118 protein-coding genes, 2 tRNA genes and 1 pseudogene (2 of these 121 running past the window's edge) are annotated in these 115,343 nt (G+C 33.5%); 78 read left to right on the top strand and 43 right to left on the bottom strand.

The window, feature by feature from the left end:
- Both polA and CAV_RS04925 read right to left on the bottom strand, forming a co-directional pair.
- Positions 1-1,492: the 5' portion of a DNA polymerase I gene (gene polA / locus CAV_RS04930; RefSeq protein WP_094325388.1), read on the bottom strand. 1,142 nt of this gene lie to the left of the window's left edge; the window shows 1,492 of its 2,634 coding nt (coding positions 1-1,492); it begins with the start codon at positions 1,490-1,492; the stop codon falls past the left edge of the window.
- A gap of 45 nt (positions 1,493-1,537) precedes the next feature.
- Positions 1,538-1,960 (bottom strand): YqaA family protein, encoded by a 423-nt coding sequence (locus CAV_RS04925; RefSeq protein ID WP_094325387.1) that lies wholly within the window; start codon positions 1,958-1,960, stop codon positions 1,538-1,540.
- A gap of 109 nt (positions 1,961-2,069) precedes the next feature.
- Between CAV_RS04925 and CAV_RS04920 the strand changes: the two genes are divergently transcribed.
- Complete coding sequence (locus CAV_RS04920) at positions 2,070-3,551, top strand: ankyrin repeat domain-containing protein (protein ID WP_094325386.1); 1,482 nt, start codon at positions 2,070-2,072, stop codon at positions 3,549-3,551.
- Here CAV_RS04920 and uvrA read toward each other — a convergent pair.
- The 4 genes from uvrA to rpsO all read right to left on the bottom strand — a co-directional run bounded on the left by uvrA (position 3,531) and on the right by rpsO (position 11,027).
- A complete protein-coding gene (uvrA, locus tag CAV_RS04915) occupies positions 3,531-6,344 on the bottom strand; it encodes an excinuclease ABC subunit UvrA (protein ID WP_094325385.1) in 2,814 nt (937 codons plus the stop codon). The two genes, CAV_RS04920 and uvrA, sit on opposite strands and share 21 nt — an antisense overlap.
- An 8-nt stretch (positions 6,345-6,352) precedes the next feature.
- Positions 6,353-7,138, bottom strand: coding sequence for a sulfite exporter TauE/SafE family protein (locus CAV_RS04910; protein WP_261786986.1), 786 nt, complete (start codon positions 7,136-7,138; stop codon positions 6,353-6,355).
- A gap of 140 nt (positions 7,139-7,278) precedes the next feature.
- Entirely contained in the window at positions 7,279-10,590 is a 3,312-nt protein-coding gene (locus CAV_RS04905) for an autotransporter outer membrane beta-barrel domain-containing protein (RefSeq protein WP_094325384.1), read from the bottom strand.
- Positions 10,591-10,754: 164 nt separating this feature from the next.
- The gene (gene rpsO / locus CAV_RS04900; protein ID WP_094325383.1) at positions 10,755-11,027 is read right to left on the bottom strand and encodes a 30S ribosomal protein S15; all 273 of its coding nucleotides are present in this window, start codon (positions 11,025-11,027) and stop codon (positions 10,755-10,757) included.
- Between the two features lie 162 nt (positions 11,028-11,189).
- On the opposite strand from rpsO, the gene CAV_RS04895 reads away from it, so the two are divergent.
- From CAV_RS04895 to CAV_RS04880, 4 genes are read left to right on the top strand one after another with little or no spacing between them, the layout of a single operon-like run.
- Positions 11,190-11,591 carry an Rrf2 family transcriptional regulator gene (locus CAV_RS04895; RefSeq protein ID WP_094325382.1) on the top strand — a complete coding sequence of 134 codons (402 nt, stop codon included), beginning with the start codon at positions 11,190-11,192 and terminating at the stop codon, positions 11,589-11,591.
- On the top strand, positions 11,592-13,757 hold the full coding sequence (gene flhA / locus CAV_RS04890; RefSeq protein WP_094325381.1) for a flagellar biosynthesis protein FlhA: 2,166 nt from the start codon (positions 11,592-11,594) through the stop codon (positions 13,755-13,757).
- Position 13,758: 1 nt separating this feature from the next.
- Positions 13,759-14,802, top strand: coding sequence for a DHH family phosphoesterase (locus CAV_RS04885; protein WP_094325550.1), 1,044 nt, complete (start codon positions 13,759-13,761; stop codon positions 14,800-14,802).
- The gene (locus CAV_RS04880; protein ID WP_245807382.1) at positions 14,795-15,016 is read left to right on the top strand and encodes a hypothetical protein; all 222 of its coding nucleotides are present in this window, start codon (positions 14,795-14,797) and stop codon (positions 15,014-15,016) included. Before CAV_RS04885 ends, CAV_RS04880 begins: the two co-directional genes overlap by 8 nt.
- Here CAV_RS04880 and CAV_RS08875 read toward each other — a convergent pair.
- A complete protein-coding gene (locus CAV_RS08875; RefSeq protein WP_157676324.1) occupies positions 15,005-15,145 on the bottom strand; it encodes a hypothetical protein in 141 nt (46 codons plus the stop codon). The genes CAV_RS04880 and CAV_RS08875 overlap by 12 nt on opposite strands.
- Positions 15,146-15,397: 252 nt before the next feature.
- Here CAV_RS08875 and grpE point away from each other — a divergent pair, with 252 nt between their 5' ends.
- Positions 15,398-15,925, top strand: coding sequence for a nucleotide exchange factor GrpE (gene grpE, locus CAV_RS04875; protein ID WP_094325380.1), 528 nt, complete (start codon positions 15,398-15,400; stop codon positions 15,923-15,925).
- A gap of 17 nt (positions 15,926-15,942) precedes the next feature.
- On the top strand, positions 15,943-17,808 hold the full coding sequence (dnaK, locus tag CAV_RS04870) for a molecular chaperone DnaK (RefSeq protein ID WP_094325379.1): 1,866 nt from the start codon (positions 15,943-15,945) through the stop codon (positions 17,806-17,808).
- A 22-nt stretch (positions 17,809-17,830) separates the two neighbouring features.
- Here the strand turns inward: dnaK and CAV_RS04865 are convergent, their stop codons facing one another.
- A complete protein-coding gene (locus CAV_RS04865; RefSeq protein WP_094325378.1) occupies positions 17,831-18,847 on the bottom strand; it encodes a bifunctional 3,4-dihydroxy-2-butanone 4-phosphate synthase/GTP cyclohydrolase II in 1,017 nt (338 codons plus the stop codon).
- Positions 18,848-18,940: 93 nt separating this feature from the next.
- Here CAV_RS04865 and CAV_RS04860 point away from each other — a divergent pair.
- Together CAV_RS04860 and CAV_RS04855 are read left to right on the top strand one after the other, a co-directional pair.
- Positions 18,941-19,015: transfer RNA gene (locus CAV_RS04860), tRNA-Gln, on the top strand.
- 7 nt (positions 19,016-19,022) lie between these two features.
- Positions 19,023-19,098, top strand: a tRNA-Met gene (locus CAV_RS04855).
- Here CAV_RS04855 and pgp3 read toward each other — a convergent pair.
- The 6 genes from pgp3 to CAV_RS04825 are packed head-to-tail and all read right to left on the bottom strand — an operon-like array spanning position 19,099 to position 24,193.
- Complete coding sequence (gene pgp3, locus CAV_RS04850) at positions 19,099-19,953, bottom strand: peptidoglycan metallopeptidase Pgp3 (RefSeq protein WP_094325377.1); 855 nt, start codon at positions 19,951-19,953, stop codon at positions 19,099-19,101.
- Positions 19,950-21,953, bottom strand: coding sequence for a glycine--tRNA ligase subunit beta (glyS, locus tag CAV_RS04845; RefSeq protein WP_094325376.1), 2,004 nt, complete (start codon positions 21,951-21,953; stop codon positions 19,950-19,952). The genes pgp3 and glyS overlap by 4 nt, the downstream gene beginning before the upstream one ends.
- 35 nt (positions 21,954-21,988) lie before the next feature.
- Entirely contained in the window at positions 21,989-22,624 is a 636-nt protein-coding gene (locus CAV_RS04840; RefSeq protein WP_094325375.1) for an HAD family hydrolase, read from the bottom strand.
- Positions 22,624-22,953 (bottom strand): hypothetical protein, encoded by a 330-nt coding sequence (locus tag CAV_RS04835; protein WP_094325374.1) that lies wholly within the window; start codon positions 22,951-22,953, stop codon positions 22,624-22,626. The genes CAV_RS04840 and CAV_RS04835 overlap by 1 nt, the downstream gene beginning before the upstream one ends.
- Entirely contained in the window at positions 22,937-23,311 is a 375-nt protein-coding gene (locus CAV_RS04830; RefSeq protein WP_094325373.1) for a heat shock protein transcriptional repressor HspR, read from the bottom strand. The genes CAV_RS04835 and CAV_RS04830 overlap by 17 nt, the downstream gene beginning before the upstream one ends.
- A 9-nt stretch (positions 23,312-23,320) precedes the next feature.
- Complete coding sequence (locus CAV_RS04825) at positions 23,321-24,193, bottom strand: DnaJ C-terminal domain-containing protein (protein WP_094325372.1); 873 nt, start codon at positions 24,191-24,193, stop codon at positions 23,321-23,323.
- Between the two features lie 170 nt (positions 24,194-24,363).
- On the opposite strand from CAV_RS04825, the gene CAV_RS04820 reads away from it, so the two are divergent.
- The 12 genes from CAV_RS04820 to pstB all read left to right on the top strand — a co-directional run bounded on the left by CAV_RS04820 (position 24,364) and on the right by pstB (position 38,050).
- Entirely contained in the window at positions 24,364-25,764 is a 1,401-nt protein-coding gene (locus tag CAV_RS04820; protein ID WP_094325371.1) for a Do family serine endopeptidase, read from the top strand.
- A gap of 60 nt (positions 25,765-25,824) precedes the next feature.
- Complete coding sequence (locus CAV_RS04815; RefSeq protein WP_094325370.1) at positions 25,825-26,499, top strand: response regulator transcription factor; 675 nt, start codon at positions 25,825-25,827, stop codon at positions 26,497-26,499.
- Complete coding sequence (locus tag CAV_RS04810; RefSeq protein WP_094325369.1) at positions 26,496-27,740, top strand: ArsS family sensor histidine kinase; 1,245 nt, start codon at positions 26,496-26,498, stop codon at positions 27,738-27,740. Before CAV_RS04815 ends, CAV_RS04810 begins: the two co-directional genes overlap by 4 nt.
- Before the next feature lie 9 nt (positions 27,741-27,749).
- The gene (locus CAV_RS04805; RefSeq protein WP_094325368.1) at positions 27,750-28,799 is read left to right on the top strand and encodes a dehypoxanthine futalosine cyclase; all 1,050 of its coding nucleotides are present in this window, start codon (positions 27,750-27,752) and stop codon (positions 28,797-28,799) included.
- 203 nt (positions 28,800-29,002) lie between these two features.
- Positions 29,003-29,650, top strand: coding sequence for an outer membrane beta-barrel protein (locus CAV_RS04800; protein WP_094752825.1), 648 nt, complete (start codon positions 29,003-29,005; stop codon positions 29,648-29,650).
- 4 nt (positions 29,651-29,654) lie between these two features.
- Complete coding sequence (locus CAV_RS04795) at positions 29,655-30,239, top strand: outer membrane beta-barrel protein (protein WP_094325366.1); 585 nt, start codon at positions 29,655-29,657, stop codon at positions 30,237-30,239.
- A 194-nt stretch (positions 30,240-30,433) separates the two neighbouring features.
- Positions 30,434-33,817, top strand: a complete 3,384-nt coding sequence (locus CAV_RS04790) for a type ISP restriction/modification enzyme (protein WP_094325365.1) — start codon at positions 30,434-30,436, stop codon at positions 33,815-33,817.
- Complete coding sequence (locus tag CAV_RS04785) at positions 33,814-34,119, top strand: type ISP restriction/modification enzyme (RefSeq protein WP_094325364.1); 306 nt, start codon at positions 33,814-33,816, stop codon at positions 34,117-34,119. Before CAV_RS04790 ends, CAV_RS04785 begins: the two co-directional genes overlap by 4 nt.
- 202 nt (positions 34,120-34,321) lie before the next feature.
- Complete coding sequence (locus CAV_RS04780; RefSeq protein ID WP_094325363.1) at positions 34,322-35,311, top strand: substrate-binding domain-containing protein; 990 nt, start codon at positions 34,322-34,324, stop codon at positions 35,309-35,311.
- Positions 35,308-36,222, top strand: a complete 915-nt coding sequence (pstC, locus tag CAV_RS04775; RefSeq protein ID WP_094325362.1) for a phosphate ABC transporter permease subunit PstC — start codon at positions 35,308-35,310, stop codon at positions 36,220-36,222. Before CAV_RS04780 ends, pstC begins: the two co-directional genes overlap by 4 nt.
- Positions 36,219-37,316 (top strand): phosphate ABC transporter permease PstA, encoded by a 1,098-nt coding sequence (gene pstA / locus CAV_RS04770; RefSeq protein ID WP_094325361.1) that lies wholly within the window; start codon positions 36,219-36,221, stop codon positions 37,314-37,316. Before pstC ends, pstA begins: the two co-directional genes overlap by 4 nt.
- Positions 37,310-38,050, top strand: coding sequence for a phosphate ABC transporter ATP-binding protein PstB (gene pstB / locus CAV_RS04765; protein WP_094325360.1), 741 nt, complete (start codon positions 37,310-37,312; stop codon positions 38,048-38,050). Before pstA ends, pstB begins: the two co-directional genes overlap by 7 nt.
- Before the next feature lies 1 nt (position 38,051).
- Here pstB and CAV_RS04760 read toward each other — a convergent pair whose 3' ends face one another.
- From CAV_RS04760 to CAV_RS04750, 3 genes are read right to left on the bottom strand one after another with little or no spacing between them, the layout of a single operon-like run.
- On the bottom strand, positions 38,052-39,479 hold the full coding sequence (locus tag CAV_RS04760) for a Mur ligase family protein (protein WP_094325359.1): 1,428 nt from the start codon (positions 39,477-39,479) through the stop codon (positions 38,052-38,054).
- On the bottom strand, positions 39,476-40,207 hold the full coding sequence (locus CAV_RS04755) for an alpha/beta fold hydrolase (RefSeq protein ID WP_094325358.1): 732 nt from the start codon (positions 40,205-40,207) through the stop codon (positions 39,476-39,478). The genes CAV_RS04760 and CAV_RS04755 overlap by 4 nt, the downstream gene beginning before the upstream one ends.
- Before the next feature lies 1 nt (position 40,208).
- Positions 40,209-40,415, bottom strand: coding sequence for a type II toxin-antitoxin system Phd/YefM family antitoxin (locus tag CAV_RS04750; RefSeq protein WP_094325357.1), 207 nt, complete (start codon positions 40,413-40,415; stop codon positions 40,209-40,211).
- 105 nt (positions 40,416-40,520) lie between these two features.
- Here CAV_RS04750 and ispG point away from each other — a divergent pair, with 105 nt between their 5' ends.
- The 12 genes from ispG (at position 40,521) to CAV_RS04690 (ending at position 52,453) form a co-directional block, all read left to right on the top strand.
- Entirely contained in the window at positions 40,521-41,585 is a 1,065-nt protein-coding gene (gene ispG, locus CAV_RS04745; RefSeq protein ID WP_094325356.1) for a flavodoxin-dependent (E)-4-hydroxy-3-methylbut-2-enyl-diphosphate synthase, read from the top strand.
- 41 nt (positions 41,586-41,626) lie between these two features.
- Positions 41,627-43,027, top strand: a complete 1,401-nt coding sequence (locus CAV_RS04740) for a replicative DNA helicase (protein ID WP_094325355.1) — start codon at positions 41,627-41,629, stop codon at positions 43,025-43,027.
- A 9-nt stretch (positions 43,028-43,036) separates the two neighbouring features.
- Complete coding sequence (lpxD, locus tag CAV_RS04735; RefSeq protein WP_094325354.1) at positions 43,037-43,996, top strand: UDP-3-O-(3-hydroxymyristoyl)glucosamine N-acyltransferase; 960 nt, start codon at positions 43,037-43,039, stop codon at positions 43,994-43,996.
- A 2-nt stretch (positions 43,997-43,998) separates the two neighbouring features.
- Positions 43,999-45,288, top strand: coding sequence for a bifunctional UDP-N-acetylglucosamine diphosphorylase/glucosamine-1-phosphate N-acetyltransferase GlmU (glmU, locus tag CAV_RS04730; protein ID WP_094325353.1), 1,290 nt, complete (start codon positions 43,999-44,001; stop codon positions 45,286-45,288).
- On the top strand, positions 45,285-46,442 hold the full coding sequence (coaBC, locus tag CAV_RS04725; protein ID WP_094325352.1) for a bifunctional phosphopantothenoylcysteine decarboxylase/phosphopantothenate--cysteine ligase CoaBC: 1,158 nt from the start codon (positions 45,285-45,287) through the stop codon (positions 46,440-46,442). The genes glmU and coaBC overlap by 4 nt, the downstream gene beginning before the upstream one ends.
- On the top strand, positions 46,427-47,050 hold the full coding sequence (locus tag CAV_RS04720) for a hypothetical protein (protein ID WP_245807381.1): 624 nt from the start codon (positions 46,427-46,429) through the stop codon (positions 47,048-47,050). Before coaBC ends, CAV_RS04720 begins: the two co-directional genes overlap by 16 nt.
- Positions 47,051-47,053: 3 nt before the next feature.
- A complete protein-coding gene (gene uppS / locus CAV_RS04715) occupies positions 47,054-47,722 on the top strand; it encodes a polyprenyl diphosphate synthase (RefSeq protein WP_094325351.1) in 669 nt (222 codons plus the stop codon).
- Positions 47,719-48,486: a prepilin peptidase gene (locus tag CAV_RS04710; RefSeq protein WP_094325350.1), complete on the top strand. Its 768-nt coding sequence runs from the start codon at positions 47,719-47,721 to the stop codon at positions 48,484-48,486. Before uppS ends, CAV_RS04710 begins: the two co-directional genes overlap by 4 nt.
- Entirely contained in the window at positions 48,470-49,483 is a 1,014-nt protein-coding gene (locus CAV_RS04705) for an LptF/LptG family permease (protein ID WP_094325349.1), read from the top strand. The genes CAV_RS04710 and CAV_RS04705 overlap by 17 nt, the downstream gene beginning before the upstream one ends.
- A 1-nt stretch (position 49,484) precedes the next feature.
- Positions 49,485-50,201: a tRNA pseudouridine(38-40) synthase TruA gene (truA, locus tag CAV_RS04700; RefSeq protein ID WP_094325348.1), complete on the top strand. Its 717-nt coding sequence runs from the start codon at positions 49,485-49,487 to the stop codon at positions 50,199-50,201.
- A 121-nt stretch (positions 50,202-50,322) separates the two neighbouring features.
- Positions 50,323-51,207: a cysteine ABC transporter substrate-binding protein gene (locus tag CAV_RS04695; protein WP_342744130.1), complete on the top strand. Its 885-nt coding sequence runs from the start codon at positions 50,323-50,325 to the stop codon at positions 51,205-51,207.
- 22 nt (positions 51,208-51,229) lie between these two features.
- A complete protein-coding gene (locus CAV_RS04690) occupies positions 51,230-52,453 on the top strand; it encodes an MFS transporter (protein ID WP_094325347.1) in 1,224 nt (407 codons plus the stop codon).
- Here CAV_RS04690 and CAV_RS04685 read toward each other — a convergent pair whose 3' ends face one another.
- Positions 52,454-53,722, bottom strand: coding sequence for a M20/M25/M40 family metallo-hydrolase (locus CAV_RS04685; RefSeq protein ID WP_094325346.1), 1,269 nt, complete (start codon positions 53,720-53,722; stop codon positions 52,454-52,456).
- Positions 53,723-53,823: 101 nt separating this feature from the next.
- On the opposite strand from CAV_RS04685, the gene CAV_RS04680 reads away from it, so the two are divergent.
- Genes CAV_RS04680 through CAV_RS04660 form a run of 5 tightly spaced genes read left to right on the top strand, consistent with a single transcriptional unit; the run spans position 53,824 to position 56,739 of the window.
- The gene (locus CAV_RS04680; RefSeq protein ID WP_094325345.1) at positions 53,824-54,069 is read left to right on the top strand and encodes a hypothetical protein; all 246 of its coding nucleotides are present in this window, start codon (positions 53,824-53,826) and stop codon (positions 54,067-54,069) included.
- Complete coding sequence (gene ciaD, locus CAV_RS04675) at positions 54,066-54,494, top strand: effector protein CiaD (protein ID WP_094325344.1); 429 nt, start codon at positions 54,066-54,068, stop codon at positions 54,492-54,494. The genes CAV_RS04680 and ciaD overlap by 4 nt, the downstream gene beginning before the upstream one ends.
- A complete protein-coding gene (locus CAV_RS04670; RefSeq protein ID WP_094325343.1) occupies positions 54,463-55,578 on the top strand; it encodes a tRNA nucleotidyltransferase/poly(A) polymerase family protein in 1,116 nt (371 codons plus the stop codon). The genes ciaD and CAV_RS04670 overlap by 32 nt, the downstream gene beginning before the upstream one ends.
- Positions 55,571-56,398: a formyltetrahydrofolate deformylase gene (gene purU / locus CAV_RS04665; RefSeq protein ID WP_094325342.1), complete on the top strand. Its 828-nt coding sequence runs from the start codon at positions 55,571-55,573 to the stop codon at positions 56,396-56,398. Before CAV_RS04670 ends, purU begins: the two co-directional genes overlap by 8 nt.
- A gap of 50 nt (positions 56,399-56,448) precedes the next feature.
- Complete coding sequence (locus CAV_RS04660; protein ID WP_094325341.1) at positions 56,449-56,739, top strand: hypothetical protein; 291 nt, start codon at positions 56,449-56,451, stop codon at positions 56,737-56,739.
- Between the two features lie 41 nt (positions 56,740-56,780).
- On the opposite strand, the gene CAV_RS04655 is transcribed toward CAV_RS04660, so the two are convergent.
- Genes CAV_RS04655 through nusA form a run of 3 tightly spaced genes read right to left on the bottom strand, consistent with a single transcriptional unit; the run spans position 56,781 to position 58,864 of the window.
- Positions 56,781-57,098 (bottom strand): AzlD domain-containing protein, encoded by a 318-nt coding sequence (locus CAV_RS04655; protein ID WP_094325340.1) that lies wholly within the window; start codon positions 57,096-57,098, stop codon positions 56,781-56,783.
- Positions 57,088-57,771 (bottom strand): AzlC family ABC transporter permease, encoded by a 684-nt coding sequence (locus tag CAV_RS04650; protein ID WP_094325339.1) that lies wholly within the window; start codon positions 57,769-57,771, stop codon positions 57,088-57,090. The genes CAV_RS04655 and CAV_RS04650 overlap by 11 nt, the downstream gene beginning before the upstream one ends.
- A 7-nt stretch (positions 57,772-57,778) precedes the next feature.
- On the bottom strand, positions 57,779-58,864 hold the full coding sequence (gene nusA / locus CAV_RS04645; RefSeq protein WP_094325338.1) for a transcription termination factor NusA: 1,086 nt from the start codon (positions 58,862-58,864) through the stop codon (positions 57,779-57,781).
- A gap of 128 nt (positions 58,865-58,992) precedes the next feature.
- On the opposite strand from nusA, the gene CAV_RS04640 reads away from it, so the two are divergent.
- The 6 genes from CAV_RS04640 to CAV_RS04615 are packed head-to-tail and all read left to right on the top strand — an operon-like array spanning position 58,993 to position 63,145.
- Entirely contained in the window at positions 58,993-59,235 is a 243-nt protein-coding gene (locus CAV_RS04640) for an HP0268 family nuclease (protein WP_094325337.1), read from the top strand.
- Positions 59,229-60,530: a tRNA (N6-isopentenyl adenosine(37)-C2)-methylthiotransferase MiaB gene (miaB, locus tag CAV_RS04635; RefSeq protein ID WP_094325336.1), complete on the top strand. Its 1,302-nt coding sequence runs from the start codon at positions 59,229-59,231 to the stop codon at positions 60,528-60,530. The genes CAV_RS04640 and miaB overlap by 7 nt, the downstream gene beginning before the upstream one ends.
- The gene (locus CAV_RS04630; protein WP_245807380.1) at positions 60,517-61,164 is read left to right on the top strand and encodes a lysophospholipid acyltransferase family protein; all 648 of its coding nucleotides are present in this window, start codon (positions 60,517-60,519) and stop codon (positions 61,162-61,164) included. Before miaB ends, CAV_RS04630 begins: the two co-directional genes overlap by 14 nt.
- Positions 61,148-62,095 (top strand): hypothetical protein, encoded by a 948-nt coding sequence (locus CAV_RS04625; RefSeq protein ID WP_094325335.1) that lies wholly within the window; start codon positions 61,148-61,150, stop codon positions 62,093-62,095. The genes CAV_RS04630 and CAV_RS04625 overlap by 17 nt, the downstream gene beginning before the upstream one ends.
- Positions 62,092-62,625 carry a hypothetical protein gene (locus CAV_RS04620; RefSeq protein ID WP_094325334.1) on the top strand — a complete coding sequence of 178 codons (534 nt, stop codon included), beginning with the start codon at positions 62,092-62,094 and terminating at the stop codon, positions 62,623-62,625. Before CAV_RS04625 ends, CAV_RS04620 begins: the two co-directional genes overlap by 4 nt.
- Entirely contained in the window at positions 62,615-63,145 is a 531-nt protein-coding gene (locus CAV_RS04615) for a BAR domain-containing protein (protein ID WP_094325333.1), read from the top strand. The genes CAV_RS04620 and CAV_RS04615 overlap by 11 nt, the downstream gene beginning before the upstream one ends.
- Positions 63,146-63,238: 93 nt before the next feature.
- Here CAV_RS04615 and CAV_RS04610 read toward each other — a convergent pair whose 3' ends face one another.
- On the bottom strand, positions 63,239-64,159 hold the full coding sequence (locus CAV_RS04610; protein WP_094752824.1) for an autotransporter outer membrane beta-barrel domain-containing protein: 921 nt from the start codon (positions 64,157-64,159) through the stop codon (positions 63,239-63,241).
- Positions 64,160-64,649: 490 nt separating this feature from the next.
- On the opposite strand from CAV_RS04610, the gene lgt reads away from it, so the two are divergent.
- The 8 genes from lgt to CAV_RS04570 all read left to right on the top strand — a co-directional run bounded on the left by lgt (position 64,650) and on the right by CAV_RS04570 (position 74,314).
- Complete coding sequence (gene lgt / locus CAV_RS04605; protein ID WP_094325331.1) at positions 64,650-65,465, top strand: prolipoprotein diacylglyceryl transferase; 816 nt, start codon at positions 64,650-64,652, stop codon at positions 65,463-65,465.
- 287 nt (positions 65,466-65,752) lie between these two features.
- Positions 65,753-66,496: a fumarate reductase cytochrome b subunit gene (locus CAV_RS04600; RefSeq protein WP_094325330.1), complete on the top strand. Its 744-nt coding sequence runs from the start codon at positions 65,753-65,755 to the stop codon at positions 66,494-66,496.
- A 12-nt stretch (positions 66,497-66,508) separates the two neighbouring features.
- Complete coding sequence (locus CAV_RS04595; RefSeq protein ID WP_094325329.1) at positions 66,509-68,500, top strand: fumarate reductase flavoprotein subunit; 1,992 nt, start codon at positions 66,509-66,511, stop codon at positions 68,498-68,500.
- Positions 68,493-69,218, top strand: coding sequence for a fumarate reductase iron-sulfur subunit (locus CAV_RS04590; RefSeq protein ID WP_094325328.1), 726 nt, complete (start codon positions 68,493-68,495; stop codon positions 69,216-69,218). Before CAV_RS04595 ends, CAV_RS04590 begins: the two co-directional genes overlap by 8 nt.
- A gap of 26 nt (positions 69,219-69,244) precedes the next feature.
- The gene (locus CAV_RS04585; protein ID WP_094325327.1) at positions 69,245-71,380 is read left to right on the top strand and encodes a dynamin family protein; all 2,136 of its coding nucleotides are present in this window, start codon (positions 69,245-69,247) and stop codon (positions 71,378-71,380) included.
- A complete protein-coding gene (locus CAV_RS04580) occupies positions 71,377-73,212 on the top strand; it encodes a dynamin family protein (RefSeq protein WP_094325326.1) in 1,836 nt (611 codons plus the stop codon). The genes CAV_RS04585 and CAV_RS04580 overlap by 4 nt, the downstream gene beginning before the upstream one ends.
- Entirely contained in the window at positions 73,209-73,916 is a 708-nt protein-coding gene (locus tag CAV_RS04575; protein WP_094325325.1) for a tetratricopeptide repeat protein, read from the top strand. Before CAV_RS04580 ends, CAV_RS04575 begins: the two co-directional genes overlap by 4 nt.
- Before the next feature lie 14 nt (positions 73,917-73,930).
- Positions 73,931-74,314: a YbgC/FadM family acyl-CoA thioesterase gene (locus tag CAV_RS04570; protein ID WP_094325324.1), complete on the top strand. Its 384-nt coding sequence runs from the start codon at positions 73,931-73,933 to the stop codon at positions 74,312-74,314.
- On the opposite strand, the gene CAV_RS04565 is transcribed toward CAV_RS04570, so the two are convergent.
- The 3 genes from CAV_RS04565 to CAV_RS04555 are packed head-to-tail and all read right to left on the bottom strand — an operon-like array spanning position 74,294 to position 76,432.
- The gene (locus CAV_RS04565) at positions 74,294-75,328 is read right to left on the bottom strand and encodes a hypothetical protein (protein ID WP_094325323.1); all 1,035 of its coding nucleotides are present in this window, start codon (positions 75,326-75,328) and stop codon (positions 74,294-74,296) included. The genes CAV_RS04570 and CAV_RS04565 overlap by 21 nt on opposite strands.
- A gap of 28 nt (positions 75,329-75,356) precedes the next feature.
- The gene (locus CAV_RS04560; protein ID WP_157676322.1) at positions 75,357-75,962 is read right to left on the bottom strand and encodes a uracil-DNA glycosylase family protein; all 606 of its coding nucleotides are present in this window, start codon (positions 75,960-75,962) and stop codon (positions 75,357-75,359) included.
- Positions 75,962-76,432 (bottom strand): GNAT family N-acetyltransferase, encoded by a 471-nt coding sequence (locus CAV_RS04555; protein ID WP_245807379.1) that lies wholly within the window; start codon positions 76,430-76,432, stop codon positions 75,962-75,964. Before CAV_RS04555 ends, CAV_RS04560 begins: the two co-directional genes overlap by 1 nt.
- 118 nt (positions 76,433-76,550) lie before the next feature.
- On the opposite strand from CAV_RS04555, the gene rpmH reads away from it, so the two are divergent.
- Genes rpmH through purH form a run of 10 tightly spaced genes read left to right on the top strand, consistent with a single transcriptional unit; the run spans position 76,551 to position 86,531 of the window.
- On the top strand, positions 76,551-76,685 hold the full coding sequence (gene rpmH, locus CAV_RS04550) for a 50S ribosomal protein L34 (protein WP_094325320.1): 135 nt from the start codon (positions 76,551-76,553) through the stop codon (positions 76,683-76,685).
- Positions 76,686-76,711: 26 nt separating this feature from the next.
- A complete protein-coding gene (gene rnpA / locus CAV_RS04545; protein ID WP_094325319.1) occupies positions 76,712-77,008 on the top strand; it encodes a ribonuclease P protein component in 297 nt (98 codons plus the stop codon).
- Positions 76,996-77,328 (top strand): membrane protein insertion efficiency factor YidD, encoded by a 333-nt coding sequence (gene yidD / locus CAV_RS04540; RefSeq protein WP_094325318.1) that lies wholly within the window; start codon positions 76,996-76,998, stop codon positions 77,326-77,328. The genes rnpA and yidD overlap by 13 nt, the downstream gene beginning before the upstream one ends.
- The gene (yidC, locus tag CAV_RS04535; RefSeq protein WP_094325317.1) at positions 77,325-78,947 is read left to right on the top strand and encodes a membrane protein insertase YidC; all 1,623 of its coding nucleotides are present in this window, start codon (positions 77,325-77,327) and stop codon (positions 78,945-78,947) included. Before yidD ends, yidC begins: the two co-directional genes overlap by 4 nt.
- Complete coding sequence (locus CAV_RS04530) at positions 78,944-79,759, top strand: Jag N-terminal domain-containing protein (protein WP_094325316.1); 816 nt, start codon at positions 78,944-78,946, stop codon at positions 79,757-79,759. The genes yidC and CAV_RS04530 overlap by 4 nt, the downstream gene beginning before the upstream one ends.
- Positions 79,752-81,080 carry a tRNA uridine-5-carboxymethylaminomethyl(34) synthesis GTPase MnmE gene (gene mnmE, locus CAV_RS04525; protein ID WP_094325315.1) on the top strand — a complete coding sequence of 443 codons (1,329 nt, stop codon included), beginning with the start codon at positions 79,752-79,754 and terminating at the stop codon, positions 81,078-81,080. The genes CAV_RS04530 and mnmE overlap by 8 nt, the downstream gene beginning before the upstream one ends.
- An 11-nt stretch (positions 81,081-81,091) precedes the next feature.
- Positions 81,092-83,269, top strand: coding sequence for a phosphoribosylformylglycinamidine synthase subunit PurL (gene purL, locus CAV_RS04520; RefSeq protein ID WP_094325314.1), 2,178 nt, complete (start codon positions 81,092-81,094; stop codon positions 83,267-83,269).
- Complete coding sequence (locus tag CAV_RS04515; protein ID WP_094325313.1) at positions 83,266-84,024, top strand: tellurite resistance TerB family protein; 759 nt, start codon at positions 83,266-83,268, stop codon at positions 84,022-84,024. Before purL ends, CAV_RS04515 begins: the two co-directional genes overlap by 4 nt.
- Positions 84,025-84,027: 3 nt before the next feature.
- Positions 84,028-84,993, top strand: coding sequence for a tetratricopeptide repeat protein (locus CAV_RS04510; RefSeq protein WP_094325312.1), 966 nt, complete (start codon positions 84,028-84,030; stop codon positions 84,991-84,993).
- A complete protein-coding gene (gene purH, locus CAV_RS04505; RefSeq protein WP_094325311.1) occupies positions 84,990-86,531 on the top strand; it encodes a bifunctional phosphoribosylaminoimidazolecarboxamide formyltransferase/IMP cyclohydrolase in 1,542 nt (513 codons plus the stop codon). The genes CAV_RS04510 and purH overlap by 4 nt, the downstream gene beginning before the upstream one ends.
- Here purH and CAV_RS04500 read toward each other — a convergent pair.
- The 7 genes from CAV_RS04500 to CAV_RS04470 all read right to left on the bottom strand — a co-directional run bounded on the left by CAV_RS04500 (position 86,528) and on the right by CAV_RS04470 (position 92,409).
- The gene (locus tag CAV_RS04500; RefSeq protein WP_094325310.1) at positions 86,528-87,022 is read right to left on the bottom strand and encodes a hypothetical protein; all 495 of its coding nucleotides are present in this window, start codon (positions 87,020-87,022) and stop codon (positions 86,528-86,530) included. The two genes, purH and CAV_RS04500, sit on opposite strands and share 4 nt — an antisense overlap.
- The gene (locus tag CAV_RS04495; RefSeq protein WP_094325309.1) at positions 87,015-87,908 is read right to left on the bottom strand and encodes a hypothetical protein; all 894 of its coding nucleotides are present in this window, start codon (positions 87,906-87,908) and stop codon (positions 87,015-87,017) included. The genes CAV_RS04500 and CAV_RS04495 overlap by 8 nt, the downstream gene beginning before the upstream one ends.
- 113 nt (positions 87,909-88,021) lie before the next feature.
- Positions 88,022-88,888 carry a GTPase Era gene (gene era, locus CAV_RS04490; protein ID WP_094325308.1) on the bottom strand — a complete coding sequence of 289 codons (867 nt, stop codon included), beginning with the start codon at positions 88,886-88,888 and terminating at the stop codon, positions 88,022-88,024.
- Positions 88,885-90,204: an ATP-dependent protease ATPase subunit HslU gene (gene hslU / locus CAV_RS04485; protein WP_094325307.1), complete on the bottom strand. Its 1,320-nt coding sequence runs from the start codon at positions 90,202-90,204 to the stop codon at positions 88,885-88,887. Before hslU ends, era begins: the two co-directional genes overlap by 4 nt.
- Positions 90,201-90,746: an ATP-dependent protease subunit HslV gene (hslV, locus tag CAV_RS04480; protein WP_094325306.1), complete on the bottom strand. Its 546-nt coding sequence runs from the start codon at positions 90,744-90,746 to the stop codon at positions 90,201-90,203. Before hslV ends, hslU begins: the two co-directional genes overlap by 4 nt.
- Positions 90,746-91,189 carry a 50S ribosomal protein L9 gene (gene rplI, locus CAV_RS04475; RefSeq protein WP_094325305.1) on the bottom strand — a complete coding sequence of 148 codons (444 nt, stop codon included), beginning with the start codon at positions 91,187-91,189 and terminating at the stop codon, positions 90,746-90,748. The genes hslV and rplI overlap by 1 nt, the downstream gene beginning before the upstream one ends.
- A complete protein-coding gene (locus CAV_RS04470; protein WP_094325304.1) occupies positions 91,189-92,409 on the bottom strand; it encodes an argininosuccinate synthase in 1,221 nt (406 codons plus the stop codon). The genes rplI and CAV_RS04470 overlap by 1 nt, the downstream gene beginning before the upstream one ends.
- 116 nt (positions 92,410-92,525) lie before the next feature.
- Between CAV_RS04470 and CAV_RS04465 the strand changes: the two genes are divergently transcribed.
- From CAV_RS04465 to CAV_RS04440, 6 genes and pseudogenes are all read left to right on the top strand, one after another.
- Positions 92,526-92,771, top strand: coding sequence for an RNA-binding S4 domain-containing protein (locus tag CAV_RS04465; protein WP_094325303.1), 246 nt, complete (start codon positions 92,526-92,528; stop codon positions 92,769-92,771).
- On the top strand, positions 92,768-93,193 hold the full coding sequence (gene tsaE, locus CAV_RS04460) for a tRNA (adenosine(37)-N6)-threonylcarbamoyltransferase complex ATPase subunit type 1 TsaE (RefSeq protein WP_094325302.1): 426 nt from the start codon (positions 92,768-92,770) through the stop codon (positions 93,191-93,193). Before CAV_RS04465 ends, tsaE begins: the two co-directional genes overlap by 4 nt.
- Positions 93,174-93,902, top strand: coding sequence for an LPS export ABC transporter ATP-binding protein (gene lptB, locus CAV_RS04455; RefSeq protein ID WP_094325301.1), 729 nt, complete (start codon positions 93,174-93,176; stop codon positions 93,900-93,902). The genes tsaE and lptB overlap by 20 nt, the downstream gene beginning before the upstream one ends.
- Positions 93,902-95,152, top strand: coding sequence for an RNA polymerase factor sigma-54 (locus CAV_RS04450; protein ID WP_094325300.1), 1,251 nt, complete (start codon positions 93,902-93,904; stop codon positions 95,150-95,152). The genes lptB and CAV_RS04450 overlap by 1 nt, the downstream gene beginning before the upstream one ends.
- Positions 95,139-95,794: pseudogene (locus CAV_RS04445) on the top strand (DNA-methyltransferase). Before CAV_RS04450 ends, CAV_RS04445 begins: the two are co-directional and overlap by 14 nt.
- Before the next feature lie 8 nt (positions 95,795-95,802).
- The gene (locus tag CAV_RS04440) at positions 95,803-95,964 is read left to right on the top strand and encodes a hypothetical protein (RefSeq protein ID WP_157676319.1); all 162 of its coding nucleotides are present in this window, start codon (positions 95,803-95,805) and stop codon (positions 95,962-95,964) included.
- Positions 95,965-95,990: 26 nt separating this feature from the next.
- On the opposite strand, the gene CAV_RS04435 is transcribed toward CAV_RS04440, so the two are convergent.
- Positions 95,991-97,058, bottom strand: coding sequence for a tyrosine-type recombinase/integrase (locus CAV_RS04435; protein ID WP_094325545.1), 1,068 nt, complete (start codon positions 97,056-97,058; stop codon positions 95,991-95,993).
- 669 nt (positions 97,059-97,727) lie between these two features.
- Between CAV_RS04435 and CAV_RS04430 the strand changes: the two genes are divergently transcribed.
- The gene (locus CAV_RS04430; RefSeq protein WP_094325298.1) at positions 97,728-98,702 is read left to right on the top strand and encodes a YeiH family protein; all 975 of its coding nucleotides are present in this window, start codon (positions 97,728-97,730) and stop codon (positions 98,700-98,702) included.
- A gap of 78 nt (positions 98,703-98,780) precedes the next feature.
- On the opposite strand, the gene CAV_RS04425 is transcribed toward CAV_RS04430, so the two are convergent.
- From CAV_RS04425 to CAV_RS04400, 6 genes are all read right to left on the bottom strand, one after another.
- Positions 98,781-98,996: a hypothetical protein gene (locus tag CAV_RS04425; protein WP_094325297.1), complete on the bottom strand. Its 216-nt coding sequence runs from the start codon at positions 98,994-98,996 to the stop codon at positions 98,781-98,783.
- 138 nt (positions 98,997-99,134) lie between these two features.
- The gene (locus CAV_RS04420; protein ID WP_094325296.1) at positions 99,135-99,740 is read right to left on the bottom strand and encodes an outer membrane beta-barrel protein; all 606 of its coding nucleotides are present in this window, start codon (positions 99,738-99,740) and stop codon (positions 99,135-99,137) included.
- Positions 99,741-99,952: 212 nt separating this feature from the next.
- Positions 99,953-100,531 (bottom strand): hypothetical protein, encoded by a 579-nt coding sequence (locus tag CAV_RS04415; RefSeq protein ID WP_094325295.1) that lies wholly within the window; start codon positions 100,529-100,531, stop codon positions 99,953-99,955.
- A gap of 497 nt (positions 100,532-101,028) precedes the next feature.
- On the bottom strand, positions 101,029-101,322 hold the full coding sequence (locus CAV_RS04410) for a hypothetical protein (RefSeq protein WP_094325294.1): 294 nt from the start codon (positions 101,320-101,322) through the stop codon (positions 101,029-101,031).
- A gap of 33 nt (positions 101,323-101,355) precedes the next feature.
- Positions 101,356-102,186, bottom strand: coding sequence for a signal peptidase I (gene lepB / locus CAV_RS04405; protein WP_094325293.1), 831 nt, complete (start codon positions 102,184-102,186; stop codon positions 101,356-101,358).
- Positions 102,183-103,037, bottom strand: coding sequence for a bifunctional 5,10-methylenetetrahydrofolate dehydrogenase/5,10-methenyltetrahydrofolate cyclohydrolase (locus tag CAV_RS04400; protein WP_094325292.1), 855 nt, complete (start codon positions 103,035-103,037; stop codon positions 102,183-102,185). The genes lepB and CAV_RS04400 overlap by 4 nt, the downstream gene beginning before the upstream one ends.
- 63 nt (positions 103,038-103,100) lie before the next feature.
- Between CAV_RS04400 and CAV_RS04395 the strand changes: the two genes are divergently transcribed.
- From CAV_RS04395 to CAV_RS04385, 3 genes are read left to right on the top strand one after another with little or no spacing between them, the layout of a single operon-like run.
- Positions 103,101-103,460 (top strand): c-type cytochrome, encoded by a 360-nt coding sequence (locus CAV_RS04395; RefSeq protein ID WP_094325291.1) that lies wholly within the window; start codon positions 103,101-103,103, stop codon positions 103,458-103,460.
- Entirely contained in the window at positions 103,447-104,724 is a 1,278-nt protein-coding gene (hemL, locus tag CAV_RS04390) for a glutamate-1-semialdehyde 2,1-aminomutase (RefSeq protein ID WP_094325290.1), read from the top strand. Before CAV_RS04395 ends, hemL begins: the two co-directional genes overlap by 14 nt.
- On the top strand, positions 104,721-104,972 hold the full coding sequence (locus tag CAV_RS04385) for an AtpZ/AtpI family protein (protein WP_094325289.1): 252 nt from the start codon (positions 104,721-104,723) through the stop codon (positions 104,970-104,972). Before hemL ends, CAV_RS04385 begins: the two co-directional genes overlap by 4 nt.
- A gap of 28 nt (positions 104,973-105,000) precedes the next feature.
- Here CAV_RS04385 and thiC read toward each other — a convergent pair whose 3' ends face one another.
- Positions 105,001-106,296, bottom strand: a complete 1,296-nt coding sequence (thiC, locus tag CAV_RS04380) for a phosphomethylpyrimidine synthase ThiC (protein ID WP_094325288.1) — start codon at positions 106,294-106,296, stop codon at positions 105,001-105,003.
- 242 nt (positions 106,297-106,538) lie between these two features.
- Here thiC and CAV_RS04375 point away from each other — a divergent pair, with 242 nt between their 5' ends.
- Genes CAV_RS04375 through CAV_RS09035 form a run of 4 tightly spaced genes read left to right on the top strand, consistent with a single transcriptional unit; the run spans position 106,539 to position 110,704 of the window.
- Positions 106,539-106,829 (top strand): hypothetical protein, encoded by a 291-nt coding sequence (locus CAV_RS04375; RefSeq protein WP_094325287.1) that lies wholly within the window; start codon positions 106,539-106,541, stop codon positions 106,827-106,829.
- On the top strand, positions 106,829-107,551 hold the full coding sequence (locus CAV_RS04370; protein WP_094325286.1) for an SDR family NAD(P)-dependent oxidoreductase: 723 nt from the start codon (positions 106,829-106,831) through the stop codon (positions 107,549-107,551). Before CAV_RS04375 ends, CAV_RS04370 begins: the two co-directional genes overlap by 1 nt.
- Entirely contained in the window at positions 107,544-108,884 is a 1,341-nt protein-coding gene (locus CAV_RS04365) for an ANL family adenylate-forming protein (protein ID WP_094325285.1), read from the top strand. Before CAV_RS04370 ends, CAV_RS04365 begins: the two co-directional genes overlap by 8 nt.
- Positions 108,881-110,704: a hypothetical protein gene (locus tag CAV_RS09035; RefSeq protein WP_094325284.1), complete on the top strand. Its 1,824-nt coding sequence runs from the start codon at positions 108,881-108,883 to the stop codon at positions 110,702-110,704. Before CAV_RS04365 ends, CAV_RS09035 begins: the two co-directional genes overlap by 4 nt.
- A 36-nt stretch (positions 110,705-110,740) precedes the next feature.
- Here the strand turns inward: CAV_RS09035 and CAV_RS04355 are convergent, their stop codons facing one another.
- From CAV_RS04355 to CAV_RS04345, 3 genes are all read right to left on the bottom strand, one after another.
- Positions 110,741-112,384, bottom strand: a complete 1,644-nt coding sequence (locus CAV_RS04355) for a cation acetate symporter (protein WP_094325283.1) — start codon at positions 112,382-112,384, stop codon at positions 110,741-110,743.
- Positions 112,385-112,386: 2 nt separating this feature from the next.
- Complete coding sequence (locus CAV_RS04350) at positions 112,387-112,728, bottom strand: DUF485 domain-containing protein (protein WP_094325282.1); 342 nt, start codon at positions 112,726-112,728, stop codon at positions 112,387-112,389.
- Positions 112,729-113,071: 343 nt separating this feature from the next.
- Positions 113,072-113,944 carry a DMT family transporter gene (locus CAV_RS04345; RefSeq protein WP_261786969.1) on the bottom strand — a complete coding sequence of 291 codons (873 nt, stop codon included), beginning with the start codon at positions 113,942-113,944 and terminating at the stop codon, positions 113,072-113,074.
- 64 nt (positions 113,945-114,008) lie between these two features.
- On the opposite strand from CAV_RS04345, the gene murA reads away from it, so the two are divergent.
- Positions 114,009-115,265: a UDP-N-acetylglucosamine 1-carboxyvinyltransferase gene (murA, locus tag CAV_RS04340; protein ID WP_094325281.1), complete on the top strand. Its 1,257-nt coding sequence runs from the start codon at positions 114,009-114,011 to the stop codon at positions 115,263-115,265.
- On the top strand, positions 115,262-115,343 hold the beginning of the coding sequence (locus tag CAV_RS04335; RefSeq protein WP_094325280.1) for a molybdopterin molybdotransferase MoeA. The gene runs 1,094 nt beyond the window's last position; only the first 82 of its 1,176 coding nucleotides appear in the window; the start codon lies at positions 115,262-115,264; its stop codon lies beyond the right edge, outside the window. The genes murA and CAV_RS04335 overlap by 4 nt, the downstream gene beginning before the upstream one ends.

The following is a 115,343-nucleotide window of genomic DNA, read 5'->3' as shown; positions in this document are numbered from 1 at the left end:
CTTCCATATTTAGCAAGACTTTGATAAAAGGAAATTCAAGCTTAAGGGCTATGTCAAAGAGTTCTTTTTCTAAATTTTGTAAGAAATAAAAATACAACTTAAGGCTTATGTAAGCGTCCTCTGCCGCGTATTTGCAAGCTGTGTTGATATCCACATCGCAAAAGCTTTCGCCTTTTTTTACTATATCTTCAAAATGTATGGTTTCGTAAGAAAAAAATTTTTTTGCCAAGATGTCTAAGCTTATCCTTGAGCCGGGTTCTTTAAGCCAAGCAAGTATCATGGTGTCGGCGTATTTTTGCGCTAAGTTGATATTAAAATTTTGCTTTATTATCGCAAAATCGTATTTTAAATTATGTCCCACCACGAAATTTTCAAATATTATGGATATAGCCTTTTTAGCGTCCTCAAGGCTAATTTGCTTAGAAAGATTTTTGTGAGCTATTGGCACATAAAAGGCCTCATCCTCATTTATGGCAAAAGAAAAGCCAACTATCTTAGCATTTTTTGTGTCAAGCCCGGTTGTTTCAGTATCAAAGGCGACCACGGTTTCTTTATCAAGCTTGTTTAACATTTCAAATAATTTTTGGCTATCATCAAGCACGGTGCTTTTAAATGTGCTAATTTGGGTATTTTTTATATCTTTTACTGCTATTTTTTTAAGCAAGGCATTTAGTTCGTATTCTTGCAGGGTATTTACTACATTTAGCAAGGCTTTTGTGGGCATTTTGCATTCTTCTAAATTCAAATTTAAATCCAAATCATCGTATAATTTTGCTAGTTTTTTAGACACAAAGGCGTCTTCTTTGCCTTCAAGCAGTAATTTTTTGGTTCTTTCGTTTTTTACCAAGGTTAAATTTTCATAAATATTTTCTATGTTTTCAAAATCATCCAAAAGCTTTTTTGCACCCTTTTCGCCTATGCCTTTAACGCCTTTGATGTTATCGGCGCTATCTCCGCACAGAGCTAAAAAATCTTTGATTTGTTTTGGTTTTACTCCGTATTTTTCAAAACAAGCTGCCTCGTCGTATTCCCTTTTAGAAATAGGACTGTAAATGCTTACCTTATCATCTTTTATGAGTTGGTAAAGGTCCTTATCTTGAGTAATAATTCTTATAAAAACATCCTCATCTTTTAAAAGATTAACGACAGTTGCTATTATGTCATCAGCTTCATAGCCTTGCTTTTGAAAATGTGCAAATTTCATATCCTTTATCATTTGTATGCAAACGGGAAGTTGGCTTAAAAGCTCGGCAGGTGGTTCGTTTCTGTTGCTTTTATAAGATGGGTCTATGCTATTTCTTATGTTTTCTCCCTTGCTATCTAGAGCAAAGATTACATAATCACTTTTTAATTCACTTTCTAAATTATAAATAAAATCAGCAAAGCCCTTTATCATGCCGCTATCTTTACCACTTGAATTTTTTAAGGCCTTAAGGGCGTAAAATAGTCTAAAAAATAAGCCAAAACTGTCTATTATCGTTAATATTTTCATGTAAAATCCTTATAAATTTAAGTCCAAAGCTTAGCACATCAAAGCTTAAAGCAAAGAAAGTAGTATAAAATACCTAAAAGCCTTGCCTAGAAATATAAAAATACTAGCTTTTAACACAGGGTATTTATTTATGGCAAGTGCTAGCACAAAAATATCTCCAACTATAGGCAAAAAGGCGAAAAATGCGAGCAAAAATCCGTATTTATCGCAGTATTTTTTGTATTTTTGGGCCTTTTGAATGCTCTTTTTTAGATATTTTTCTAAGAAAAATTTAGAGGCAAAAAAGCCTAGTAAATATGTACTTAAGGAACCAAGGGTATTTGATAAGCTAGCCACTATAAAAACTGTTATTTTATCAAAGCCTGCTAGCACAAAGCTTACGACAAAGGCTTCTGAAGCTAGCGGATAAATACTAGCTGAGATAAAGCAAACAAGGGCTAAAAATGGGTACGATAAAGTTTCTAACATTTTTGTATTATAGCCTTTTTATGCTTTGAAAATTTTGTATTTAAATTTAAAGCAAAATTTAGAATTTTTGTACTATAAATATCTGTAGTATAGTGTTTAGGATGTCTTTATGATGAGTGATACAGCTTATGCTTTTTATTATTTTGTGGTGTTTTTTCTAGCTTTTTTATATGCTTTCTTTTATATTATACTATCTGCGGTATTTATATATGAGTATTTTTTAGCGCCGTTTAGAAAGGTAAAAACTTATAGGCGGGTTCTTGTTGCTTGTATCGTTGTGTTAAGTCTTAAACTTATCTTATCTTTAAGTATGTATTCTTTTGTGGCAGTCTTTTTTGATGTATTATGTTTATTGCTTTTATTTTATTTGCTTAGGGTGTTTTACTCGCCTTTTTATAAGGCTTTGCACTGTATGCAAGCTAAGGATTATGTAGGATTTTTTAAGAATTTGCAAAATGCTAATAAATGGTGGAAAATTCGCACATTTAAGGGCTTATCTTTATTTCATTATGCTGTGTTTTTAAATGACTTAAATTTTATAAATATCATGCTTTCTAAACATATAAAAGTAAGTTTTAAAGAAGATGAAAACGAAATAAAGCTTATAAAATACATCAAAGAAATTCAGTCAAAAAATTTGTTTTTGAATTTAAGCGATAGTGAAAAAAAGGAGCTTTTGTTTTTAAGACTTGGCAAAAATGCTAGTTTTGTGGCAAATAGCGGTGTGAAAAAAATGCGTATAAAATTTAAGCAAGTAAATAGCCTTTGTTTTGCTGCATTTTGTTCAAACCACGAGGCGGTGCGTTTGCTGCTTGAAAACAATGCTAATGTCGATGATTACGCTTTGTTTAAGGGTATGAAATTTTACCCTGAAAGCTTTGCTTTGATAAATTTTAATTTCATCATGAGTGATTTTTTCTTAAAAAGATTTAAGCAAGTAAGCAAGAGATTAAAAAGTTTTTATGACTATGAATTTATAGATAAGGCTTGTTTGTACGTGCTTTATGATGATTTAAATTCTTTGAAAAATGCAAAATTTAGCGATTTATACACTTTGTTTTACTTAGCCATAGCACTTTGCAAAATTCAAGTTTTGAGATTTTTACTAGATGAAAAATTACAACATTTAAGTTCTAAGCAAAGGGCTTCCCTGCTTGAAATTTCGCTTAAATTTGACGCTTTGCAAAGCTTTGCTGTTTTAAGCAAAGAATATCATTTTGACACAAGTCTTGCTTTTTTTAATGCTGTGTGTTTTGGCTCTAAAAAGATTGTGAAATATATGCTTGACAATGCTTATAAGCCAAATGACCAAGAAATGATTTATCTTTATTATCTGTATTTTGATAGTAAAAGTGAGGAGCTTTTTGAAATTCTTAAAAGTATAGGCTTAGAATTTAGGGATAAGCAAGGAGAAACCCCGCTTTTATCCGCTGTTAAATACAATCTAAGCGAACAAGCCTTTGCGTTGATTGAGGCAGGGGCGGATACTACTGTTAAAGATAATGAGGGGAGGGATTTGTTATTTTACGCGAAGCAAAATAACAATCAAGAGCTAATTAAGATGTTAAGCTTAGATCTTTTCCAAGCTTAAATAATACCCCGTATAAGAGCCGCTTTTTTTATGCTCCTTTGCTAGTTTTGACACAGAGCCTGTAGCTATAACCTTGCCTCCTTTTACTCCTCCTTCAGGTCCCATATCTATGATATAATCAGCATTTTTTATAACATCTAAGTTATGCTCTATCACAAAGATTGAATTTCCAAGATCTACTAAGTGCTGTAAAACAGATACGAGTTTATTCACATCTTCAAAATGCAGTCCTGTGGTTGGCTCATCAAGTATATAAAGGGTTTTTCCTGTATCGCTTCTGCTTAATTCTTTAGCTAGTTTTATCCTTTGAGCCTCCCCGCCGCTTAGTGTGGTTGCATTTTGTCCAAGGCTTAGATACTCAAGTCCAACCTTTATCAAGGTATCTAGCTTTTGCCTTATCTTTGGCACAGAGCTAAAAAAGTCATAAGCCTCAGCTATGCTCATAGCAAGCACATCAGCTATATTTTTGCCCTTATATCTTATCTCAAGCGTAGCTTCGTTGTATCTTTTGCCTCCACAAGCATCGCAAAGCACCATTATATCGGGTAAGAAGTGCATTTCTATCTTTATCTCTCCATCTCCAGCACATTTTTCACATCTTCCACCCTTTACATTAAAAGAAAAGCGTCCGCTTTTGTATCCTCTCATCTTTGCTTCCTTTGTAAGAGCAAAGAGATTTCTTATCTCGTCCATTGTTCCTGTGTAGGTTGCAGGGTTTGAGCGAGGAGTTCTTCCTATAGGGCTTTGGTCTAGGTAGATTACCTTATCTAGTTTTTCAAGCCCTTCTATCTCCACAGAGCCGATTTTTTTAATCTTTTTTGCGTGATTTAACGCTTCTTTTGCGAAAGGTAGCAGGGTTTGAAGTATGAGTGAGCTTTTTCCAGAGCCTGAAACTCCTGTTATGGCTACTAAATTTGAAAGGGGGAATTTCACATTTAAATTTTTTATATTATTTATACTTACATTTTTAAGCTCTAGCCACTCTTTTTGCTTTCTATTTTTAAGCTGATTAACATCTTTTTTAGCACTCATATATAAAGCCGTTTCGCTTTTAGCCTTTAAAAGCTCTTTAAAAGTGCCAGCAAAAACCACCTCTCCTCCAAATTTACCAGCCTTAGGACCTATATCTACTATATAATCAGCATTTTCTATGGTTTTTTTATCGTGTTCTACTACTATTAAGGTATTTCCCTTTTCTTGCAAGGTTCTAAGCGTTTTTATGAGCTTTTGAGTGTCTCTTTCGTGTAGTCCTATGCTAGGCTCATCCAGCACATACATAACACCGCTAAGTCCTGAGCCTATTTGAGAGGCTATACGTATCCTTTGTGCTTCACCCCCGCTAATAGTCCTTGCATCGCGTCCTAAGCTTAAGTATCCAAGCCCCACATCATATAAAAAGAATAATCTCTCATTTATCTCTTTTAGTATGGGCTTTGCTATAAAGGCATTTTGTTTGCTTAGATAGGAGAAATTTTTTTCCGCATTAAAGAAATTTACACAGTCTTCTATACTCATATCTAAAATTTCGCCTAAATTTTTATCAGCCACCTTAACAGCTAGGCTTTGAGGTCTTAGTCTATGTCCTTTGCAATCCTTGCAAGTTTTTTCACTCATATAATCGCCAAGATCCTTTTCATCCTTTAAGATGTCATAAGCTATCTTTACAACGCCTTCAAATTTTCTTTTAAGCCTGTGTCTTTTCCATAAAAACTCAACTTCCTTAGCACTGCCATACAAGATAAGTTTTTTTTCATCTTCTTTTAGTTCAGAAAATGGGATTTTAAGATTTATTTCATTTTGCTCACAAAAAGCTAGTAAGAATTTATAATAATATGCCCTGTGAAAGCCACTCATTATCTTAATAGCACCTTGTTCTAGGCTTAAGCACTCATTTATGATTTTTTTAAGATCTATGCTGTAGCGAATTCCAAGCCCATCACAGCTCTCGCAAGCTCCTTTGTGTGAATTAAAAGAAAAGCTAAGCGGTTCTATGGGCACGAAGGACAATTTACAAGCAAAACAAGCATTGTGCTCGCTATAGTGAAAATGCTTTGCAATGCCTAGCTCTTCAGCGTTTAAAACCTCTAGTTCAAGTTCGCCAAAACTTTCCTCCAAGCCTTTTTCTACATCACTTGCAAGTCTTGCTAAAAGATCTTCTTTTATTTCTAGTCTATCTATGATGAGTTTTATGCTATGTTTTTTGGTTTTTGCTAATTCTATATCCTCATCAAGCCTAACGGTAACTCCGTCTATTTGCGCTCTTACATAGCCTTTGTTTCTAAGATTTTCCAGTAAGTCTACATAACTTCCTTTTTTTTCTCTTACAAGCGGGGCGTAGATGATGATTTTTGCACCCTTTGGCAGCTTTAGAATTTCATTTACTATATCACTTGCACCCATAGATGAAATTTCTTTGCCGCAGTTGTGGCAGTGTTGTTTGCCAATTCTTGCGTATAAAAGTCTTAAATAATCATAAATTTCAGTGATGGTTCCAACCGTTGAGCGAGGGTTTTTAGAGGTGGTTTTTTGATCTATGGCTATGGCAGGAGTTAGGCCTTCTATCTTGTCAATGTCTGGCTTTGCAACTCTATCTAAAAACTGCCTAGCATAAGAGCTTAAACTCTCAATATATCTTCTTTGCCCCTCTGCATAAAGTGTATCAAAGGCTAGGGTGGATTTACCAGAGCCTGAAAGTCCGGTAAAGACTATGAGTTTGTTTTTAGGAAGCTCTAGGCTTATGTTTTTTAGGTTATTTTCTCTTGCGCCTATTATTTTTATTATCTCATTTTTCATTTTTAGCCTTAGTAAAGCTCAAGTTTTTTTAAAAGTGCATTTGCCGTCATACAAATACTTGCTATATAAACAAGGGCTAGGGCGTTTCTATGGGATTTTAACTGCATTTTTTCCATTAATTTTATGCCTAAAAAAACTCCTAGCATAGATGAAAGTCCTATTAAAATTCCACCTATTAAAACCTCCTCACTTATATAACCTTGTCTAAAGAAAGAAAAACTTCCAGCCAAGGAAGCAAAGATTATGAAAAATAAAGATATACACACCGTTTTTTTTGTATCATAGCCAAGAAAATACGCAAGTATAGGAGTTATCAAAAGTCCTCCTCCTATGCCAAGAGAGATGGCAAAAAGACCCGTTATAGCCCCAGCACAAAATAAGATAAATTTTTTAAAATTCTCACTTCTTTGACTCTTTCTAGCCTCTGTTTTAAAGCTAAAGATAAATTTTACAAAAAAGATGATATTTACGCATAAAAACAAGGCGTTTAAGCTAGTATCTGAAAGCAGTTTTATAAGCTCTCCACTAAAACTTGCTCCAAAAAGTCCTCCAAGCCCTACAAAAATCCCATCTTTTAGATCTAAATTCTTTTTTTTATAGTTTAAATAAGAGCCAAAAGACGAGGCAAAGATCATTTGCAAGGCTGACATAGCAACGGCAACATGAGAGCTTAGACCAAAACTTAGCAGGGCTGGCACTATGATTATACCCCCTCCAAGCCCAAAGATACCAGAAGCCATACCAGAAAGTATGCCTATAAAGATACAAAGTATATATAAAATTTCAAAATCCAAAATAAGTCCTTAAATTAAAGCCTTAAATTCTAACATATTTTTAAAATAAAATGAGTAAAAAGGAGATAAATATTTTGCTCGTAAGTGTGTTTTATTGTGATTATTAAGCATGAAAGAATCTTTCATGCTTGAGTTTAAGATTAAAATCTAATTCCATATTCTAATCTTGTGCTAAAGTCTATATTTCTTTTTATATCACTTTGAAATAATACCCTTGAATAAAAATTATCATGAGTAAAATCAATAGCACTTTGCACTCTAAGAGAGTCTTTATCTTTTACATAGTTTTTAGAAGAAAATTTAACATTTGAAGTATCGTTTATATAAGAAGCTTCGTTGTCAAGATTATCTAAGAAAAAGTGATTATACCCACCAAGTAAAGATAAGCCTAAACCATATCCATTAGTAAAGTCTTTATCATAGCTTAGTTTTAAACCAAGAAAAGAGGATAAACTGTGATAAGTATTTTTATCTATATTTAAAGAAGATGCCCCACCTTGTTCTTTTATACTAGGAGTGCTTAAGCTATTATGCTCTATATAAGCTAAAGGAGCTAAGGTAAAAGTTTCACTTAGATTAAAATTAGTTCCTAAACCTAAAAGCTCACTTGTAGTAAAAGCATTATAGCTTGATTTAAAAGTATCAGAAAATGTATTTATGTTTAATACTCTATTCATACTATCATTTTGCATACCAGCTCTTAAAGAGGCAAAGATAAATAAGTTATTTAAATCTACATTAGCAAAAGCACCAAGATAAGCTCCTCTACTTTTCAAAGTAGCAGTATTTCTTTTAAAATCATAATTACTAGCATTTAAGATCAAGTTAAATCCTAGATCTAAAGTATCATTAAATGACTTTGTTACTTTTGCATTTACTCCTCCACCATAAGATTTATAAGATGAAAAGTCTTTATCCTCTCTGACAGAATTATAAGTTCCAAAAGTATATATAGTGCTTATCCACTCATCGTCTTTAAATACATCCTTAGAGTATAAATCAAATACTAATTTATCATTTATATCCTTTTGAAAGTCTAAACTAGCCTTAGCTGCATCTAAATAAACTTTTGAGCTAAGTTCATCTAAAGCTTGTGTAGCTCTAGCTTCATCTGTTAAGAAATCAAGCTCTGTAAATAAAGATGATACATCAGCATTAGGACTTGAATTTAAAGCTAATGAAACAAGTGAATTTGAGATAGAAGTATTTTTAGCTAGACTTGAATAATCCCTATTTATATTAATAGTGCTACTTGCCTCATCATAGCTTATGTTTAAAAACTTAGAAAAATCAGCATCATTAGCAAAGCTTACATTAGCAAAGCTTGTAGTTTTTCCATCTATTAACTCAGCTTTATTAAGAGCTATACTAGAAGTATTATAAAAGTCTTTTCCTAAAAAGAATTCTAAATTACCAGAAAGATTTGCATTTCCACCTACAAAGATATTTAATTTACCCTCACTATTTATAGGAGCTTGTAAGGTTGAAGAACTTGTTTGAGTAAAATTATTCTTTACTTCTACTATAGAATCTACTCCTAAACTTGCAGAGCTATTAAGAGAAAGATCATACACTTCTATAGACTTTTCTGTATTAAAATCTGTATTTATATTTAGTTTCAAGCTATCATAGCCTAAGATATTTCCATCAAAGACTACTTTATTAGGATCAAAATTTAAAGATGTAGAGGCTAGTAAATTTGAAGCTCTTGCACTAGGAGTGCTTGTAGGAGTTGTGCCGAAATTTACTTCTGTAAAATATTTATTCATATCATCTGCTTTTAATCTTTCATTATTAGGATCCCAAAGTGAGATAATATCTCCTTTTATAGTGGCTCCATTTTCTATATTTATGTTTTCAACAAAGGCATTGTTAGCTATGTAAATGGCTGCTTCACTTCCTTCTATGTAAGAGCCTTGTTTTACGTTTAGATTTGATACTAAGGCACCATTTAGATTAAATATTTGCATTAAGTTATCTTTTACAGTAGAAGTGATAGAAGCCCCACTTAGCATATAAGAGCCTCTATACTCTGTGTTGTTTCCAAGAGCATTATCTCCAAAATTTATATGCACTCCTATACCATTAGCTATCAATTCAGAGCCTGAGTTTAAATTTATATTATGCTCTTTTCCATAAGCTACTAATAAAGCATTTGAAAAAGCTCCTATGGTATGAATTTTAGAATTTACATTTAAGGTATTATTAGAACCATCTACTCTTATACCAGAGGCTGCAATTCCTTGAGATAAGATATCGTGATTTTGCGTAGCTGTATTAAACCTACCATAGATATGTAAGCCCACACCATAATCACTTTTATTATAAGTATTTGCTATGTATGCAGTGCCTTCCTCATTTCTATCATTAAAGCCTTGCGTGCTTTGCCAGTCTAAAAGATTACTTTCATATATAGAATCCCCATAGTATTGCTTTCTATCAAAATCATAGCCTATATCTTGAAGTATGGCTAGTTCAGCTTCCATATAAAAATTATAATTTCTCCATTGTTGATGAGACATAAGTGAATTATCTAGTTCTATGTGAGAAATATCTGCTCCATCACCTTCCCAGCCATTTATAGGCACTGCATTTACACCATCAAAGCCAAGCCTTGCATTCTTTATAACCTCTAAAACATTATCTCCTACAAAATAAGCATGTCCTTGTGAAGTGCTTAAGCTTTTTATAGTGTTGCTTTGAGTAGCAAGATTAGTATTTCTATCTACTACAAAATAATTATTTGCATCAGCTTGGCTTTTACTGTCAATTATTGCTATATCCTTACTTGCCATTACTCCTTTATAATCTTGCAGATGTCTTGTAAATGCGTTTGAAGTTTCAAACATAAAATTACCATTAACTTGCTTTGCTGAAGCACCTACTCCAAGAGCATGCATTATTTCATGAGTAAAGGTTCCAAAGATACTAAACTGATTTCCATTCGTAGGTAAGGTGCTAGGATTAGGTGCTATATACCAATCTGATATACCCATTCCTATGATACCTGTATATTTAACATCATCGTAGCTAAGACCAGTTGCTTCAACTAATCCTTGATCAAATTCCTCTTTACTAAGATTATTGTAAAGCATATCAGCAAATAAGGCATTATTTCCTTCCCAAAACATATCATAAGAAGCAGCAAATGCATTGTTTTTCATAGGCGAAGTATGCACTACAAATTTCAAAGGCTCTAAATTTGTAGCCCTATCTCCAAGTATATTAGCCCAAAACTGAGTAGCTCTTAAGATTTCTTTTCTTTGAGCTTGATTTAGGGTGTAAGGAGATGTAGATATTTCTCCAGCAAAACTAGAGCTTTCTCCCTGATTATAAAAATTTAACTCAAATATAGGACGACCATTTTTACTATAAACTATCTCAGTATCTACAGCTAAAGCCATACAGGCACTTAAACTTAAAAGTAGGGCAGTTTTTTTAAGACTAAGCATAATTTTCCTTTGTAAAAAGATAATGAAAATGTGATTATACAAAATAAAAATTTGTTTTTTTTTTTTTTTGAAATTTTTTAGTGAATTTTGGAATTTTATATCTTGCTATGTGTAGAATCTACTCAATATTTAATTTTTTGCATCCTTAAAAAAGGATACAAGTTTTATTTATCTCTTAAGTTTAAATCACTTATAAGCTTAGAGTATTTTGCATAGTCTTTTTTCTTTAGGTAGTTTAGCAATCTTTTTCTCTTACCTACCATTTTTAAAAGACCCAAACGAGATGAAAAGTCCTTTTTAAAAACCTTTAAATGCTCTGTTAGCTCAGAAATCCTAGCACTAAGCAAGGCTACTTGAACCTCAGTAGAACCTGTGTCCTTTTCTTTTCTAGCAAATTTAGAGATAATTTGCGACTTTTTAGCCGAATCCAAAGCCATGTTGACCTCCTGATTGGTATATTTTAAAAGCCACAATTCTATCAAAACAAACAAAAACTAAGCTTAAATTTTATTTTTTAAACAAAATTTCGCCACGTAAAAGCTTTAATTAAATAAATCTTGCTACAATGCTTCTCAATATTGATTAGAAAAAGGACAGTTATGCTTTTTACTAAAGCTAGTGAATACGCACTACTTGCTTTGATTTATATAGCAGATAAAAAAGAACCGCAAGATGTTGAAACTATGGCCGAAAAGCTTGATATATCAAGGTCTTTTCTCGCTAAAATTTTGCAAGTTTTGGCAAGAGATGGTTTATTAATATCTTACAAGGGGGCAAAAGGCGGCTTCTTGCTCAGCAAAGACGCTAAGGAATACACCTTAGAAGAGATTGTAAACAGTGCTGAAAGAAAGCAGGTGAGTGTATTTGAATGCTCTAGAGGGGTTTGTCCTAGTAATAATGTTAAGTGTCTTATGTTGCCTGTCTTGGTTGATTTGCAAAATAAGATGAACGAATACCTATCAAATATCACACTTTTTGATGTAATTAATAAAAAAAGCTAAATGGCAAGACGAAAAATATTTGATCTTGTAGCACCATATCTAGGTCCTTTAATAGCACCTGTTATAAAGGCCAAGTCTTTAACTATAGTTGGCTTTATAGCTTGTATCTTAGCTGTTATTATAGTGCCTTTGCCGGCTGCTATACTAGACTTTTTCTTGGCTTTAAGCATAGCCATTGCAGTTTTGATTATATTAATTTCTATTTACATACCAAAGCCAACAGATTTGACAACCTTTCCTACTTTAATCCTCATAATTACGCTTTTTAGACTAGCGCTAAATATAGCCACTACGCGTATGATTTTAAGTGAGGGGCAAAATGGGCCTGCTGCTGTGAGCGAAATCATAGCTTCTTTTGGAGAATTCGTAGTTGGCGGTAATTATGTCATTGGTGTCATAGTTTTTTCCATACTTGTTTTGATAAATTTCATGGTTGTTACAAAGGGAAGTACCAGGGTTTCTGAAGTGCAAGCAAGATTTACCCTTGATGCAATGCCTGGTAAGCAAATGGCGATAGACGCGGACTTAAACGCTGGTTTGATAGATGAAAACACGGCAAGAACAAGAAGACAAGAAATCATTGCTGAGGCAAATTTCTACGGAGCCATGGACGGTTCATCTAAATTCATAAAAGGCGACGCAGTAGCCGGTATCATCATCACTATTATAAATATAATAGGCGGTTTTTCCATAGGATATTTTCAGCACGATATGCCTTTGGCCGACTGTGCTGCTACTTACACTATACTAACCATAGGGGATGGGCTTGTATCGCAAATTCCAGGTCTTATCGTAGCCACAGCAACAGCTATCATCATAACAAGGGCTAGTAAAGATGAGGATAACTTCGCAGAAGGTACACTAAATCAACTTTTAAGCGAGTATAGAACTCTTTTAATAGTTGGTTTTATACTTTTTATCTTTGCTTTGGTGCCAGGGCTTCCAACACTTTCGCTAGGCTTTATGGCTCTTGTGTTTTTAGGGCTTGGCTATCTTACAAAGCAAGTAAGAGAGGGTAAGATAGATTTAACCCAGCCTCTTAGAAAAAAAGATATCGCCGCCTCACAACAAGCAGCTGCTGCTAAAGCACCTCCTAAAAAGAAAAGCGAAGAGGAGATTATAAGAGAGGAAGAGGGCAGGATAAATGATATATTAAAACTTGAGGTTTTAGAGCTTGAGCTTGGATATGGTCTTATAAGACTTGCAGAAAGTGAGCTAACCGAAAGAATTCGCTCTATGAGACGAAGCATAGCTCAAAGCCTTGGCTTTTTAATGCCTAAGATTAGGATAAGAGATAATTTGCAGCTTAAGCCAAATGAGTATAATTTCAAGCTAAAAGGCGTGGTTATAGGTAGTAGCGAGGTGTATCCTGATAAATATTTGGCTATGGATAGCGGTTTTATAACCGAAGAGGTGGAAGGAATTGCTACAAAAGAGCCAGCTTTTAACTCAGATGCCTTGTGGATAGATGCAAATTTAAAAGATGAGGCTACTATAAATGGTTATATAGTTATCGACCCTGCTAGCGTCATATCAACTCACATGAGCGAGCTTATAAAGGCTAATGCAGCCGAGCTTCTAACAAGGCAAGAGGTTCAAAACATGCTAGATAAGCTTCAGAAAGACTATCCAGCGGTGATTGAGGATTTACTAAAAATAACCACTGTTGGCGTTATACAAAGGGTGCTTAGAAATTTACTTAAAAACTCAATTCCTATTAAAGATATGATAAGCATACTTGAAGCACTTATGGACATATCAGAGGTTACTAAGAATTTTGATATGATTATAGAGCACGTAAGGGCGTCGCTTGCTAGGGTTATTACGAATTTATATATAGATGAAAAGGGAATTTTAAGCATATATATACTTGATTCAGCGGCTTCGGCAAAGCTTATGGATAGCTTGCAGCTTAGGGATGGAAATTATCATTTAATGATAAATGTAGCTCAAACAGGAGCCATAGTAGAAGCTCTTAGAAGCGAAGTGGCGGCGGTTTCAAGCACCAGAATAAAGCCTTTCGTGCTTTGTGTTGAGCCTCAGCTTAGAAAATTCATAGCTGATATTTGTTCAAATTTCAACCTAAAAATAGTAGTTTTAAGCTTTGCAGAGATAGCAGAGCACACAAATTTCGAAACAGAAGGGGTAATAAAAATTGAATTATAATGTGAATTTATATCATCTTTCTCATACTGATTTAGACGGCTATGCTTGCCAATTTGTGAGTAATTTTTATTTTAAGAACTGTTATTTTTACAACTCAAATTACGGTAAAGAAATAAATGATAATTTTTCTATGATTTTAGATAGGATAGATGAGTCTTTAAAGCTTGATAGCGAGGTTTGCTCTATAGTTTTGATAAGCGATTTAAATTTAAGCTTAAGTCAGTGCGAGTCTTTTGAGGAAGCTCTTTCAAAAAGAAGCAATGCTAAGATTTTCTTGCTAGACCATCATCAAAGCGGACAGGCTTGTGCTGAAAAATATGCTTGGTATTTTTTAGATAGCTCAAGGTGTGCTACTAAGATAGTGTATGATTTTTTTTCAAAGATGTTTTTTCAAAATGAGAATTTGGCTAAATTTGTTGATGTCGTAAATGCCATTGATATTTGGCTAAAAGATGACACAAATTTCGAGCTTGGCAAAGTTTTACTATCTATGGTTTCAAATGCTAAGGAGCTAAATAGGGTTTTATTTCCTCAAAAAAACACAGAATACATGTTTTTTTTGCTAAGCAAGGCGCAAACCTTTGTTGGCAAGGATAAGGCTCATATATTGTTTGAGGATTCTTTGCATTTTTTGAAAAAAGAATTTTTTAAAGATGAGGAAAATAACACTCTTGGGAATTTGTTATCAATATATGTGGTGAAAATTTTAAATGAAAATAAAGAATATTTCACTCTAAAATATAAAGAATACAAATTTTTACTTACATATAATATAGGCAATGTCTCTGTTATAGGAAATGATTTTTTGACCTTAAACAAGGATTATGATTTTTTTCTTGATGTAAATTCTAAAAAAACCCTAAGTTTTAGGTCAAATAACAAGGTGGATGTAAGTTTAATCGCGCAGACTTTGGTTGGCGGAGGAGGGCACAAAAATGCTAGTGGAGGCTTTTTCGCAGCTTTTAAGGATAGTAGCGATTATAGCTTTATAAAAAATCAAATTCTAGATTTAATTAAGAGTAAAGAGGAAAAAAGCGGTGAATAAAGATGAAATGATAGAAAATTTACAGTACGAATTAAACATCACCCTAGAGGCTGCTTTGCTTTTAGCCGGCGTGAAAAAAGACAGGCTAGAAGATGCCGTGCAAAGATACATAGAGTGCGTAGATGATGTTTTAGACGGGTATGAAGGCGATGAAAATGAAGTATTAGTGCTTATATCGCACTTGAAAAATACAGATAAGGATTTATTTTCTTAATATCTTTGCTATAAGAATTCTTAGTATTTCATTTATCTTTCTTAATATGTAGTTTGTTTTGTTTTCATATAAAGAATCAAACACTTTGGAGCTTAATTCGCTTTTTTCTCTTACACTTAAATTTCTCATATAAATCCTTTCAAAATGTTGTATTTTAGCATAAGTTTTTAGAAAAATCATATTATTTTACATATTTTTTTACAAATTATTTTCAAAAGGACTTGGCAAATTTATGTGCGAAAAGCCTGTGTTCTCTAAATTCTTGCTATATTTAGTCTAATAGACTAAAGTTTTTTTAATAAATTTATTTAATTTTACTTGACATTATTAGACTAAAGTTGTATAATTCTCATCAAAATTAAATATTACTAAGGAGGATTTGTGGATAAAGATGAAAATTTAGAACAAGAAAAGAAAGAAGAGCAAAGCGAACTCAGCGAGGAAAAAGAAGAAAGCCTAGGTGAGCTAGAGCTTTTAAGGGCTGAAAATGCTGACTTAAAGGACAGATACGCTAGGGCAAATGCTGACTTTGAAAATATTAAAAAAAGAATGCAAAGGGAAAAAGAACAGATGATAGCCTTTGCAAACGAAGGGTTTGCTAGGGATTTGCTAGATGTTGTAGATACTCTAGAAGCAGCCCTTAATGTAGAAGCAAGTGATGAGTTAAGCACTAAGATAAAAGAAGGTGTTAAAAACACTCTTGATTTACTTCTTAAAAAGCTTAAAAATCACGGTGTCGAGCTTATAGAGGCAAAGGAAGGAGATGAGTTTAATCCAGAGCTTCACGAAGCTATGTTTTACGCAGAAAATGAAAATTTTAAGGCAAATGAGCTAACTCAAATTCTACAAAAAGGCTATAAGCTAAGAGATAGAATTTTAAGACACACAAAAGTAAGTGTGGCAAAATAAAATTAAAAGGATAAAAAATGGCAAAAGTTATAGGAATAGACTTAGGAACAACAAATTCTTGTGTGAGCGTTTATGAACGCGGAGAAAGCAAGGTTATACCAAACAAGGAGGGCAAAAACACAACCCCTTCTATAGTTGCCTTTACCGATAAGGGCGAGGTTTTAGTTGGAGATAGCGCTAAAAGACAAGCGGTAACTAATCCTGAAAAAACCATTTATTCTATAAAAAGGATAATGGGACTTATGATAAATGAGGAAGCGGCAAAAGAAGCTAGAAATAGACTTCCTTATCATATAGTAGATAGAAACGGAGCTTGTGCTGTTGAAATAGCTGATAAGCTTTACACTCCTCAAGAAATTTCAGCCAAGGTTTTGATGAAGCTAAAAGAGGACGCTGAAGCCTTTTTAGGAGATAAGGTTGTAGATGCTGTTATAACAGTGCCTGCGTATTTTAATGACGCACAAAGAAAGGCTACTAAAGAAGCAGGAACTATAGCTGGACTTAATGTTTTAAGAATTATTAATGAACCTACCTCTGCAGCCCTTGCTTACGGACTTGATAAAAAAGAATCTGAAAAGATAGTGGTGTATGATTTAGGTGGTGGAACCTTTGATGTAACCGTGCTTGAAACGGGAGATAATGTAGTAGAGGTCTTAGCAACAGGTGGAAATGCCTTTTTGGGCGGAGATGACTTTGATAATAAGCTTATAGACTTTTTAGCAAGCGAATTTCAAAGCGAAAATGGAATAGATCTTAAAAAAGATGTTATGGCTTTGCAAAGATTAAAAGAAGCGGCTGAAAATGCCAAAAAAGAGCTAAGCTCAGCAACTGAAACAGAGGTAAATTTACCTTTCATAACAGCTGATGCAAGTGGTCCTAAACACCTTGTAAAAAAGATAACAAGAGCCAAATTTGAAAGTATGATAGAGGGCTTAGTAAGTGAGACTATAGCTAAGATAAATGAGGTTGTAAAAGAGGCTGGACTTAGCAAGGATGAAATAAAAGAAATCGTTATGGTTGGAGGCTCAACCCGAGTGCCTTTGGTGCAAGAAGAAGTGAAAAAAGCCTTTAACAAAGACTTAAACAAATCAGTTAATCCAGACGAAGTCGTAGCCATAGGTGCTGCCATACAAGGAGCGGTTATAAAAGGTGATGTAAAAGATGTGCTTTTGCTTGATGTTACTCCTCTTTCTTTGGGTATAGAAACCTTAGGTGGAGTGATGACAAAGATTATAGAAAAAGGCACAACCATACCTACCAAAAAAGAGCAAGTTTTCTCAACTGCTGAGGATAATCAAAATGCAGTTACCATAAATGTTTTACAAGGCGAGAGAGAATTTAGTAGAGATAATAAATCCTTAGGAAATTTCAACCTAGAAGGAATTCCACCAGCTCCAAGAGGAGTGCCTCAGATTGAAGTAAGCTTTGATATAGACGCAAATGGAATTTTAACCGTTTCAGCTAAAGATAAGGCCACAGGCAAGGCTCAAGAAATCAAAATAACAGGCTCTAGCGGACTTAGCGAAGAAGAGATAAATAATATGGTAAAAGATGCCGAGCTTCACAAGGAAGAGGATAAAAAAAGAAAAGAGGTTGTAGAAGCTAGAAATTCAGCAGAAACCCTAGTGCATCAGGTTGAAAAATCCTTAAGTGAGCTTGGAGATAAGATAGCTGATGAGGACAAGGCAAACATACAAAAAGCACTTGATGAGCTAAAAGAAACGCTTAAAAATGAAAATGCCACTAAAGAAGAGATAGATAGTAAAATGAAAGCCTTAAGCGCTGCTTCGCATAAATTAGCTGAAAGTATGTATAAAAAAGAGGATGATAAAAAGGATGACAAGAAAAAAGATGACGATGTAATAGATGCTGAAGTAGAATAAAGCCTAAGTTTTACTTAGGCTTTTATAAAGAACAAAGCTCTAAATTTAAGCCAAAACCTTTCAAAGCTACAAAGTCTTTATCACAATTTGAACTTAGTAATTTTATATTTTCCACGCCAAAATATCTTAAAATTTGTGCTCCTATGCCGTAGTTTTTAAAATTTGTTTCTGTTGATTTGCTGCTTTGCATAAAAATTAAAATTCCGCCATTAGTACTTAGAAATTCTAACTGTTTTAAAAAATTATTAAATTTATCAGATGTAAGAAAATCAAAATCCTTGGAGCTTATGTGAAATTTCACATTTGCACTTTTTGAAACCTTGCCAAAACAAAATGCTATATGTTCTTGTTCGTTGTGGTCCTTAAAGATAAATTTTTTGGCCTTAAAATTTGCTATATTGCTATCTTCTTCTTTTGTGCAAGTTATTAAGCTTTCGTTTTTTAGTCTGTATTCTATCAAATCAGAAAGTGCTATCATATTTATGTCAAATTTTTTACAAAAAAGCTCTAAGTCCTTTCGTCTAGCCATTTCCCCGTCATCTTTTACTATCTCACATATCACGCAAGCTTCCTTAAGAGAGGCCAAGCGACACAAATCAACAGTGCCTTCAGTATGTCCTGTTCTTTCCAAAACACCGCCTTTTTTTGCAATTAAAGGATTTATATGCCCAGGACGCACGAAATCATCAGCCACAGCCTTATCATCAGCAAATATTTTGATGGTCATATCTCTTTCATAAGCACTCACACCGGTGCTAGCATTTTTTGCATCAACTGTTACGGTAAATGCTGTTTCGTGATTTGAAGTATTGTTAGATACCATTAAGGGCAAGTTAAAATGCTTGGCAAGCTCCTCGCTAAGTGCTACGCAAAGCACCCCTCTTGCATGTGTTATTGTAAAATTTACCTTTTCTTTGGAGCTAAACTGTGCTGCAAAGATTAAATCTCCTTCATTTTCTCTATCTTCAGCATCAACCATAACAAGCATTTTTCCTTCTTGAAGTTCTTTTATAGCTTGTTCTATCTTTATAAATGACATAATTTTTCCTTAAAATGTTTTAAAAAAGTAACAATTATACTTTTTATTTCTTGACATTTTAATTAAAATTCCTTATAATTACTACTTTTTTATTGGGGTATCGCCAAGCGGTAAGGCAACAGGTTTTGGTCCTGTCATTCAGGGGTTCGAATCCCTTTACCCCATCCACTTTTGACGCGAGGTGGAGCAGTGGTTAGCTCACTGGGCTCATAACCCAGGGGTCGAGGGTTCAAATCCCTCCCTCGCAACCATCATTTTACTTTTTCATCTACTAAATCATTGAATTTTTTTATGAAGTCCATAGGATCTACTTGATTTCCGCCAGCAAATATTCCAAAATGCAAATGAGCACCAGTTACTCTTCCGCTATCTCCGCTAAGAGCTATTACATCGCCTTTATTTACTTTTTGACCTACTTTAACCTTTATTTCGGAAAGATGGTAGTATTGAGAGAAAATTTTATAACCATGGTCTATTATAACTGAGCCTCCAGCGTAGTATCTGTCCTTTGCTAGTCTTACTACTCCAGAATTTGCAGCTAAAATAGGCGTGCCAACCTTAGCTCTAAAATCTGTTCCTGAATGATAGCTTGCCAAAGTGTTGTTAAAAACTCTTGCAGTTCCAAAATGACTTGTTATGGCAGAATCAAGAGGTTTTATAAATTTCCCATCATACAAAGCTTCGTCTGTAAAGGTGGCGTAAATTTTATTTGCTTCTTTTAATTCTTTTTGAATTCTAGCCAAAACTTCTTTTGGTGGTTTTACTTTATTTGCAGCAACGGTTAATTTTTCAACCTTATACGAGCCATCATAACCTAGCAAGTGGTAATTTTTAATCTCTCCATTTGCATAAAGTGCCGAAATTTTAGCCTCTTTGATAGGCTTTCTATAAGATGAGCTAAATATCAACATGACTTTATTATCATCACTTGGGTGCAGCATAAATCTTTCTTTTTTCTCTTTTTTGTCTAGATTGCTTTTACTTTGAATTTCTTTAAGTCCTTTTTTTCCAAATTCTAGTATCACAGCCTGGCCCTTAGTGATATTCATATCGTATGCAAAAGAAAATGCAAGAGCAAAAATTAAAACAAAAGATATTTTTTTCATAGGCTTATCTCCTTTATATCAGCTACAGTTAAAAAACTCTTATAGATGTTAAAAATAAGAGCTTGTCTGTTTTTCTTGATTTTTTCATCATCAACATTTATCATAACATTGTCAAAAAACTTATCTATAGGCTCTTTAAGCTCGAATAATTCTTTTAACAACTCGTACGGACTGTTATCTAGCTTGCACTTTTTAAAGCTAGCAAATAAATCCTTTTCCTCTTTTTCAAGTAATAAATTTTCATCTATATTTAGCTGTGTATTTTCATTTTTTATGATGTTTGCAAGTCTTTTAAAGGTGTCAAAATATGAGTTAAAATTCTCATCTTTGCTTAGTTTGATTAAGGCATTTATGCTTGAATTTAAATGAACTATATCTGTGCTTTTAGAACTTAATGCAGCCTTGATAAATGAGGCGTTTGCGTTATATAAGCTATACAGTCTTTCAAGTATGAAAGTTAGCAAAGTTTTCGTGTCAAAATTCTTATAATTTGGTGCTACTTTTTGTAAAAATTCATCAAGTTTAAAATTTATGTTTAAATTTATGATTATTTTTAGCACTCCAATAGCGGCTCGTCTTAAGGCGTAAGGGTCTTTTGTTCCGCTTGGAATTTTATTGATAGAAAATAAAGATAGCAATGTATCAAATTTATTTGCCAAGGCCACGATGCTGCTAAATTGCGTGCTTGGTAAGATATCATTTTCTGATTTTGGCAGATACTGCTCTAAGATAGCTAAGCATATTTCATCCTTAAAGCCCTCTTTTTTAGCGTAGTGATAACCCATAATCCCTTGCAAATCAGTAAATTCATACACCATTTGAGTGCTTAAATCAGCTTTTGAGTACTCTACAGCACTTAAAACATCATCTAACTTGCATTCTTTATAAATTTGACACAGTTCTTTTGCTAAGTTTTTTTCTCTTTGCACCTTATCATACATAGTTCCCAGACCCTCAAAATACGAAATCTTTTTCAAATTTTGCACTTGAAGTTTATTTTTCAGGTCGTTTTCGTAAAAAAACATGGCATCACTTAATCTAGCTCTTAAAACTCTTTCATTTCCATTTATTATAAAGTTGTAATCATCGCAAACCGCGTTGCTAACAACCACAAAGCTATTATGAAAAGCACCGTCTTTAAAAACACTAAAATATCTTTGATTTTCTCTCATAGAATTTATGATAACTTCGCTTGGCAGAGATAAAAATTCTTTTTCAAAGTTTCCTATCAAAGCACTTGGATATTCTGTTATAGCCACCACTTCATCCAAAAGCTCGCTGTCTTCTTTTATCTTTATTTTGTATTTTTCCTCTAGTTTTTTAAAATCGTCTAGGATTTTTTTTCTTCTTTCATCTTGATTTAAGATTACAAAATTTTCTTGCAAAATTTTAAAATACTCATCGCAGTCCTCAAAAGCAAAAGCTTCATAGGATACGCTTCTATGAACAAAGCTTGTTTTTGCACTTTTAACCCCGTAAATACTCATATCCACTAAATCATCGCCCAAAAGCACAGCTAAAGACCTTATAGGTCTTATAAATTCAAAGCTATTATCTTTCCAACGCATTGACTTGCCAAAATTTAGACAAGATATGAATTTTTTTATCATTTCCTCTAAAAGCTCTTTGCTTTCCTTGCCTTGAATTTCTTTTTCGTAGTATAAAACTTCTTTTCCCTTTATTTCTTTAAAGCAAAGTTCAGCTTCGCTTAGGCCTGTTTTTTTTAAAAAACTAAGTCCGGCTTGGCTTAATTTCCCATCTTTAAACGCCACATCCCTAGGAGCACCTATAAATTCAGCCTTGTGATTTTTTTGTTTTTGTAAGAATTTTGTATGGTAAAGAACCAATCTTCTTGGAGTGTAAAAAAAGCTAAAATCACTTTTTAAGCCGTATTCATCTAAAATTTTAGACCATTTTGTGCTGATATTAGGAAGTTCTTTTAAAAGAGGTATGGCTGGAAGCTCCTCAACGCCTATTTCTATTAACAACTTAGTTTCCATTTTAAACCTTAATATAAATTAAAAAGATTATTTTATCATATTTTGCTATCATTAAAGTATTTTTCAAAAAGCTTTAATAGCTCATTTGCATTACTAAATTCATTAGCTTTGCTTGTTGGCATATTCCATTTGGCGCTAAGATATGGTATGTTAGCGTTTTTAGCAGCTTCTTCATCTTTTTTACTATCACCAACAAACAAGGCCTTGTCAAAAGGGCTTTGATTTTGTATGAAATTTAGCATTTGTGGGCTTGGCTTTGGCTCTATCTTGGCTGATACGCCTACGATTATATTAAAATACTCACTTATTTTATGCTTACTAAGTATTTTGTCAAGAGAATCTTGCGGAGCGTTGGTAGCTATGGCTATATATGCACCTTTATTTTGCAAATAAGTAAGTATGTCTATCACGCCATCATATAATATAACGCTTTGTTCATAATGCTTTATAAAATACCTTTCAAAACCTTGTTTAAAAGTGCTATGCTCAAAATCATCTATGTTGTAAAGTATCTTAGCCCAGTCTTTACCCGGCGTGTTTATTGTATCTAGTATAAATCTCTCATCTAGGGCTTGTAAGTTTAAATTCTTTCTTATCTCATTTACCGCAGAGCTTATGGCATTTGCGCTATTTATAAGAGTTCCATCCATATCAAAAATAACAGTCAACATTAAAAGTCCTTAAATTTGTTTTTGTGTTTATCTTTTTTATATTTTTGTGAATTTTTAAGCTTATCTACAGCGTTGCTTTTCATTAAAAGTTCATTTTGTGCGAATTTCATGCTCAAACAATCATTTGCGAAGTCCTGCAAAGCCTTTGTGTATGGAGAATATAAAGTTACAGAAAAGTCATTTAAAAAAAGGCTCATCTTTTTTATCTTTTCGCAAAATAATTCTTGATTAAAATTATCTTTTTTTAACATAGAATTTGCTGCGTTGTAAAATTTTTCTAACTTTCTTATATAGCGGATTAGCTCTTGTTTGCTAGATGTTTTTTTCATTATAAAATATCAAATCAAAGCTATTTTTATGCTTTACAACCGCCTTACTTGACTTGCCTTGATGTCTTTCAAGCTCTAGTCTTAGCTCATCTATCAAGGCTTCAAATTCATTTATTTGTCTTTTGAGTTTTAATATCACATCAACACCCGCTAAATTCACGCCCATATCTCTGGTAAGTCTAAGTATTAATTTAATCTTATCAATGTCTTTTTGCGAGTACAACCTCATTTTACCATCTGTTCTGCTTGGTTCTATAAGGCCTTCTCTTTCATACTGTCTTAAGGTTTGCGGGTGTATGCTTAAAACCTTTGCTACAACTGATATAAGATAAACCGGTTCTTCATAAGTATGCTGCATTTTTACTCCTTAAGGAAGTTTTTCTTCTAACATTTTTAATAAATCCTTGTCCAAATCCTCAGTATTTGGCAGGACAACATTTATATTTAAATACAAATCCCCATAAATATTTGTCTTTCTGTTTTGTACTCCATAGCCTTTAAGTCTTATTTTTTGGCCATTTTTTGTGTTTTGAGGTATTTTTATGTTTACTTCTTTTCTTGGTGTTTGAATTGTGATTTTATCTCCAAACAAGGCCATTTTTAAGCTAATATCAACCTTTTTATACAAATCATCGTCTTTTCTTTCGTATTCTTTGCTTTCTTCGATTTCAACCTGTATTATCAAATCCCCTCTTGCTCCGTTAAAAGACGAGCCTTTGCCTCGAATTCTTAGCTTTTCTCCCTCTTTTATGCCATGAGGTATTTTTATGGTGATATTTTCTTGATTAAAAGTTATCTTTTGCTCGCCGCCTAAAATAGCTGTGTTGAATGGAATTTTTATCTTTGCGTTTAGGTCTAAATTTTGCGCTGTATTATTAAAATTAAATCCGCTGCTAAATCCACCTGAAAAGCCTGAATTTCTGGAGTTAAAACCGCCTCCAAAATTTGCAAACAAATCATGCAATATATCGTTAAAATCAGCCCCGCTAGCTCCGCGTGAAAAATCTTGAAAACTCTGCCCGCCAAAGATTGAATCGCCGTATCTGTCGTATTTTTTTCTCTTGTTTTCATCGCTTAGAATTTCATACGCTGCGTTGATTTCTTTGAATTTTTCTTCGGCTCCTTTTTCTTTGTTGATGTCTGGGTGATATTTTCTTGCTAATCTTCTATAAGCTTTTTTTATTTCATCTGCGCTTGCAGTTTTTGAAACACCTAAAGTATCGTATAAACTATTATTCATTTTAAGTAAACCCTTGAATTTTTATTAAATTTTTCCTGCAGTATAACATAAACCTTTAGTGTAAGTCAATCAACTTTTTTAAGTTTTTGTGATTTAGACTTATTTTGTTAACGATTTGATAAATTATAAATTTTATACTTCACTCAAATACTTAAAAATTGAGGTTTGATATGGTTAGAAAGCTTATTTTAACATCTATATTAAGTTCTTTTGTTTTGGCTGCTAACATTAACATTAAAGAAGCTAATGATAATGCTCAAAGAATTCAGCCCGGCGGTGATAACGGTGCTATTTTGTCTTACTATAATGTCATCAAGGATGCGAAAAATTCAGTTGTTAATATCTCTACTTCAAAAACAGTCGCAAGGGCTAGAGACCCATTCTTTGACAACTTTTTCAATGACCCTTATTTTAGGCATTTTTTTGACATACCACAGCAAAGAGGAGGGGGCAAAGAGGTTGTAAATTCCTTGGGCTCTGGTGTTATCATCTCCTCTGATGGATATATAATTACAAATAACCATGTGGTGGAAAACACGGACGAAATCACAGTTACTTTGGCAAACAAAGATGAAGAATACAAGGCTAAGATAATAGGAAGCGACCCAAAGACTGATTTAGCCGTTATTAAGATAGAGGCTTCGAATTTATCGGCTATTTCTTTTGCTGATTCTGATGATTTGCTGGAAGGGGATTTGGTCTTTGCTATTGGAAATCCTTTTGGGGTTGGTTCAAGCGTAACTAGCGGTATAATTTCGGCCTTAAATAAAGACAATATAGGCCTAAATCAATACGAAAATTTCATACAAACAGATGCTTCTATAAATCCTGGAAATTCAGGCGGGGCATTGGTTGATAGCAGAGGAGCTTTAATAGGCATAAACTCAGCAATCCTTTCAAGAAGCGGAGGAAATAACGGCATAGGCTTTGCCATACCTTCAAATATGGCTAAAAATGTAGCAAAATCTTTAATCCAAAAGGGTAAGGTAGAGCGAGGATTTTTAGGCGTTAGCATAAGTTCTTTACAAGGCGATAGCAAAAATGTATATAGCAACAAAGAGGGTGCTTTAATAACTGATGTAGAAAACAACTCAGCAGCGCAAAAAGCAGGCTTAAAAAGAGGGGATTTGATAATTAAGGTTAATGATAAAAATATCAAAAATGCCAATGACTTGAAAAACTACATAGGCAGCTTAGCTCCTAATGAAAATATTGTCGTAATTTATGAAAGAGATAGGGTGGTAAAAAGCGTAAGTTTTGCCTTGCAAGCACAGGGCGATGTTTTAAGCGATAATGGCCTTATAGACGGGCTTGAGTTAAAAAATTTAGATAAAAATTCAAGGTCATCAATTCCGCACTCGATTAACGGTGTTTTAGTATCTGGCGTTAAGGCAAATTCAAAGGCTGATAATGTAGGCTTTGAAACAGGAGATGTAATCATAGCTGTAGAACAAATAGAAATTAAGAATTTAGAGGATTTGTCCTCTGCGTTAAAGCAAAATAGGTCTAAAAGCTTTGTTAAAATTTGGGTTTACAGGCAAGGTTACACACAGCTTTTGGTTCTTAGATGAGCTTACTTTTTGTTAGAAAAAATATTTTAAAATGTGTTTAATTTTTCGTGAGGGAGAGTTATGGTCAATATTCTTATGATAGAGGACGATTTAGAATTAGCAGAGATTATCGCAGAATACCTTGAAAAATTTGAAATGAAGGTAGATATAGCACACGAGCCGTATATAGGTCTTTCAAAGCTTGCTTTAAAAGAGTATCAGCTTATTATTTTAGATTTATCCTTGCCAGGACTTGATGGCTTGGAGGTTTGTGAGGAAATTCGCAAAAAATACGACACGCCTATAATCATATCAAGTGCCAGACATGATATAAGTGATAAGGTAAATGCTTTAGAATTAGGTGCTGATGATTATTTGCCAAAACCTTACAATCCACAAGAACTGCAAGCAAGGATTAAAAGCCACTTAAGACGGATAAATACGACCAAAAAAACAATAGCAGACACAGTTAAAGATTTAGTTTATGACCAATACAAACACATCATAACTATGAAAGGCCAAGAAATAAATTTAACAAATGCCGAATTTGACATACTTTCTTACCTTATAAAAAAAGAAGGCGGGGTTGTAAGCAGGGAGGAATTAGTCTATAACTGTACTTCGATTAGCGAGGATTCTAGCAATAAAAGCATAGATGTGATTATAAGTAGGATTAGACAAAAAATGGGCGATGACCCTAAAACTCCAAGATATATACATTCTATAAGGGGCATAGGCTACAAGCTTACCCAATGAACAAATCATCTATCTTTTACACCATAACCTTTATTTTTATCCTAGCCATAGTAAGCGTTGTTTTAGCTTTTTTATGGCTTATTGCCTATGACCAGCAAAACTACACCGATGAGCTAAATGCTAAGTATTCTTTGGTGGCTAATGCTAGATTGCTGTATTTTAGTGGCATTATAGATGAAAGAGAATTTAAAGAACAAACCAAGAATTATAAAATGGAAGCCGTTACTGATTTAGCAGAGATGAGACAGGTTATTTTTAGGGGCGAAGTTTTAGCAAAAGCCTTTGCAAATAATGGCATAGTAGAAATTGTCTCATATAAAAGAGATATTTATCTTAAGATAATTTATAATTCTAGATTATATCTTTATGTGGACCAAGAATACGAAAGTTATCGTTATTTTATAATCCGCTTTATGGCTCTAAGCGTTGTACTTATACTTATCTTTCTTTATGTTTATACGATTAAAAAATTAAGACCCTTATCTTTGCTAAGAAAACAAATAGATAAATTTGCAAACAACAAGTTGGACGAAATAGAGGATGTAAGCTCGGGAAAAGATGAAATTTCACAGGTTGCAAGTGCGTTTTTTACAGCCATTACTCAAATTCAAAAATTAAATAAATCAAGACAATTTTTCATAAGAAATATAATGCACGAGCTTAAAACGCCGATTACAAAAGGACTTATCACCCTTGAAATGATAGATGATAGCAAGTATAAAGAAAGGCTTAGCGGAATTTTTTATAGGCTCGAGCTTTTGATAAATGAATTTGCAGCAGTCGAGCAAATCGCCTCTGGAGCTACCTTTGTAAATAAGAAAAAATACAATATCTTAGATTTGATTGATGAGGCAAAAGAAGTTGCCATGAGCGATGAAAATAATGTCAAAATTTTAAACAACGAAAGCTTTTTTGTTAGTGCTGATTTTAAACTTTTTTCAACCGCGATTAAAAATATGATAGATAATGGAGTGAAATACGCGGATGATAGGATTATAGAGATAGAAATTAATGAAAAGTATTTGTGCTTTAAAAACAAGGGTAAGGGGCTGGATTATTCTTTAGAGTATTACACACAAGCTTTTACGCAAGGTAACAAGCAAAAAGATAGCTTTGGTTTGGGGCTTTACATAGTAGATACTATATTAAAATCTCACAATATGTTCCTTGATTATGAATATGAAAATGGAGTCAATAAATTTTATTTTAAAAATTTAGATAAAATAATCATAAAAGAATGAAAGGTATAAATGTCAAGATTAGATAAAAAAGAGGCTTTGCACTTGCTGCAAAATGCTGATTTATACGAGCTTGGAGAATTAGCCTATAAAAAAAAGCAAGAATTACACCCAGAAAAAATCACAACCTTTGTTGTGGATAGAAACATAAACTACACTAATGTTTGTTGTATAGATTGTGATTTTTGTGCCTTTTATAGACACGCAAAGGATGATGACGCTTACATCCTAAGCTTTGAGGAGATAGGTAAAAAGATAGAGGAATTACTTGCCATAGGTGGCACTCAAATTCTTTTTCAAGGCGGAGTGCATCCAAAGCTTAAGATAGAGTGGTATGAGGACTTGGTGGAGTTTATTTCTAAAACTTATCCTAGTATAACCGTGCATGGTTTTTCAGCAGTTGAGATAGCTTACATAGCTAAAATTTCAAAAATTTCTATAAAAGAAGTCTTGCAAAGATTGCAAAAAAAGGGACTTTTTTCAATCCCAGGAGCAGGAGCTGAAGTTTTAAGCGATAGGGTTAGAGACGAGATAGCACCGCATAAATGCGATACAGACACTTGGCTTGAGGTGCATAAAAACGCACATAGTATAGGTATGAAAAGCACTGCTACTATGATGTTTGGTACTATTGAAACTGATGAAGAGCTAATAGATCATTTTGAGCATTTAAGAAAGCTTCAAGATGAAACAGGAGGTTTTAGAGCCTTTATTTTGTGGTCTTTTCAAGGAGCAAATACAAAGCTTATGCAAAAACACCCAGAAATTTTAAAGCAAAGCTCAAATAAATACTTAAGATTGTTAGCGCTTTCAAGACTTTATTTGGATAATTTCAAAAACATACAAAGTTCTTGGGTAACTCAAGGCTCTTTAATAGGACAGCTTGCCCTTAAATTTGGAGCAAATGACTTAGGCTCAACGATGATGGAGGAAAATGTCGTATCCGCAGCCGGAGTAAGCAATAAGATGAACCAAGATGAGATGATAAATCTTATAAAAGGGCTAGGAGAAAAACCGGCTAAAAGAAATACAGCCTATGAAATTTTAGAAAGGTATTACTAAATTTAGCTAGTTGTCTTTCTCTAGCTAAATTTATATCTTAATTTTTCCTTATATTTTGTGACAATCTTAAACATTTACTTAATACTTTTTTAACACAAAATCAACACAGATAAATATTTGCAAGAAAAAATGCAAAAAAAAAAACGAATTTTTTAAGATATAATCACCTTTTCTAAATCAAAAATTTAAACAAAGGTGGTTTTATGAAAAGAATTTTTCTTTTTTTCGTATCTCTTTTAGTTGTCTCTAGCTTTTTAAAGGCTGAAAATAGCGGAGGCTTTATGGGTATTGATATAGCTAGAAACTACGGCTCTCAAGAAGTTACCCAGATAGGTGGTCCAAATGATGGCAAAACTTGGAAAAATTTAGGCTTAAAAGGCTTAAAAATAGGTTTTTTAGCTGGTTATAAACACTTTTTTACCCAAAATTTTGGTATAAGAGCTTACGGGCAATTTGATTATGGCGCCTTGCTAGGATATGATAGAATGGGCTTAGAAAATGGCGATAAAAGAATGGCAGCTGGTGCTTTGAGCATAATGGGAAATGTTGATGCGATGTATAATTTTTGCGACTGCGATAACAGAATTTTTGGTGCTTATACAGGTCTTAGCTTGGGCTACATAGATTATCACATCTCAAATATAGGCGTTGTTGAGGGCGTGGATATGGCTTTTAACATAGGCTTTAGAGCTGTATTTTCTGAAAGACATAGCTTAGAGCTTTACAGACGCTTTGGTAAAAGCCTTACAGCTGGTGGTATAAAATATGCTGATGGAGACCAGGTAAGAACTAGAACTATGAAGATGTCAAGACCTGATATAACAGGCATTAGATATGTAGTAAATTTCTAAGATAATGCTTAAAAAATTTCTACTTATTTTTATCTGCTCTCTTTGCTTGGCTGAGGAGAGCTCTTATTTTTTCGGCGTGGATGCTCTAGATTTTAGGATAAATGAAGAGCTTAGTACTTCTACCCTGTCCTATAAAAACCGAGATGTAAAAGGACATAGAATGGGCATCTTGCTTGGATATAAGCACTTTTTTAATGAAAGCTTTGGTTTTAGAATTTATGGAAATTTTAACTACGGCTCTTTAATCGGCGAGGATATACTTAGTAAAAAAGGCTTTTTTGTAAAAAGTGCAAATTTTTTAACTCATCTTGACGCCTTGTATAATTTTTGCAAATGCTATGAACACGAAGTGGGGCTTTACACAGGCATAAGTCTTGGCTATATAAATTATGATATAAGGGAGCAGGGCTACATAAATGCCTTTGATTCTGCCTTAAGTTTTGGCTTTAGAATTTCTTTCATAGGAGGACATAGTTTTGAGCTTTACAGACGATTTGGCTTACCTATAAATGCTTCTACATACAAATTTAATCACATAAAAATTCATCAAGCCGACAACACAGGCATTAGGTATTTTTTACATTTTTAGTTTAAATAAGATATGTTAAGCTTTTTTTTAATAAATAAACTCTACATTTATTAAAAGTTTATTTTTCCTAAATACTTAGAAATTTACAAATTTAAACTGTATATATTTTATAATTTTCCATAAGATTTTAGTAAAAAGATTTTTGTATTAAATTTTTTGTATAATTTTGTATTTCATTAATAAGGAAATTTTTAGTGTTAGAAATTTTAAAAAACTACATAAAAAACATACAAAACTTAAGCTTTGATGATAACGAATACTCTTACAACAATTCCTTTCACTCTTTTATCAAGGAAAGTTCTTTAAAATTTAGTAAAAAACTTTCTTTAAGTGAGCAAAAAAGGCACAAAAGTATATTAATTCCTGATTACACCATATATAAAGATACTCTTATATCAGGGCTTATAGAGTTAAAAGCCGTTTCAAAAGACATAAAGGATATAGAAAAATTTTTTAAAGATGCAAAGGCAAAAGAGCAAATTTTTAAATACTTCGAACTTTGTAAAAACATCTTGCTAAGCGATTATTTAAATTTTCATCTTTTAAGCCTTGACGAGAAAAATAATTTACGAGTTTTACTATCTATAAATCTTTGTGAGCTTACAAATTTAAAAAATATAGCAAAATCTTTAAAGCAAAAAGAAGATTCAAGCTCCTTTTTTAAAGAATATGACTTAAAACAAAAGGCTAGGGAATTTGAAGATCTTTTTGAAATCTTTTTTAATAAAGAGCCAAGTTCTATAAATTCTGCCTCTGATTTTGCAAATGCTTTAGCTATTAGGACAAAAATGCTTAAAGAAAAGCTTTCGCAAAATACCAATAATAATGAGATAATCCAAATCTATAAAACATTTAACGATATCTTGTATAAAGGAATTTTAGATGATGATAAATTTGCTGATTCTTTTGCGCAGGTGATAACTTACGGCTTGTTTTTAGCTAGGCTAAATATAGATGAAAAAATAGAACTTGATAATGCAAAAAGATTTATACCTAAAAATTTTCCCCTCATAAAGTCTATGTTATCTTTCTTAGATAGTGAAAAATTAGACGAACTTGATATGGACATAAAATACATTATAAAAGATATTATTAATATTATAAATCATATAGATATAGGCTCTTTGGTAAGGGAGCTAAACAAAATTTCTCAAAAAGATTTATATGGTGAATATATACATAAAGACCCTTATATACATTTTTATGAAAGTTTTTTAAGCAAATATGATAAGGACTTAAGAAAGCTTAGAGGGGTTTATTACACCCCGACTCCCGTTGTCAAATTTATAGTAGATAGTATAGATTTGTCTTTAAAAAAACATTTAAATCAAGAAAAAGGTTTAGTAACAGCTCTTGATAGTGAAAAAATTACACTTTTAGACTTTGCCACAGGCACGGGAACTTTTTTGCTTGAAGCTTTTCGTAAGGTTTATGACGGTGTAAAAGATGAGATACCTAGCTCAAAAAGTCCTAAATTTGATGATTTTAAGAGATATTTTAAAAAGATTGTAAAAAATTTTAAAGGTTTTGAACTTTTGATAGCTCCCTATGTTATAGCACATTTAAAAATATCTCAGGTGTTTAAAGATGAATTTAACTTTGCTCTAGAAAATACAGATAAAAAAGAATATGAAATTTTAAATATAAAACTTACAAATACCCTACATTTTGATGACGATAAAAATAAACATCAAAATATTTTTTCTCAAATGTCAATATTAAAAGAGCTTTCAAATGAATTTTTAGAGGCTCAAAATGTGAAAGAAAAAGAAATTTTAATTATCACAGGCAACCCTCCTTATAGTGGTGCAAGCAGTAATAAAGGCTTATATGAAAAAGAAGTGCAAGTTGCCTATAAAAACCCAATGGAGACACCAAACAATCCAACAGCTATTCTAAAAAATAATAAAATAGAAAAAGAGAAAAATCCCAAATGGCTTTTAGATGATTATGTGAAATTTATCCGCTTTGCTGAAAGTAAAATTGAATCTCAAGAGGGCGGAATCTTTGCCTTTATCTCTAATAATAGCTTTTTAGACAACCCCACTTTTCGCGGTATGCGTTATCATCTCATGCAAAGCTTTGATACACTCTATATCCTAGATTTGCATGGCAATACACGCAAAAAAGAGCTATCACCTGATGGCAGCAAAGATGAGAATGTGTTTGACATAATGCAGGGCGTGAGCATTAATATCTTTATGAAAAATAGAAATTCACCTTTGGGTAATCACACAGAATCAAAAGAGCCATCCTGCCAAATCTATCACTATGACCTCTATGGCAAACGCAAAGACAAATACAACTTTTTGTATGAAAATAGCTTAGATTCTATCCCTTGGAATCGCCTAAACCCAAAACCACCCTTTTTTCTTTTTATCCCACAAAATGAGAGCTTAAGAGAGGAATACGACAAGGGCATAAGCGTTAAGGATATGTTTAGAATCTCAAGTGTGGGGGTTGTAACAGGAAAAGATTCTGTATTTATTGCCAATGATATGCAAACACTAAAAGAACAGATAATTAATTATTGCAATGAATTTGATGAAGAGTTAGCACAAGATATTGCCTATCGTCCATTTGATATTAGGAAAATTTACTACGATGTAGCAAAAATTGCAAGAGCTAGAAAGGAGGTTATGGAGCATTTCTTACAAGATTCTATGTCATTGCAAGGCGAAGCCGAAGAATCTAAAGATATAGGGTTAGTTTATAAGCGTGGTTTTCCAAACACGCAAAGTGGGCAAGGTTTTGCAACGAAAAATATTATAGATTTTAGAACTTGGTCTTGTGCTGGAATGCAAGGTGGCGACTATATCTCACCCCTTTATCTCCAAAATACAGAATCTACACAAAAAAATCTCAAAAAGAGTGAGAAAGAAAGTCTTTTTGATGATGAGGATATTTTCCAAGGCAAAGAGCGCATAGAGAATTTCACGCCAGAGTTTAGGTCCTTTGTAGATTCTAAATACACTTGGAATCTCAAGGACATAAAGGCAAATCCGCATTTGTTTTTAGATTCTCACACCCTCACACCCGAGGCGATTTTGAGCTATATCTATGCGGTGTTATTTCATAAAGACTACCGCGAAAAATACATAGACTTTCTTAAAATCGATTTTCCTAAAATCCCCTTTGTAGAATCCAAAGAGAAGTTTATAGCCCTAAGTAAGCTAGGCTTAGAGCTTATGAGTGTGCATTTGATGGCAGACAACGAGAGAGAGAGAGAGAGAACAGAAATTAATGAGAATGAATCGCAATATTGGGCTAATCTTGCCAAGACAACTAGTAAGTCAGGAATACAAACACACATTCATAGCTCACACGATAATGGAGATGTGCTATATCTCCAACAAAACCAAAGAAGGGAACTACATATTCCCCCTCTACCTCTACAACACCAAGCGGGCAAGGAAGATTCTATGCAAAGAGTAAATATCGCCCTTGTATGTGATAGAGGCTGCAAACTACATAAAATCGATAATATGTTCATCACGCAAAATATCATTGATTTACACCTAGTGGGAAGCGGAAGCTATGTCTTCCCGCTCTATCTTTATAATAAGGAAAGCTTATGAATGCTTTAGAATCCATCGGTGAGCCGCTGTTTTTAGATATGGCAAATAAGGTTTTAATCATTGAAAAGCCAAGTTACAAAGAGAGTGAGCAAAGGCTTTTTGTCAATGAATCTTTATATTTTGATAAGGTAAGCAAAGAGGTATGGGCGTATAAGATAGGGGGCTATCAAGTCTTAGATAAATACCTAAAGAGCCATAAGGGAGAGGAGATTGACTATGAACACTTTCAAAAGATAATCCAAAGTCTTACAAAAAGCCTAGAGCTAGAAAATGAAATTTCAAATATAAGTTTTATTAGCTAAAAGCTGTATAAAGTTTTTAGCTTAGTTTATTTAAAATGGGATTTTAAAATTTAAATTTACTGATGTATTTTTTAACAAAAAGATTAAAATTTACTTAAAAATACATTTTATCCAAACAGATATTTAAAATTATGCTATACTTTGTTTCCAAAAAGTTTCCATTTTCTTTTAAACTTAGAAGAAAATTTTTCAAGGAGTTTATATGAGAAAAGCAATTTTCTTATCTTTAAGTGCTTTTTCTTTAATGTTTGCAAATGAGCTTAAAATAGCTGGTTCATCTACGGTTTATCCATTTACTAGTTTTGTAGCAGAAGAATATGCAGCTGTGAAAAATACTAGAACGCCAGTGGTTGAAAGTATAGGAACCGGCGGCGGATTTAAAGTTTTTTGTGAAAATAAAATAGATGTTGCAAATGCTTCAAGGGCTATTAAGCCAAGCGAATTTGATGTTTGTAAAAAAAATGGGGTTAAAGATGTCTTAGGTGTTATGATAGGTTACGATGGCATAGTTTTAGCTCAAAATAAAAGCAACATACCTCTAAATGTTACTATGAAACAACTTTTTTTAGCTCTTGCTAAGGATATTCCTCAAAATGGAAAATTAATCCCAAATCCTTATAAAAACTGGAATGAAATCGACCCTTCTTTACCAAAAAGAAAAATTTCAATTTATGGACCACCTTCAAGCTCAGGGACAAGAGATACTATAGAGGAACTTTTGCTTGTAAAGCAGTCTAAGAATTTCAAAGAATACGGAAAAGAATCTGGAAAATATAAAACCATAAGACAAGATGGTGTTTATATACCAAGTGGAGAAAATGATAATTTAATAGTAACTAAGCTTGTGGCTGATAAAGATGCTGTAGGGCTTTTTGGCTACGGCTTTTTAGCTTCAAATAAGGACAAAATTTCAGCCGCAAAGATAGATAATATAGAAGCTAATGAGAAAAATATTTCAGAAGGAAAATATTCTCTTGCGAGATCATTATATATATATGTGAATGCTAAAAATACTGCCGCTATTGATTTTGCCAAGCTTTATATGAGCGATGATTTATCATCAAATAAGGGTGAGTTATCAAAGATAGGTTTGGTTCCTTTGAATGCTGATGAGCTTAAAAAAACACAGCAGCACATAGATAAAGCCGGGCTTTTAAATGATGAGCTAGTAAAGGCAGGAAAAGTCTTTTGATAAGAGAAAAGCTTATAAAATTTAGCCTTTTTTTATGTGCCTTAGTAAGCGTAGTGGTAAGCTTTGCCATTATGCTTACTGTGCTTATAGAAGCTCTTAAGTTTTTTCAAAAAGAAAGCATTTTTACCTTTTTATTTTCCACTCAGTGGGCTGCAGATCAAGCCTTTGTTTCCATAGACGGAACGACAGGACACGGGGTTTTTGGGGCTGCTTCTTTGTTTTGGGGCACCTTTTATATCTCTGTTATAGCTATGATAACAGCTCTTCCTTTAGGTGTTATGTGTGCTATTTATCTTGGTTGCTTTGCTGGTAAAAAGTCCAAAAATTACTTAAAACCTGTTTTAGAAGTTATCGCTGGAATTCCAACCGTTGTTTTTGGATTTTTTGCTGTTATAGTTATAGCCCCTTTTATAGTTATGTTTTTTTCAGCTCTTGGCATAAGTGCTAGTTATGAAAGTGCCTTAGGAGCCGGTTTTATAATGGGTATAATGATAGTGCCTATAGTTGCGTCTTTGTCTCAAGACTGTATCGAGGCTGTTAATGCAAAAAGGATAAATGCGGCGTATGCACTTGGTATGACTAGAAAAGAAGTTGTCTTCGCTGTTATCTTGCCAGAGGCTATGCCAGGCATTATAGCTGCTTGTTTGTTAGCTCTTTCAAGAGCCTTAGGAGAGACTATGATAGTTGTTATGGCTGCTTCTTTAAGGCCTAATATGAGCTTTAATTTTCTTGAAGATATGACAACAGTTACCGTGCATATAGTCCAAGCCTTGCAAGGCGATCAAGCCTTTGATAGTTCTTTAGCCTTGAGTGCTTTTTCTCTCGGGCTTTCTTTATTTATCATAACTCTTATTATAAATATGATAAGCGTTTATTTAATTAATAAATTTCATAAAGGAAAAAGTTTATGAAAATATTTTTAAAGCAACGCAAGAAATCATCTAAGAGATTTAAACTGTTTTGCAAAACAGGGCTTTATATAAATATGGTATTTTTGATAATATTTTTAGGAAGTATCACTTATCTTGCATTTCCAGCATTTAGTCAGACTTATGTTTTAATTAAAGAAGATAGCAATGATTCTGTTAAAAATTTATTATCAAGAACAGAAAGAAGAGTTTTAAGAACTGAGCAAAATTTAACTTTTCCAAGATGGATGCTTGCAAATTCTGAAGTTGATCAATTTGTTAAAAATAAATTTAACCGTCTTGAAGAATGGGATAGGTATCTAGTTTTTAGACTTATGCAAGAAAATGAGGTAAAAAGGAAATTTAATATATCTTTTTTTGCTAATGGAGATTCTAAGGTAGCACCCGAAAATTCTGGTATTTTAGCTTCCGTTGTAGGAACCTTGCTTTGTATGATTGTGTGTATGGTAGTAGCTGTGCCAATAGGTGTTGCTACGGCTATTTATTTAGAGGAATTTGCTAAACAAAATTTACTAACTCATACCATAGAGGTTTGCATAAATAATTTAGCAGGAATTCCTAGTATAATTTTCGGACTTTTAGGACTTGGTCTTTTTATAAATTTTTTTGGTATGCCACGTTCCTCTGCTCTTGTCGGCGGTCTTACCTTAGCGATAATGTCTCTTCCTATTATAATAGTATCTACAAAAGCAGCTTTAAAAAGTGTAGATGTGAGTATGAAAAATGCAGCCGAGGCACTAGGTTTTACAAAATGGCAAATGGTAAAAGGTATCATTTTGCCACTTGCTATGCCTATGATACTTACTGGTTCTATCTTAGCACTAGCCCAAGCCATAGGAGAAACAGCTCCTTTGATGATCATAGGAATGATAGCCTTTATACCAGATGTGGCAGCTTCTTTGAGTGAGCCAACAACGGTTTTACCTGCCTTGATTTATAATTGGGCTTCTATGCCAGAGAGGGCTTTTTTAGAAAGGGCTGCAGCCGGAATTTTAGTTCTTTTGGCTCTTTTAGTTGTGCTTAATTTGAGTGCTATATTGTTAAGAAAATACTTTCAAGGAAAACATTCGTGGTAGCAAAAGTAGTAAATTTAAACCTTTTTTACGGCAAAAAACAAGCTTTATTTGATATAAATATGCAAATAGCTAAGAATAAAATTACGGCACTAATAGGTGCTTCTGGTTGTGGTAAATCCACTTTTCTTCGTTGTTTTAATAGAATGAATGATAAGATAGCAAAGATTAGCGGACTTGTAGAAGTCGGCGGCAAAGATGTTCGTTCTCAAGATGTTGTTGTGCTGAGAAAGAGGGTTGGTATGGTTTTTCAGCAACCAAATGTATTTGTTAAAAGTATTTATGAAAACATAGCTTATGCCCCTAGATTACATCATATGATAAAAAGCAAAGATGAGGAAAGAGCTTTAGTTGAATCTTGTCTTACTAAGGTTGGTTTATTTGAGGAAGTAAAAGATAAGCTTAAAACAAATGCCATGGCATTATCTGGAGGTCAGCAACAAAGACTTTGTATAGCTAGAGCTTTGGCTATAAATCCAAGCCTATTGTTACTTGATGAACCAACTTCAGCACTTGATCCTATCTCATCTGGCGTTATTGAAGAGCTTTTAAAGGAGCTTAGCCATAATCTTTCTATGATAATGGTAACTCATAATATGCAGCAAGGAAAACGTGTGGCTGATTACACAGCCTTTTTTCACTTAGGAGAATTAGTTGAATTTAATGAAAGCAAGGAATTTTTTGAAAATCCAAAGGAAGAAAAAACAAAAGCTTACTTAAGCGGTGCTTTTGGTTAAGCTACATAAAATTTGGTGCGTCATTTGAAAAAAGCACCAAATCCCCATTTTGCGTTACCTTAGCAAGTGTATCGACTAACTCATTTTTATCTTTTAGTATGATTTTTTCTATGCTTAATTCTTTATTAAAAAGCTCGGCATTTTTATGGCTTGTGATGATGGCTAAATCAAAACATTTATTTATGATTTTTGCTAGTTTTATATTTTCCTCATCATTTACTTCCATTATGCCCGGACTTACTAAAACCCTGCGTCCCTCATAATTTTTGCAAAGCTCGTAACTTTTACTCATACCGGAAAAATTTCCATTAAAGCCATCATCTATTATAAATTTTGGCTCTTTTGAGATGATTTGTAGTCTGTGTTCTACTTGCTTTACATTTTTTAATCTTTTTTGAATTTCATCCACACTAAGCCCTAAATACCTAGCGCAAATTATGCAAGCACAAAGATTGTAAGCATTAAATTCTCCAAGCAAAGAGGCTTTAAACTCACACTCTTTTTCATCTAAGCTCATCTTAAAGCAAAGTCCATCAAGTGAGGCTTTTACTTCTTTTATCCTAGTATCATATATGAGCTTTTTCTCATCTTCGCTTTCTTTTGTGCTACTGTGTAAGAAAGCCTTTTGAAGTCTTTTTGAGCTAAGTGCTTCAAGCTTTGTTTTTCTTATATTTTCCTTGTTTTTAAAGTATTCTAAATGTGAGCTTCCTATCTCGCCCACTATGCAAAGCTGAGGATTTAAAAGCTTAGTTATTTCTAGTATATCTCCCTTTTTTCTAGCTCCTGCTTCGGCTATGTAAATTTCGCTATCAGAGCTTAAATTTTCATTTATATCCTGAACTATACCCATAAGGGTATTTACGCTTCTTGGAGTTTTATAGGCTAAAAAATCATCCTTTAAAAGATCGTATAAAAAATTTTTAATGCTGGTTTTTCCATAACTTGCGGTGATTAGGATGATTTGTAGTTCCTTCATAGAGCTAATCTTTTTTTTAGCCTTTTTGTAAAAATATCTAGCCTCAAAGAAAGAATAAATTTTTAAGATAAAAAGTGCTAAAAAAGGAGCTAAGATAGAAAATCTATAATCCACATCCTTTATGATAAGGGCAAAAAATAAAACAAAAAGGCCGTTAAATACAAAAAAAAGCTTAACCTTTTTTGTAAAAACCAGCTTTTTATCAAGCTTTTTATGCCAGATAAAAAGTATTAAACAAAAGGGCAAAAATAAGAGCAAAAAAAGCTTGTAAGAGTATGCAAAAACTAGGCTTGGCAAGAGTAAAAAATAAAAATGCCACAGGGGTTTTGAAAAATGAAAGCAAATTCTTTCTATCTTGTATGAATACCACTGCAAGGCAGTTATAAGATAAAAAGATAAGGCAAAAGAAAGTGCAAAGATGGCTGTTGTTAAGCCGATGTATTCGTAATTCATTTTAGCTCTTTTTTACAAAATTCGTCTATACTTTTAGCCTCTTTTAAAAAGAAAAAATGATCTCCTTTTAGACTATAAAATTTACTATCTTTTATAAGAGAGTGGATTTTTTCTCCGCTTTTTAAAGGAGTTGCGCTATCATCTTCGCCCCAAAATATCAAAGCATTTGTTTTTAAAGAGGCAAAAATTTCGCTAAAATCCTCATCCACAACCCTCTTAAAAGTCTTATACATAAGCTCACTCATACCTTTTACATCTTTTGAGACAAAATACTTTCTAAGTTTGCTAAAACCTAGAAATTTAAAAGCCTTAAAAAGTGCTATTTTAGCTTTAATTTTAAAGCTTTTTTCCCATTTTATACCGGCACTAGATAAAAGTATGAGATTTTTTATGTCAAGTTCTTTACAAAGCAGAGCCGAAATTTTACCCCCAAAAGAATGTCCCATTATGGTATCAATTTTGTAATTTTTCTCACTTATGAATTTGGCTAAAAGCTTTGCATGCTCAAAGCTATCTAGGTCCTTTTTTATACTTGATTTTCCAAAGCCAAACAAATCTACATAAATATGCTTATATTCTTTAAAGTTCTTAGCAAAGGCTTGTTTCATAAGTTCTTTATTAGCTCCCCAGCCGTGTAGTATGAGTAGGATTTTTTCTTTTTCTAAATTTAGAACCTCATATGCTAAATCATAGCTTTCATTTTCAAAATTCACTTCAAAAATAGCCATTTTAAACCTTTTGTTTGCTATGTATGAGTTCTAGTAAATTTACGGCATTTATTAGTCTTTCGTATTCATTCATGCTTAGCATCACTGCTTGAAATTTGTTATTTTTTAGTATCACTATCTTACCTTCTTTATCTACCTTATCAAGCATGGTGCTAAAATTTCTAACAACATCTGTAGCGGTGTAAATTTCATCTTTATTAAAGGTCATATTGTCTAACACTTTTGCGTAAAATTTTATGTATTTTAACCTAAGTATTTTAAAATTTTACTAAAAAATACTATAATTTTAAAAAGCCAATACAAAGTGTAAACAATGCAGTATAAGAGATTTAAAACAAGACAGGTAAAGGTTGGAGATGTTTTAATAGGAGGCGATGCGCCCATTTCAGTGCAGTCTATGCTTTTTTCTAAGACAAGGGATATTGAAGGCTCTTTAGAGCAGATAAATAGACTTTATTTTGCCGGTGCTGATATAGTGCGTTTAGCTTGTTTAGATATGACGGATGCAAGAGCCTTAAAAGAAATCAAGCAAAAAAGCCCCCTGCCGCTAATAGTTGATATACATTTTAATCACAACTTAGCTGTTTTTTGTGCTGAATTCATAGACGCTGTTAGGATAAATCCGGGAAACATAGGCTCAAAGGAAAATGTAAAAGAGGTGGTAAAGGCTTGTAAGCAAAGAAAAATTCCTATAAGAATAGGCATAAACCACGGATCCATAGAAAAGCAATTTAGCGATAAATACGGCTACGGGCTTGAGGCTATGCTAGAAAGTGCTAAATACAACATAAAGCTTTTAGAGGATTTGGACTTTTTTGATATAAAAATTTCTATGAAAACTTCTGATGTGCAAAAGACTATAGAGGCTTATGAAAGGCTTAGAGAGCTTTGTGATTATCCTTTTCATCTTGGAGTTACTGAGGCTGGGACCAAATTTCACAGTACCATAAAAAGCTCTATAGCCTTAGGCAACTTACTTTTAAAGGGCATAGGAGATACCATAAGAGTTTCTATGACAGGAGAGCTTGAGGAGGAAATCAAGGTTGCAAGGGCTATTTTGCAAGATAGCGGAGTGCAAAAAAGCGGGGTAAATATCATCTCTTGTCCAACTTGTGGAAGGATACAAAGCGATCTTGTAAAGGCTATAAAAATAGTTGAGGAAAAAACAAAGCATATAAAAGAACCTCTAAATATAAGCGTTATGGGTTGTGTTGTAAATGCCTTAGGAGAGGCAAAGGGTGCTGATGTGGCCATAGCTTTTGGAAAAAAACAAGGTCTTGTGATAAGACAGGGCGAGGTTGTAGCAAAGCTTAAAGAAGAAGAGCTTGTGGATAGATTTTTACTTGAGGTAGAGGATGAGCTTAAAAGCAGGCTGTAGTGGCTTTAGTTTAAATTTGAGAAATTTAATTTGGAATAATTATGCTAAATGATGAATTATTTGACATAGACGCTGAAAGGTCTATACTTAGCTCTTGCATTCAAAGCGAAGAGGTTTTTAACACTGTTAATAACGACTTAAAAGCTAGTGATTTTTCTGTTTCCTTGCATTCTAATATCTTTGAAGCTTTGAGTAAATGTTATGCTGCTGGCGAGGTTGCTGGCTTTAGCTTCATTAAAAAATACAAAGACATAAAGCAAGATGATTTTTTAGATATAGCTTCAACGGTTGCTTTGGTAGATGTTAGCAAGTATGTTAATCACATAAAAGAACTCTCTATAAAAAGGCAGTTATTAAGCTTTGCGCATTTAATTCCTTCTAAAATTTCAAAACTTTCCGTGGCTGAACTTCTTGAAGACATAAATAAGGAAGTTTTTCACATCACCAGCAAGATAAATACCGCTGATATAAAAAGTATTGATTTGATTGTGGATGATTTGCTGGAAAATTATAAAAAGATAAAGAAAGAAAAAAAGGGCGATTTAGTAGGCCTTGATACTGGTTTTTACGAGTTAAATAAAATGCTAAGAGGATTTAAGGGCGGTGAATTAATAGTTCTTGCGGCAAGGCCTGGTATGGGCAAAACAAGTCTTTGTTTAAATTTCATAGAAAAGTCATTAAGAAATGACTGCGGGGTTGTGTTTTTTTCGCTTGAAATGCCTGCGGTGCAAATTTTACAAAGAATGATAGCAGCCCGTGCTTCCATAGCACTTCAAAAGGTCTTATCAGGAGATTTAACAACAGATGAGTGGAGCACGGTCTCGCATATTTGTAATGAATACTCAAACAAAACATTTTACATATATGATAGTGGCTATGCTGGCGTGAGCGATATATCAGCTATTTTAAGAAAGCTTAAAAATCAGCACGATAATATAGGGCTTTGCGTGGTTGATTATATAGGCTTGATGATGAGTTCTACAAATAGATTTCAAGACAGACACTTACAAGTTGCTGAAATTTCAAGGGGTTTAAAGCTTTTAGCAAGAGAGCTTGACATGCCTATCATAGCTCTTTCTCAGCTAAATAGAAGCCTAGAAAGCAGGTCTAATAAACGCCCTATGTTAAGTGATTTAAGAGAAAGTGGCGCTATAGAACAAGACGCCGATGCGATATTATTCGTTTATAGAGATGAAGTTTATAGAGAACAAGAGGAAAAAGAAAGGATAAACAAAGCAAGAGCTGAGGGCAAATTAGATACATTTATTCCAAGCTTTGAGGCAAATCCTATACAAGAAAAGGCGGAATTAATAGTTGGTAAAAATAGAAATGGTCCCGTAGGAACTGTTGATTTGGTTTTTAGCAAGTTGTATTCTACCTTTCATGAGCTTGCAAAAGAGGAAGTGCCTGTGAAAATCAATACCACAAATGTAGAATTATAAGGAGATTGTATGAGATTAAGCGAGATAGCAAAGTTTTTAAATCTTGAATTTAATGGCAATGATATAGACATAACAGCTTTAAATTCTTTATCAAAAGCAGGACTTGACGAGCTTACTTACTGTGATAGTGATAAAAATGCCAAAAATATACCGCTTTGTGGAGCTGGAGCCATAATAGTTAGCAAAAAACACGTAGATTTAGTCCCAAAAGACATGCAAAAATTAATCAGCCCAGAGCCGCATTTAAGCTTTGCTTATCTTAGTAAATTGTTTGCTAAGTCTTTATTTTGCACTACGCAAGAAAGAAAAATTTCAAGTACAGCTAAAATAATGCCAAATGTTTATATAGGAAAGGGTGTTGTTATAAAAGATAATGTTACCATAATGGCAGGAGCTTATATAGGAGATAATGTTTATATAGATGAAAATACCATAATCCACCCAAATGTAGTTATTTACAATGATACAAAGATAGGCAAAAGATGTCATTTGCTTGCAAATTCTGTTATAGGAAGCGATGGTTTTGGTTATGCGCACACTAAAAACGGAGAGCATATTAAAATTTATCACAATGGCAATGTCATCTTAGAAGATGATGTTGAAATAGGTGCTTGCACTACTATAGATAGAGCGGTTTTTGAAAGCACCATTATAAAAAAAGGCACAAAGATAGATAATTTAGTGCAAGTAGGACATAACTGCGATATAGGAGCAAATTGTCTTATAGTCGCTCAAACAGGGCTTTCAGGCTCATCTATTTTGGGAACTAATGTTACTATGGGCGGTCAAAGTGCTACAAGCGGACATTTAAAAATAGGCGACTTTGCTACCATAGCTGCAAGAGGCGGGGTCAGCAAGAGTCTAGAGGGCGGCAAGGTTTATGGAGGCTTTCCTATAATGCTACAAAAAGAGTGGCTAAAACTTCAAGCAAAGATAGCTTCAGCTTTTAAAGACAAAAGCAAGGAGTAGCTATGAAAGTTTCTATCGTTATCTTAGCAGCTGGGCTTGGCACTAGGATGAAATCAAGCAAGGCTAAGGTCTTGCAAAAGCTTTGCGGTAAAAGTATGATTTTACACATTTTAAAACAAGCCTTTACACTTAGTGATGATGTAACTGTGGTGCTTTCACACCAAAAAGATTTGGTAAAAGAGTGCATAGAGGCTGAATTTGAAAATGTTAAAATTTTAGAACAAGACTTAAAAAACTACCCAGGAACAGCAGGAGCTTTGAAAGGATACAAGGCAAAGTATGAAAAAACCTTGGTTTTATGCGGGGATATGCCCTTAGTTAGCTTTACTTCTTTAAAAAATATCTTAGAAAAAGAAGCTGATTTTTGTGTAGCTGTGTTTAAGACAGATGATGCAAAATCTTATGGTAGGGTGGTGCTTGTAAATGATGAAGTGCAAAAGATAGTAGAGTTAAAGGACGCAAATAAGCAAGAAAAAGATATAAAAATTTGCAATTCCGGTGTCTATGCTTTTAAGAGTGAAATTTTAGCTAAGTTTTTGCCCTTAATATCAAATGAAAATGCACAAAAAGAATACTATTTGACCGATTTAGTTTTTCTAGCTAAAAAAGAATACAAGATAAAGGCTGTTTTTGTGGATGAGCTTGAATTTATGGGCATAAATGATAAATTTGAGCTAAGTGTGGCTGAAAATTTAATGCAAGAAAGATTTAAAAAAGAGCTTATGAAAAATGGAGTTATTATGCATAATCCAGCTTCTATTTTTATAAGCTTGGATACTATTTTTGAGGGCGAGTGTGAGCTTTATGAAAATGTTAGGATAGAGGGCAAGAGCTTTATAAAAGATAGTATTATAAAATCATCTTGTGTTGTTGAGGATTCAAGCCTTGAAAACAGCGATATAGGACCTCTTGCACATCTAAGGCCTAAGTGTGAGCTTAAAAATACCCATATAGGAAATTTTGTGGAGTGTAAAAATGCTAAGTTAAACGGGGTAAAGGCAGGGCATTTAAGCTATCTTGGAGACTGCGAGATAGATGAGGGCACAAATATAGGCTGTGGGACCATAACTTGTAATTATGACGGGCTTAAAAAACACAAAACAAAGATAGGTAAAAATGTCTTCATAGGCTCTGATACCCAGCTAATCGCACCTGTTGAGATAAATGATGATGTCATTATAGCCGCTGGAAGCACTGTTACAAGTGATGTTAAGAGTGGTGCCTTGTATATAAATAGAGCCCCGTCAAAACAAATTGATGATTATTTTTATAAAAAATTTGGCAAAAAATGAAAACTATTTTAATCGCTGTAAGTGCTAGCATAGCCTTTTACAAAGCTTATGAGCTAATATCTTTGTTTAAAAAAGAGGGTTTTAGAGTAAAGGTTTTGCTTAGCAAAGGACTTTTAAAATTTGTTTCAAAACTTAGCTTTGAGGCCTTAGCAGATGATGTTTTGTGTGAGGAAAATGAAGATTGGACATCTTATAAAAATCATATTCATTTTACTAGAGATTGCGATATTATAGTCTTTGCACCAGCTACTATAAATTCTATAAACAAGCTTGCACTAGGTATAGCAGATACTTTATTTATACAAGCATTAATTGCAGCAAAAGCTCCTTTAATAATAGCTCCAGCTGCAAATACTGCTATGCTTCATCATTTTAGCACTCAAAACTCACTTAAAATTTTAGAAAAAAACGGTGTCTTAATCATTCCTAGCATTAGAAAAGAACTTGCCTGTAAGGATGTGGGAGAGGGTGCTTTGGCTGATGTTTTTGATATATTTTGCGTGGCTAAAAGAGAACTTTTAAAAGAGGATTTTTTTAAGGATAAGACTATCATTATCACAGGTGGAGGCACCAAAGAAAAGATAGATGATGTAAGATGTATAAGTAATCTTTCTAGTGGCAAGATGGCTAAGGCTTTAGCTGATGCTTTTTATTTTTTAGGTGCTAGGGTGGTTTTTTTAAGCTCTGTAAGCTTTAAAGTGCCTTATGAGATTTTAAAATATGAAAGCTCAAGTGAGTTAAAGGCTCTTTTAAACGAATACAAAGAGGGCGATTTTTTGCTTATGCTTGCTGCGGTAAGTGATTTTTTGCCCAAAAAAGTTGAGGGTAAGATTAAAAAAGCCTCTCATCAAAATGGCTTAGTCTTAGAATTATCCTTAAATGAGGATTTGTTAGCAAATCTTGAGTTTAAGGGTAAAAAAATAGCTTTTAAAATGGAAACAGATGAGCTAAACGCTTTAAAAAACGCCAAAGAAAGCTTTAGACAAAAAAAGCTTGATATGCTTTGCTTAAATGTTTTAAACAAGCAAAATCCTTGCTTTGATTCAGATTTTAACGAGCTTAATATCTTACTTAAAAATAAAAGCATAAATTTAGGCTATGATAGCAAGATAAATTTAGCCTTTAAGGTGGCACAGCTATGCAAAGAGCTATGATAAATGCCATTTTGCCTGTGCATATGAAGGTTTTAGAGCACATATCGCATAATAGATACACCCTGCTTTTAAACAGCAAAAAAATCAGCACCAAAAGCCTTGTAGAGCTTGAGTTAAACGCAGAATATCTAGCTGAAATTTACGAGGGCAAGGGCGGGGTTTTATCCTTTAAAAATTTGGCAAAAAAACCAAATATATTAAGGTATGATGAGGGTCTTGCTTTGATTGTTAAAATTTTAGAAGAGGATTTTGACTTTAGACTTTTTGTCATTGAAAATTTACTAGCTTGCAAGGACACGCAAAGTTTTTTGATATATAAGGAAATGCTTTTTGCCCTAGCTCAAAACATATATCACATACCCTTTGTTTATGAGGAAAAAACTTGCTTGTTTCAGCTTAGAAAATCTGCTTTAAGGCTTGAAATTTATCTTTATTTTTCTGTCTTTGGTTCTTTGAAATTTATACTAGATGATAAGGGTTTAAGCCTTTATACTCCCTTTGCAAAGGTGGCTTCTTTTTTAAGAAAGCATTTAGAATGTGAAATTTATGAGGATAAAAACTTAAAAGCCTTGTTTGAATTTAAAAAATTACTTGATTTTAAGGGTTAGAATATGAATAAACTAAAGCATCTGGCTGTGGTTATGGATGGAAATAGACGTTGGGCTAAGATAAATGGCTTTTTAGAAAAACTTGGTTATTCTCACGGACTAAAAACCATACAAAGACTTATAGAGGTGTGCATTGATGAGGAGATTAAAGAGCTTAGCTTATTTGCTTTTAGCACTGAAAATTGGGCTAGGCCAAAGGATGAGATAGACTTTATTTTTTCTTTATTTGAAAAAACCTTAGATGAAAAATTGCATATATTTTTGCAAAATAATATAAAAATTCGTATCATAGGCAACACGCAAATGCTTAATGAAAGGCTTTTAACTAAGCTTAAAAACGCCGAGCAAAAGACTAAAGATTGTGATTTGCTTTGTGTTAATATAGCCATTTCTTACGGTGCTAAAGATGAGATAGTTCGCTCTGTAAATAGGTGCTTAGATAAGGGCTTAAAAATCACAGAGGAAAATATCACGCAAAATTTGGACTTGCCTCTTGATGTGGATTTGCTTTTAAGGGTAGGGGATGCAAAGAGGATTTCAAATTTCTTGCTTTGGCAGTGTGCTTACGCTGAAATTCATTTTAGCAATACCCTTTTTCCCGGACTTACAAAAAGAGAATTTAAAAGCATTATAAAGGATTTTTACAAAAGAGAAAGAAGGTTTGGTAAGTGATTTATTTATTTACCTTTGTTTTTGCGGCTTGTTTTGCTTCATTTTTTACCTCTTTAGCTGATAGGATTTCTTATAAAAGAGCCGTTTTTGCTAGTAGGTCTTACTGTGATAATTGTTTTAAAACTTTGAAATTTTGGCATTTAATTCCTATTTTTTCATATATTTTTTTAAAAGCTCGTTGCAGTTTTTGTAAAAAAAAGCTTTCTTTTCATTTGATTTTAGGCGAGCTTTTATGCGTAGCTTTGGCCTTTGTAGCTTTGTTTTATACTGAAAGCTTTGTTGATTTTTTATTACTTAGTTTGTATTTTTTTATACTTTATACGCTTTCGCTTATAGATATAAGGCTTAGAGCTGTTCCGGAGTTTTTGCTGTTTATCTTGTTTGTCATATCATTTTTTTACATGTTTGATAAGCTGGCATTTTTTGACTTTTATTCTGATAGTTTTTTGCTAAGAATTTGCCTTTTTGCCGGCTTTATATTTTTGCTTAAAAGCCTTGTTTCTTTTTTCTTAAATTTCAAGAAATACAACAAAAACTTAGAAAGCATGGGCGAAGCTGATATACTTTTAATATCTAGCATGTCTTCTATACTTGGTTTTTATCATAGTTTTTGCATGTTGTTTTTAGCTTCTTTATTAGCCATCATTCCTTGCATAAGGGCTAGGCTTAATGGTGATTTAAGATATGAACTTCCTATGTTTCCTTTTTTAAGCATATCTTTTGTGATAGTTTTTGTGGGTAGAAATTATGAAATTAATCTATAAATACACATTAAATCAATTTTTAAGCACATATTTATCGCTATTTTTAGTGCTTTTTTTAATTGTTTCTATGGTGTTTTTTATACAGCTTGCAAGGATAACCTCAAGCATTGAAATTTCTTTTGTGGATTTTTTAAAACTTTATAGCTTTACCGTGCCTAGAATTTTGATACTAACACTACCTATAAGCTTTTTTATCTCTCTTAGTTTAACTTTATATAGGCTTTCAAGGGAAAATGAAAGCATAGTGTGCTTTGCTTTGGGTTGCTCTCCTAAGGATATGGCAAATTTTTTCATAAAAATTTCCTTGTTTCTTAGCTGTGTAATGCTTGTTATATCCTTGGTTTTTATACCGCTTGCCTTTTCTTTGCAAAACAATTTTATAGATTACAAAAAAACACAGGTGAGTTTAAATTTAAAAACCGGAGAATTTGGGCAAAAATTTTTGGATTGGATGATATTTATAGAAAAGGAGGATAATTCCTTGTACGAAAATATCGTAATGTATCATCCAGATGATAAAGAACAAATGATTTTGGCTAAGAAAGGTTTTATACAAAGAGACAAGCAAAGCCTTTCTTTAAAGCTACTTGATGGCACTGTTTATAATTTCCAAACGAATGAAAATTTACACATAGCGCAGTTTGAAGATATGACTATAAACACTCTTTTGCAGGGTTTTTCCTCAAATCAATTAAATTTTTATGAGTATTGGCAAAGAATGAGCGTTGAGGATAAGAGGGCTAAGGAATTTGTGATTTATGTTTTAATCTCGCTTTTTCCTGTAGCTTCCACATATTTTGCCCTTTCTTTTGGGATTGTAACTTATAGATATGAAAAAGGGGCTATTTATTTTGGAATTTTTACCGTAATAGCCCTTTATTTTGGTTTATTAAGTGCTTTTTATAAGCCTCCTTTGCTTGCCGTGCTGGTAATTTTTACCTTATTTTTTGTAGCTAGCATTTTGTATTTTAAGAAAAATACTTTAAGTAGGTATTAGTTTGAAAATAAAGCTCATTTTTGCTTACGACGGCTCAAGGTTTTACGGTTCTGCTACTCAAAGGCACAAAAAAACAGTGCAAGATACTTTATTTAGAGCCTTGCAAGCTTTTAATATTAAAGAAATGCCACTCTTTGCCTCAAGGACAGATAAGGGGGTTCATGCCTTAAATGCGGTAGCTTTGATAAATACCATAAATTTAGACATTGATTTGCGGTATTTTGTAAAGAAGCTAAATTCATACTTAAATCCCAGCATACACATAAAAAGGGCATTTGTTGTAGACGATGATTTTGAAGTTCGCTTTGCTGTGAAAAAAAGACAGTATAAATACATACTAAATCACAGCACCTACAGCCCGTTTCTATCGCAGTATCAGCTTTTTTATCCTGCTTTGGATTTATCAAAGACTAATGAGCTTTTGTCGCTTTTTCTTGGAGAAAATGATTTTAAATTCTTTCAAAAGCAAGGAAAGGAAAACACCATAAGAACTATTTATAAGGCCAATGCTAAAAGATACAAGCATTATACTATTTTTACCTTTGAGGCCAATGGTTTTTTAAGAGCCCAAGTAAGATTGATGATGAGTGCGGTTTTAAGAACTCTTGAAGCTAAGCTTAGCAAGGATGAACTTTTGCTTCAAATCAAAGCAAAAAAAGAATTTGTAAGGGTATTAGCACCGCCAAATGGCTTGTATTTGAGTAGAATTTATTATTAGGTGCGAAAAATTTACTCATTTATTATTTAAGTAAATAAATTTATTTGTTATTTTTGTCGTTTAGAATGTATTTTATAATATAATAATACTCATATTATCTTATTTTAAAGAAAGGAAAGATATGAAAAAGTTTTTTTCACTCATTGCACCATTTTTCTTTGTTGCGATGATAACAGCTTGCGGTGATAGCTCTAAAAAAGAAGCTAGTAGCGAAACAAATGCTACAAATTCTACTGAAGTATCGCAAAATAGCGGTAGCTTAGATGCGATTAAGAAAAATGGAGTTATAAGAATAGGCGTTTTTGCTGACAAACCTCCTTTTGGTTTTATTGATGAAAAGGGTGTAAATCAAGGCTATGATATAGTTTTTGCAAAGAGAATAGCCAAGGAATTACTAGGCGATGAAAACAAGGTTCAATTTGTACTTGTTGAAGCGGCAAATAGGGTTGAGTTTTTAAAATCTGACAAGGTTGATTTAATCTTAGCAAATTTCACTCAAACACCAGAAAGAGCCGAGCAGGTTGATTTTACACTGCCTTATATGAAGGTTTCATTGGGTATTGTTGTTCCTGCTGATTTAAATGTAAGCTCAGTTGATGATATAAAAGATTTAACCTTGATACTAAATAAAGGCACCACAGCGGACGCTTATTTTAGTTTAAATCATCCTGACATTAAGAGCCTTAAATTTGACCAAAATACAGAAGCGTACGAAGCCTTTTCTAGCGGTAAGGGCCAAGCTTTCGCACATGATAACACCTTGTTATTTGCTTGGGTGAAAGATAAACCTCAGTTTAAGGTTGCTATAAAAGAGCTTGGCAATAAAGATGTTATTGCTGGAGCCGTTAAAAAGGGCAATGCAGAGCTTAAAGCCTTTGTTGATGATTTGATTGTAAAGCTAGCTGGTGAAAGATTTTTTAATCAAGCTTATGAACTTACTTTAAAAGACGCTTTTACAGATGATATAAAAGCTGAAGATATAGTTATCGAAGGTGGTAAGCTATAAACAAGGGGTCAAAAGACCCCTTTTGTCAAAAGAACAAGCCTTTAAAAATACTCTCTATGCCTCTTTTGGTGGAATTCTAGAATTTTACGATTTTATTTTATTTGTATTTTTTACCTCTATATTTGCGCAAATTTTCTTTCCTCCTAATAATGAATTTTGGGCTGAACTTGGAGTTTGGATTAGCTTTGGGGCTGGTTATTTAGCAAGACCATTTGGAGCCTTGATTTTTGCACATTTTGGAGATATTAAGGGCAGGAAGCCTGTATTTTACATCAGTATGCTTTTTATGATTATACCAAGCTTTGTTTTGGCCTTTTTGCCAACTTATGAAAGCATAGGTTTGTTTGCGACCATTTTACTTTTTGCTGTAAGGATAGTTCAAGGCCTAGCTGTTGGGGCTGAAGTATCTGGTGCTTGGGTCTTTGTGAGCGAATTAGTAAGCGAAAAATACAAATCCCTAGCCCTTTCTTTCATATCTGCTACCCTTACTGTGGGTTTATTATTAGCCGCACTAATAAGTCTTTTTATAAATTTTTATTTTACTCAAGAGGAGATAAAAGAATACGCCTGGCGAATTCCATTTATAATAGGTGCTGTATTTGGGATTATAGCTTGTTTTTTAAGAACAAAGCTTGTTGAAAGTCCTGTGTTTTTAAAGCTTGTAAATGAGGATAAAAGGCTTAAATTTCCATTACTACAAGCTTTAAAAACTCATAAAAAAGCAATGCTAGTTTGCGTTTTAATGAGCGTGATTTTAAGCTCTGGCGTGGCCACTCTTACGATTATACCAAAGCATTTTGATACTTTATTTGCCTTTAGCGAAACTCAAAAAATTCTTTATACAAATCTAGCAAGCGTTTGTATCATACTTGGAAGCTTAACGCAAGGGCTTTTGGCTACATTTTTTGGTAATTATAAAATTTGTTTTATTTTTTCTTTATCATTTGCATTTTTTGGCGTTTTGCTAGGTTTTTATGATGATAATTTTTTGCTTTATTATCTTTGTGCTTGTTTTTCGCAAGGCATTATAAGTTTTGCGCCTATTTTTATGACTAAGGTTTTTAGTGCAGAGCTTAAATTTAGCGGACTTGCCTTTGCTTACAATCTCTCATACTGCATTTTAGTCTTTTTTACACCCTTTGTTGTGAATGCCATTTATGAGGATAAGATAGCTTATTATATGCTTTTTGTGGCTTTATCGTCTTTGCTATGTATAGTTTTGGTAAAACATCTAGATAAAGATTGATTACTTATAAAGCTTTAAAATGTCCTTAAGTGCGGCGTAAATTTTATTTACAGAATCTATCTCACATCTTTCATCAACTGAGTGTGGATTATGTATATTTGGACCTATGCAAGCACAAATCAGCTTTTGCTTTTTTTCTATTATCCCGCACTCAAGACCAGCATGCACGGCTAAGATCTTGCAATTTTTGATATGCTTTTTAAGAGCATTAAGCACGTCTAGGGCAAATTTGCTTTTGCTAGCTTGCCAAGGTTCGTAAAAATTTGAAAAAGATATCTTAAAACCAAAGCTTTTAAAGAAAATTTTACTCTCCTCTTTTATCCTTAACAAATCATCAAGAGTGTTTGACCTGGCAAAAAACTCTATATCAAGCTTTTCATCTTGAATTTTAAAAAGCGATAAATTTATGCTCGTTCTTACTATTTGCAGTTCTTTATCATAGGCTCTAACGCCCTGTGCAAAGGAGGCCAAGCTTTTTAGAATTTTAGAGCTTTGTTTTATGATTTTTGCCTTTTTCTTGCCTAGGTATTTGCATTTGATATAAGAATTTTCTTTAGGTTTTTTCTTAAAAGCCACCAAGGCTTTTGCGTGTTTTGCGATGGAATTTATCCTTTCTCCTCCTTGAAAATCAACCAAAACACCGTTATTTTCTAAGATAAAATACGCTAGTTCTTTAATGGCATTTTTTACATTATTAATTATATCTATGCCCGAGTGTCCGCCTTTAAAATTTACAGTATCAAGCTCATAAATTTCACATTCTTCTTCTTTAAAACTTAGCTTCATACTAGCCTTAATATCCACGCCGCCAGCACAAGAGATAATCACCTCGTTATCAACCTCATGGTCTAAATTTAGCAAAAATTTTGACTTTATCTTGTGTTTTAGGTTCTTAACTCCTATAAGCCCAACTTCCTCGTCATTTGTAAAAAGACATTCCACATCATCAAATTCTTTTAAAACCTGCATCATCATGGCTACGCCCATTCCATTATCAGCACCTAAGGATGAATTTATCGCACTTAAAATTCCATTTTTTTCTTCTAAGATTATATTTGGTGCTTCGCCCATGCACACCATGTCATAGTGACTTTGCAAGCAAATTTTAGGATTTCCCTTTATACAGTGTATGTTAAAAGCCTCATCTACGCTAACCTTGGCACCGTTTTGCTTTGCAAAAGCACATAAAAAATCAGATAGTTTTTTAGTGTTAAAACTGCAGTGCGGGATTTTACTTATTTCTTTAAAATTTCCTATGATTTCGCTCATAAAACTTCCTTGGAATGAATGTAGCTAGGAATTTATTATAAAAAAATTAATACAAAATTAAAGCCTTTGTGTTATTATTATAAAAATGAAAGGTTTTGTTTATGATACACACAGTCACTGAAGCGTCCATTTATGAAGCTCAAGGCTTAAAAAGCGAGGCTTTAGAAATTTATAAAAATATTTTAAAAAAAGACCCGCAAAATGCAAATGCCATAGACGGCGTAAGAAGGCTTAGCGGCTTAAGATCTCAGCACAAAGACTTAAATACAGAAATGCTAGATTTTTTTATAAATATGCAAAGCGATGATGAAATAAATGAATTTAAAAGGTGGTTGATAAAGATATGAATTTAGAGGATTTGGCTAGAAAAACCATAGACGAGCTTAATACCCAAATGAGTTCTGATGAGAGCAAAGAGCCTCAAAAAGAGCTTAATGAGGCTACGAAGGATTTGCAAGAGGATGTAAGCGAGCCCGAGGAGCTTGCTTTTAATCCTTACGAGCAAGAATTTAAATTAAGTAGCGATAAAGAAGATGAGGAGCAAAACGAACTTTTTGCAGCTAGTGCAGAGCCTCAAAATATCGAGCTTAAGGACAAAGAGGAATTAAGCTTTAATGATGAATTTTTTTTAAAAAATATCAAAGAACGCATTTTAGTGCTTTTTGAGGGTTTAAAGGCCACTAAGAAAGAGAATTTAGAAGATAGACTTGATTTAACCATAAATTTTTTAGAGTTTTTGCTTGCAAATATCGAAGATAGACTTAAGAAATAACGCAAAACTTGATTTTATTAAAAAACTCCTAGCACCGCACACAAAGAGGGTGTATTTGGTTGGCGGTTGTGTTAGGGATTTGCTTTTGGGCTTAAAGATTAGCGATTTTGACTTAGAAATTTATGATTTATCTTTTGAGAAATTTGAAGCTTTAATGAATGATATAAAGGCAAATGGGGTTGGCAAGAGCTTTTTTGTATTTAAGTATAAAAATTTTGACCTTTCTTTGGCTAGGTATGAAAATAAAATTTCAAAAGGACACAAGGGTTTTGAGGTAAGAATTTGTAACGATGAAAAGCAGGCGTGCAAGCGTAGGGATTTTACCATAAATTCTATGATGATAAATATCTTTACCAATGAGTTTTTAGACTTTTACGAGGGTTTTTCTCATTTACAAAAAAAGCTTTTAAAACATATAGATGACAATAGCTTTAAAGAGGATAGCTTGAGAATTTTAAGGGCTGTGCATTTTGTCTCTCGTTTTGATTTGCAAAGTGATACTAACACTCTAGCCTTAATGCAAAGTATGGATATAAGCGACTTGAGCTTAGATAGGATAAATGCCGAGCTTTATAAATTTTTTAAGGCTAAAAATTTGCTTGCTGGCTTTTTGTTGCTTCAAAATTTGAATTTAGAAGAAAGGCTTTTTTATCATAAAAGCAATGATAAAGCTTTTTTAGAGCTTTTAGAAAAAAGCAGAGAATTTGTGCGTAGCGAGGCTTTGTTTTTGTATCTTTATCTTAATTTTTTTAATATAAATAAGAATTTATTTTTTAAAAAAACTAAGATAAAAAACGATTTGCACACGGCTTCAAAGCAAGTTTTTGTGAAAGAAAATTTAACAATGAAAAAAATGTGCGAAATAGCTTTAAACATGCCGCTAAAAGAGTGGCTAGGGCTTTGGAGTGAAGAAAGGATAGCTTTAGCTAAAAAACTAAAGCTTTATGGTGAGAGCTTAAAAATTTATGTAAATATGGATGAGGCTATGAAGCTTGGCCTTAAGGGGGCTGAGTTGGGACTGTATAAAAAAGCACAAGAGGATATTTTTATAAAAAACTACATAAAGGGGTTTGCAGATGAATGAATTTATACTAAAAATATTTTGCGATGACGAAAAGGGACTTATATATAAAATCTCTGATTTAATTTTTTCTTTTAATCTTAATATCATTAAAAATAACGAATTTGTAAGTGATGGCAAATTCTTTTTTAGAGCCATTTTAGAAGGCAGTTTTGATGAGGCTAAATTTTTAGATACCTTAAGGCAAAAATTGGCCAAAAACTCAAATATAGAGCTTCATAAACGGGCTAAGAAAAAAATAGCCATCCTAGCCACAAAAGAAACGCACTGCCTTGGAGACATACTCATCAAGCATTACAGCAAAGAGCTTTTAGCTGATATAGAGCTTGTTATATCAAATCATAGTGATTTGCAAAATTTAGTAGAGCTTTTTGGTATCAAATTCCACACAGTAAGCCATAAAGATATAAGTAAAGAAGAGCACGAAGCGCGCATTTTAGAGCTTTTATCAAAGTACAAGCTTGATTATATAGTTCTTGCTAAGTATATGAGAATTTTATCGCCCGAATTTGTGGAAAAATATGAAAACAAGATTATTAACATACATCACTCATTTTTGCCAGCTTTTATAGGTGCGAACCCGTATAAACAGGCCTTTGAAAGAGGCGTTAAGATAATAGGCGCAACAGCTCACTTCGTAAATGATATGCTTGATAATGGGCCAATCATAACTCAAGGGGTGATAAATATAAATCACGACTACAGTTGGCAAGATATGAAAAGAGCAGGGCAGAGCGTGGAAAAAGATGTGCTTTTAAAGGCTTTGGAATTGGCTTTTGAGGATAGAATTTTCATACATAAGAACAAAACTGTGATTTTTTAAGCTTGGAATGAAATTTGCTTTAGCTTGTCAAACAACACAAAGGATTTGCCATGATAAGCCCTGTATCACAAAAAACTAATGAATATTTTGTTGAAATACAAAGCAAAAATAAAAGCTCTGATGAATTTCAAGCTACTTTAAATGACATCAAGAAAAAAGAAGATAAAAAAAGTGATGTTGAGAATGAAAACGACCTTGATTTAAGCACGGTAAGAAAAAATTTCGAACTTTATGCTAAAAATAAATTTTATGTTGATGGCTTAAAACAAGCTGAGGAAAAGCACTTGCAAAAGCTATTTGATGTGATAGATGGCAAGGATAGCAATTCTTTTTCTCTTTAAGTACTTTGGCTTGGTATTTTATCTCGCCTCTTTGTTAAATTTTAAAAAACTCTTAGCAAAAGCATATATAGCAAAATTCCAAGCACTATGCTAAGCAAGGCACTTTTAAATTTTATGTGCAAAAATAAGACAAAAGCACAAGAAACAAGCAGGATAAAAAGCTCTTTTAAATTTGATATTTCATAGGTATAAAAGGTGTAAAAAACTAGGATTATCATTATAGCAAGGGGCATATTTTTTTGTAAGATAAGTAAATTTTTACCCTCAACCTTGCTTTTAAAGAGCAAAAAAGGTAAAAATCTGCTGCTATAAGTTGCTAAAAATCCCACAAATAAAGCCAAAATAAAACTATCTTGCATATTTACTCCTAAAAAGTAAGAATAAAACTACGATAAATAAAGATGAAAAAAGCATATATTTTTTATCTATAAAAAGCAAGGCACAAAGTCCTAAGATAAGGGCAAAAAGTAAGATGTTTTTGTTAGGATTTTGCTTGTAAGCATCTATGCTAATGACTATAAATAAAGCACTTAGGGCAAATTCAATGCCTGAATAATCAAGCTTGATAAGATTTTGCAAAACAAAGCCAAGACTAACGCCTATAAGCCAATAACTTTGGTTTAAAAAGCAAAGAAAGGCTTGTAAAATTGACCTTGTCTCCTTGCTAAGCTCTTCATTAAATTCCTTTTTGTAAGTGCTTAAAAGTGCAAAGCTTTCATCAGATAAAGCAAAGATTACATAATGTCTTAAGAAATTTAAAGCTTTTAATTCTTTTAGCAAGGATATAGTATAGAAAAAATGCCTAAAACCTACCAAAAACAAGCTTATAAAAATGCCCAAAAGCCCTTCATTATTTACTATAAAGCTTACAAGTAAAAACTCAGCCGAACCAGAATACACAAAAAAAGATATGGCTAAAATTTGCAAATACGAAAAGTCATTACTAGCAGCTAGTATCCCAAGCGCCATTCCAAGCGGTATGTAAGCAAAGGCTACAGGCAGAGTAAGAAAAAAGGTTTTTTTAAAATCCACAAAAAACCTAGATATTTTTAAAAAGATTTTCTAGATTTTTCATTGCTTCTTCATTGTCTTGTTTTTTGTTATCTTGTAGTTCTTTAAGCTCTATTTCATAGGAGCTTATCATGGAAGCTAGTCTTATGTTTATTCCGTTTTTTCCTATGGCTTTGCTTTTTTGTTCAGAACTTATGCCAACTATGGCCTTTTTATCCTCTATGCTTACTGAATTTACGATAGCTGGTGCTAAGGCTCTTGTGATAAAAATAGCCGCTTCATTGCTGTATTCTATGCAGTCTATGTTTTCTCCGTTTAATTCCTTGCTAATCGCATTTATCCTAACTCCCTTAGAACCAACCGTAGCTCCCACGCAGTCTACATTTGCAGAATTTGAAATAAGTGCTACCTTTGCTCTTTCGCCCGGAATTCTAGCGCTTGCTATGATTGAAACCAAGCCGTCTTTTATCTCTGGCACTTCAGCTTCAAGCAAGGCTTCTAGGAATTTAGGAGAGGTTCTGCTAAGCTCTATCCTAATGCCGTTTTTATCCATATATACCTTGCGAATTACAGCCTTAATCACATCTCCTACCTTAAAAAACTCACCCTTTATTCTATTCTTTCTCGGCAAAAAGGCTCTTAGCTCGTCTATTTCTATATAAGTATTATCCTCGCTATCTACCCTAACCACAGTTCCAAACACCATAGCACCAAGCATATCTTTGTATTTTTTATAAATTGTCTCTTCTAAAAGCTTTTGTACATGGTATTCTAGTTCTTTGTGTAAGGTATTTACCGCAGTTCTACCTAAATTTTCTAGGCTGCATTCATAAGTCAGTTCATCGCCTACTTCGATGTCGGCTGCTTCTTTTCTAGCCTTAGAAAGAGATAAAAACTGCTCGTTTTCTTCTTTCAATCTTTCATCATCATCATCTAAAACTAAAATTTTTTGATAAAGTTTTAGGCTTTTTGGGTCAACGAAAAATTCATATTGCTGCCCGTAAATTCTTTTTGCTGTATTGATTAAAGCCTGTGTAACCTTGTCTTTTACATCATCTAAATTTAAATTTTTTTCATTTGCAATAGACTGTATTATGTCTGTGATTTTCTCCATTATAAAAGCTCCGTTTTTTGGGAAATTTTAAAAGTTAGGCCAAAATTATATACAAAATAAGTTTAATTAAAAGTAAAATTTGTTAAAATTAAAAATTTATAAAGAATGAAATTTCAAGGATTTATATTATGGATGTAAAACTAGCTAGAACTTTACTTGATGAAAAGGCTAAGAGTGTAAGTTTAAAAAAACTTGAGGAGCTTTTGGAGCAAGAAAATCAAAGTTTTTTTTATCTTGATAGAGAAAATTCAAAAAAAACCCTCACTTCTTTGGCTCAACATTTTGAAAAGAAGGGTCTAAGCGTGTATTACAGAGAGGTTAGATACGGACTTGATAGCGGAGATTATATGTATGAGGTGCATATATTTTGAGTAAAAAGCTTTTTATACAAACGCTTGGCTGTGCTATGAATGTAAGAGATTCAGAGCATATGATAGCAGAACTTAGTAAAAATGATGAGTATAGCTTAACCACTGAGGCAGAGGATGCGGATTTAATACTTATAAACACCTGCTCTGTTAGAGAAAAACCGGTGCATAAGCTTTTTTCAGAGATCGGCTCTTTTGATAAGATTAAAAAAAAGGACGCTAAGATAGGAGTTTGCGGCTGCACTGCCTCACACTTGGGAGATGAAATTTTTAAAAGAGCTCCTGTTGTGGATTTTGTGCTTGGGGCTAGAAATGTATCAAAAATTTCAAAGGCTGTGAAAGAAAGCAAATTTATAAGCGTTGATTTAGATAATGATGATAGCGAATTTAGCTTTGCAGACTATAGAAACAGCCTTTATAAAACATATATAAATATCTCCATAGGCTGTGATAAAAGCTGCACTTACTGCATAGTTCCTCATACTAGGGGCAAAGAGCTATCCATACCCTTTAATATAATTTATAATGAAGCTAAAAAAGCTGTTTCAAACGGAGCAAAGGAAATTTTTTTACTAGGTCAAAATGTAAATAATTATGGCAAATACTTTTCCTCAGCACACAAAAAAATGAATTTTTCAAATTTATTAGAAGAGCTTAGTCAAATCGATGGCTTAGAAAGAATTCGCTTCACAAGCCCTCATCCTTTGCATATGGATGATGAGTTTTTAAGAGTTTTTAGCACAAATGATAAAATTTGTAAATCTATGCACATGCCACTTCAAAGTGGCTCTAGTGCCGTTTTAAAGGCTATGAAAAGGGGTTATGATAAAAAATGGTATCTTGATAGAGCCTTGAAACTAAGAGAGCTTTGTCCTGATGTTAGCATATCAACAGACATTATAGTAGCTTTTCCGGGCGAGAGTGAGGAGGATTTTAAGGATACTATGGATGTTTTAGAAAAAGTTAGATTTGAACAACTTTTTTCGTTTAAATACTCAAAAAGACCGCTAACAAAGGCGGCCACTATGCCAAATCAAATAGATGAAAAAACAGCTTCAAGCAGACTTAGCACCTTACAAGCAAGGCATAATGAAATTTTAGATGAGATAGTAAAAACAAAAGAAAATACAACTATGAAAGTCCTGTTTGATGAGCTAAGATCAGATGGCTTTGTGGCTGGTAGAAGTGATAATAACTTCTTGGTGCAAATTAAGGCTAGTGAGGAAATGCTTGGCTTGTTAAAGGATGTAAGGATAGATAAGGCTAGAAGAATGGTGCTTTACGGTGAAGTCCTTTAAATTTTACCTTGCAATAAGAGCGATATTTTTACTGCAATGGCTGATATTTTTAACTTGCAAAAAAGAATTTATAGGGCAAAGGCCGGGGGATAAAAACTATATATTTTTGTTTTGGCACGGAAGATTAGCCCTAATGCCCTTTATCTTTAAGAGATTAAAGCTTGGCAAAAAAAGGGTTTTTGTGATGATTTCAGAGCATAAAGACGGAGAGTTAATAGCTAAAAATATAGAACTTTTTGGCATAGATAGCGTAAGAGGTAGCACTTATAAAGGAGCGAGTTCGGTTTTAAGAGCCTCTTTTAAAATTTTAGATGAAAAAAACTGCCTAGCTATAACTCCTGATGGTCCAAGAGGACCTTACCACTCTATATCTGATGGCTGTGTTAGCATAGCGCAAAAAAAGGATGTGGATATTGTGCTTTTAAACTATGAGGCAAGTAGGTATTGGCAGTTTAAATCTTGGGATAAAATGATACTTCCAAAACCTTTTTCTAAGATAAGATATAGGATACAAGAGCCATTTAGCTTAAAGAATTTAGACAAAGACGAAGCAAAAAGAATAATCAAGGAAAAATTTGATATGATTACGAAAAAAGACAGTTTTAACAAGGACAAAAATGCTCTTTTCTCCTAGAAAATATATGCTACATCTCTTTGTTTGCGTGATTTTTGAAAAAGATAAACACATAGTAAGAGCTCACAGCGTTAAAAATTCAAAACTAATCAATACTTATGAAAAAACCTTTGAAGAAAAAGAAAAGCTAATGTCTTATGTGAAGTCCTTAGTTAGCGACTTTCAGCTTTACTATGTGGCACTGTTTTTTGACAAGCAAATTCAAGGCATAGTGCCAAGTTCTAGCCTTAAAGATATGAACAATTTTGGTATTAACAGCAAAAATATACGCTCCATAGTTTTAGAAAATGCCAGACTTTACTCATCCATAAGTGCTATTAATGAGTGTAAGGATTATTTTGAAGATTACGGCGGGGTGGATTTTTTGTATTCTCCTTTAGCCTTGTTGAGTTACTGTATTTCTAAGGATATTAGCAAGGATTCAACTAAGCTAAGTTTATGTATTTATAGGCATTCTTACTGCGTTGCTGTGATTATTTGCAAAGGGAGAGAGATTTATTTTGGTAGCTTTTTTGACCTTAGCCCAAAAGATTCTGATTTAGATAAAAAAACACAGCAAGAAAGCGAAAATGCAGAGGAAATTCAAAGCGATGATGTAAATATAGAAAATTACGACCTTGACGGACTTGATAACTTGCTTGATGATAAGCTCGATGATATAAAATACAAAAGTTCTATCAAGAACGATTTGAGCGATTTTGGCGATGATATGCAGATGTGTTCTTATGTTTTTATGAGCTTAAAAGAATTTTATGATAATCCTTTATATAAAGGGAATTTCATAGATGAAATTGTAATTTTTGATAATGAAAACATTAGTTCAGCTGTTTTAAGCTATATAGAAAATGAAATTTTTTTAGAACCAAGACTTGTGCAAATTGACACTTTAGAACTTATGAATGAGCTTATGCGTAAGGAGCTTAACATATGACTTATTCTCTTATCAAGCCAAAACTAAAGCCTATTTTAAGTGGTTTTGCTAAAATTTGGCTATGTTTTTACATCTTGTGTTTAGGCTTGCTTACGGCTTTATATTTTGTTGTGGCTACCAAAACCTTGCTCGCCAACAACGACACGGAAAATAAAAGAAAAGAATTAGCCATCATGCAAGATAGAATTTTAAAAAATGACAAGGACTTTGAAATTCTAACTCATAGAAAAAACCTGGGTCTAGAAATAATAGGTGCTGAGGGCAATAACACGAAGGCAATGCAAGTTGTTATGAATTTATTTGATTTTGTGCTTAAATCAGGCTCTATACGGCTTGAAAGCATGAATATGAACAAAAATTCGCTTGATATAAGAGGCGTTACTCCTACCAAGGAAATGTTTTTGCTCCTGGTTCAAACACCGCTTAAAAGCACCTTTGATACAAATTCTGTGAATTTTTATCCACTTAGCAATGGCTGGTATAAATTTGTAAGTATCAATAAAATTGTAGAAGGTATGTATGAAAGATAGCAGCTTAGAAAATTTCGACATGGTTAAGATAGCTATACACTTGCTTATACTTACTTGTATATGCTTGTGTTTTATAGTGTTTTTGATGATACCCTCTTTTAAAAGTTATGATGTGGCCAGACTTAAAAATATAAATCAAAGCGAGATAAACAAAAACACCAATTCGAAGTTAAATTTTTCTCAAAACAACCTTGATAACTTGAAAGAGGAAAACAAAAAGGTCTTATCGCAATTTAGTACAGAATTTGACATAAAAGATTTTGAAAGCTTTGCAAAACAATATTTTTCAAATGTAAAAATTCAGCAAAAGGATGTAAATAATAGCAAAGAAGAGTATCTAAGCTCCTTGATAAGCCTTAGTGCAAATGTAAAGGAGCCTAGCTATTTTTATAAATTCATCAAAGATTTATCAACTTATAAAAACCTCTTGCAAATTGATTATCCCTTAAATTTCAACTCAACTAATAAAAACAACATAGCTATCAAGATGAATTTAAAGCTATATCGTAGTAATGATTAGAACTTGATTTGATTTCTTTTGCCCGCCCTAAGGCCAAATAAGGTTTAATTTCAAATTTATCTCAAGACAAAATTTAACTCAAATTCCAAGCCCCTAAAACTCCCACCTAATCCCAACTTGTCCACTTATAAAAGAATCAGCATTATCATATACTCTTTTTGATATAAGACTTTTAGCAGCTAAGGACAAGTTTAAAGCTAAACCATCATTATTAAGATCAACCTTACCTCCTGCTAGTATTTGAGCATAGGTTCTATTCTTATTAACTTCTTTAGTATCTATAGTAATGACATTATTAGACCCAGCTAAAACTACATTATAAAAAGAAGCATCATTACTTGCAAAATGTTCTATCTTAGGCCCTATGAAAAAGAAAGAATTTTCATTAAAATATTGTTTTAAACCTATACCTAGATCAAATGATATTGCAGAAGCTGCATAAGATTTATGCTCTAAAGAAAAATCAGAATTTGTATTATAAGCTGGAGTATAAGTATTATAATAATTTACTCCTATAAAATGCTTTATAGATGTTCCTCCATTATCAGCTAAATCAACTACCTTACCTACAGAAGCTGAGATTGTATAATAGTTTCTTGTAAAAGATGAAGTAGTATCATATGAACCTAGCATATAATTTTGCTTAGCAGGATTAAAACCAAAATTTGCTTTTAAATCAAGTTCCATATTATTAGCAAAGTTTTTATTATAATATAGTCCTAATTGATATGATTTTCCCTCTTCATTTATAATACTATCTTTTAAATTTACATCTGCATATGTTAGATAAAGTCCTAGTAAGCTATCATCAGATATTCTTTTATCAAGTCCTAAACTTCCTCCTAATACAGAAGCAGAATTACTATTAAGTATATTTTTACCACCAAAGAAATTTGCCCATAAACCATTATCTGTATTATTTATAAAAGTAGCATATGTCCTTCCTGCTTCATCATATGCCATATTACCCATCTTTTCTTCATCACTTTTATAAGGATTTTTAAGATAAACCATTCTTGCATTTATAGCTGCTTCATTAGCTAGATTTATTATTTGTTGTTGAGATGAGATTGCTGAGTTTGAATTTGCTATGCTTTTTGTTGAGTTATTAATACTACTTTTTTACATAGTTTTTTTATAAACATAAATATCTCCTTAAAATACAAAAAGCTAAAATTCAAAACTTACAAAGATATTGAAATAAAGGAAAAAGTATATACAAAAAAAACGAAAAGTCTTTTTAAAGTTTATATTTTAGGTCTTTTGCCGAATTTTAACTTAGAAAAATAGTAAATAAATGGCAAATAAGATTAAAAGTTGCTTAGAAATTTTTTCAAATTTTTAAGATACACAGTGTAAAAAAGTAACACATTTATATTAAAAATTTAAACATCCATCTCTTATAATGAAAGAGTTTAAGTTTATTTTAAAATAACTTTTAACTTTATCAAATTTTGATTAAGCTTTATTTGTTATATTTTTCGTTTTAAAAGAAGGGCTTAAAATGAATGCTTGGCAAAATATCTACTCCTCTTTTGATGTGGTAGCTTTTTCTATCTTTGGTTTTAATATTTATTGGTATAGTTTGATGTATATCTTAGCCCTTTTTTCCGGGCTTTTCATAGGTAAATATTTTGCTAAAAAATACAATTTTTCTATGAACTCTTTAATGCTTGATTCTTATTTTATATGGGTTGAAATAGGCGTTATCTTAGGTGCAAGACTAGGCTATATTTTAATTTATGATGATAATACCCTGTGGTATTTAAGCCATCCTTGGCAAATTTTTAACCCTTTTAACGCCCAAGGAGAATTCGTAGGAATTCGCGGCATGAGCTTTCACGGCGCTGTTATAGGCTTTTTCATAGCTAGTATTTTATTTTGTAAAAAATATAAGGCAAATTTATGGGAATATCTTGATTTAACGGCTCTTTCGGTGCCGCTTGCTTATACATTTGGTAGGATAGGAAATTTCTTAAATCAAGAGCTTTTTGGACGCGCTACTGATGTGCCTTGGGGCATTTATGTAAATGGAGTATTAAGACATCCCTCCCAGCTTTATGAAGCGTTTTTTGAGGGAATTTGTGTCTTTATCTTAATCTTTATAGCAAGGAAATTTCAAAAATTCAAAGGTGAGTTAATCATACTTTACATAGCCTTTTATTCGCTGGCGCGTTTTTTATGCGAGTTTTACAGAGAACCCGACGCACACATAGGTTTTTTAAGCTTTGGGCTTACTATGGGGCAAATTTTAAGCCTTGTTTTAGTGTTTTTATCTTTTTCAATCTTTTCTTATCTTAGACTTAAAAGAAAGGCCTAGCTATTCTCAAGCCACTTTAAAGGTGCTTTGTTTTCTTAGATTTCCACATTTAAGATACAAATTCTTAGGAAAGGTACTAAATTTCCATACTTAAGTTTAGGCTATGAAAAAAGCTAGTTCGAAATTATAAATCGTTTTTTTTTTTTTTCAATACCAAAATTCAAAATTTTATAAAAAATAAACAATTTTTTACCCTTTGTTTATATAAAATTTAATTTTTAAAAACAATTTAAGTGTATAAAAAATATAATCTAAGCTGTTTATCTAACTTTTTTCAAGGAGTGGCAATGAGTCAAATCATTGAAGGCTACTTTGGAAAAAGCCTTGAGGGTAAGAAAAGCAAATTGCCCGCAAAGCTTGATTTTATCCAAAGTGCTACAGGTCTTTTTTTAGGACTATTTATGTGGGGACATATGTTTTTTGTTGCTAGTATTTTAATTAGCAATGATTTTATGTATAGTATATCAAAGATGTTCGAGGGTAGTTTTATCTTTGGAACACCACAGCCTTGGGTAGTTTCTATTATAGTTTTCATAGTTTTTGTTGTATTTGTGGTACATGCAGCGCTTGCTATGAGAAAATTCCCTATAAATTACAGGCAGTGGCAGCTTTTTAGAACTCACGCGAAAACTATAAAGCATGGCGATACAAGTTTATGGTTCACACAAGCAGCGACAGGGTTTATAATGTTTTTCTTTGCCTCCTACCACTTGGGTATGATGTTTTTTCAAGCTCACACCATAGATCCTTACGGCTCAGGTGAGAGAATGCTTCAAATGTGGCCTTTTTATCTAATCCTTCTTTTTGCAGTTGAATTACACGGAGGAATAGGTCTTTATAGACTATGTGTTAAATGGGGTTGGTTTGAGGGCAAAAATGCAAAGGCTAGTAGAAAAACTCTTAAAAAATTAAAATGGATAATAAGCGTATTTTTCATAGCCCTAGGGCTTTTAACTATGGCAGCTTACATAAAAGTTGGCATGAGCGATCACGAAGTAGGAAGCCGATATATTCCTACATATATGCGTTAAGAGGTGAGTGATATGAATATTAAATATAGCGACGGTTTAGTAATAGGCGGTGGCTTAGCTGGGCTTAGAGCTGCTATTGAAGTAGCTAAAAGCGGACAAAGCGTTACATTGCTAAGTATTTGTCCCGTAAAAAGATCGCACTCTGCGGCTGTTCAAGGCGGTATGCAAGCAAGTTTAGGTAATGGTGCAAAAGGAGATGGGGATAATGAAGACCTACATTTTGCTGATACAGTAAAAGGTTCTGACTGGGGCTGTGATCAAGAAGTAGCAAGAATGTTTGCTCAAACTGCTCCAAAAGCTGTGCGTGAGCTTGCAGCTTGGGGTGTTCCTTGGACTAGAGTTACAAAAGGTCCTAGAACTGTTGTAATCAATGCTCAAAAAACAGTTATAGAAGAAAAAGAAGAAGCACACGGACTAATAAATGCTAGGGATTTTGGCGGAACTAAAAAATGGAGAACCTGTTATATAGCTGATGCAACCGGGCACTGTATGCTTTATGGGGTTGCAAATGAAGCCATAAAACACGAGGTTAAGATCATAGATAGAATGGAAGCTGTGAGGATTATGCACGATGGTAAAAGGTGCATAGGAGTTATAGCAAGGGACCTTACAAATGGAGAATTAACAGCCTTTGTTGCTAGAGGAACTATGATAGCTACAGGTGGATATGGTAGAATTTATAAGCAAACCACAAACGCAGTCATTTGCGAGGGAACCGGTGCTGCTATAGCACTTGAAACCGGGCTTTGTAGATTATCAAATATGGAAGCAGTGCAGTTTCACCCAACTCCTATAGTACCAAGCGGGATCTTACTAACTGAGGGCTGTAGAGGAGATGGCGGAATTTTACGCGATGTTGATGGATACCGCTTTATGCCTGATTACGAGCCAGAAAAGAAAGAGCTTGCAAGTAGAGATGTAGTAAGTCGCAGAATGATGGAACATATAAGAAAGGGAAAAGGAGTAAAAAGCCCTTATGGAGATCACTTGTGGCTTGATATATCCATACTTGGAAGAGCTCATATAGAAAAAAACCTAAGAGATGTGCAAGATATATGCAAAACTTTTAATGGCATAGATCCTGCCGATGAGGGACCTAAGGGCTGGGCACCGGTATTGCCTATGCAACACTACTCAATGGGTGGAATTCGCACAAAGCCAACAGGTGAGTCTCAGTGGCTAAATGGGCTCTTTGCTTGCGGGGAAGCAGCTTGCTGGGATATGCACGGCTTTAACCGCTTGGGTGGAAATTCCTGTGCTGAAACAGTTGTGGCTGGTATGATAGTGGGTGATTATTTTGCTGATTATTGCAAAAACAATGGCGAAGCTATAGATACAGATTTGGTTAAAAAATTCTTAAGTAAAGAGTATGAATATCTAAAATCCTTAGTCGAAAAAGAGGGCAAACACTCTGTCTTTGAGATAAAAAACAGAATGAAAGAGATTATGTGGGATAAGGTAGCTATCTTTAGAACAGGAGAGGGCTTAAAAGAAGCGGTTGATGAGCTTGAGGAGCTTTATAAAAAATCCCTTGACATAAAAGTACATAGCAAAGACATAGCTGCAGCAAATCCAGAGCTTGAAGAAGCTTACAGAGTGCCTAGAATGCTAAAAGTTGCACTTTGCGTAGCTTATGGCGCACTTTTAAGAACAGAAAGCAGAGGTGCTCACTACAGAGAGGACTATCCAAAAAGGGATGATTTAAACTGGATGAAAAGAACTCTTACTTACTGGGTAGAGGGCGAGACCTTGCCAAAGGTTGAGTATGATGAGCTTGATATTATGAAAATGGAAATGCCACCAGCCTTTAGAGGATACGGTGCAAAAGGTAATATAATCGAAAATCCACTAAGCGAAAAAAGACAAGCTGAAGTTGATGCTATAAGGGAAAAAATGGAAGCTGAAGGCAAATCAAGACACGAAATTCAACACGCTTTAATGCCTTACGAATTACAACCAAAATACAAAGCTTTAAATCAAAGAATAGGAGTTAATTATGAGTAGAAAACTAACCATAAGAGCTTTAAAATATAATCCTTTAAGCAAAATTTCAAAACCTCATTTTGTTAGCTATGAGCTTGAGGAAACTCCTTTTATGACGGTCTTTGTATGTCTTACTTTGATACGCGAAAAAATGGACGCTGATTTAAGCTTTGACTTTGTTTGTAGGGCAGGAATTTGTGGAAGCTGTGCCATGATGATAAATGGAGTGCCAAAACTAGCTTGTAAAACACTTACAAAAGACTATGCTGACGGAGTTATAGAGCTTATGCCTATGCCAGCCTTTAAGCACATAAAGGACTTAAGTGTAAATACAGGAGAGTGGTTTGAGGGTATGTGTAAAAGGGTTGAAAGCTGGGTGCATAATGAAAAAGAAACCGATATATCTAAGATAGAAGAAAGGATAGAACCAGAAGTAGCTGAGGAAACCTTTGAACTTGATAGATGTATAGAATGTGGAATTTGCCTTGCTTCTTGTGCTACAAAGCTAATGAGACCAAATTTCATAGGTGCAACCGGTCTTTTAAGAACAGCTAGATATTTACAAGATCCGCACGATCATAGAACTGTCGAGGATTTTTATGAGCTTGTAGGAGATGATGACGGTGTATTTGGTTGTATGTCTTTGCTTGCCTGTGAAGATAATTGTCCAAAAGATTTGCCTTTACAAAGCAAGATAGCTTATATGAGAAGACAACTTGTCGCACAAAAAGATAAGTAAAAAAATCCCCTTTTTAAAGGGGATTTATGCTTGAAATTCTACAAAAGATATGGAAAAAACACTTACTGTATCTTGATTTATCTTCAAATTTTAACGATACTTCCTTGCTTGATGCATCAGAACTTGCCATACTTTTAAGTGCAAATGCTGAAAATTACGAAAGATACTTAAGTTTAAAAGACTTTGAATTTTTACTAAGCAAGATAGATTTAAGAGCTGACATTTACTCTATACAACTTGCACAGGTGATGTCTATAAATTCAATAAAAGCTGGGTTTTTCTTAAAAGACGACATTATTAAGGCCTTAGAGCTTTTAAAAAATTTATCAAAACAAGATGATATGATATCTTTTTTAAAAGCTTTGCAAACCAAGACTTATGATAAAAAGACGGAATTTAACTCAAGTTTTAACGAACTAAATAAAATAAATGAAAAATTAGCACTTTTAAGCAAAGACGAAAATATAAAACAAAGATTAAAACTAGCAAAAGATAAATTTACAAATACTCATTTTGTAGTGGCCATAACAGGGGTTATGAATGCTGGCAAGTCAAGTATGCTAAATGCTCTTTTAAAAAATGAAATTTTAGGCGTATCAAACATACCAGAAACAGCGAATTTGACTGTTTTAAAATATGATGAAAAGAGTAGGGCTAGGATTTATTTTTGGAGTAAAAAAGAATGGCAAAGCATACTTTCAAGCTTGGCTTTAAGTGATTTTTTACAAGAAGAAAGCAAGCTTTATATAAAAGATGAGGCTGTGATAAAGGATATTTCTTTACAAGAGCTTAAAAATTTTAGCTCGGCTAAAAATCAAATTTCAGCACTGATTAAAAAGATAGAATTATTTTACCCGCTAGACTTTTTAAAAGATGGCATAGAAATAGTGGATACACCGGGGCTTGATGATGTTTTTGTGCAAAGAGAGCTTGTAACTAGTGACTTTGTGAAAAAAAGTGATTTTTTAATCCACCTTATGAATGCCTCGCAAAGTCTTAGTCAAAAAGATAGCGATTTTTTGCTTAATGCCATTTCAAATTCTCGCAATAGCTCTATCTTGCTTTTGATTACAAAGGCTGATTTGGTGGATGATGAGAATTTAAAAGAGGTTGTAAATTACACAAAAAATACTTTAAAAAAGCGTTTAAAAGAGCATAATTTAAGTGAATTTTTGGTTGAAAAAGTTGAATTTTTAGCTATTAGCTCTAAATTGGCAAACGCTTATTATAAGGGCGAAGCTAGCAAAGAAGACTTTGAAAAAAGTTCTTTTGCAAAGCTAGAAAATTATCTTTTAAATCACCTTTTTTCATCCACTAAAAGTTCGCTTATCTTAAAATCATATAAAAAAGAACTTTATCTAATAAACAAAAGCGTAAAAGAGCAAATAGAGCTTGAAAATACCTTGTTGAAAACTAAGATTAATAGCCTTGATTATGATAACGCAAAGCTTTTAAATGAATTAAGACAAGAGGAAAAGGCTTTAAAAGAGGCTAAGCTTGATATACAAAAACAACTAGAGGGCTTGGAGGATAATCTTGCAGGCCTTGATAATTCTTTGTTTTTGCTTGTTCAAAAAATCACTCAAAAATTAAGCGATGAGATGAATTACTGTCTAAATAAGAGGCAAAATATATCCATGCAAAGGATGTTAAGCATCCTAGATACCACCTTTAAAGACGGGCTTTTAGACCTTTTTAGAGAGCTTAAATTTAAGAATTTGAAAAAAACAGAAGAGCTTTTGGCAAATTTGGCTTTAAAATACAAATTTTTAGACGCAAATTTAGAGGATAAATACGAAAATTTTAAAGAAAATTTAAATCAAAATGTAGAAGAAATACTTTCTTCGCAAAATTATTTTGCTTTTCGTATGGATTTAGAAAAGGCTTTTAAAGAAAAAGACAATTTAAAGCTTGAGGATAAGATAAAAGAGGCTTTTAAGAGTTTTGATTTTAAAAATTTATTAGAAAATTTTGAGCTAAATAAAGACTTTGTGCAGTTTATTAATTCAAAATTAAAAGCTTATGAAAGCACCCAAGAGCTAAAGCTAAAAACCTTAACTTCCTTTGACGGTGCAGATAAAATAGAACAAAGTCAAAGAATTTTAGAGCAAAATTTGCAAAATTTAGACCTGCTTAATGCTTTAGAAAGAGAGCTTTTATGAGAATTGAAACCGTTGTTAGCTTTATAAGTTCTTATAATCAAAGATACAATCAAAGCTTTGATGACAGCTTGCAAGGGCAGCTACAAGCCATTTTTACTAGGTTAAATGAACCTTTTATGCATCTTAGCTCAGCCTTTAAAAAAGAACTTGATTTATTATTAGCTTCACTTTCGCAAAATATAAAAGTAGGCGTTGTGGGGCAGTTCTCAAGCGGCAAGTCAAGTTTGTTAAATTTAATCCTTCAAAGAGATATTTTATCTACAGGGCTTGTGCCAGTTACGTTTAAGCCTACTTTTTTAAGATATGCTGATACTTACTGCTTAAGGGTTGAGTATATGGATGGCAGTGATGAATTGCTAAACATTGATGAAATTCACAAATTTACAGACCAAAGACTAAGCGATACCAAAGAAGCTAAGTCCTTGCATGTTTTTGCGCCTATAAAACTCTTAAAAAAGCTTACTTTGGTTGATACTCCGGGGCTTAATGCAAATGAGCTTGACAGCCTTAGCACTTTTGATGAATTATCGTCTTTTCATGCACTGATATGGCTATCTTTAATAGACAATGCTGGCAAAAAAAGCGAAGAAGATAGCATAAAGGCAAATTTAGAGCTTTTTTCTGATAAAAGTATTTGTGTTTTAAATCAAAAAGATAGATTAAACGATGAGGATTTGCAAAGGATTATGCATTATAGCAAAGAGGTTTTTTCTAAGTATTTTTCGCAAATCATTGCTATTTCATGCAAAGAGGCTAAAGATAAAAGCACTTATGAGAAATCAAATTTTAAAGCCTTGCTTGATTTTTTAGAAAATTTGGATGAACGAAGTCTTAAAAAAAGCTACATAAAAACAAGATTAAACAAGCTTTTGCAAATTTTAGATGAGCAATTTGTTTTCTTAGATAATATTTATGATAGCCTAGAGCTTATTTTAAGTGATTTTGAAAGTTTTTTAAGCTCAAATCATAAGCATTTAGAGGAAAAAATTTCCATACTAAATCAACAAATTTTATTAAATTTAAAGACCGTGGCTGAGAAAATTTCAAAGCAAATTCTAGCCAATATAAAAGAAAAAAAGGCTTATTATTATAAAGAAAAAAGCTCTTTGCTGCATAAAAATTGCTTTGCTAAGCACGAGTATAATTTAGCGTTTATTTCAAGCGATGATGCCTTTTTGGCCATGTTTTATAATAGTGATGTTTTAAGTAAAGAATTTAAAAAGATGAAAAAGGCTATCAATGATGATTTTAATCGCTGCAAAGATGAATTTAATCAAATTTTTAGCTTTTTGGATGAGAAGCTTTTGCTTTTTTCCTCAAGATATACAAATATACAGCCAAACTCAATCTTGCAAAGCGATGCAATATTTTCAACCTTGCAAAGCTTTGCCTCATCACTTAATCAACTCTTTGCAAAGGATTTTAAAGATGAGCTTTTTAAGGGATTATTAGAGCTTGATTTGTTTTTTGAAAAGCTGAATTTAAAGGCCTTTGCAAACTACGAAAACGCTACAAAATTAAGCCTTGCCTTTTTCAGCAGAAAGATAAACGCAAGCAAGAGCTTGTACGAGCTTGATAGTACTGAATTTAGCCTTTATTATCCAAGCTTAAATGAAATTTATGAAAGGGTTTTAACAGAGCTTAATGTTCATGAATTTGAAACCTTGCTTATAAATAAGCCTGTTATGCTAAAAATTTATAAAGAATATATACAAAATTTTAAAGCTTTAATTTTACAAAAACTTGATATCATAAAGGACAAAAAAGCTGAAAATTCCAAACGCAAACAATGGCTTTTGAGTGTAAGAAATGATTTTGGGAGCTTGTTATGAAAAAAATTCTTTGCATTTATCTTTTATCTTTTATCTTTTCTTTTGCTAATGATTTTGATACAGCCCTTGGGTATTATAATTCTGAAAATTATAGTAAGGCCGTACCTCTTTTAACTTTTTTATGCGAGGATAAAGCAAGCGCTAAATCTTGTTTTTTGCTGGGCTATATGTATGAAAATGCTCAAGGACTTAGTAAAAATGATGATTTGGCCATGTCTTATTATGATAAAGCTTGTAATGCAAAGCTTTCTAATGCTTGTTTTAACCTAGCCTTACTTTTAGATTCTAAGGCAGATACAAAAAATTCTAGTTTAAATTTTTACAAGGCTTGCTCTTTGCAGCACAGCAATGCTTGCAAGACTTTGGCTACATTTTATGAGAGGAAAAAGGATGGGGAATTAGCCCTTGAGTTTCATAAAAGAGCTTGTGACTTAGATGATGCTAGCTCTTGTCTTAGCATGGGGCTTTTGTATGCAAATGGCGATTTAGTAAGACAGGATAAAGCTCAGGCGCAAAGAGCCTATACAAAGGCTTGCGACTTAAAAGACGCGCAAGCTTGCCTTGTCTTGGCTGATTTTTATCTTAATGAAAAAAAGGATAGAAGCGCGGCTAAAAGGAATTTTGGTATATCTTGCGATTTAGGTCTTGCGGATGCTTGCAAGGCTTATAAAGATCTTTTAAACGATACAAATTTAAGCAGATAATTGGATTTAAGTCTATGAAAATAAGAGTGTATTACGAGGATACGGACGCTGGAGGCGTGGTTTATCATAGCAGGTATTTAAATTTCTGCGAAAGGGTAAGGTCAGAAGCCTTTTTTGACAAAATGCCAGAAATTTTTGATAAAGATAAGGGGCATTTTTTAGTGTCTAAAGCAGAATGTAAGTTTTTAAAATCTGCAAAATTAGGCGATGTTTTGGAAGTAAAAAGCTATTTAGTTGAGCTTAAAAAGGCCTCGCTTATCTTGAAACAAGAGATTTTTAAGGATAGCGAAAAGATATTTGAGGCCAATTTTACTTTAGTTTTCGTGAAAAACTCCAAGGCTGCTGCAATGAGCGAGGATATAAAAAAGGCTTTTGCCTCAGTTTTCGCTAAATCCTAAGCCTAAGGCTCTCATAATCTTAACATCGTATACGACTTGATTATCCTCTATCTTTTCGTCAAATAAACTTTTTGCACTTGTATTCATAAAATTAGTATAGAAAAAGTCAATGCCCACACTACTTGCATAAGCCACCCAATTATAATCTATGCTTTGTTCTAAAAGCTCATTTAGGTAGGATAAAGCCTCATCATCATTTGAGATTGAATTTGCTATGTAAAGATTTGCTCTATCGTTGATTTGAGTTAGGCTAAGTAGGGTAGGGTTGTAGCCAATCTGCGTAGCTAAAAGCTTGTTCGCATTTGTTTTGTGCACTCTTAGTTGTGAGCTTATTATCGCACTTTCTACTATAGGCGTGTTTAAAAATATATTTGCACCGTTTAAAGAACCTTTTGAGAATAAGATATTTTTAAAATTTATCTTTTTATCCTCTATCTTGTATGTTCTAGCGTTTGGAACTTGCTCTAGTAGGCTTGAATTTAGGCTTGTAGAAAGGGCTGAATTATCATAAAAACTAGCTATATTTGAGGAATTTGAAATTTTTAACAAGGTGCTTAGCTGGTTTTTGTAATCTATGCTACCAAAATAAATTTTATCATTGCTTGTATTTGTGAAATTCTTATGTATGGTAGGTATATAAAAATACATATTTGTATCCGCTTTTTCAAGAGCGTTTAAGCCTTTTAGGGTAAATGCTGCTATGGCAAATCTGTATCCTAAAGACTCTATTTGTCTTAGTTTTTGTATGATAGTTCTTTCATCCTCTGTGCCTATTAAAAAAACCTCAACATGCAAGTTGCTTTCTTGTCTTAAATTATACGCTAAGGCTGAATTTACAATTATTTTAGTGTAAGAACGCAAGACTTTTTCCGGTATTATTATGGCTAGTTTTTCCTTAGAACTTTGCGTAATGATATCCTCAGGGACTATAACTGTATCAATTTTCGTAGTGGTTTTGACCGAACAAGCACTAAACAATGCTACAAATAAAGATAAAAAAATAAATCTAAGCATAAACAATCCTTTAAAAATCATAATTGTTTCACAAAAAAGCTTTTATTTTCGTTAAATCATCTATAAATTCTTGCTCTAAACTCGGGTTTTTTGAGATAAAATCCATATCAAAGCTTGTCAAAAACCAAGTGTTTAAAAAGATAAAAGCATTTCCTCTTAATGCCTTAAAATTACTAAAACCAAGGGAGCTAAAGGTATTTTCCCCCAAGCATAAGATGATTTTTGGTTTTAGCAAAAAAATTTCGCTTTGTATGTATGGCAAGCAGTTTTTTAAGGCAAGTTCATCATTTTTACCCTCGCAAAAACACTTATAAAGATAACTTATATAGTAATCATCTACGGTTAAATTTAGGTATTTTTGTAAAAAATCTTGAAGTTTTAAGCCATTTTTTGAGCTAAGAACACAGCCACTTTCGTTTTCCTCCTTGCTTATAAAGCTATTTATGATAAACAAATCCACCTTTTTAACATCTTTGGGAAAGGGGGTGTTTTTTCTTTTTTTATACAAATAGCAAAGCTGGCAAGCAGAAATTTGTTCTTTTAAATCCTCGTAAGTTAAATTCTTAAAATTTTTATTTGTATCTTGTAAAAATTCATATCCAAAGGCTTTTAGATAGTGTAGTTTTTTAAGCATTAAAGCAAGGCCTCTAAATTTTCGCCATCCAAACGGTAAGTAAGCCATTTTACGCTCATATCTTTAGCCCCTAATTTTTCATAAAAATTTATGCCCAAATCATTATCCCTTAAGCAAACCCATTCTATTCTCTTTAGGTCTTTTTCCTTGCAAATTCTGGCTAGATATTTAAAAACCTCTTTTGCAAAACCTCTTTTTCTAAATTCCTTTCTTATGTATAAGTCCTCAAGGTAAATTCCACCTCTGCCCCAAAATGATGAAAAATTGAAAAAATAAATTACATAGCCTATTGGCTTGTTATCATATTCTAAGATTAAGGCCTGTGCGTATTTTTCTTTTAGCAATGATTTTTTTAGTATGCTTTCATCGCACTTAAACTCATCAAGCATATTTTCATACTCAGCTAATTCTTTTAACATAGCAACTAAGGTGCTTAAATCCTTTTCTTCAAGCTCTTTTATTTTAAACATTAAAACTCCTTTAAAAACTTTGTATTGTATCATCTAAATTTTAAAAATAGCTTCTTAAACATAGTTTTAAGTAATTATGCTATAATCGCAGTTTTATTTTATAAAGAGAGGAAATTTTATGAAAAGAACATATCAAGCACATAATACCCCTAGAAAGAGGACTCACGGCTTTCGCATTAGAATGAGAACAAAAAATGGCAGAAAGATAATAAACGCAAGACGAGCTAAGGGCAGAAAAAGATTAGCCGTATAAAAGATGTAAGCATTATAAATAATGCTTTGGAATTTGATGAGCTTTACAAGAATGCTAAAAAATGGCATTGTTGTGGAGTTTTGATATTTTATGAACCTTACGAGAGTATGAAGGTAGCCTTTGTAGCGAGTAAAAAAGTTGGCAAGGCTGTTCAAAGGAATAGAGCAAAGAGGCTTTTAAGAGAAATTTTTTTTAGCTTAAAAACAGAACTAGAATTTGGCAGATATATCTTAGTAGCTAAGAGTGATATTTGCACCATGTCTTTTTTAGAGCTTAAAAAAAACACAAAATGGGGACTTAAGAAATTAAAATGCCTAGATTGATTTTACTTAGTTTGCTGAAATTTTATCAAAGATACATTAGTCCGTATAAAATTAGGTCTTGTCGTTTTTATCCAAGCTGCTCTGAGTATGCTGTGTGGCAGTTTAGAAAAAGAAATATCCTTATAGCATTTTTTGCTACTTTTTTTAGAATTTTAAGGTGCAACCCCTACAACAGCGGAGGTTTTGACTATCCGCTAATCAAGAAAAATAGCTTTAAATTAAGCCCTTACAAACCCTCTATGAAAATAGAATTTTTTTATGTTCCTTACAAACAGAATGAATTTTATATAGTTAAAAATATATTTAAAGGAAGACAGTGATTAGACAAAGTGATTCGAAACAACAACAAAGAGTGATTATAGCGGTGGCTTTATCATTTTTGTTCTTTATAGTTTATAGTGAATTTTTTATGAAACCGCAGTTTGAGCAAAATGCTACAGTAAATGCCACAACAGCAGACAATATAAGCCAAAATGTACAAAATGCAGCCCCAAAGCTTAATGCAGCTACCCAAAACCAAGCTTTAAATACCCAAGTTGCAGCCCCTAGTAGCAGCACGCAAGGCACGCAAAACATCATAGCTAAGATAAAAAGCGAGCATTTTGAAGCCAGCATTGATTATTTAGGTAGAATTTCTAGCTTTAAGTTATTAGACGCAAAATACAAAGATGAAAACTCAAAATTCGTAGAAGTGATATCTAGCAAGGCTTACACCTTACCTTTAGAGCTTAGATTTATAGATACAAAAGTTAATGATTTGGCCTTTAAAACACCATATATTGCAGATAAAAAAGAGCTTGTAATAGATGCAAATTCAAGTGCTACATTGAGTTTAACTCAAAATTTAGATGGCCTAGTAGTTACTAAGACTTTGACCTTTTACGAACTTGGTAATTACGATGTGGATGTAAAGCTTAGTGCAAATTCAGCATATTTTATAAGCCCGGGTTCAAGGCCTGCTGTGGCTGTGGATAATTTTACAGTGCATGGAGCCTTGCTTTTAGATAATCAAGATACCATACACACTTACGAAGACGGCGATGTAGATAGTGATGAAAATTTAGCAAATATCAATGTAGCTTCGGCCTTTGACAGATATTATTCTGCATTTTTTTATAATTTTGCCACTCCTTTAAATATTACGGTAAGCAAGGACAATGAAGGAAATTCAGTCCTTTTTGCATACTCTCAAAACGAATTTAAAAGCGGTGCTTACATAGGTGCTAAAGAGCATAGTATCTTAAGAGCCATAGATGAAAGACTTGATGTGGTGGTTGAGTATGGCTGGTTTACCTTTATAGCAAAGCCTATGTTTGACTTTTTGAATTTCTTGCACACTTACATAGGAAATTGGGGCTGGGCTATTGTGGTGATGACCTTAATCGTGCGTTTGGTCTTGTTCCCTCTTACTTATAAGTCTATGATTTCTATGAATAAGCTAAAAGATTTAGCGCCTAAGATGAAAGATATAAGAGATAAATACAAGGGCGATCCTCAAAAGATGAATATGCACATGATGGAGCTTTATAAAAAGCACGGGGCAAATCCTATGGCAGGGTGCTTGCCTATACTTTTACAAATTCCTATCTTTTTTGCTATTTATAGGGTTTTACTAAATGCTATCGAGCTAAAATCCGCACCTTGGGCCTTGTGGATAAATGATTTATCAGTGATGGATCCTTATTTTATCTTGCCTATACTTATGGGTCTTACTATGTTTTTACAACAACATATCACGCCTATGGCTATACAAGACCCTTTACAAGCTAAGATTATGAAGTATCTGCCTTTGGTATTTATTTTATTTTTTATAACATTTCCAGCCGGGCTTACGCTTTATTGGTTCATAAACAATCTTTGTTCCTTGATACAACAATGGGTTATTAATAAGCTTTTTGAAAAAGAACACAAGCATAAAGAAAGCGAGAATACAAAATGAGGATAGAAGCTATTGATTTACAATCTGCCTTGATTAAGGCTTCAAACGAGCTCTCTTGCTCTGTCGTGGATTTGGAATATGAAATTTTGCAAAACCCAAAAAAAGGTTTTCTAGGTATAGGCAGAAAAAACGCCATTATAGAGGCTAGAAAAATTAAAAGAAAAAATGAGAAAAAACATCAAGACAAAAAACAAAAGTTCGATAAAAAGTCTGCTTATAAGGTAGAACAAGTTAAGCAAGAACAAAGCGAACAAGAAGAAAAAAAACCAAGTAAGCAAAAATATTCTGTAAAAAGTGATGAAATTTTTGATGATTTTCACAGGGAAAGGCATTTAGATAGAAATCCTGAGGATTTATTGGATGAGATTAGGGTTCAAATCGAAAATCTATTCTCTAAGTCTTGTTTTAATGTAAGCTTACAAGAACTTAGTTTTTATGATAAAGACTGTATTTTGATTAAATTTGACGGAGAGGATGTGGCCTTGATGATAGGTAAGGAAGCTCACAGATACAAGGCGCTTTCTTATATATTGCACAATTGGATAAATTCAAAATACAAGCTTTTAATTAGGCTTGAGATAGCGCAGTTTCTTGAAAGCCAAACTCAAGCTATAGAAAATTACATAACTTCCGTTATAAACAAAGTAGAACAAAATGGCAAAGCGCAGACAAAGCACTTGGACGGAGTTTTGATAAAAATAGCCTTAGAAAAGCTTAGAAATGCTTTTCCAGATAAATATGTTGGCATTAAAGAACAAGGCGAACAAAGATTTATAGTTATAAACGATTTTTATAAAAAAACAAATGAGTGATAAAGACACTATAGCAGCGATAGCCACCGCTTACGGGATAGGGTCTATTTGCATATTGCGACTTAGCGGCAGCAAGGCTTACGATATTGCTTTAGAATTTAGCAAGAAAAAAGCTCTAAAGCCCAGATACGCCACTTTATCTAAACTATATAAAAAAGATGGAACTTTTATGGATGAAGCTATAATCTTGTATTTTAAAGCACCATTTAGCTTCACAGGAGAAGATGTGGTTGAGTTTCAAACTCACGGTGGTTTTGCTGTGTGCAGGCTTATTTTAGATGAAGTTTTAAGTTGCGGTGCAAGACTTGCAAATCCGGGCGAATTTAGCAAAAGAGCCGTGCTAAATGGCAAGATGAATCTGCTAAAAGCCTTAAGCATACAGGAATTAATCTCAGCAAAGTCCATAAATTCAGCTAAGATAATAGCTAGATCCTTAAAGGGCGATTTAAACAAGCTTTTAGAAAAAATTAGACTTGATTTAGTTAAAACCATATCCTTTGTGGAAACTAGCATTGATTACGCAGATGATGATTTACCTAAAGACTTACTAGCTGAGATTGAAAAAATGTGTTTTGATAATGCAAATACCTTAAAAAAAATTTATGATCTTTCTAAGTCAAGACAGGGTTTGATTAAAGGCTTTAAAATAGCCATACTTGGAAAGCCAAATGTAGGCAAATCCTCTCTTTTAAACAAATTTTTAGCCTATGAAAGAGCCATAGTTTCAAACGAGGCTGGCACTACTAGAGATTTTTTAGAAGAAGAGCTTTTGCTAGGCACTCATTTAGTAAGGATTATAGATACAGCGGGCATTAGAAAGGCTGATGATAAGATAGAAAAAAAAGGTATTGAATTTAGCAAGGCACAGCTTAAAGAAGCAGACATTATACTAGCTATCTTTGATAACTCAAGGGCTAAAGATAGCGAAGATGATGAGCTTTTAAGCCTTTTGCAAAAAAGTGATAAAAAGATTTTTTACATCTTAAATAAGTGCGATTTAGAAAATAACTTTAAAGCTGATATAAATTTTTTAAAGCTTAGTGTAAATGAGGACATAAGCAGCCTAAAAACCGAGCTTATAAAGTATTTAGATAGCCTTGATAGCACGGATATTTTAGTATCTAATCAAAGCTTATTACAAGCTTTTAAGAATGCTTATGAGGCTATTTTTAGAGCAAAAGACTTGCTTGATGAAAGTAGCTTGGAGCTCTTTTCTTTTGAGCTAAATTTAGCCATAAAAGAGATAGCTAAATTTACTAAGGATTTTTCTTATGATGAGCTTTTAGATGAGATGTTTTCTAATTTTTGCCTAGGAAAATGAAAGGATTTTATATGGATAAAGAAACTATAAAGGCACATAAAATAAGCGATGAGGAATATGAAGAAATTTTAAGGATTTTAGGTAGAGAACCAAATTTACTTGAGCTTGGCATTATTTCTGCTATGTGGAGTGAGCATTGTTCTTACAAATCTAGCAAAAAATACCTAAAAAATTTCCCAACAAAGGCTCCTTGGCTCATACAAGGACCCGGAGAAAACGCAGGAGTTATAGACATAGGGCAGGGTATGGCTGCTGTTTTTAAGGTAGAAAGTCATAATCACCCAAGCTTTATAGAGCCCTTTGCTGGAGCAGCTACTGGAGTTGGTGGTATCTTTAGAGATGTTTTTACTATGGGAGCTAGGGTTGTAGCCTCTATAAATTCCTTGAAATTTGGGGATTTAAAAGATGAAAAGGTGGCAAAAAAACAAAAATATCTTGTAAAAGGCGTAGCTAGTGGAATTTCACATTATGGAAACTGCGTTGGAGTACCAACTGTGGGTGGCGAGACAAATTTTGATCCTTGCTTTAATGGTAATATCTTAGTAAATGCCTTTGCACTTGGAGTTTGCAAGATAAAGGATATATTTTACGCTAAGGCTGAGGGCGAGGGAAATTTAGTGCTTTATGCAGGTTCAAAAACAGGTAGAGACGGGCTTGGCGGAGCTGTTATGTCAAGTGATAGTTTCAATGAAGAAAGCAAAAAATTAAGACCAACTGTGCAAATAGGAGACCCATTTACTGAAAAACTACTTATGGAAGCTTGTTTAGAAGCTTTTAAAACTGATTATCTCATAGGCATACAGGATATGGGTGCAGCTGGACTTACATCAAGCTCTTTTGAAATGGCAGGGAGAAGCAAAAGCGGTATGAGGCTTTTTTTAGATAAGGTGCCTATGCGTGAGGAGGGTATGAATCCTTACGAGCTTATGCTTAGCGAATCGCAAGAACGTATGCTTTTGTGCGTAAAAAGAGGCTTTGAAGATAAGATTATAGAAATTTTTTCTAAGTGGAATTTAGACTGTGCCGTTGTGGGCGAGGTTATAAGTGGAGATAAAATGGAGCTTTTTTGGCACGGAGAGCTTGTGGGACTTTTGCCTATAAATGAGCTTAGCGAAAATGCTCCTATGCTTGATAGAAAGGTAGCTAAGCCAAAATATTTAGACGAGATAAAAAGCTATAAATTTAAGCTAAAGCAAAGTGCTAAAGAGCTTTTTTTAAAAATGCTTTCTAATGAAAATGTCTGCGATAAGGGCTTTATTTACGAGCAATATGACCATACAGTGCAAGCAAATACCATAAAAGCTCACGGAAAAAGCGGTGCAGCTTTAATTAGAGTAAAGGAAAATAAGGCTCTTTTAGCAATGGCTTGTGAGTGTAATTCAAGCTTAGTTTATGTAGATGCTAAAATAGGAGCTGCTTTAAATGTAGCAAGTGCTGCTAGAAAGGTAGCTTGTGCGGGTGCAAAGCCTTTAGCCATAAGTGATTGTTTAAATTTTGGCAATCCACAAAATCCTGAAGTTATGTGGCAGTTTGCAAAATCTTGTGAGGGCATAAAAGAGGCCTGTGAAAGACTTAACACTCCGGTAGCAAGTGGAAATGTTTCTTTATATAATGAAACAGAGGGCGTAAGCATATATCCAAGCCCTACCATAGTTTGTGTTGGCTTAAATTCAAATGAAAATAAAGGCATAAAATCGCATATAGATGAGGCCGGACTTAGGCTTTATTTACTAGGCGATACAAGAGAGGATTTTTCAGCCTCCTTAGCAGCAAAAGTGCAGGATAATGTCGTAGCAGGAGAGCTAAGAGAGCTTGAGTATGAAAAAGAACTTGCACTTTTAGAGCTTTTACAAAAAGCAAATGAAAAATCCTTGCTAAAATGTGCTAATAATGTAGGCTTGGGTGGTTTAGCTATATCCTTGGCTAAAATTTTTGCGCATTCTTCCGTGGGCTGTGAGCTAGATGCAAACTTTAAAGATGAAGCCTTGCTTTTTAGCGAAAGTGCGAGTAGGGCGGTAGTAGCCTTAAAAGATGAAGAAGAGTTTTTAAAGCTTTGTGCTGACCTTGATATAAAGGCTACTTTCCTAGGACAAAGTGTAGATAATAACACCTTTAAGCTAGATAGTATAGAATTACCTTTAAATGAGCTTAAAAAGGTGTATTTTGAGAGTTTTAGGAAGCTTTTATGAGTTTTATTTTAATACTTTTAGCCATACTAGCCTTTTACTGGTATTTTAAAACTTGGGGAAAAAATGATGTTTTTAGCGGCATAAAAGGCTTTGCAAAGGGCTTTAAAGAGGGTATGATAGAAGAAAGGATAGATGAGTATAAAAAGAGAATGAATTACTATGTTATCGCTCTTTTAGCTAAGATTGCAAAAAGCGATGGCAGGGTAAGCGAAAATGAAGCCGATATGATTTCTCAAATTTTAGACGCAAACGCCAGAGATAAAAGAGAAAGGGACTTTTTAAAGGCTACCTTTAATGAGCACAAAGACAATATAAACGATGTTTTTATGGTGGCAAGGGAATTTACTCAAGAAGTGCCCTTGGCAAAAAAAGAATTTTTAAATGTCTTAAATTTACTTGTTTTTATGGCATTTATAGACGGGGAAATGAATGCTAAAAAAGAAGAAATGCTAAGAGAAATAGCAAGAGCCTTTTACGTCAGTGAGTATGAGCTTAAAGCCTTTATAGAGGGTATAAGCTCTAGAAAAAATGCAAACTCAAAGGCTATGAGCTTAGATGAGGCTTATAAAATTTTAGAGCTTGATAAAAATGCTTCTTTAAACGAGCTTAAAAAAAGATATAGAGAGTTAGCTAAGAAATACCACCCAGATATACTAAACGCAAATAATGTAAGCAAGGAAGAGCTTGAAAGAGGGGTTGAGAGATTTCATAAGATAAATGAGGCTTACGAGCTTATAAAAAAGAAGCTAGGATAAGTTTTGATAAAAAAAGTACTCTTTTGCCTTTGCTCTTTTTTAAGCCTTGCTTTTTCTTGTGAGAGTGCTAAAAGCTGTTTTGATTTGGCACAAAAGGCTTATGATTTAGCTAAGTTTGATGAAGCAAATTCTTTGTATGAAAAAGCTTGTGATTTTTCTCACTCTAAGGCTTGTTACACTTTGGGGATTTTAAACTATAAAAAAAATGATTATCAAAGAGCTGCTAATCTTTGGCAAAAGGCTTGCGATATGAAAGAGGTTTTTGCTTGTACGAATTTAGCTTATTTATATAGCGAGGCAATGGGTGTTGAGAAAAACTCCACCAAAGCAAGAATTTTAAATGAAAAAGCCTGTGAAATGAAAGATTCCTTTGCCTGTCATAATCTAGCTATATCTTATGCTGAGGCAAATATTAATGAGGAAGCAAAAAAGCTTTATAAAAAAGCTTGTGATGAGATGAAGCATAATGATTCTTGTTTAAATTTAGCCTATTTATACTATTATGATAAAAAGTATCAAGATGCAGCCTTATTTTGGCAAAAGGCTTGTGATATGAACTTAAGCGATGCTTGTTTTAACTTAGGCGTTTTATATGTAAATGCTAGAGGTCTTAAAAAGGATATTTCAAAGGCTAGGTATTTTTATGCAAAGGCTTGTAAGATGGATGATTCTAGAGCCTGTAATAATCTTGGAGCGAGTTTTTATGATGAAAAAGACTATGAAAAAGCCCTTGTTTTGTATGAAAAATCTTGTGCTATGAATGAGGCTGTGGCCTGTAAAAATTTAGCCTTTTTGTATGAAAATGCTATGGGAACTGAAAAAAATAAAGAAAAAGCCGAGGCCTTTTATTTAAAGGCTTGTATTTTAGGCAATGAAGAGGCTTGCGTTTTTTATAAGAATTTAAGCGTTTTTAACTTTTTTGTAGTGGATATTTATGAGTTTATAAAAAATATTAAGGAGAGAGAATGAAAAGAGCTTTATTAAGCGTAAGTGATAAGGATGAAATTTTAGATTTTGCTAAGGAACTTGCTAATTTAGGCTTTGAGCTTCTTAGCACAGGCGGCACTTATAAGCTTTTAAAAGAGGGTGGCTTAGAGGTGCTTGAGGTTAGCGATTTTACACAAAGTGCCGAGCTTTTTGAAGGGCGGGTAAAGACCTTACACCCTAAAATTCACGGAGGAATTTTATATAAAAGAGCCGATGAAAGCCATAAAAAACAAGCACAAGAAGCTGAAATAAAAAGTATAGACCTAGTCTGTGTAAATTTGTATCCTTTTAAGCAAACGACACAAAAAACGCAAGATTTTGATGAGATAGTTGAAAACATAGACATAGGAGGACCAAGTCTTTTAAGAGCGGCGGCAAAAAACTATAAAGATGTCTGGGTGCTTTGCGATAAATTTGATTTTAAAGCTGTTTTAGAAAGCCTTAAAAAAAATGATGAAGAAGATTGCTTAAACCTAAGACAAAAGCTTATGATAAAGGCTTTTGAGCATACTGCAAGCTATGATGCTTTCATAGCAAATTATATGAATGAAAGATTTAAGAAAGGTTTTGGAGATACAAAATTCATAGTTGGCAAGAAGTGCTTTGATACAAAATACGGAGAAAATCCTCATCAAAAGGGTGCATTGTATGAATTTGAGGATTATTTTACTAAAAATTACAAAACCCTAAAGGGCGAGGCTTCTTTTAATAATCTAAACGATATAAACGCAGCCTTAAGCTTAGCCTCATCTTTTGGTAAGCTACCCGCAGTAGCCATAGTAAAACACGCAAATCCTTGCGGCTTTGCCATAAAAGAAAATCTGCTTTCAAGTTATATAAATGCTCTTAAGTGCGATACTGTCAGTGCTTATGGAGGAGTGTTGGCTATAAATGGAACTTTAGATGAAGCCTTAGCTAAAAAGATAAATGAAATTTACATAGAGCTTATCATAGCTGCAAATGTGGATGAAAAGGCTTTAAAGGTATTTGAAAACAAAAAGCGTATAAAAATTTTTACTCAAAACACAGACTTTTTAGTCCCTGCTTTTGATAAATATAGCTTTAAGCACATAAATGGAGGCTTTGTTTATCAAGAAAGTGATTTTGTAGCTAAAAATGAGCTTGAAAATGCTAAATTAGTTTCTCTTAGAAAAGCGGACGAAAGGGAGTTAAAGGACTTAGAAATAGCCCTTAAAATAGCTGCCTTAAGCAAGTCAAACAATGTAGTTTATGTGAAAAACGGTGCTATGGTGGCCATAGGTATGGGTATGACAAGTAGGGTTGATGCGGCTAAGGCTGCTATAAGCAAGGCTAAGGATATGGGGCTTGACTTAGAAGGCTGCGTTTTGGCATCTGAGGCCTTTTTTCCTTTTAGAGATAGCATAGATGAGGCAAGTAAGGTAGGAGTAAGGGCTATCGTTCAGCCCGGAGGCAGTATAAGAGATGATGAAGTTATAGAGGCTGCAAACCAATACGGCATAGCACTTTATTTTACAGGTGTAAGGCATTTTTTACATTAATCTTTCAAGCTTAAAAGCTCTAATTTAATTTGAGCTTTTAGCAAATTTTCTTCTTTATTCAAGCTAATTTCTGGCATTAAAAATACATATTTTGAGCCTTGCAAGGCTTGTATAAAGTATATGATTTTAGAAAAATCACTTTCTAATTCTATTAAAATTGTGTATTTATTTATGTATTTTTCTTGATTTGATGAATTTTTGATACTTAAAAATGCCAAAGAATGTTGCTGAGCTAGGCTGTATAATTCATCTAAGATATTTTTATAACTTGGCCTAAAATGCTTTAAAATGCTATTTAAATCCTCAATTTTCTCTCTTTGCTCGCTTAAATTTGCCTGCAAATCCTTTAAATTTGTAGTATCGTTTAAGTTTTTGCTATCATCTTGAAAATATAGTGCCAAAAACACAGCAAAAATTATATTTAACACAGCCAATAAAGCCTTTTCTCTGTTGTTAAGCTTGTTTAGATAATAGGCTATTTTTTCACTCATCTTTTAACTCTAATATTATATTTAAAAAGCCATTTTCGATTTTTTTGCCCTTTAACACGAAATCCTTATTTTCAAAAAGCTCTTTAATAAGCTCGTCGTTGCTATCTTTCATGCTAAGTATCAGTTCTTTACCGTTTATTTTAAGGCTTTTAAGCTTTATTTTGTATTTGTCTAAAAGCTCAAATATAGGCTTTATATCGCTTATGAATATAAAAGGAAGCAAATTAAGTTCTAGTTCTTTAACGCTTGCTTCTTGATTTTTAAGTAAAATTTCATTTTGTAAAAGCTCGTTTTTTAGTGCTTCAAGCTCCTTGTCATCGATTTTTTCAAAACTAAAATTCGCAAGTTTTGGATAAAAAAATACAAGCAAAAAGCTTAGTATAAAACTTATGGCAAGAAATTTAAGAAAAGATTTGTCCTTGCTGCTTTCATCTCGCGTGAAATTTAGACTATCTTTTATATCTAAATTTTTAAGTTTGTTTACATCTTCTTGTTTTATTTCTTTTATTTCTAGCTCAAAATAAGGCTCTAGTGACTTAATCATATTCTTATCATCACTTTGTATAAAGATGATTTTGCTTGCGTACTCCTTGCAAATCTCTTTTATATAGTTGCTTTGTATAAATTTTTCTATATCATCATTTAAGCTTAAAGCCTTTAAATAAAGCAGTGTTTGCTCCTTAAAAAAGGCGCAAAAGGCGTAATCTTTTTTAAAAACAAGCACAACAAAGCTATCTTTATCGTTTAAATCTTTATAAAACATAGGCTCCGCAAGGTTTATGCTAGCTTTTGGGTCTAAATTTTCATATTTTGTAAAAAATACATCAGCCTCGTTTGAATGCACATCATACGAAAAAGCGTAAGAAAATTTCTCATCCTCTATCATAGCTTCCTTTGCAGCTTTTTCAAAGATTTCCTCTTGGCTAGAACTTTCTTTTATTTCTATCTTTATATGCTTAAGTAGCTTGAAAGAGCAGAGTTTGAGCGATGGTTCTTTATTTATCTTAAGATTTTTTCTAAAAATTGTTTATCCTTTGTCCATGCCTTTTTTACAAGCACGAAAAGTTCTAAATTTACCTTGCAAGAGGCAAATTTCTCTATCTTTTTCCTGGCCTTTATGCCTATTCTTTTTAAGGCCTCTGCGTTTTTGCCTATTAGTATCTTTTTGTGTGCTTGGGTGTCTGTGATTAAATTCGCACTGATATGCAATATATCATTTTTATTTTTTACTTCATTTATTATCACATCGCTACTATAAGGAAGCTCGTCAGCAAAGCTTTCAAATAAAGCTTCTAGGATAAATTCTCTATAAATATCTCTTTGAGAGCTTGAGCTTAAAATATCCGTATCGTAAAAATAATGGTCGTAGTTAAGGTGTTTGCACAGCTCGTCAAGTAGGATGTTTTTATAAGCTTTTTTCTTGCAAGAAAAAGGTATTAAAGCTTGAAAATACTTATCAAATTTCGCATATTCTTGTATCTTATCTAAGAGATATTTTTTGTCCTCTAAATCAACCTTATTAATCACAAGTACATGCTTCACATCCTTATGAAATGCTAAAAAATCCTCGTAATCTTTTGTACTATCCTTAACGCTCACCACAAAAAGCACTATATCACAGTCTTTTATGGACTTTTTGGCACTTTCTATTAGACTTTGGTTAAAAAGCTTGTCGCTTTTGTGAAGTCCGGGCGTGTCTATAAAGATTATTTGCTTATCATCATGCATAACGATAGCATTAATCTTTCTTCTGGTTGCGTTTCTTTTGTGAGAGACTAGGGCGATTTTCTCGCCTAGCAATGAATTTACAAGTGTGCTTTTACCGGCATTTGTTCGCCCTATAACGCTTACAAAGCCGCTTTTCACAAGATATACCTAGCCAAATCTTTGTTTTCTACTATGTCTGAAAGCTTCTCATCGACAAGTTCTTTCGTTACAACAAAGTCCTTGCCCGCATACTCATCAGCCTCAAAGCTAAGGTCCTCTAAAAGCTTTTCTATAACGGTGTGAAGTCTTCTAGCGCCTATGTCTTGCATTTCCTCGTTTGCTCTGCTAGCTATGTCGGCTATGTGTTTTATGGCCTCATCATCAAATTCTAAGTTCACGCCCTCTGTTTTTAAGAGCTCTTTATACTGCCTTAGCAGTGAATTTTTAGGCCTGGTTAAAATTTCATAAAGTGCTTTTGAAGTTAGACTATCAAGCTCAACCCTTAAGGGAAAACGGCCTTGAAGCTCAGGGATTAAATCGCTTGGCTTGCTAAGATGAAAGGCTCCAGCTGCTATAAAAAGTATGTAATCAGTCTTTAAATTTCCTATCTTAGTTTGCACATTAGAACCCTCTACTATAGGCAGCAAGTCTCTTTGCACGCCTTCTTTACTCGGGTCTTGCCTGTTTGAATTTGCACTTGAAACGGCTATTTTATCAATCTCATCTATAAAGATAATGCCCTCATTTTCAGCCCTTCTTAAAGCCTCTGTTTTTATGCTTTCCATATCTAAAATTTTCTCGCTAGCCTCATTTTGCAAGGCATTTTTGGCGTCTTTTATTTTCATTTCCTTTTTAACTCTTTTAGAGCCAACGCCAATTACTTTTACAATATCTTGCATAGCTCCCATTTCAGGCGGTAAATTTGGGTTTGTATCAAACATATTTTGAGAAATTTCTATTTCTATCACACTTTCATCTAAGTCCCCATTTTTAAGCTTTTTGCGCATTTTTTCAAGGCTATTTTTATACTCATCTTGCTTTTCCTCGCTAACCCCTTTTGGCAGAGGCGGTAAAAGCTTTTCAAGGATTTTTTCCTCTATAAACTCATCTATCTTGTCTTGATTTTTTTGTCTTTGTTCATTTTTTACCAAATTTAAGGCCGCATTTGCCAAATCTCTTACCATGCTTTCGACATCTCGTCCCACAAAGCCAACCTCTGTGTATTTGCTAGCCTCAACCTTGACAAAAGGAAAGCCAAGCATTTTGGCTAACCTTCTTGCGATTTCGGTTTTACCGACACCGGTTGAGCCTATCATAAGTATATTTTTTGGTATGATGTCATCTTGCATTTCAGCACTTAACTTCATTCTGCGGTATCTGTTTCTAAGTGCTATGGCTATGAGTTTTTTAGCCTGTGCTTGTCCTATAACATACTCATCTAAAAATTTGACCGTTTCTTTTGGTGTTAAATTCATTCTGTTTTATCCTCTATGCTGTAAATATTTATGTTTGTGTTCGTGTAAATGCAAATTTCACCCGCTATATTAAGGCTTGATTTTACGAGCTCTTCCTCATCTAAGTTAGCATGTCTTGCTAGGGCACGTGCCGCTGAAAGTGCGTAGTTTCCACCGCTTCCTATGGCTGCTATAGCACCATCTTCAGGCTCTACCACATCTCCTGTTCCAGATAGTAAAAATATATGCTTTCTATCAAGCACCAACATCATAGCTTCTAATTTTCTTAAAAATTTATCTTTTCTCCAAGCCTTTGAAAAATCAATCGCAGCCTTTAAAAGGTCTCCCTTTGAGCTTTGAAGCAGATTTTCAAACATATCAAAAAGCATGAAAGCATCAGCAGTACTACCAGCAAAACCGGCTAAAACCTTGCCATTGTTTAGTTTGCGAATTTTTACAGCATTTCCTTTCATAACCGTATGTCCAAAGCTTACTTGTCCGTCTCCGCCTATGACTGATTTATTCTTGCCTTTGTAGGCTAAAATGGTAGTTGCGTGAAACATTACTGTGCCTTTACTTCTAGTTTAAAATTTGCTTGTATACTGTGTCCTAGCTTTGCGCTTATATCATAAGTTCCTAGCTCCTTTATGCTAGGAAGCTCTAGGCTTTTTTTATCTAGCTCTATATTTTTTTGTTCTTTTAAAGCACTTGCTATCTCATCCTTTGTAACCCCACCAAATAAATGTCCATTGGCTCCCAAAGGCTTAGATATGCTTATAGTGATTTTTGCCAGCTCCTCTTTTAGTTTTTCTAAATTTGCTAGCTCAAAACGCAAATTTTCAGCCTCTTTTTTCTTATCAGATTCGTATTTTCTTAAAACCTCTGTGGTGGCCGCTTTTGCAAAACCCTTTGCTATCAAAAAATTTTGCCCGTATCCGTCTTTTACCTCTTTTACCTCTCCTGCCTTACCAAGAGCTTTTACATCTTTTATAAGTAAAACTTTCATTAAAATTTCCTTCCAGCTTTTCCAGCTATGATGAGACGCAAGGCGTTTAGTTTTATGAAACCTGCAGCGTCTTTTTGATTATAAACTTCATCCTCTTCAAAGGTAGAATAAGCAGCATTAAACAAGCTATCATTTACACTTTCTCTACCTCTTACTATCACATTTCCTTTGTATAGTTCTAAATAAACCTTGCCATTTACGCATTTTTGCGATTCATCTATCAAGGCTTGTAGCATCACTCTTTCAGGGCTAAACCAAAAACCATTGTAAATTAAATGTGCATATCTTGGCATAAGCTCATCTTTTAAATGAGCCGCTTCCTTATCAAGCGTTATGCTTTCTATAGCTCTGTGAGCCTTTAAAAGTATAGTGCCTCCCGGAGTTTCGTAACAACCTCTACTTTTCATACCTACAAAGCGGTTTTCAACTATGTCAAGGCGACCTATGCCGTGCTTAGCTCCTAGTTCATTTAGCCTTGTTAAAAGTCCTGCAGGGCTTAAAAATTCATTATTTATGGCTACTAAATCGCCCTTTTTAAACTCAAGCTCTATTTTTTCACTTTCATTTGCTGCTTCTTTTAGGCTTTTTGTCCATCTCCACATATCCTCCTCAGGTGCTTTTGCCGGATCTTCTAAAACAAGTCCCTCATAAGATATATGAAGTAAATTTGCGTCCATAGAGTAGGGTGATTTACCCTTTTTCTTAGATATATCAATGCCGTGTTTTTGTGCGTAAGCAAGTAGCTTTTCACGGCTGTTTAAATCCCACTCTCTCCAAGGTGCGATTATCTTTAAATCCGGATTAAAGGCTAAATATCCAAGCTCAAATCTTACCTGATCATTTCCCTTGCCCGTAGCTCCGTGGCTAACTGCGTCAGCTCCTGTTTGTATGGCTATTTGGGCTTGGGTTTTTGCTATTAAGGGTCTTGCTATACTTGTTCCTAGCAAATACTCGCCCTCATAAATGGCATTTGCCCTAAACATAGGAAAAACATAGTCCTTTACAAATTCATCTCTTAAGTCTTTTATAAAAATATTTTCCTCTTTTACGCCCAAGCTTAAAGCCTTTTTTCTAGCTTCTTCTAGCTCATCGCCCTGTCCTATATCAGCGGTAAAGGTTACAAGCTCGCACTTATACTCATCTTGTAGCCATTTTAAAATTATGCTGGTATCAAGCCCACCAGAATAGGCTAAAACCACTTTTTTAACACTATCTTTCATCGCATATCCTTAGAAAAAAAATAAAATATAATTGTAACTAAAAATCCTTATAAAAAAAAGCTAGAAAATAAGCATTTTTTGTTCCAAATTTTTATCTTTTTTGTTAAAATTATGATATGAGAATAGATAAATTTTTAAACACGGTAAATATCACAAAAAGAAGAGCAATTTCTGAGGATATGTGTAGAAGCGGTGTTGTTAGCATAAATGATATAGTTGTTAAACCTAGCAAGGAGGTTAAGGTTAAAGACATAATCTCTTTGAAATTTAACACCCATACCGATATATACGAGGTTTTAGCCATACCTACTGTTAAAAATATAGCTAAAAACAGGCAAGATGAATTTGTAAAAAAACTATGAGAGAATTTATACTAGCAAAAGATGAGTTAAATAGCATTTGTGAGCTTATAAAGGATGAGGGCATAGTGCTTTTACAAGGAGATTTAGCAAGTGGAAAAACAAGCCTTGTAAAAGCCATAGCTAGATATAAGGGCGTAAGCGAGGATGTAAGCTCTCCTACCTTTAGCATAATGCAAAGCTATCAGGCAAAAAATACCAAAATTTATCATTATGATATATATCAAAATGGCTTAAAAGCCTTGCTAGAAAATGGTTTATTTGAAAATTTCTTTGAAAAAGGGCTTCATTTAGTAGAGTGGGGGCAGGAGGATTTAGAGGCTTATCTTTTAAAATTTAAGCTAGAAAGTATGCTTATAAAGCTTAGCACTACAAAAGATGAAAACAAAAGGAAATACAAGGTTTATGAGCATTTTAGAGGTTAAAAATTTAGAAAAAATCATCAAAAAAACAAAGATCATACACGGCATATCCTTAGAAATTCATAGTGGCGAAATAGTAGGGCTTTTAGGACCAAATGGAGCTGGAAAAACCACTACTTTTTATATGATTTGTGGGCTTATACCGCCTAGTGCTGGGGGCGTTTTTTTAGATGATGTTAATATAACAAAAGACCCTTTACATAAAAGGGCTAGAAAGGGCATTGGTTATTTGCCTCAAGAAAGTAGCGTTTTTAAGGATTTATCTGTGGAGGATAATTTACTTTTAGCTGGGGAGTTTTTCTACAAAGATAAAGACATTTTAAGAGATAAGATAGAACAAATGCTAGAGCTTTTAAGCATAGAACCTATAAGGCTTAGAAAGGGTTTAAGCCTAAGCGGTGGAGAGCGAAGAAGATGTGAGATAGCAAGATCGCTTATGTGCAATCCTAAATTCTTACTACTTGATGAGCCCTTTGCAGGTGTTGATCCCATAGCTGTGGCTGAAATTCAAAGTCTTATAAAGGAGCTTAAAAAGCTAGACATTGGAGTTTTGATAACAGATCATAATGTAAGAGAAACCTTAGCCATCTGTGATAGAGCTTATGTTATAAGGGCTGGCTCTGTTTTAGCAAAGGGTAGTGCTACTGAGATAGCACATAATCAAGATGTGAAAAAATACTACTTAGGAGCGGAGTTTAAACTCCTAGACTAATGTTAAGACAAAAAGTAAATCAAAGCCAAAAGACAAAACTATCTCAAACCTTGCGTTCTTGGCTTCCCATACTTCAAGCAAATATAGAAGATTTAAAAGAAAGCCTAGATGAATTTACAAAGGACAATCCTTTCGTAAGCGTAAAAGAAAACATAAGCTCAAGAGATAGTAAAAACAAAAGCTTTTATGATAGCTTTCATAAAAACTCGATAAGCGACACCCTAGAGGCTATGAGCATAGGCAAAAAAAGCGTTTATGAGCTTTTAGATGAGCAAATACTCCCACCCCTTTTTCCAACTCAAAAGTCCCAAGACATAGCAGCAAAGATAATTCAGTGTTTAAATAATGAGGGTTATTTTGAGTATGATGAGGAGCTTTTAAAGGACTTTTCAAAAGAAGAGGTTGAAAGAACTAGAAAGAGATTTAAATTTTTAGAGCCTGTGGGAGTTGGTGCTATTGATTACAAAGAAGCCTTTGAATTTGCACTTGAGGGCTTAGAGCTTGATGATGAGCTTTATGAATTTTGCCTTGTTTTAATAAGAAATTTTGAAAACATACAAGAATACACCAAAGAAAAACTATACAAAGAGGCTTTAAGCATTATAAAAAAATTTAGCATACCGCCTTTTATAGAGTATTTTGACGATAGCGCACAAATCACGCCTGATATATACATCTACAAAGACGCAAATGAAATAAAGGTCAAAATAAATGATGAGTATTATCCTGAAATTTCTTTAGAAACTGATTCTATGACGCACGAGTTTTTAAACTCATACATAAAGGAGGCTAAAAATTTAGTAGATGCCTTAGAAATGAGAAAGGCCACACTTTATAAAATAGGGCTTATGATAGTAGAACATCAGTATGATTTTTTCTTAGGCAAGGATATAAAGCCTATGAGGTTGCAAGATTTGGCTGAGGATTTGCAAAGGAATGCTTCTACCATTTCAAGAGCTATAGCAAATAAATATTTAGCTTGTGAAAGGGGGGTAATACCTCTTAAAAACTTCTTTTCCACAGCACTTGATGAGGAGGGCGAAACCTCAAATGCTGCTATAAAAGACTATATACAAAATTTAATCAAAAATGAAAACAAGAAAAAGCCGCTTAGCGATGAAAAGCTACTTGCCCTAGCTCAAAAGGAATTTCAAAACATACAAATAGGCAGACGCACCATAGCTAAATACAGGCAACAGCTAAAAATAGCAAATTCAAGCGAAAGAAAAAAGCTTTATGAACTCTCCTAAATTTAATCACAAAAACGAGATAGACGGACTATCTTTGCTTAAGTTTTAGAAAATCAAAGCGTGGATTTGTGCTTTTTTGATCCACAATATAGAGGCGTTTTAGATAAACTTAAGTATGGAAATGAGGGCAAAAAGCGGGGCAGGGCAAGAGCGCAGCTAGAACAAATGAACGAGGAAACAATAATAACTTTCATAAAGGAGATAAATAGAATTTTAAAGCCCTCAAAATACCTCTTTTTGTGGGTGGATAAATTTCATTTAGTTGAGGGCGTGAAACCTTGGCTTATAAATACTTCTTTTAAACTTGTGGATATGATAACTTGGGATAAGCAAAAGATAGGTATGGGCTATAGAACGCGTAGAAAAAGTGAATATCTTTTAATCTTGCAAAAAGAGCCTATAAAGGCTAAGGCTACTTGGAGCTTGCACGACATAACTGATGTTTGGAGTGAAAAAGTTGATAAAACACACCCTCATCAAAAACCCTTAGAACTTCAAAAAAAGCTTATCCTAGCCACTACAAAGGAGGGCGATTTGGTGTGCGATCCTGCAAGTGGCTCTTTTTCTATATTAAAGGTTTGTGAGCTTACAAGGCGAAAATTTATCTTTGCTCTTTCTTTCAAATGGATAAAACAATCTTAAAGAGTGATTTGAAGGATAAATTTGAAGAAAATGAACTTTTAAACGGTAGGGAATTTTGTGAGCTCTTAAGTCTTGATTATGATGAAATAGTAGAGCTTAGAAAGAGGGATACTAAGCAAAATTTAAGATATTTTGTAAAAGAGCTTTTAAAAATCAAAGAGCAGTGTTAAAGAGTTGTAAAATTTAAAAGGCTATTTTATTTCTTCTCGCTTACTTCTTTTGCTACTTCAGCGGCAAGCCTTAGTTTTTCGTTATCAAAATGTGTATAAATTCTTGAGGTGTTTAAGGAAGCGTGTCCTAGGGCTTCTTGCACCAAGACCAAGTCTTTTTGCTTTTTATAAAGTAGGGTGGCAAAGGTGTGTCTTAGCATATGAGCGCCGTTTTTTTGCTTACGAATTCCAGCCTTAAACAAAATTTGCTCAACTATCCTTGAAACATAGGCTTGGGTTAGGGCAGAGCCTTTGTTGTTGGTGAAAAGTAGATTGTCTTTGTTGTTATAATTTATATTAATTTGGCTTAAAAGATGAGAGATGAGCTCTTTTTTTACCATAACAACTCGGTATTTATTGCCCTTGCCTCGTATCCTAAAGACATAAAGATCCCTTTCCTCGCTTATATCTTTTAGCTTTAAATTTATAGCCTCGCTAACTCTAATGCCTGTAAAAATGATGATTTTTATGATGAGTTGATTTCTTGCTGTGTTTTTTTTAAAATCCACCTGATCAATGGCTTCTAAAAAGCTAACAAGCTCTTCCTCGCTCATAAACTCAGGCAATTTCTCTCCCCTAAGACCGCTTATACCAGCCCAATTTTTAAGACTTATATCATATATATGTGCCTTGCCTTCCTCCTCATTTTGCTTGTCTAAAAAGTCAAAAAAATTCATCATAGAAATTCTATAATTTTTCTTTGAGGCGTCAGAAAGTGAGGCTGTGAGGCTTGACAAAAGCTCTATGACAAGCTCCTCATCAATTTGCTTCATAGAATAAAGCTTGTATCTTATCAAAAGATCATACATTTTTTTAAGTGGTATGAAATAAGTATTAACCCCAGTAAGTCCGGCATTTCTAGCCCTTTTTGCTAGTGCGTCAAGCTCTTCTATGGATCTTACATTGCGAGATAGACAAAAATTCACAGCTGCGAGTTCGTTTGGATTTTTAACCTCTTTATTTGATAAGGAATTTAGCTTAAATTTCACATAACGAGTAAGCCAAAAGAGTAGGGAGGATTTAAAATCATCTTCGCAGTCAAGTGGGTATTTCATCAAAACCTTCTTTAAAACTTTTAAAGCATGATACAATAAAAAAATGAATTTATATAAAATTTTACCTCCTTACTTTAATCAAGAATTTAGCAAGGCAAAGGCTAAAAAATTTCTATCTTTATTATTTATATTTATCTTTAAATATTTATATTAAATAAAACTTAATTAATATGTAAAATTATATGATAAAAGGTAAAAATATATAAAATAATAAATTTTGTATTGAAAACTATAATTTTCAAACTTTTTTTAAAATCTCTTCTTCTACTCTCTTATATATAAACAAAAGCTTATTTTATAGTGTTTATAGCATTTTACCTTTTATCATATAAAAACTTATCCATAAAATTTTTTATATTTTTTTGCAGAGAATTTTACCTAGATGAAATAGCTTTGAAAGATTTTAAGAAAATATAAAGATAAATTTAGAATATTATAATATTTATATTATTATCATAATTTTATATTAATGATAATAAAAAGTTTTAAGCTATTTAAATTGATTTAAAAAATGAACTTTAAAACAAAGAACAATATAATTATTTCATTAAGATGTAAGGTTAGCTCTTTTGCAATACTATTTTAAGAGCACTGCCCTACTCTTTTTTTAAATTTCAAGCCTTAAATTTTAGCTATAATACTTCTTTTAATAAATAAAAAGGATTTTTAGTGTTATATGGGCTTTTATTCACTTTTTTACTAAGCATTTTAGCCTTTTTTCTTTCTAAGCTTTCTTTTATAGAGGCTTTACATCTTTCTCCTCTTATACTAGCTATATTTTTAGGACTTCTTTTTTCAAAGCTTTATTTTAATAAAAACGAGCTTTTTGCAAGTGGAGTGGCTTTTAGCGCTAAAAAGATACTAAGGTTGGGCATAATCTTATATGCTTTTAACATATCCTTAAGTGAAATTTTAAGCTTGGGCTTTAGTGGAATTCTAGCCTCTCTTATTATGATTTCTTTTGTTTTGATACTTGGCTTTTATATAGGAGTGAGATTTTTTAAGTTAGATAAGGAGCTTTCTATCCTAGTTTGCATAGGCTCTGCGATTTGCGGTGCAGCAGCTGTTTTAGCCCTAGAATCAGCCTTAAAATCAAAGGCTTATAAAGGAGTGATAGCAGTTTCTACCGTGGTTCTTTTTGGACTTTTATCTATGTTGCTTTATCCCATACTTTACAACAGCATCTTAGATTTTAAGCCGCTTGAAATGGGCTTTTTTATAGGGCTTTCCTTGCACGAGGTGGCAAATGTCGTAGGAGCTGGTGCGGCTATAAGTGAGGAGGCGGCAAATTCAGCACTCATAGTAAAGATGATAAGGGTCATACTTTTAGTTCCTGCCTTACTTATAATATCCTTTTTGTTTTCTAAGAATTCAAAAGACAAGGCTCTACACATACCCTACTTCGCACTAATCTTTTTGGCTTTAATCATTGTAAATTCTTTATTTGCTCTCAATGAAAATTTGATCTTTGTTTGCAAGTTTTTGTCCTTGATATTTTTGTCTATGGCTATGGCGGCCTTGGGTTTGCAAATTAATATAAAAAGTCTAGCTAAGCAAGGTTTAAACAGCTTTGCCTTTGCCTTTGTTTTGTTTTTATTGCTAGGAGGTTTAGGATATATTTTGACTATTTTGTTTGTGGCTTAACTTAATCTCACTTGTCATCTTTGTATGTTTTCTGAGTGCTAATGACAATTTGTGCTATGCCCACTATCGCACAAATTGTCATTCTAAATCCTTTAAAATCTTTCTAGCTTTTAAGTATATCTTAAGCATTATAAACAAGCCTACAAGCAAAAGAAAACTCACAATAATTCCTATTGTTGTTTGATTTGTTGTTAATTTTTCTATGTTGATAATAGCGTAGCCAATTATTGCAAAAATAGAACTTAATATAAGCAGTATCATTGCCCTATAAGTTGCTATATCTTCTTTTATCATATCCTTTTTTGCTCACGAATGATTAAACAAAAATTCATATTTTTGCTGAAAATTTCAAGATTTTTTGCAAGTTTTTAAAAGTAGAATTAAGAAGTTAAAATTAAAGAATTTAGCGAGGATTTGTCCTCGCTAAGGGTTTTAGAAGTTGTAAGAAGTTCTAAGACCTATGATAGAGTTGTTGATTTTTTGATCATATATTTTTACAGAGCTATAAAGACCTGTTCTAGTGTAAAGTTCTGTAGTGAATTTAGAACCAAATAGTTCGTAGTTAGCTCTAAGACCAAGATTTAAGCCTAGATCAACTCCACCTTTGCTTTTGCCTTGTTTATCAACAACATATTCATAGTTAACATAACCAAGACCTAGACCACCAAAAGCACCGAATTCTACACCACCTGAAGTGAAGTTATAGATAGCATCAGCGTTTACATAAAGATTCCAAGGAGCTTTTAAATGTGGCTTATTAGAACCGTCTGTATAGTTTCCACCAAAATCAATACTTGCGTAATATCTAGCACCAAAGGCATTATCAAACATTTGATTATAACCACCATATACACCAAATCTTAAAGGTGAAGTTCCTTTTCTACCTTCATCGCCAGAGCTTGTTAAACCCAACCAAGATATTTTATTTCCAGCTGAACCATATCCCCAGCTAAGACCTGCGAAATATCCGCTTTCCTCAGCCACAGCAGAAGTACTTAAAGCTGCTACAACAGCTACACTAGCTAAGATTTTTTTCATAGCAAATTCCTTTATAAAGAAAATTCATTGTTTTTTATAAAACAATCGGACACCATTATAAAACAATATTTATTAATAAATGCTTAATAATATGAATTTTATCTATTTCATAGCTCTTTTGCTAAAAAAATATCAATTTTTAAGCAAGTAAGATTAAAATTTAAGAGTTTAGATTTGATTTTAATATAAGGCAAAAGCCCTATCTTAGATGATTAAAAGAGATAAGAGGTTCTTATGCCTATTTGAGAATCAGAGCCATTTAAAACAGAGTCTATGAGTCCTGTTCTTGTGTAAAGCTCTGTGCTAAATTTAGAGCCAAAGGCTTCGTAATTTATCCTAGCACCTAAATTTATACCAAGTCCTAAGCCTGTTTCGCTAGTAGAAGCTTGTCTAAACTCGTATTTGCCATTAACAAGCCCGAGTGCTAAACCGCCATACACTGAATATTCTATGCCATCTTGCTCTAAGAACTTATATATGGCATCGGCGTTTGCATAAAGGTTTATGCTAGAATAATGAGCTTGATTGCTGCCTCTTGTATAATCTGTGCCAAAGTCAAGGGTGCCGTAGTATCTAAGGGCTAAATTTGAATCAAGCACATCTGTATAACCGCCATAAAGTCCAAATCTATGTCCTGTGTAAGCATTAGAACCTGTTAGCCCCAGCAAAGATATGCCATCAGTAAAAGAGCCATAAGCATAGCTTAAACCTGCAAAATATCCGTCATTTTCAGCCATCAAAGAGCTAGAAAGCGCACAAATTAAAGCTGTAGAAGCTAGAATTTTTTTCATATTTTTCCTTTGTGTTTTATATAAAGGACTTATTTTAGCTAAAAATTATGAATTAATGCTATAATCTTGTAAATTTAAGGGTATAGAGATTTAAATGGCAATAGCTAGCTTTTTTGCCGGAATTCATGGTTGCGGTAAGACTACCTTGTACTACAACGAGCTTGAAAGGGGTTTGAATTAGTTAAATTTGTACTTGAAATATCGCTAGTTACAAGCCTTTGTAAGTCTTATCATCTCTTTTTTTGCTATTCTGATTATGTCTATGATTTTTATCTCTTTATTTTCGTCCAAAATTCCTATAATTTTATAGTTGGAAATTCTTCACCTATAAGCATTTTTATGAGCTTTAAAGCTTTAACATTTGGCATATCGAAAGGGTTTTCAGCCACTTTTATTTTACTTATTAAGATCGCTATTTTTAAGCCTACTTCTTTGTTTTTATGTAAATTTTTTCGTATTCTTTTTGTGCCTTATCTTTTATTCTAATCTCAAACATACTAATCTGCCCCATTAGCAATGTCTTGCATTAGTTCTTGCTCTAACCTTTCATATCCTTTTGGATTTTCTTTTTTATATTCTTGCAAGTCTTTATAAAGCTTGCTATCTTTGAACTTGACAAAATTTTCTTTTGCGTAAATCACTTTTAAGATATTTTCTTTGTCGTAAATGTTATTTTCTATTTCCTCTAATATTTTTTCATGTTTTTTTCTTAGATTTTTTAGCTTTTGATTGGATTTGATGTATAAATCATCTAACTCGCTTATATCTAATTCATTATAATTTACTGCCATGATTTATCCTTTATAATAAGTTTTATTTCGTTCTTAATCCCCGCTTATTCTTATAAATTTTTCATCATTTTCCAAGGTATCTACAAAGCGACCTATCCTATCCCAACGGATATTTTTTTTGCTATCCCAGGAAAAATACACTATCCAAGGCTTGCCGATGATAAATTTGTAATGCACAGAGCCCCAAAAGCGACTATCCTCAGAATTAGCCCTATTATCTCCCATCATAAAATACTCATTTTCAGGCACCACAAAGCTATAAGCATTCGCACCGCTAAAGGAAAATTCGCCAAAAGAGTTTATAACTTCACTTTGCATTGCGAATTTATTTAAACTCATGGCTATGGCGTAAAGTTGTTCTAAATTTACGCTTTCATCATAATGTATCCCCCTTTGTTTGTATGGTTCTTTAACGAAAAGTTTGTTATCAATCTCTACTAAGTCATTAGGATAATTTTGCCTCATATACTCATCGCCCTCGCTCATACGCACATACAGGCTATTTGCACTTACTAAAACTTCATCGCCTCCTTTGGCAACACATCTTTTAACAAAGTGAATTTTGGGATTTTTAGGGTAGCGAAAGACAACTATATCGCCCCTTTGTGGTCCCTCGGCAGATATTAAATGTCCATCCCCATCAAAATCAGGCAAAACGGGTATTTCAAGCCAAGGCAAATGCGGGGTTGGTATGCCATAAGAAAATTTTTTAACAAAGAGAAAATCGCCAACAAGCAAGGTGTTTTTCATAGAACCACTAGGTATAACAAAGGCTTGTATAAAGACAAATATAACTATTAAAACTATAATTATAGAGCCTAGCCAAGAATTTGAAAAATGTTTAATCTTTTTAAAAGTGCTCATTTTGCAGCCTTTAGTCTGTTTTTAGCTGCCTTAACGGTGTTTTTAAGAAGCATTGCTATGGTCATAGGCCCTACTCCGCCGGGAACCGGGCTTATAAAAGAGGCCTTTTTGCTAACATTTTCAAAATCCACATCGCCAAGCAGTTTTGAGCCTATTTTATTGATACCAACATCAAGCACTATAACACCCTCTTTTACCATATCTGCTTTTAAAAGGTTTGCACAGCCTGCTGCTACGACGATTAAATCAGCCTTTTGTGTGTAGGTTTTTATGTCTTTGGTTTGTAAATGACAAATGCTAACAGTTGCTTCCTCATTTAAAAACATCATTAAAAGCGGCTTACCTACGATGTTTGAAGCACCGATGATAACGACATCAAGACCCTTTAAATTTATCTTGTATTCCTTTAAAAGATATATGATACCAGCTGGGGTGCACGGCAAAAAGGAACCTTTGATGTTTGCACTTAAAAAGCCTATGTTTGTAGGGTGAAAGCCATCTACGTCTTTATTTGAATTTATGCTTTGTATGATGATGTCTTTGTTTATGTGGCTTGGCAGAGGAAGTTGCACTAAAATTCCATCCACGCTATCATCGTAATTTAACGTGTTTATGAGTGCCAAAAGCTCATTTTGCGTAGTGTCGTGGCCTAGCTCATAGACTATAGACTTAATTTCGCATTCTTTACAAGCCTTTGCTTTGTTTGAAACATAAGTTTTACTAGCCTTGTCATCGCCTACTAAAATCACAGCCAAGCAAGGCTCTATACCATTTTTTTTCAGTTCATTCACTTCTTGTTTTAACTCGTCTTTAAGCTTTGTGCTAACTTTTTTACCGTCAAGTAAAGTCATTTATATCCTTTTAAAAATAAAAATTGTATCATAGCATAACTTCTTTATTTATTAAGGTTGCTGGTGAAAATAATATTTTTGTTTTTTTTATCTTTCATAGCTTTGGTAGCTGAAGATTTTATAAGTTTAAAAGAATACTCAAAAATGCTTTATGAAAACCCTCGCGGCGTGTCTTGCAGCAAGTGCCACGGAGAAAGCGGAGAAATGCAAATTTTAGGGCACTATGAAAAAAAGGGCAAAAGAATGGCTTTTACCGTGCCTAGCATACAGAATTTAGAATTTAAGGATTTTAAAAAATCCTTAAGTGAAGCAAAACAAGCAAGCAGCATAATGCCAACATACTCTTTAACCGATGAGGAAATTTTGATACTTTTTAACTATATACAAGAAAAAACTAAGGAGCAAAAAAATGCAAAACAGTAAAAAAGCCTTCAAAGAGGCTCTAAAATACATACCCGGCGGCGTAAATTCCCCCGTAAGAGCTTTTAAATCAGTTGGTACAAATCCGCTTTTTATAGATAGTGGCAAAGGTGCTTACATCAAGGATATAGACGGAAATTCATACATAGACTATGTGCAAAGCTGGGGGCCCCTGCTCTTTGGGCACTGCGATGAGGATATAATGAAAGCTTGCAAAAAGGCTTTAAAAAAGGGTTCAAGCTTTGGTGCTCCAACGCTTTTAGAAACAAAACTCGCAAAAGCTATCTTAAAAGAATTTAAGCATATAGATAAAATTCGCTTTGTAAGTTCAGGTACAGAAGCTACGATGTCTGCCATAAGGCTTGCTAGGGGTTACACAAAAAGGGATAAAATTTTAAAATTTGACGGCTGTTATCATGGGCATTCTGATTCTTTATTAGTGAGTGCTGGAAGCGGTGCTGCTACCTTTAACACACCTTCATCTTTAGGTGTTTTAGAAGATGTGGCTAAAAATACCCTAGTGGCTACATACAACGACATCAAAAGCGTAGAAGCTCTTTTTGACAAGCATAAAGACATAGCCTGCGTGATAATAGAACCAATCGCTGGTAACATGGGCTTAGTGCCTGCCAAGCAAGAATTCTTAGAAAAATTACAAGCACTTTGCAAGAAAAATGGCACTGTGCTAATCTTTGATGAAGTTATGAGCGGCTTTAGAGCCTCTTTTCATGGCTCTTTTGGCATAAATGGCATAGAAGCTGACATCATCACCTTTGGTAAGGTTATAGGAGGCGGCTTGCCAGCTGCTGCTTTCGGAGCAAAGGACGAGATAATGTCCATTTTAAGCCCTTTAGGCGGAGTTTATCAAGCAGGAACTCTAAGTGGAAATCCTTTGGCCATGGCGGCCGGACTTGCTAGCATAAAAAAGGCAAAAAAAGATAAAAATCTTTACAAAAATTTAGGCAAGCTAGCTTACAGGCTAAGCTCAGGCCTAAAAGAAGCGGCCAATGCTGCTAACATTGCGTTACAAACTTGCTGTGTTGGTTCTATGTTTGGCTTTTTCTTTAACGAAAATGAGGTAAATAACTACCAAGACGCCAGAAAATCAAATTTACAGCATTTTGCCTCCTTTCATAAGGCCATGCTAAAAAGGGGAATTTATCTTGCTTGTTCGCAGTTTGAAGTGGGCTTTATCTGTGCTAAGATGAATGAAAAGATGATAGATACAACCATAAACGCAGCCTTTGAAAGCATGAAAGAGCTATGAGTAAAAAGCAAAAAATCATAAAAAAAAGCATAGAAGCAGCGGACGGGCTTTCGCTTGGAATTTCCATAGTGGTGGCGGTTTTAATAGGCATTGGCATAGGATACGGCCTAAAAGAACTCACAGGCTCACTAACGCTTTTTTTCTTTGGAGTTTTTATAGGCGTTGCAGCTGCTATATTAAATGTATTTAAGGCCTACAAGGCACAGGTTAAAGCTTATGATGAATTTAAAGATGATAGTATAAAGTAGTGCTAATCCCTAAAGATTAGCACTCAAGTCAAACTAACTTCACATCTTTTTCTTGCATTATTAAATTCATAGTATTCATAGCACACATTTTTCCGCACATAGAACAAGAATTTAAGTCATCCGGACGTCTTTCATTAAACATCTGCTTAGCCTTTTCTCCGTCTATTGCTAGCTTAAACATCTTTTCCCAGTCTATGTCTTGCCTTGCTTTGCTCATCTCATCATCAATTTTTCTTTCCTTAGGAAGCTTTGCTATATCTCCTGCGTGAGCGGCTATCTTTGTGGCTACTATACCATCTCTTACATCAGCTAAATTTGGCAATCTTAAATGCTCAGCTGGTGTTACATAGCAAAGTATATCAGCTCCAGCTGCAGCCGCAACAGCTCCTCCTATGGCTGAACTTATATGATCATAGCCAGCACCTATATCAGTAACTAAGGGTCCTAGCACATAAAATGGCGCACCGTTACAAATCCTCTTTTCAAGCTGCATATTCGCTTCTATCTCATTTATAGCCATATGTCCTGGTCCTTCTATCATCACTTGCACCCCGGCTTGCCAAGCTCTTTTTGTAAGCAGTGAAAGCTCGATAAGCTCTGCTATTTGTGCTGCATCACTTGCATCATGAGTGCAACCCGGTCTTAAGGCATCTCCTAAAGAAAGCGTTACATCGTATTTTAAGCAAATTTCAAGCAAATCATCATAATACTCAAAGAAAGGGTTTTCAGCTTCTTTCATAGCCATCCAAGCATAAAGTACTGAACCTCCCCTTGAAACTATATTTGTAATCCTTTTTGTGCCCTCTTTAAACACCCTAGCCGCACGAGAATTTATACCAGCGTGTATAGTCATAAAATCAACCCCACTCTTTGCGTGATGATAAACCACATCTAAAAAATCCTTAGCACAAATTTGCTTTAAATCTTTTTCCAAAAAGCCCACCGCATCATACACAGGCACAGTGCCTATCATGGCTTTAGATCTTTTTATAAGCTCATCTCTAAAGGCTGAAGTTTTGCCGTAATTACTTAAATCCATTATGGCTTCTATCTTAAATTTATGTGCTAAATCAACCTTTTGCATTTCCTCGCTGTAATCCACGCAGTCATTTGAAACGCCTAAATTTACATTTACCTTAGTCCTTAAACCAAAGCCTATGCCATTTGGGTCTAAACTTGTGTGATTTATGTTTGCAGGGATTATTATCTTGCCACTTGCTAAATTCTCAAGCAAAAAATCCTCACTTAGGCCCTCTTTTTTGGCAACTATTTGCATTTCTTTAGTGAAAATACCTTCTCTTGCGTATAGCATTTGAGTTTTCATCTTTATCCTTTGAGAAAAATTTGGATAAATGAAGGGTATAAAAGTATGTAAAAGTAGATAAATTCTCCCGCCGCTAGCATTATCTAGGTCCGGTTCGGTCTAAGCTTTTAGCTTACTCTCAGCCTGTATCACAAGCTCCCGTCATTTATGAGGCAAATTATACAGTGTGAAATTTAACTTTGTTTGCAAATCGTTTTTTTTTTTTTTGTACAAATAAAATATTTTTTTAAGAAAGGATTAAAATGGATACAAAAAGTCTTGTTTTAGAGCTTTTAGCCTCACTTGCAGATGATTACGAGATAGAGGACTTTAAAAATGCTAACGAGCAGACAAAAATTTACACCGGCTTTGGCGGGAAGCTTGATTCTCTTGGCATGGTAAGGCTTGTAGCTGAGCTTGAGGACTTTTTTTCTCAAAAACTAGATAAGGAAGTTGTGCTAGCTGATGATAAGATGATGAGTGCGAAAAATTCGCCGCTCAAAGATGTAGGCTCACTAATAGCCTATGTTGATAGCAAGATAAAAGAACTTTAATGTCAAAAATCATACTCATAACAGGCACTAGAAAAGGCATAGGCAAGTTTTTAGCCCAGCATTTTTTAGACAAGGGACACATAGTTTGTGGCTGTTCTAGAAAAGAGGGCTCTATATCTCATCAAAACTACAGGCATTTTAGTCTTGATATAAGCGATGAAAAGGCTGTTGCTTCTATGATAAGGCAGATTAAGCTTGAATTTCAAGGCATAGATGTGCTTTTAAATAATGCGGGTATTGCAGCGATGAACCACTGCTTAACAACTCCTTTTAAAAGTCTTGAATCTGTTTTTAAAACAAATGTTTTTGGCTCTTTTTTGCTTTTAAGAGAGGTTGCTAAGCTAATGTCCATAAATTATAAAAAGCAAGAAAAGGCATATCCTTATAGGATAGTAAATTTTAGCACGGTTGCTAGTGCTTTAAGGCTAGAGGGCGAGGCTGTTTACGCTGCTTCAAAGGCTGCTATCATAAATTTAAGTCAAACCTGTGCTAAGGAGTTAGCTCCTTTTGGTATAACGGTAAATGTCGTAGCTCCAACGCCCATACAAACTGACCTTATAAAAAATATCCCGCAGCAAAAGATAGATGAGTTATTAGAAAAACAAGCCATAAAAAGACTAGGGAAATTTGAGGATGTGCTAAATGTCATAAATTTTTTCTTAGATGAAAAAAGTGAATTTATAACAGCTCAAACCGTGTTTTTAGGAGGGGTTTATGAGTGAGTTTAGCTCTAAATTTTTACAAAAACTTTGTGGCTATGAAAAGCAAATAGCCTTGATTTATGATGATGAAAGCTTTACTTATAAGGATTTACTAGAAAATGTAAAAGAAAAACTAGCCCTTATAAAAGACATAAGCAAGGATAAAATTCTAGCACTTCGCGGGGATTTTGACCTTGATAGTGTGAGTTTTTTCTTAGCCTGTGTTGAGCTAAAAAGGATAATAGTTCCATTTATAAAAGATGATGAGATAAAAGATAAGATAAAAGAAGCTGGAATTTACGCACTTTATGAGGATAAAGAGTTGAAATTTTATGAGGAAAATGCAAATTTTAAGCACGATTTTATAAATGAACTCATCAAAAAAGATGAGGCAGGACTTATACTTTTTTCAAGCGGTAGCACAGGTAAACCAAAGGCTATAGTTCATAGCTTAGATAAGTTACTTTCGCCCTTTTTAGATAAAAAAGCAAAAAAGATGAATATCTTGCTTTTTTTGATGTTTGATCATATAGGCGGGCTTAACACCCTTTTTAACTGCTTAAGTCTTGGAGCTTGTGGCGTTGCTATAAAGGATAGAAAAAATGTAGAGCTAATAGCATCTTGCATACAAAAATATAAAATCGCCCTACTTCCGGCCTCGCCCTCGCTTTTGAATTTATTTTTACTCTCAAATTTAAAACAAAGATATGATTTAAGCTCACTAAAGCTAATAACTTATGGCACGGAAAAAATGCCAGAATCCTTACTAGAAAGACTAAAAAAGGAATTTCCAAAGGTTCGTTTTCATCAAACCTTTGGCACAAGCGAGGTAGGCATAAATCAAACAAAAAGCTATGAAAACTACATAAAGCTTGAAAATGTGGAGTATAAAATAATAGATAATGAGCTTTTTTTAAAGAGCAAAACCCAAAGTCTTGGCTATATAAACGCCGATAATTCGGTTTTTGATAAGGATGGGTATTTTGCTACGGGTGATTTGGTGGAGCTTAAGGAAATTAACGGCGAGCAGTATCTAAAGATAATCGGGCGAAGCAAAGAGCTTATCAATGTAGGAGGAGAAAAAGTTTTGCCGCAGGAGCTTGAAGCTGTGCTTTTGGAGCTTGATTTTGTAAAAGACTGCCTAGTTTATGGCAAAACTAATGCCCTAACAGGACAAATGGTCTGTGCTAAGATAGTCTTAAAAGATGAGGAAAAAAGAGATATGTTTGAGCTTAAAAAAGAGATAAAAAGCTTTTTAAAAGCTAAAAAAATAGCTGCTTTTAAAATACCTGCTAAGATTGATTTTGTAGATGAGCTTAAGATAAGCTCTAGATTTAAAAAGGTAAGAAAATGAAAAAAATTGTCCTGCTTGGTGCTTCGAATTCTTGTATGCCCTTTAGACTAAATTCTGGGCTCTCTAGTGTAGAAGGTGTTGAACTTGTTAATTTATCTATGGGAGCCACTGGATCATTAAGCAAGATGAGAGCAATTTTTCATGAAGAAGAGGTAAAACATTTACAAAGTGCTGATTTAATAATACTTGAGACAAATATTTGTGATTTTGGTATAGTATATCATACTAAATGGCATACAAGGCAGTATTTTATAAACTTGATACAAGGCTTGTATGAAGAGCTTTATAAGCTAAATACAAAAATTTTAGTCCTGCTTTTACCAAATTCTAATGTGAAAAATAACGAAATAAGTTTAGAAATAGATATAGCAAATATCCATAGTTTTTTTTGTGATAAATATGGCTTTAATTATATAAATGTGCTTAAATACTATCTAGAAAATGACATTAACTACTTTTTTACCCTTTGCACAAAGGATAATAACCACCAATTAAAGAGCATAATGTTTGATCTTGGCTTAAACATAGCTAAAAATTTAGATAAATTTTTATATCCTAAAAAACTAACTTTGAAAAAGAAAGATGTAGAATACAGGCTTTTAAGTCCAAAGGATATGAAACTTGCAAAAGGCGAGCTAAAAGAAAAAAAGATAATTGCTAGTAAACAAAAAGCCTATGTGCTAGATAAAAATACAGCCTTTAAGATAGCAAAAGAGTATAAGGGCTATAAAATTCTAGGTTTTACTTCTTATAATTTTGATAAAAAACTTGATTTGTCCAAATGGTGGCTTTCTTCTAGCCTTATATTTAAAAACAAAAATAAGGAATTTATAGTCTCATCTAATGCTTATTTTTATTTTCAGCCCTTTAAAGATAGCTTTATAATAGATGATGAAACTTATATATATTTTAATGAGGATAATAAAAGCTTAAATCAAGGATATTTTCACGAGAAAAATTATATAGATTATTTTGCACTTGTAGATATTTTACTTGTAAAGGGCGAATTCAAGGCTGATGAGATAGCCTTTAGTGGGAATTTTATACAGACTTCAAAGGAGTATGATTTCTTACATCTATATCCTAATGCTGTTTTTTATAAAGAATTAATCGAGGATTTTTTAAATAATGTTTTTTCTAATGCAAATATAGAGAGCTTAAAACGTATAGTTAATGAGCAAAAGGCTCATTTAGAAAATGAACTTTCAAACTTAAAAAACGAAAATACTTCTTTAAAAGAAAGTCTAAACTCACCAGAACAAAAAGAAAAAATCTTAAATATTAGGTTTTTAGAAGAAAAGGTAAAAAGAAAAGAACTTAAAAATAAGATACTAGAAAAAGATTTAGGTTTTACTCATAAAGATATATTAGAAAGTAAAATATTAAATCAAAAAATAAGAGATTTAGAACAAATTTTAGCAGATACAAAAAATCCTTATCCAAATATACACACAAGTGCAAAACTTAGAGTGCAAAATCACTTAGCTTATAAACTTGGACAAGCCTTAATACTAAATTCAAAAAGTATAAAGGGCTACATAAGACTTCCTTATGTTTTATCTTATATAAAAGAAAAATACAAGGCTGAGCAAAAAACTTATAATGATAAAATTTCAAAAAATCCTTCTTTAAAGCTTCCTCCTTTAGCTTCATATCCAGACTATGAAGCAGCCTTAAAAGAAAAGGAATGTCTAACTTATAAGCTAGGACTTGCGCTTATGAAAGCTGATAAGTCTTGGTATAAGGGAGGGTATATCAAATTTTACTTTGAAAGTAAGAGATTGAAAAAAGAATTTAAGGAAAGACAAAGCAAAAAGTAAAAATTCATATAGGGACAAAAGCTTGTCCCTATAATTTTAGTGTGCCACGGCCTCGCTTATACCAACGCCGCTTTGTGCTCTAAAGTCTTGTGCTTTAAAGCCCTCTCTATCAATCTTTGCCCTTGCAGAATTATCAAATTTAGAAATTAGATAAACCAAGACAAAGGTTAAAGGCATAGAAAAGATGGCTGGGTGATCATAAGGAAATATAGCCTCAGCAAAACCAAAGCTTTTTACCCAAACACTAGGTGAAAGTATAACAAGAGACATAACGGTTACAAGCCCTATTAAACCTCCCCAAAAAGCACCCTTTGTAGTTAAGCCACTCCAATAAATACTTAGTAAGAGTATAGGGAAATTCACACTTGCTGCTATGGCGAAGGCAAGTCCAACCGTAAAGGCGACATTTTGATTTTCAAAAACTATGCCAAGAATAATAGCTAAAATTCCAAGTCCAACCGTAGCTATCTTTGTAACTCTCATTTCAAGTTTAGGATCGCACACTCCGTTTTTGCAAACATTTACAAATAAATCGTGAGATATAGCTCCAGCTCCTGATATAGCAAGTCCGGCAACAACAGCTAAAATAGTTGCAAATGCAACAGCTGAAATAAAGCCCAAGAAATAATCCCCACCAATAGCCTTAGCCAAAATAACTGCCACCATATTAGTAGCACCGTTAAAGCTTCCATCAGCGTTTGTGTATTCTGGATTGCCCATTAAAAGAGCTATAGCTCCAAAGCCTATGATAAAGGTAAGGATGTAAAAATACCCTATCAAACCGGTAGCGTAAAATACAGACTTTCTAGCCTCTTTCGCGTCCTTAACTGTGAAAAATCTCATCAAGATATGAGGAAGCCCAGCAGTTCCAAACATCAAGGCAAGTCCCAAAGAAACAGCTGAAACTGTGTCGGGCAAGAAAGTTCCTGGAAGCATTATACTAGCACCTTTTGGGTGATTTTGTATGGCTTGTGAAAAATAATAAGACAAGTCAAATTTAGTCAAATACAAAATCATCAAAGCCATAAAAGTGGTTCCTAGTAAAAGCATAATAGCCTTAATTATTTGCACCCAAGTAGTTGCGTGCATTCCGCCAAAAACAACATAACATATCATTAAAATACCGACTATAATCACAGCCACAGTGTAAGGCAAGCCAAAAAGCACTTGTATGAGCTGCCCTGCTCCGACCATTTGCGCTATGAGATAAAATACAATCACACAAAGCCCTGAAATTGCTGATATAATACGAATAGGTTTTACATCAAGTCTGTAAGCTGTTATATCTGCAAAGGTAAATTTGCCTAAATTCCTGAATTTTTCAGCTATTAAAAATAAAACTATAGGCCAACCAACCAAAAATCCTATGGAGTAAATAAGCCCATCAAATCCGTTTGTAAAAACAAGTGCGGTAATTCCTAGGAAAGAGGCAGCACTCATGAAATCACCAGCTATTGCCGTGCCGTTTTGCATGCCTGTTATGTTTCCGCCGGCCGTGTAAAAGCTGCTTGCTGATTGGGATTTTTTGTTTGAATAATAAGTAATCCCCAAAGTAGCAATAACAAAGATAGCAAACATAGTAACTGCTATTGGATTAAACTCTGACTTTGCACCACCTGTTTCTATGGCTGCTGCAAATAAATTTGAAGCAAAAAATAAAGCTAATAAAATCTTTTTCATATCTACACCTTTCCGTCTTGCAAGTCTTTCAAGGCACCGCTATCTTGCAAATCTTCTAAAATTTCTTTTTGAACTTTGTCAAAATGCTGATTGGCAAAAAAAGTGTAAAGCCCTGTGCTAATGACTGATATGATAATCAAAGCAAGTCCATAAACAATCCCAACGCTTATAGAGCTAGGTCCTATGCTAAAACCTAAAAGATTTGGGAAAGCACCTATACCTATCGTAAATAGGTAATACAAAACTATGATAACTAAAGATAAAAAAATTGAAATTTTGTTTCTAAAAGTAACAAAATTCCTAAATTTTTTTATAGCTTCATCACGGGTTGGAACTTTTTTCATAGTTAATCCTTTCGTTTGATTTGCTTAGAAATATAATACAAGAAAAGTAGTATTTTCTGTGTATTTTTGAAAATAAATTAAGTATTAATTAAGCTTGATTGTATCCTTTAGAAACATAAAAACCTAAGAAAGCCTATTTTAGCTATATTTGAAAAAGTGATTGTTTGAATTTATCTGCTAAGTGCTAGCGAGTTTTTGCGTGCTAGTTTTTGTGATTTTGCTTTTATCGCTTCTTTTTGGCTTAAATTTAAGAACAGATGACGGTATCACGCACGAGAGAATTTTTTAAAGATTTTCGCAAGATTTATTTATATTTTGGGCGCGCAATGTAAATTAATAGGTTTTATTTGCTTTTTGAATTTAAGTACACGCTAAAGATAATCATACAAAAGGCTATGATGTCAAGATAAGTATAAACAGTTCCTAGTAAAAGACAAGTCATCAAGGCAGCCACAACAGGTTCCAAACAAGCTATCATACTGGCTTTAATAGCTCCTATAATCTCAAGTCCTTTAAGATATAAGCAAAAAGCACCTATGGTGCCTATTAAAACTATACCAAACATAGTTATGTAGCCGCTTAGCTCAAATTTTGCAAGCGGAATTTCAAAACCCAGGCAAAAAAACATGGCCAAAGCTCCTATCAAAGAAGCATAGGCCATAACAAAGATAACTCCGTATTTTATTATGATTTTTCTAGCTCCTAAGGAGTAATAAACCACGCCAAAAGCTCCTAAAAGACCCCAAAAAATTCCCCAAAAATTAAATTTTGCAAGAGAAAAATCACCTTTAAAAGCCAATAAAAACATAGCCACAACAAGTAAAATCAAAGCCAAAACATCAAATTTCTTAGGAAAAACCCTTTCTTTTACGCAAAGTATGAGCATTATAAAAATGGGAGCTGAATACTGTATCATCGTGGCCGTTCCAGCGTCTAAATAATCAATAGCCTTAAAATAAGAATACTGCGTCATTAAAAGGCCAAAAAAGCCAAATAATGCCAAAGATAAAAACTCGGCCCTATCTTTAAAAATTTGCATTCTGCTTTTCTTGAACGAAAAAATGGATAAAATTATGCCTGTTAGCAATAATCTATAAAAGCTCACCCACTCAACTTCATATGCTTTTCTAAACAAAGACTCGGCCATAACGCCAGATGAAGCCCAAAACACAGCACCAATTATCACCAAAGCAACGCCAAACTTATAAGTATTCACCAAAAAACCTCAAATAAAATAGCAAATTATAGTATAATTTGCTTTTACTTTGCAAAGGAAAATTATGTATTATTTAGAGATTGAAGGAACAAATTCATTAAATGGTTATGTTGAGATAAGTGGCGCTAAAAACGCCGCCCTACCCCTCATCGTATCTAGCATACTAGCCAAAAATGAAGTAAATATCAAAAATATCCCAAATGTTGCAGACATAAACACTCTTTTTTTGCTACTTAAGAATTTAGGGGCAAATTTTAGCTTTGAAAACCACGAAGCAAAGATAGACACAAGCACATTAAACAGCACAAAGGCAAAATACGACATAGTAAGAAAGATGAGAGCTTCTATACTCACGCTAGGTCCCTTGCTTGCTAGGTTTAAAGAATGCGAAGTATCCTTGCCAGGCGGCTGTGCCATAGGGCAAAGGCCTATTGATTTACACCTTTTAGCACTTGAAAAAATGGGAGCAAATATAGCCATAAAGCAAGGTTATGTGGTAGCTAGCGGGGAGTTAAAGGGTGCTGAGATTGTATTTGATAAAATAACAGTTACCGGTAGCGAAAACATCATAATGGCAGCGGCTTTGGCCAAGGGCAAAACAAGGATTATAAATGCTGCGAAAGAACCTGAGGTTGTGCAGCTTTGCGAGGTTTTAAAAGAGGCCGGACTTGATATAAAGGGCATAGGCAGCGATGAGCTTGAAATTTATGGCACGGACGGCGAACTTTTAGACTTTAAAGAAATATCAGTTATTCCTGATAGGATAGAAGCTGGGACATATCTTTGTGCGGGCGCCATTACAAATTCAAAAATCACAGTTAAAAAAGCAAAACACGAACACTTAAACGCAGTTTTGGCCAAATTTCAGCAAATGGGCTTTGGCATACAAACAAAAGATGATGAAATCACCATAATACCAGCCAAAAAAATACAAGCTGTTGAAATTCTAACAAGCGAATACCCGGGCTTTCCAACCGATATGCAAGCACAGTTTATGGCACTTGCCTTGAAAGCTGAGGGAACAAGTATCATAGATGAAAGGCTTTTTGAGAACCGCTTTATGCATGTAAGCGAGCTTTTAAGAATGGGCGCTGACATAAGGCTAAATGGACACATAGCCACCATAAACGGAGCTAAAGAACTAAACGCTGCTGATGTTATGGCCACTGATTTAAGAGCCTCATCAGCACTGATACTAGCAGCACTTGCAGCAAAAGGCACAAGCAGGGTTCATAGAATTTATCATTTAGACAGAGGCTATGAAAGGCTTGAGGAGAAATTAAAATCACTTGGTGTGAATATCAAAAGACTTGAAGAATGAGTGATTTATTTGCCCAGCTTGCCTTGCTAAAAAAACACATAGAAGCTAGAGATGAATTTGAGTTTGTAAGCATACAGG

This window comes from Campylobacter avium LMG 24591 (genome assembly GCF_002238335.1).
GTDB lineage: Bacteria > Campylobacterota > Campylobacteria > Campylobacterales > Campylobacteraceae > Campylobacter_D > Campylobacter_D avium.
The sequence above is the reverse complement of the archived record's forward strand: the minus strand, read 5'-3'. Positions and strand labels throughout refer to the sequence as shown.

What these genes read in the sequence shown, in the direction of transcription:
- CAV_RS04925 (WP_094325387.1), bottom strand. Translation starts at nt 1,960, where the DNA reads ATGTTAGAAACTTTATCGTACCCATTTTTAGCCCTTGTTTGCTTTATC.
- CAV_RS04920 (WP_094325386.1), top strand. Translation starts at nt 2,070, where the DNA reads ATGATGAGTGATACAGCTTATGCTTTTTATTATTTTGTGGTGTTTTTT.
- uvrA (WP_094325385.1), bottom strand. Translation starts at nt 6,344, where the DNA reads ATGAAAAATGAGATAATAAAAATAATAGGCGCAAGAGAAAATAACCTA.
- CAV_RS04905 (WP_094325384.1), bottom strand. Translation starts at nt 10,590, where the DNA reads ATGCTTAGTCTTAAAAAAACTGCCCTACTTTTAAGTTTAAGTGCCTGT.
- rpsO (WP_094325383.1), bottom strand. Translation starts at nt 11,027, where the DNA reads ATGGCTTTGGATTCGGCTAAAAAGTCGCAAATTATCTCTAAATTTGCT.
- CAV_RS04895 (WP_094325382.1), top strand. Translation starts at nt 11,190, where the DNA reads ATGCTTTTTACTAAAGCTAGTGAATACGCACTACTTGCTTTGATTTAT.
- flhA (WP_094325381.1), top strand. Translation starts at nt 11,592, where the DNA reads ATGGCAAGACGAAAAATATTTGATCTTGTAGCACCATATCTAGGTCCT.
- CAV_RS08875 (WP_157676324.1), bottom strand. Translation starts at nt 15,145, where the DNA reads ATGAGAAATTTAAGTGTAAGAGAAAAAAGCGAATTAAGCTCCAAAGTG.
- dnaK (WP_094325379.1), top strand. Translation starts at nt 15,943, where the DNA reads ATGGCAAAAGTTATAGGAATAGACTTAGGAACAACAAATTCTTGTGTG.
- CAV_RS04865 (WP_094325378.1), bottom strand. Translation starts at nt 18,847, where the DNA reads ATGTCATTTATAAAGATAGAACAAGCTATAAAAGAACTTCAAGAAGGA.
- pgp3 (WP_094325377.1), bottom strand. Translation starts at nt 19,953, where the DNA reads ATGAAAAAAATATCTTTTGTTTTAATTTTTGCTCTTGCATTTTCTTTT.
- glyS (WP_094325376.1), bottom strand. Translation starts at nt 21,953, where the DNA reads ATGGAAACTAAGTTGTTAATAGAAATAGGCGTTGAGGAGCTTCCAGCC.
- CAV_RS04840 (WP_094325375.1), bottom strand. Translation starts at nt 22,624, where the DNA reads ATGTTGACTGTTATTTTTGATATGGATGGAACTCTTATAAATAGCGCA.
- CAV_RS04835 (WP_094325374.1), bottom strand. Translation starts at nt 22,953, where the DNA reads ATGAAAAAAACATCTAGCAAACAAGAGCTAATCCGCTATATAAGAAAG.
- CAV_RS04830 (WP_094325373.1), bottom strand. Translation starts at nt 23,311, where the DNA reads ATGCAGCATACTTATGAAGAACCGGTTTATCTTATATCAGTTGTAGCA.
- CAV_RS04825 (WP_094325372.1), bottom strand. Translation starts at nt 24,193, where the DNA reads ATGAATAATAGTTTATACGATACTTTAGGTGTTTCAAAAACTGCAAGC.
- CAV_RS04820 (WP_094325371.1), top strand. Translation starts at nt 24,364, where the DNA reads ATGGTTAGAAAGCTTATTTTAACATCTATATTAAGTTCTTTTGTTTTG.
- CAV_RS04815 (WP_094325370.1), top strand. Translation starts at nt 25,825, where the DNA reads ATGGTCAATATTCTTATGATAGAGGACGATTTAGAATTAGCAGAGATT.
- CAV_RS04810 (WP_094325369.1), top strand. Translation starts at nt 26,496, where the DNA reads ATGAACAAATCATCTATCTTTTACACCATAACCTTTATTTTTATCCTA.
- CAV_RS04805 (WP_094325368.1), top strand. Translation starts at nt 27,750, where the DNA reads ATGTCAAGATTAGATAAAAAAGAGGCTTTGCACTTGCTGCAAAATGCT.
- CAV_RS04800 (WP_094752825.1), top strand. Translation starts at nt 29,003, where the DNA reads ATGAAAAGAATTTTTCTTTTTTTCGTATCTCTTTTAGTTGTCTCTAGC.
- CAV_RS04795 (WP_094325366.1), top strand. Translation starts at nt 29,655, where the DNA reads ATGCTTAAAAAATTTCTACTTATTTTTATCTGCTCTCTTTGCTTGGCT.
- CAV_RS04785 (WP_094325364.1), top strand. Translation starts at nt 33,814, where the DNA reads ATGAATGCTTTAGAATCCATCGGTGAGCCGCTGTTTTTAGATATGGCA.
- CAV_RS04780 (WP_094325363.1), top strand. Translation starts at nt 34,322, where the DNA reads ATGAGAAAAGCAATTTTCTTATCTTTAAGTGCTTTTTCTTTAATGTTT.
- pstA (WP_094325361.1), top strand. Translation starts at nt 36,219, where the DNA reads ATGAAAATATTTTTAAAGCAACGCAAGAAATCATCTAAGAGATTTAAA.
- CAV_RS04760 (WP_094325359.1), bottom strand. Translation starts at nt 39,479, where the DNA reads ATGAATTACGAATACATCGGCTTAACAACAGCCATCTTTGCACTTTCT.
- CAV_RS04755 (WP_094325358.1), bottom strand. Translation starts at nt 40,207, where the DNA reads ATGGCTATTTTTGAAGTGAATTTTGAAAATGAAAGCTATGATTTAGCA.
- CAV_RS04750 (WP_094325357.1), bottom strand. Translation starts at nt 40,415, where the DNA reads ATGACCTTTAATAAAGATGAAATTTACACCGCTACAGATGTTGTTAGA.
- ispG (WP_094325356.1), top strand. Translation starts at nt 40,521, where the DNA reads ATGCAGTATAAGAGATTTAAAACAAGACAGGTAAAGGTTGGAGATGTT.
- CAV_RS04740 (WP_094325355.1), top strand. Translation starts at nt 41,627, where the DNA reads ATGCTAAATGATGAATTATTTGACATAGACGCTGAAAGGTCTATACTT.
- lpxD (WP_094325354.1), top strand. Translation starts at nt 43,037, where the DNA reads ATGAGATTAAGCGAGATAGCAAAGTTTTTAAATCTTGAATTTAATGGC.
- glmU (WP_094325353.1), top strand. Translation starts at nt 43,999, where the DNA reads ATGAAAGTTTCTATCGTTATCTTAGCAGCTGGGCTTGGCACTAGGATG.
- coaBC (WP_094325352.1), top strand. Translation starts at nt 45,285, where the DNA reads ATGAAAACTATTTTAATCGCTGTAAGTGCTAGCATAGCCTTTTACAAA.
- CAV_RS04720 (WP_245807381.1), top strand. Translation starts at nt 46,427, where the DNA reads ATGCAAAGAGCTATGATAAATGCCATTTTGCCTGTGCATATGAAGGTT.
- uppS (WP_094325351.1), top strand. Translation starts at nt 47,054, where the DNA reads ATGAATAAACTAAAGCATCTGGCTGTGGTTATGGATGGAAATAGACGT.
- CAV_RS04705 (WP_094325349.1), top strand. Translation starts at nt 48,470, where the DNA reads ATGAAATTAATCTATAAATACACATTAAATCAATTTTTAAGCACATAT.
- CAV_RS04695 (WP_342744130.1), top strand. Translation starts at nt 50,323, where the DNA reads ATGAAAAAGTTTTTTTCACTCATTGCACCATTTTTCTTTGTTGCGATG.
- CAV_RS04685 (WP_094325346.1), bottom strand. Translation starts at nt 53,722, where the DNA reads ATGAGCGAAATCATAGGAAATTTTAAAGAAATAAGTAAAATCCCGCAC.
- CAV_RS04680 (WP_094325345.1), top strand. Translation starts at nt 53,824, where the DNA reads ATGATACACACAGTCACTGAAGCGTCCATTTATGAAGCTCAAGGCTTA.
- ciaD (WP_094325344.1), top strand. Translation starts at nt 54,066, where the DNA reads ATGAATTTAGAGGATTTGGCTAGAAAAACCATAGACGAGCTTAATACC.
- purU (WP_094325342.1), top strand. Translation starts at nt 55,571, where the DNA reads ATGAATGAATTTATACTAAAAATATTTTGCGATGACGAAAAGGGACTT.
- CAV_RS04660 (WP_094325341.1), top strand. Translation starts at nt 56,449, where the DNA reads ATGATAAGCCCTGTATCACAAAAAACTAATGAATATTTTGTTGAAATA.
- CAV_RS04655 (WP_094325340.1), bottom strand. Translation starts at nt 57,098, where the DNA reads ATGCAAGATAGTTTTATTTTGGCTTTATTTGTGGGATTTTTAGCAACT.
- nusA (WP_094325338.1), bottom strand. Translation starts at nt 58,864, where the DNA reads ATGGAGAAAATCACAGACATAATACAGTCTATTGCAAATGAAAAAAAT.
- CAV_RS04640 (WP_094325337.1), top strand. Translation starts at nt 58,993, where the DNA reads ATGGATGTAAAACTAGCTAGAACTTTACTTGATGAAAAGGCTAAGAGT.
- CAV_RS04625 (WP_094325335.1), top strand. Translation starts at nt 61,148, where the DNA reads ATGCTCTTTTCTCCTAGAAAATATATGCTACATCTCTTTGTTTGCGTG.
- CAV_RS04620 (WP_094325334.1), top strand. Translation starts at nt 62,092, where the DNA reads ATGACTTATTCTCTTATCAAGCCAAAACTAAAGCCTATTTTAAGTGGT.
- CAV_RS04615 (WP_094325333.1), top strand. Translation starts at nt 62,615, where the DNA reads ATGAAAGATAGCAGCTTAGAAAATTTCGACATGGTTAAGATAGCTATA.
- CAV_RS04610 (WP_094752824.1), bottom strand. Translation starts at nt 64,159, where the DNA reads ATGGTTTATCTTAAAAATCCTTATAAAAGTGATGAAGAAAAGATGGGT.
- lgt (WP_094325331.1), top strand. Translation starts at nt 64,650, where the DNA reads ATGAATGCTTGGCAAAATATCTACTCCTCTTTTGATGTGGTAGCTTTT.
- CAV_RS04600 (WP_094325330.1), top strand. Translation starts at nt 65,753, where the DNA reads ATGAGTCAAATCATTGAAGGCTACTTTGGAAAAAGCCTTGAGGGTAAG.
- CAV_RS04595 (WP_094325329.1), top strand. Translation starts at nt 66,509, where the DNA reads ATGAATATTAAATATAGCGACGGTTTAGTAATAGGCGGTGGCTTAGCT.
- CAV_RS04590 (WP_094325328.1), top strand. Translation starts at nt 68,493, where the DNA reads ATGAGTAGAAAACTAACCATAAGAGCTTTAAAATATAATCCTTTAAGC.
- CAV_RS04585 (WP_094325327.1), top strand. Translation starts at nt 69,245, where the DNA reads ATGCTTGAAATTCTACAAAAGATATGGAAAAAACACTTACTGTATCTT.
- CAV_RS04580 (WP_094325326.1), top strand. Translation starts at nt 71,377, where the DNA reads ATGAGAATTGAAACCGTTGTTAGCTTTATAAGTTCTTATAATCAAAGA.
- CAV_RS04575 (WP_094325325.1), top strand. Translation starts at nt 73,209, where the DNA reads ATGAAAAAAATTCTTTGCATTTATCTTTTATCTTTTATCTTTTCTTTT.
- CAV_RS04570 (WP_094325324.1), top strand. Translation starts at nt 73,931, where the DNA reads ATGAAAATAAGAGTGTATTACGAGGATACGGACGCTGGAGGCGTGGTT.
- CAV_RS04565 (WP_094325323.1), bottom strand. Translation starts at nt 75,328, where the DNA reads ATGCTTAGATTTATTTTTTTATCTTTATTTGTAGCATTGTTTAGTGCT.
- CAV_RS04560 (WP_157676322.1), bottom strand. Translation starts at nt 75,962, where the DNA reads ATGCTTAAAAAACTACACTATCTAAAAGCCTTTGGATATGAATTTTTA.
- CAV_RS04555 (WP_245807379.1), bottom strand. Translation starts at nt 76,432, where the DNA reads ATGTTTAAAATAAAAGAGCTTGAAGAAAAGGATTTAAGCACCTTAGTT.
- rpmH (WP_094325320.1), top strand. Translation starts at nt 76,551, where the DNA reads ATGAAAAGAACATATCAAGCACATAATACCCCTAGAAAGAGGACTCAC.
- yidD (WP_094325318.1), top strand. Translation starts at nt 76,996, where the DNA reads ATGCCTAGATTGATTTTACTTAGTTTGCTGAAATTTTATCAAAGATAC.
- CAV_RS04530 (WP_094325316.1), top strand. Translation starts at nt 78,944, where the DNA reads ATGAGGATAGAAGCTATTGATTTACAATCTGCCTTGATTAAGGCTTCA.
- mnmE (WP_094325315.1), top strand. Translation starts at nt 79,752, where the DNA reads ATGAGTGATAAAGACACTATAGCAGCGATAGCCACCGCTTACGGGATA.
- purL (WP_094325314.1), top strand. Translation starts at nt 81,092, where the DNA reads ATGGATAAAGAAACTATAAAGGCACATAAAATAAGCGATGAGGAATAT.
- CAV_RS04515 (WP_094325313.1), top strand. Translation starts at nt 83,266, where the DNA reads ATGAGTTTTATTTTAATACTTTTAGCCATACTAGCCTTTTACTGGTAT.
- purH (WP_094325311.1), top strand. Translation starts at nt 84,990, where the DNA reads ATGAAAAGAGCTTTATTAAGCGTAAGTGATAAGGATGAAATTTTAGAT.
- CAV_RS04500 (WP_094325310.1), bottom strand. Translation starts at nt 87,022, where the DNA reads ATGAGTGAAAAAATAGCCTATTATCTAAACAAGCTTAACAACAGAGAA.
- CAV_RS04495 (WP_094325309.1), bottom strand. Translation starts at nt 87,908, where the DNA reads ATGATAGAGGATGAGAAATTTTCTTACGCTTTTTCGTATGATGTGCAT.
- hslU (WP_094325307.1), bottom strand. Translation starts at nt 90,204, where the DNA reads ATGAATTTAACACCAAAAGAAACGGTCAAATTTTTAGATGAGTATGTT.
- hslV (WP_094325306.1), bottom strand. Translation starts at nt 90,746, where the DNA reads ATGTTTCACGCAACTACCATTTTAGCCTACAAAGGCAAGAATAAATCA.
- rplI (WP_094325305.1), bottom strand. Translation starts at nt 91,189, where the DNA reads ATGAAAGTTTTACTTATAAAAGATGTAAAAGCTCTTGGTAAGGCAGGA.
- CAV_RS04470 (WP_094325304.1), bottom strand. Translation starts at nt 92,409, where the DNA reads ATGAAAGATAGTGTTAAAAAAGTGGTTTTAGCCTATTCTGGTGGGCTT.
- CAV_RS04465 (WP_094325303.1), top strand. Translation starts at nt 92,526, where the DNA reads ATGAGAATAGATAAATTTTTAAACACGGTAAATATCACAAAAAGAAGA.
- tsaE (WP_094325302.1), top strand. Translation starts at nt 92,768, where the DNA reads ATGAGAGAATTTATACTAGCAAAAGATGAGTTAAATAGCATTTGTGAG.
- lptB (WP_094325301.1), top strand. Translation starts at nt 93,174, where the DNA reads ATGAGCATTTTAGAGGTTAAAAATTTAGAAAAAATCATCAAAAAAACA.
- CAV_RS04450 (WP_094325300.1), top strand. Translation starts at nt 93,902, where the DNA reads ATGTTAAGACAAAAAGTAAATCAAAGCCAAAAGACAAAACTATCTCAA.
- CAV_RS04435 (WP_094325545.1), bottom strand. Translation starts at nt 97,058, where the DNA reads ATGAAATACCCACTTGACTGCGAAGATGATTTTAAATCCTCCCTACTC.
- CAV_RS04425 (WP_094325297.1), bottom strand. Translation starts at nt 98,996, where the DNA reads ATGATAAAAGAAGATATAGCAACTTATAGGGCAATGATACTGCTTATA.
- CAV_RS04420 (WP_094325296.1), bottom strand. Translation starts at nt 99,740, where the DNA reads ATGAAAAAAATCTTAGCTAGTGTAGCTGTTGTAGCAGCTTTAAGTACT.
- CAV_RS04415 (WP_094325295.1), bottom strand. Translation starts at nt 100,531, where the DNA reads ATGAAAAAAATTCTAGCTTCTACAGCTTTAATTTGTGCGCTTTCTAGC.
- CAV_RS04410 (WP_094325294.1), bottom strand. Translation starts at nt 101,322, where the DNA reads ATGGCAGTAAATTATAATGAATTAGATATAAGCGAGTTAGATGATTTA.
- lepB (WP_094325293.1), bottom strand. Translation starts at nt 102,186, where the DNA reads ATGAGCACTTTTAAAAAGATTAAACATTTTTCAAATTCTTGGCTAGGC.
- CAV_RS04400 (WP_094325292.1), bottom strand. Translation starts at nt 103,037, where the DNA reads ATGACTTTACTTGACGGTAAAAAAGTTAGCACAAAGCTTAAAGACGAG.
- hemL (WP_094325290.1), top strand. Translation starts at nt 103,447, where the DNA reads ATGCAAAACAGTAAAAAAGCCTTCAAAGAGGCTCTAAAATACATACCC.
- CAV_RS04385 (WP_094325289.1), top strand. Translation starts at nt 104,721, where the DNA reads ATGAGTAAAAAGCAAAAAATCATAAAAAAAAGCATAGAAGCAGCGGAC.
- thiC (WP_094325288.1), bottom strand. Translation starts at nt 106,296, where the DNA reads ATGAAAACTCAAATGCTATACGCAAGAGAAGGTATTTTCACTAAAGAA.
- CAV_RS04375 (WP_094325287.1), top strand. Translation starts at nt 106,539, where the DNA reads ATGGATACAAAAAGTCTTGTTTTAGAGCTTTTAGCCTCACTTGCAGAT.
- CAV_RS04370 (WP_094325286.1), top strand. Translation starts at nt 106,829, where the DNA reads ATGTCAAAAATCATACTCATAACAGGCACTAGAAAAGGCATAGGCAAG.
- CAV_RS04365 (WP_094325285.1), top strand. Translation starts at nt 107,544, where the DNA reads ATGAGTGAGTTTAGCTCTAAATTTTTACAAAAACTTTGTGGCTATGAA.
- CAV_RS09035 (WP_094325284.1), top strand. Translation starts at nt 108,881, where the DNA reads ATGAAAAAAATTGTCCTGCTTGGTGCTTCGAATTCTTGTATGCCCTTT.
- CAV_RS04355 (WP_094325283.1), bottom strand. Translation starts at nt 112,384, where the DNA reads ATGAAAAAGATTTTATTAGCTTTATTTTTTGCTTCAAATTTATTTGCA.
- CAV_RS04350 (WP_094325282.1), bottom strand. Translation starts at nt 112,728, where the DNA reads ATGAAAAAAGTTCCAACCCGTGATGAAGCTATAAAAAAATTTAGGAAT.
- murA (WP_094325281.1), top strand. Translation starts at nt 114,009, where the DNA reads ATGTATTATTTAGAGATTGAAGGAACAAATTCATTAAATGGTTATGTT.